Consider the following 115343-nt stretch of genomic DNA (forward strand, 5'->3'; position numbering starts at 1 on the left):
AGTTTTATGACAAGGTTGCAACAAAATATTCAGGTTGGACTGAAGAACAATTTAAGGCTGCTGGTGTCCGTGTTGTACCACCTGCTGTTGCTCGTCGTGGTAGCTTCCAAGCGAAAAATGTCGTATTGATGCCATCGTATGTCAATATTGGTGCTTATGTAGATGAAGGTACCATGGTTGATACATGGGCAACTGTGGGTTCGTGTGCTCAAATCGGTAAAAACGTTCATTTATCTGGTGGTGTTGGTATCGGCGGTGTACTAGAACCATTACAAGCAAATCCAACGATTATTGAAGACAACTGCTTCATTGGTGCTCGTTCAGAAATCGTTGAAGGCGTGATTGTTGAAGAAGGTTCAGTGATTTCAATGGGTGTATTCATTGGTCAATCAACTAAAATCTTTGATCGTGAAACAGGTGAGATTCACTACGGTCGCGTACCAGCAGGTTCAGTCGTTGTTGCAGGTAGCCTTCCATCGAAATGTGGTACTTACAGCCTTTATGCTGCAATTATTGTGAAAAAAGTAGATGCGAAAACACGTGCAAAAACTAGCTTGAACGATTTATTACGTGCAGACTAATTTATAACGTTTCTCGGAGTTTCATTGCTCCTCGTCTCTACGATCAGCTATGGTCGTAGAGATTTTGTTTTTTATGTACTTGCTGCTTATGTAGCAATTGTCTTGTGGTAACTATTTATGGCTTCCTTACGTTCTTCTGCAATTCCTGTGTCTGATCCTGCGGCTGGTTTACGTATTACCGAGATCTTCTATTCTTTGCAAGGCGAAGCGAATACTTTTGGTTTACCGACCGTTTTTATTCGTTTAACGGGTTGTCCTTTACGTTGCAGTTATTGTGATACGACTTATTCCTTTGAAGGTGGTGAACGTTTATCCCTTGAACAGATTATCGAAACAGCAAGCCAACATAAAACACCTTATATCTGTGTGACAGGTGGCGAACCGCTTGCACAACCAAACTGTCTGATTTTATTACAACGTCTTTGTGATCTTGGATTTGAAGTTTCACTTGAAACCAGCGGTGCTTTAGATGTATCGAAAGTTGACCCTCGTGTTTCCAAAGTGTTGGATTTGAAAACACCAACGTCAAAAGAAGACCATCGTAATTTATTTACCAATATCGACTATTTAACTCAACACGATCAGATTAAATTTGTGATTTGTAATCGTGCTGACTATGAGTGGTCAAAACAGCAACTTGAACAATTCCAGTTGCACAATAAAGTAAGTACGGTATGGTTCTCACCAGCCTTTGCTATCGAAAAAGGTGCTGTTGGATTGCCTGTTTTGGCTCGCGATTTAGCACAGTGGATTTTAGATGACCATCTCCCTGTTCGCTTTCAATTACAGTTGCATAAACTGTTATGGAATGATGAATCTGGTCGTTAAAATACTAAACAATCCGTTCTGCAAAATAGATCGGCTTTTATCAAATTTATTTTTAGGTTGAATCATGGAAAATAATATGCGTTCTCGTGCCATCGTATTATTGTCTGGCGGCTTAGACTCAACAACGTGTCTTGCTTGGGCACAAGCAAATTATGATTGTATTGCATTAAGCTTTATGTATGGGCAACGCTCAACGACCGAACTTGATGCAGCCAAAGCACTTGCACAACGTGCAGGTGTAGAACATCGTGTAATTAATATTGATTTAGGCAATTTAGGCGGCTCTGCGCTTACAGATCATAACATTGATGTACCTGAACAATTACAAGAAGGGATTCCTGTAACTTATGTTCCAGCGCGTAACACCATTTTCCTTTCATATGCCCTTGCAGCAGCAGAAGTTTTTGACGCTCAAGCCATTGTGATTGGTATCAATGCTGTTGATTATTCAGGATATCCAGATTGTCGCCCAGAATTTATTGACGCTTTTGCCAATCTTGCACGTTTGGCAACAAAGGCAGGCGTGGAAGGAAAAACCCTTAAAATTGAAACACCTTTGTTACATTTATCCAAAGCGAATATTATACGCTTAGGCATCGAACATGGCGTAGACTATAGCCAAACAGTATCCTGCTATCAGGCAGATGCTCAAGGACGTGCGTGTGGCAAATGCGACAGTTGCCGTTTACGCCAACAAGGTTTTATCGAAGCAGGTATTGCGGACCCTACACGCTATACCGAATAGATGATATAGGGCAATCATTAGGTACAATATATGAAGTTTTTAAAATCAAATCTTATTCTTTCTACAATGATGTCAGCGGCTGCCCTACTTGCAACTGCAACTCATGCTGCAGATGAGAATCCACTCCAAGCTGTAGCTAAAAGTACCAATATAAAAGCAGCATTAATTAATGCATGCAAAGAGCAATATACCAAAACAGGTAAATTAACAGCGGCAGAAGTGAATAAGTTTTGTAGTTGTAATATTGAAGCCCAAGGTAAAGTAACAGAAGCTCAAAAATGGGAAATAAAAAGCGCAATCAATGCGAAGAAAAGTCCAAGTTCTTTAGCATTTGTACAGCAACAAAATAAAGAATTACAAGCTTGCTTAGGTGCACCACTGGTATCTAAACTTGAAAAGTTAACTGAAGAAGCGATGAAAGCAACTCAACAACAAGCACCAAAGTCTTAACTTTGAGTTAAGCCCCCACAGCCTGCATTGATGCAGGCTTTTTTATGAGTTCTGCTAAAATTTCTTTTATTTTGAATCGATTGAATTATATTATGCAAGACCAATGGAAAACTAATGCCAATCAAAGACACTCGATTGTCTCTTTTAGCGGTGGCAAAGACAGCTCCCTTGCTTTATACCATGCTATGCAATCTGGCAGTGTGATTGGACTAATTGTAATGCTAGAAGAACAAGGTCAACGCTCTCGTTCACACGCAATGCCACTCGATATTATTCAATCACAAGCAGATGCGATTGGTTTACCTGTATTTATGACTTCTTCAAGTTGGGCCGATTACGAAAGTAAATTTATTGAGCTTTTACAACAAGCGAAACAGCAAGGTGCTGAAGTGCTAGTCACAGGTGATTTAGATATGCCACAACATGGTTGTTGGCATGATCGTATAACTCAACATGTTGGGCTTAAATTGGGTATGCCCCTTTGGTTACGTCCTCACCGTGAAGTAGTTGAGGAGTTTATTCGCTTAGGATTTCGCAGTATCGTCGTGACAGTTAATCTTAAACTAGGCATGAAAGTAGAAGATCTGGGTAAAATTCTCACTCTCGACTATATTCAAGAATTAGAAAATCGCGGGATAGACCCATGTGGAGAAGGTGGTGAATTTCATACTACTGTTATAGATGGGCCAATTTTTAACAAAGCAATTCCTGTAAGACAAAGAGATATTGTTTATCATGAAGAATATGCTTTTTTACCACTTGAACTAGATCATGCTTAGCTTTATGGAAGGAATAAAAATGTCCGAGAATATTGAATTACCGAATCATACTTTTCCAACTACACAAGGTGAAGTCAATCTTGCTGAGTTAGGCAGCGAATGGCTTGTCATTTATTTCTATCCTAAAGATTCAACCCCTGGTTGTACGACTCAAGCTGTTGGATTTTCTTGCTTAAAAGATCAGTTTGATGCCTTAAATTGTCAAATTATTGGAGTATCAAGAGATTCAGTTAAAGCTCATCAAAACTTTACTGAAAAACAAGCGCTCACAATTGATTTAATTAGTGATAAAGAAGAAGTGTTATGCAAACATTTTGATGTCATCAAAGAAAAAAATATGTATGGCAAACAAGTCATGGGCATTGAACGTTCAACTTTTATTTTTCACAACAAACAATTAGTAAAAAGCTATCGTAAAGTTAAAGCTGCTGGTCATGCTGAACAAGTATTGGAAGATCTAAAAGTATTGCAAGGCACTTCATAATGTTGAGTAACAAAAAAGCGAGTTGTGTACTCGCTTTTTTGTTATGGGTAAATTGCCCGCTGCTTACACCTTAGCGTATGATAAAAAGATTAAAATAATTAAAGATATTTACAATGAATTATCGCAGCCCACTTTATTTGTTTCCTTTATTTTTTATACTCTCTGCTTGTAATGCTAATGCGCCACAAACCGCAACGACTGAAGAAAACTTAGTCTCTGTACCACAGATTCAAATTGCAACAACAGAAATCCGTTGCCAAGATATACAAAATCCTGCTTATCAACAAATGATCATGAATGCGATTAATGAGATTCGACAACATTCGCGCCAATGTGGTCAACAATATTTCCCCGCTGCTGCTCCATTAAAATGGAATCAACACCTATATCACAGTGCGTTTGCTCACGCTGAAGATATGGCAAATCATGCCTTTCTCGGGCATATCAGCACAACAGGATTAGATTTAAAAGCACGTTTAAAACAATATGGCTTCAAAGGTCGTGGTGGTGGTGAGAATGTCGCACGAGGACAAAAAAGCTTAAATGAAGTCATGGCAGTATGGCTTGCCAGCCCTGTGCATTGTAGTAATTTAATGCACCCAAAATTTACAGATTACGCAGTGGCTTGTACATTAGATCATACCGCCAAACAAAAGAGTTACTGGACTCAACAGTTTGGTGTTCGTTAATAAGGAATAAACATGCAAAATGGTTCAATCATCCCTATTTTTCGTATCTTTGATATTGAACTCGCACAATCATTTTATCTTGACTACCTAGGCTTTCAAATCGACTGGCAACACACATTTGGGGATAACTTCCCTGTTTATCTACAAATTTCCAAAGATGATTGTATTCTTCATTTATCTGAACATTTTGGTGATGCGAGTCCGCATAGCGCAATTCGTATTTACTGGGAAAATCTGAGTTTGTTAAAATATGAACTTGAGGTTAAGGATTATAAGTTCGCTAAACCTCAAGTTGAAAAAACAGATTGGGAAACTTTAGAACTAAGTGTAACTGATCCCTTTTCCAATCGAATTATCTTTTGGGAAGATGCTTAATTAGTCCGCTAAAAGTTGATAATGAAAGACTTTAGAAATAATTTTCCACTCACCCTGCATTTGTACCAATGTCAGTGCATCATAAAAATATTTAGGTTCAATCACACATTCAACATGTACCATCGCTAACTGATCATGAATCAAATTGATCGCAATAACCTTATCTTGTCTTAATTGATTTTGAGATGCGGGTGAAATACGCTTTTCCACAATAGAGAAATAAGTATCCATATCTAACTTAAGCATAGGCTCATCCGTTGCGTTGATATAAATTGCATCGGAATGAAATACGTCCTGCAATTTATCAACATCACAAAAGTACAAACCATCAAAGTATTTTTCGAGTTGCTGCTGAATCTTAGTTATCGGATTATTTAGCATTTTATATCCCTCATCTTTGTCTGTTCCGTATTGCAGAAACAGATTCACCTGCAACGCCCCAATTATCAGTTTCAATTTCATCAATCACCACAAATGTAGTTGCAGGGTCTTTATCAAGCACCCGAACAACTAAATCTGTAGCTTCCTGAATCAACTGTTGTTTCTGTGCTGTAGAGACATTTTCTTTAGTGATTTGAATTAAAATATAAGGCATCGGGATCTCCTTTTATAATTTTATAAATAGCAAAATACTAAGATGCTTCGGCTGCTATCGCATCTTGAACTGTTTGACGACGAGCAATTCGCTGCATAAAAGCTTTTAAATGAATAAAATGCCCAAGATCAAGACCAATAAAGTCAGCCCAGCGTGTCACCACAAATAGATAAATATCAGCAATGGTAAAGTTACTTCCCGTTAAATAGTTTTGCCCATCTAACTGTTGATCAACCCACGCATAGTGTTTATTTAAAATCGTACTAAAGATAGTTTTAGATTCTTCGCCATAGGATTCATGGAAAAATGGTGAATATGCTTTATGAATTTCTGAAGCAATAAAATTCATCCATGAAAGAGTCTGATAACGCTCTACGGTGTTTATTTCAGCTAATAAATCCTTACGTCCCACTTGATCAACAAGAAACTGACTGATCACAGCACCTTCCGTTAAAAAAGAATCATCATCAAGCTGCAATAGAGGTACTTGTCCTTTTTTATTGAGTCGATAAAAGTCCTCACCCAGTTCAGTTAAATGCTGTTGCAAATCGACTTTGATTAATTCAAATGGAAGCCCAAGCTCTCTTAAAACAATATGAGGGGCTAAAGAACAAGCATTTAGTGAATAGAACAATTTCATAAAAATAACTCCATACAAGGTATGGGAATCATCTTATTGTTTACTTTTATGTGCTTAAATAGCTTACAACTCAAATCATTTTTTACATGGTGTAATGAATGAATCCCCCCCTAAAGCGGATGATGTTTAGTAGTGTCGAATTGTTTTGCTTAGTAGCAGAATATGAAAGCTTTTCCAAAGCAGCACTGCATGCGGGTGTAAGTCCAGCAGCGGTCAGTCGCTCCATTGCTCGATTAGAGAAGCATTTGGCGACCCCATTATTTGTAAGAACAACTCGACAAGTCCGTTTAACTGCGCAAGGAAAAATCTATTTTGATGAATGTAAACAAGCGCTGAATCAAATTTTAGAAGCAGAACAGCAACTCAAAAATCAAACACAACAACCCTCTGGTTTAATTCGTATCAGTGTTCCAACACCTTATGGACACTATCGCATCCTGCCTTTATTGGCAAAATTTTCACAGCAATATCCAAGCATCAAAGTAGATGTTCAACTCACCAATAAAAATGTGGACTTTATAGCAGAAGGATATGATCTGGCGATTCGTGGACGACAATTTGCTGATTCAAATTTGATTGCACGACAACTAGAACAGGCTGAACTGATTGTAGTGGCGTCGCCTGAGTATTTAAAACAATTCGGAACACCGCAAAGCCTTGAAGATTTACAGCATCATCAATGCATTCAATTTGTTCTACCCAGTACCGGGAAAAATGTTCCATGGCTATTTAAATCGAATCAACAGTTGATTGAGTATCAAAGTGCCGGAAATATTCGTTGCTTAGATGATATTTTAGGTACTGTTACACTGGCAAAACATAGCACTGGTTTATTACAGACCTATCGTTTCATTGTAGAAAAAGAGCTTAAAAATGGAGATTTGATTGAAGTCCTTACGGAATTTTCAGGCACTGCACGCCCATTTTCTTTACTTTATCCATCAAAAAAACACGAATCTTTCCATATTCGTGTTTTCATCGATTTTCTGCTTAAAGAACTAAAATCTTAAAAACATTCATCCAAATTACTTTTATCACCCGCAAAATATTTACGCTGCAACTCTGCATAAACTTCTGTATTTTTAAATTCAGTCAGAAATTCAATCGTGCCTTTTGGGAAAAAGTCAGTTTGAATTTCCCCTCGATAATAGGTTTCTCGCATAGGCGTAGCTGAAATCGAATCTTTTAAACTATCCAACTCAACCATTTCCCATTCTGGAAATAAAGCTAAATAATACGAAGATTCATCTTTGAAATGACCAATTAAACCTACTTTTGCATTTGGCTGAACTACTTGATTGACCAATGTTTTGACTTGTTTGACCCATTTTTCATCATTATATACATCAACCACATGCACGAAATGAATCCGTTTCTGATCATCTTCTGAAAAATTAGACAGAATCATTTGCTCACGTTCATGGGCTAAAAATGGATTTTTGATATTCCGTTCTGATTGCGCTGAACCCAATGCCAAGATCACGTTCTGACTTTGCTGTAACGCAATTTCAATCGTTTGTAGATGCGCTAAATGAAAGGGCTGAAAGCGTCCAATAAAAACAAGATAGTCAAATGTGTACATAGGCGTAATTTCACTTTTTGTGAACTCATCAGTTGCACTATGTAACGCAAATATGCGACATAATGAGAGCACTTAAAAAATCAATCTGGATTAAAGCAAGGATAGTACGATGACACTTAGCTGTATTCAACAACCTCATCAACATTTGCAAGCAAATTTAGAAGATGGCGTACTCACCTTAGCCATTAACCGTTCAGAAGCAAAAAATGCACTTTACGGCGAACTTTATCTATGGATTGCAAAAGCATTAGATGAAGCTGATACAAATAAAGATGTACGTGTTGTTATTTTCCGTGGTGCAGAACAAGATTTTACTGCGGGTAATGACATGAAAGACTTCATGGGCTTTATGCAAAAGCCATATGAAGGCAAAGCGGGTGATCAACCTCCATTTGTATTATTAAAAGCTGCGGCTCGTTTTTCTAAGCCACTGATTATTGGAGTGAAAGGCGTAGCGATCGGGATCGGTGTAACGATCTTATTACATGCTGATATCGTATTTGCAGACAATACTGCCCTATTCCAAATTCCATTCGTAAGCCTAGGTCTTTCTCCAGAAGGTGCTGCGAGTCGTTTATTGGTGAAGCAAGCAGGTTATCAAAAAGCGGCTGAATTATTATTCACAGCGAAGAAATTTGATGCTGCAACAGCTGTGAAAGCAAATCTAGTGAATGATGTAGTTGATGATGTTCATGCAACAGCTCAAAAAACAGCTCAACATTTAGCAGCATTACCTTTAGCATCTCTAAAACAAAGTAAAGCGTTAATGAAAAAAGACTTAGCTGAAATTATTGCTTGTGTCGATGAAGAAGCTGAAATCTTTATGCAGCGTGTACGCTCACCTGAAATGATGGAAGCTGTACAAGCATTTATGCAAAAACGTAAGCCTGACTTCTCACAGTTCAATTAATACATTTCACTGTTTTTATACAAACCACTTAGTCAAAACTGGGTGGTTTTTTTATTTAACGTCCCAATATTAACAACAAACTTATAGGAACATTTATTCTCATGTCTGAACAAAATCAAACCGAAAAAAAACGCTACTACGAACCTGCCCCTCAAGATATTGATGTTGCCAATTTCCGTAAAGTCATTGAAAGCCGTCGTTCAGTACGTAAGTTCACTGATAAACCTATTCCAAGTGAGATTTTAGATGAATGTTTAGATTTAGCACTGCTTGCACCCAACTCATCAAACTTACAACCTTGGACATTCTATGTAGTACAAAATCCGAGTAAGAAAAAGCAACTAGTCAAAGCGTGTTTAGGACAACTTGCCGCTAAAACTGCATCAGAATTGATCGTATGTGTCGCTAGAACAGATCGTGTTGATGAAATGGCAAAACTAAATATCACCGAGTTTCCTTTTCCAGAAGCACCACCAGCGGTTCAAAAGTATTACCGCTTTATTCCCTACAACTATAAAACAGGTTATTTCAATGCATTAGGTAACTTCAAAAAAGTTGCATTTAAAGTAGCCCGTACACTTGATAAACAACTTCCTGTGACTGCATTTAACCCTGCCGATGCCAAATTATGGGCAACTAAAACCACAGCGCTTGCTTGTGAAAACCTAGTATTGGCGCTACGTGCCTATGGTTTTGATAGTTGTATGATGGAAGGTTTTGATGAACCTTTAGTACGTAAAATTTTAAAGCTAAATGATCAACAATATCCTGTGATGGTGATTGGCGCAGGTGAACGCGCCGATGATGGCGTGTTCTTCCCACAATATCGTTTTGACCGTGATTTATTTATTCAAAAAGTTTAAATTATTCAATATCTAATATTTGGATAAACTCAAAGGCAGGCTCTTCATAAGGATGGCTTGCCTTTAATGCCTTCGCCACATCACTGGCTTTTTCTTCAGGCACAATGGTTTCTACACGCCACTCTTCAAGTTGCTCTAGTTCATCTAATTGCCCTAAAAATGGATTTGCACTTTTAACTGGCTTAAATTGCCCTATTCCTCTCACTTGCCAAGCACAATGTTCATAATTACCAATACCACCTGCTCCTGCTTCAAAAATAGCAAGTTTGGTTGACTCTAGATGAGAGTCTGGAACGTAATAAATAAGTTTTAGCATTATTGAAATGACTCAAACACTAGATGATCAGATCAGAAATCATAGCGCTAAAAAAGCCTAAAAATCAAAGTGAAATATTCATCACTAGGTAACTGACAATAATGAATACAACTTGGATGGCAACCGTTAAGCCAAACCAAAACCAACCTTTGTCTTTTGTATATAGTGTTCTTAGATAATTTTCACTTTTCATCATAGGGTGCTCCAAATTTTTAGTTTTCTACAGATTTAATAAAGCAAAAAATACACCACTTAAAAACATAGAAATAAAAATCATCATGGTGCTAAAATAACCACTTTCCAACTCAACATGATAGGTCTTCAAAATGGGATAACTTCCACCCAAACTCTTTTTCTACAACAAGAAAAACGAAAAATACATCAGAACTCACCTTTAATTTTTACTGTAGATGATGTCTTTTCAAATCAAGAATGTCTCTCATTCATCGAACTTAGTCATCAATATCATTATGAAACAGCAGATATATTCGTAAACTCAGCTCGTCACGTTCTTACTAATGTAAGAAATAATAAACGAGTCATTTATGATGATATTCAGCTTGCCGAAACACTATTTTCCAAACTCAAACATCTCTTGCCTGAGCAATTGAATGGTTGGACATTAAGTGGCTTAAATGAACGTTTTCGTTTTTATCGTTATGAAAATGGCGAAACATTTAGACCACATTGGGATGGGATTTATGAAGTGAATGATTGGCATAGTAGTCAACTGACTTTATTGATCTACCTAAGTGAAGATTTTACTGGTGGAGAAACGGTGTTTTACCGTGATAGTGGTATGCTGAAACCTTGTAAGGAAACTCAAATCGTGAGTGTTCAACCAAAACTTGGACAGATTCTAGTCTTTGAGCATCAACAATTGCATGAGGGAGCACCTGTGCTTTCAGGTCAGAAATATGTACTGCGTACCGATGTAATGTATAAACATCCGATGCTCTTAAAACATCAAGAATCTTAAATCAAATAAACTGATTTAGGTAAAAGCCATTTAATAATGGCTTTTATTTAAAATAATCAAAATATCTATATTTATTGTTTCCTACAAACCAGCTTTTTATTACATGCCAATACCTTTTTTATTTCTTAAATGTTTCTTCTCATACAAGGTCATTGCAAAAGCCAAACCACACAAAATCACAAAACCACAGGTCATTGGAATCAATGTACCATCATAAAGTTGCCCAATGATCGAGGCGAGAATCAATGAGAGCACAGATGAAGATGCGCCAATAATCGCCGAAGCCATTCCTGCGACATGACCCATGGGTTCCATTGCAATCGCATTTAAATTGCCAAATAACGTCCCAAACAATAAAAATAGAATACAGGCATATAGCATAAACATCCAAAACGAAACTGGCACACCCACAAGTTGAATGATCAAGAACGTTAACGAAATTAAACTTAACCCTAGAAAACCATAAATACAGATGGGGCGCATACCAAACTTCATCACAATTCTAGAATTGGTAAAGGAAGCGATGCCCATCACGCCTGCTAACACAGCAAAATAAGCACTAAACTCCTGTCCTGTTTTACCAAATTGCTGCATAAATATTTGCTGTGAAGTTCCTAAATAACCAATAAACCCACCAAAACAAAAACCAGCACACAATAGATAGCTCATTGTAGTTTTATTACTGACAACCTCCTTAAAACCGTCTTTGAATGCTTGAACACGCATGGGCAAACGATTTTCAGGGACGAGCGTTTCTTCCAAACGCAAAGCCACCCATGCACCAACAACAATGGCATAAACCATATATAAAACAAAAATATCACGCCAACCAAAGACGTGAATAATCAGTTGCCCCAAACTCGGTGCAACAGCAGGTGCTACCATAAATACCATCATGATCAAAGACATGATACGTGCCATTTGTGCACCACTATATTTATCTCGCACGATAGAAATCGAAGCCACATAGGGCCCAGAAACACCAATCCCTTGAATAAAACGCCCGACAAAGAACCATTCAAAACTTTGTGTTGAATAACACAACAAACTTCCTAAAAAGTAAATCACGATTCCCGTAAATAAAATCCGTTTGCGTCCAATCGCATCGGACAATGGGCCTGCAATCAATTGCCCAATCGTCATACCTGAAAAAATACCGATGATGACCCACTGTGCCTGATTGCTATTTTGCAGTCTAAAAATTTTTCCAATTTCACCTAGAGCAGGTAACACTGCATCAATCGAAAAAGAAACAATTGACATCAACAATGCCATTAATAAGGCGAACTCATGGAAATGGATTTTTGATTTCATTGTTATTCTCGTTCAACTTTATAAAGTGATTTTTGGATCATCCAAGCAAATAAACCACCTTTCGGCGGCTTATTCAATTGATTCATATCAAACAGCACAAAGATCTATCCTACGATCTTCTAATACACCTTATTTAATCTTTAAAAAAGCAGTTTCTGCAAGTAAGTATGAATAATTTAGATCTATTTATTTTATTCCAATTTGATACTTATGCTTAATTGATTCATTAACAGAAGCTGAAGCATATATTTTACTTTCCGCACTAGTAGTTTCTGTAGCACATCCCACTTCGATTGTAGATTTTGGAGAATATAGCTTAGATGAGCCATCACTATTTCCAAGGATACGATTTTCTATTGAACTTGAAAACGCATTCACTTTATGTGACTGAGGAAATGCGAGACTTCCTATATTTTCATTCGCAGAATTTAACACTTTAAAATTCGTGCATCCTCCCGCAATCATTAGCTCAGAAGCTCTCAACAATGCAAAATCACTTGCACGTTCTTGCGATGTTTTTTCGTTTCCTTTAAATGTCACTCTGAAATGATTTTGGGATAATTGAGTTTCGGCAAAACCCTGTTGTCCTAACAGAGCATGAGGCTGATAAGCTGTTGAACACCCTGTTAATAGAATAGATAAGATCAGTATTTTTTTCATTGTTTTATTCCCCCTCACGAATAGAGTAAGAATATCACACCTAAATCTTATTAAAACAATTTATTAATAAAAAAATATTTATTATCAATAACTTAAATTTAATTGATTTGTATAGTTTATTTCTCTATAAAATCTATAACTTGTCAAAAAAAATGCCACTAAAAAAGTGGCATTTTCAACAATTGATGCTTAATTAACCAATAAATTCAGGTGTATTACAGCATCATCAAACATCATTATTTCATAGTAAAATGTCTATTATCTTTTCCAGAACATCCACTTGGGTGTTTGCTCACGTATTAACTTTTGAATTCGCTCTAAACCTGCGAGAGCCTCTTTATTAGAAAGGCGATAAAATTTTTCATATTCAGGATTTGGCTTACCATTGATTGTTTTAGGAAAAAGTTGGGTATCCTTTAAAGATGCTTCATATAGCTCTTGAGCATATTCTAAATTCTGCTCAACAATAATACCATTTTCATAAAAGTAACCCATCTGATAATAGGCATACCAATTGTCTTGTCCCATCGCTTTACTCACCCAATAATAGGCTTGCTCATAATTAATTTCCGTGCCCCAACCTTTTAAATACCAATCTCCAACTTGTGATTGAGCTGCATCATCCCCTCTTTTCGCCATTTCCACATAAAGCAGGGTGCGGAATTTCGCTCCATCCTTAATATAAGGTTTGTATATATCATTTGCAGTTTTTCTAATTTCTTCATTAGTATAATTTTGTGGGTGAGCTAATATTCTTTGAGCTTGTTTTAAAATCGTATCTTCGGAAAAACTCTCTAATAATTGCCATGCTTCTTGTTGCATTTTTTCGTTTTGATCAATATTTGCACTCAACACTTCTTTCAAATGTTTTTGAGCTAAATCTAAATCTTTTTCAACACCATGTCCTTGTAAATACATCCGACCTAAAGACAAATGAGCAGCAACCACATTGCCTTCGGCTGCTATTGAATACAATTCAAAAGCGATATCCAAATCTTGTTCTATACCTAAACCATGCTCATATTTATCAGCAAGATTATTGGTCGCAATAACGTTTCCAAGATTCGACGATTTCTGATACCAATAAACAGCTTGTTCGTAATCCTGTTCAACACCTATTCCATCTTGGTACATCCAACCCAAATGATATTGGGCATTCATCAATGCAATGAGTTCTGTTTTGGGTGCTTGATTAACAATATGAGCGTAATGAGAAAAAGCTTTTTCAGGGCTGATGACTTCTTTGTTAATTTCTCGATAACCTTGATGGTGAGGTGCTAAAAAACTCGATAACCAACCAAAACGATAATATGAACCTAAGGCCAGTTTTGCTCGCCAACTACCTTGTTTCGCTGCTAACTCTAAGGTCTCTACACTTTTGGCTAAATCCTGTGTGGTACCTGTTCCATTTGCATAGCGATTTGCCAATTCATAACTTGCGACACAATCCCCCAACTCAGAAGCTTCCTTATAAAAACCCAAACTACGTTGGTGGTCTTTTTCAATAATACGACCAATGAAAAATTCTAAAGCAAATTCGCAAATTGCTGGGGTAAATTCGGATTTCGCTGCTTGTACAAGATATTGTAAATAAGTATCAAAATCTTGTTGCGGATAAGCAATACATTTCGCCTGATAAAATAAAGCAAGCCCATTATTATCCTGAATCAGTTGGGTAATTTTTTGTTCAATAAAAGCATGATTTTTTTCATTTGTTTCTTCAAGTTGCTCATCTCTCATTAAAAAACCAAGTAAACGAAAAACATCCGAACGCAAAATTAACGTTTCTGTTGTAGTGTATGCCCCCTCTAAATCACCAAATTTAATAGGCCGCTCAGCTTGTTCTTTTTGTCGATCTGTATGAATAACTCTAGGATAAATTACAGGATTATCTGCATTAGGATGCATTAATGCCACACCAATGACTTTTCCTGCATTTGTTTTTACAACATCCCATACTTTCATTACTGGTGATTCAAACTCATAACATTCATCATTTTTACTTAAATAAAGAACAATATCCCCACGTTTAATTTCTTCGCCTGTTAAATAATACAATGTCATTTTGATTTTCCTTTTTTTTATATTGTTTAATTTAAAAAAAACCACCTTAAACGCATTTAAGGTGGTTTTTTTGACACGTTAAATTAGATTAACCAATAAATTTACGTGCATTACGGAACATACGTAACCAAGCACCATCTTCAGCCCAATCTTCAGGCTTCCATGAATGTTGTAAGGCACGGAAGTTACGCTCTGGATGCGGCATCATCACTGTTGCACGACCATCTTTAGAAGTTTGACCTGTAATCGCCTCAGGTGAACCATTCGGGTTCAACGGATAGTGCTGAGTTGGGTTACCCAAGCTATCCACATAACGCAAGATCACTTGATTCTCTGCATTTAAAGCAGCAATTTGCTGTTCAGTTGCAACCAAACGACCTTCACCGTGTGCAACTGCGATCGGTAAAATTGAACCTTGCATATCTTCAAGCAATACAGAAACAGATTTTTCTACGCGAACGTTCACGGCACGCGCTTCAAATACTTCTGAGGTATTACGGTGGAAACGCCCCCAATGCTCTGCACCTGGAATTAATGGTGCAAGTTGTGACATCATTTGACAGCCGTTACATACGCCTAAGCTGAAAGTGCTCTCACGATGGAAGAATTGTTCGAACTGATCACGTAATTTCGGGTTGAACAATACTGATTTCGCCCAGCCACCACCAGCGCCCATCACATCACCGTATGAGAAGCCACCACACGCCACTAAACCTTCAAAGTCACTTAAGCTCACACGACCTGCAAGCAAGTCGCTCATGTGTACGTCGATGGTATTGAAGCCCACTTTGTCAAAAGCAGCAGCCATTTCCACATGACCATTTACACCTTGCTCACGCAAAATTGCCATATTTGGACGACGTGTATTGATAAACGGCGCTTCAACTGGCTCATTTAGGTCATAAGTTGGTTGTGCAATTAAACCTTTGTGGTTTTTATCTGCAATTAAAGCAAACTCTTGATCAGCCGTTTCAACATTATCACGTAAACGTTGGATCTGATGCGATACTTCAGCCCATGCTTGTTGCAATTCAGCACGCTCTAAAGCCAAACCATTGACAGCCAATTGATCCGTAGTATTGACACGACCAACAACTGCAATTGCATCTTTCAAACTTGATGCCGTAACTTCAACTTCTAACTGTGCCCAATCAGCCGCTGTGATTTGTAGTACAGCACCAATTTCTTCAGCGAATAAACTTTCAGTTGATTGATTTTCTAAAGCAACACCTAAGCGTGAAGCAAACATCATTTCAGCAACAGTCGCCAATAGACCACCATCACCAATGTCATGGTAAGCTTTGATCACGCCACGATTGTTCCAGTCTTGAATCAAGGCAAAGAATGCTTTGAAGTCATCAAAACTATCAACATCTGGGGTAACAGAACCGATTGCTTTATATACTTGCGCAAGGATCGAACCACCTAAACGGAATTGACCTTTAGATAAATCGATACGTACAAGTACTGAGTCTGCTAAATTTTTCAGTTCAGGTGTTAATGTTTTACGTACATCTAATACTGGTGCAAACGCAGTGATCACGCCTGTCATTGGAGAAGTTACGGCTTTATCTTCGCCATCATTCCAAGTGGTACGCATTGAAAGTGAGTCTTTACCGACAGGAATAGCGATACCCAATGCAGGACACATTTCCATACCAATCGCTTTCACACCTTCAAACAAGGCTTGGTCTTCACCTTTTTGACCAGCAGCAGCCATCCAGTTTGCAGAAAGTTTGATATCGCTGATTTGTTCGATGTTGGCACACGCAATATTGGTAATCGCTTCAGCAACGGCTAAACGCGCTGATGCAGCAGGATTTAACAAAGCAACTGGTGGACGTTCACCCATCGCCATAGCTTCACCTGTAAAGCCTTGCAAGCTTGTCGTCGTTACTGCTGCATCTGCGACAGGAACCTGCCAACGGCCAACCATTTGATCACGTGCAACCATACCTGTAATCGAGCGGTCACCAATTGTGATCAGGAATGATTTAGACGCAACTGTTGGATTCTTCAATACGCGGAAAATCGCATCTTTCAAATCAACTTTTGATGCATCAAAGTCGTTACCTTTACGTTCAATCGTTTCATATGAACGTTGCATACGTGGTGTACCACCCAACATGACTTGCATTGGGATATCGACTGCATTGTTTTCAAATAATGGATCTTCAACAGTCAAATGACGTGCTTCAGTCGCTTCACCAAGTACTGCAAACGGACAACGCTCACGTGCACAAATTTCTTCAAACTGTTCTAAAGATTCTGGACGAATCGCTAACACATAACGTTCTTGCGCTTCATTTGACCAGATTTCCATCGGGCTCATGCCTGGCTCTAAAGATGGAATCTTACGCAGGTTCAATACAGCACCTAACTCGTGATCATTCACTAGTTCAGGCATCGCATTTGATAGACCACCCGCACCCACGTCGTGTACAGACACGATTGGGTTAAAGTCTTCTAAGCGCCAGCATGTATCAATGACTTCTTGGCAACGGCGTTCCATTTCTGGGTTTTCACGTTGTACTGAAGCAAAGTCTAAGCTTTCACCCATGGTACCGCTATCTACAGATGATGCAGCACCACCGCCAAGACCGATCAACATTGCAGGGCCACCCAACACGATGAGTAAGTCACCCGGTTGAATTGCATCTTTTTCAACGTGGTCAGGACGAATGTTACCGTAACCGCCAGCGATCATGATTGGCTTATGGAAGCCTTTCACATCACCATTGACATTCTGTTCGAAAGTACGGAAATAACCATTTAATGCAGGGCGACCGAATTCGTTATTAAACGCAGCACCACCCAATGGACCTTCAATCATGATTTGTAATGGCGATGCCATACGTGAAGGTTTACCATAGTTTTCTTCCCAAGGTTGTTCAAAACCAGGGATATTTAAGTTTGAAACCGTAAAGCCTGTTAGACCTGCTTTTGGTTTACCACCACGACCCGTTGCACCTTCATCACGGATTTCGCCGCCCGAACCTGTCGCAGCCCCAGCAAATGGAGCAATGGCAGTTGGATGGTTGTGTGTTTCAACCTTCATTAAAATATGAGCAGCTTGGCTCTTATATTTATAAACGAAGTGACCATTTTCATCCGCTTTCGGATAAAAACGCATGGTGTCATAACCCACGATCACAGATGCGTTATCTTTATATGCCGATAACACATCGGTCGGAGATTCTTTATAGGTATTTTTAATCATTTGGAACAATGATAATGGTTGTTTTTCACCATCAATTGTCCATTCAGAACCAAAGATTTTATGACGACAATGTTCTGAGTTTGCTTGTGCAAACATCATCAACTCGATGTCGTTTGGATTACGACCCAACTTGGTAAATGCTTCGGTGAGGTAATCAATTTCTTGCTCAGATAAAGCAAAGCCAAACTCATTGTTGGCTTTAACTAACGCTTCTTTTCCTTGACCCAAGATATCAATTGAGTTCAATGGCTTCGGCGAAGTTTCTGAGAATAAAGCTTTTGCATCATCAATTTGAGCAAAAACGCTCTCTGTCATACGGTCATGTAAAGCCAATTTCACTTCATTTGAGATCTCTTTCACACCTTTCAGTGTAAACAGCAGACCACGCTCTAAACGGTGAATTGGGGTATTACAGTTTTGGAAAATATCGGTTGCTTTAGATGACCACGGCGAGATTGTCCCTACACGCGGTGTGACTAAAATCTGGATTTCATCACTTGCAGCTTGGCGAAGTTCGAAAGATTGACCATCGTTTAAAAGTTGTAATGCCGATTGATGTTGCTGCTCGTTGAGCGCTTGATCAAACAAATAAACCCACTGGCTGTCAAAAGATTGAACAGAACTCATTGACGTTAATCGGTTTAAGAGTTGAGCTTTCTTGAAAGAAGAATGTGCTGATGCACCGGCCACGATAAACATGTTGACTTTGGCTCCACGGGCGGGTCTAACGAACCTACCACAATGTGACTTATGAGAGAGCGCATATTCTACTGTGAAAGGTTCATTTCAGCTAGCTATATCCATCTTAAAAATCAGAGTTTTCTACTGCAAATGGCTTAATTTCTTGTAGCTTTATCCATTTTACTTTATTCGTAACAATTCATTTAGCCTGCTGTATAAATCATATTTCTTGTTTACAATTCTTCTTTTGTAGAAATACCAAACTGAAAAAAGAATTGATCATTGCCTGTAAATGACTCTTTTACGCCACCATCAACAGCTTATACAAGCAACATATGCGAACCAACAAATGTATTAAATTATGATTGAATACAAAACTATAAACGACAACATACTTATCCAAGACAACTTATGTCGCACTACTCTAGTGCTTTAATCTTTTTTTTGGCATGATGATCTTGAACTCATAGTGAATAATGATGAATGGAACAAATGCGTTGGTTGGAATTGCTTTCTGCAATTCGTTTAGGCAGTAAAAAAAGCAGTACAGAATTGGCTCGAAGCCCTTTCCATAAAGATTATGACAGAATTATATTTTCTCAAAGTTTTCGTCAGCTAAATAGAAAAACTCAGGTTCATCCACTTACACAACATGACGGCATTCATACGCGCTTAACCCATTCACTTGAGGTCTCTTGTATTGGTCGATCTTTAGGTATGTTGGCCGCAGAAAAAATCAAAGATGAATTACCGATGTGGATCTCCCCAGCAGATGTCGGTGCGATTATCCAAGCCGCCTGTCTAGCGCATGACATTGGTAATCCCCCCTTTGGACATGCAGGTGAATATGCGATTCGAGAATGGTTTGATGATGCGTCACATCGTGACTTTCTCAGCCAATTAACGCCAGAAGAAGCCGCCGATGTACGTCAATTCGAAGGCAATGCACAAGGACTTCGTTTGCTTAGTCGGATTGACTATCATCCTGATGATGGTGGCATGCGTTTGACCTGTGCCACACTCGGAGCTTATTTAAAATATCCATGGCTATCTAAAACCATTGAAGAACAAAGTGATACACCCTCACACCAAAGGGCGAAGTTTGGTTGCTATCAATCTGAAAAAGAAATTTTAAAACAGTTAGCAGAGCAACTCGGTCTTATTCAGCTCGGTGACTATCATTATTGCCGTCATCCGCTCACTTATTTGTTAGAAGCTGCAGATGATATGTGCTATGCACTCATTGATTTGGAAGATGGCATCATACTCAATATGCTCAGTTATGAAGAAGTTGAGCCGATCTTTCTCAATTTAATTGCCGATTTCGGCCTACCAGAAGAATTACACCTACCCCATACCACATGGCAACAAAAAGTCGCAGCTTTGCGTGGGCGTGTAATGAAACGTCTTGTTGATGAAGTCACTACTGCTTTTGCTAAACATCATTATGAAATTTTAACGGGTCAGCTTAAAGGCAGTCTTTTACAATATTGCTCACCCGATATTGAAATAGGTATTCAAACAGCGAAGAATCTTGCCAGAGATCGAATTTTTGAACATCCTCAGAAATCAGGTTTAGAAATAATCGCGCATCAAAGCTTACAAACTATTTTGGATGCTTTTATTCCATTAACCATGCCACATAAGACCTTGAGCTTTAAAGAACAACGTTTGATGTCTATTTTGCAACATTCAGGCGTAAATCTGCAAAACAATCACTATAATAATATTATGCAAGTTCTAGATATTATTAGTAAGTTCTCAGATCACCAAGCCTATAGCTTGGCGCAAGAGTTACAAGGAAATAAAGTTGGGTTCTTTTAAAATAGAGAACTTTATCTTTTAATTTGAATTTTCAAAACAACAGTGAAACAAGTTTTATGATCGGATGTTTAATTGGCGAAGTGTTTGCCTTAGAAGCCCCAACCGTATTGCTTAATGTAAACGGTGTGGGCTATGAAATTGACACACCACTTTCGACATTTTGCCAATTACAAAAAGGACAGAAAGTCACTTTATGGACACATTTGGTGGTTCGTGAAGATGCACAGCAACTGTATGGTTTTAGTGATGCACAAGAGAAAATTATTTTTCGTACTTTACTCAAGGTCAATGGTGTCGGTCCTAAAATGGCGCTCGGTATTCTTTCGACTTTGAGCGTGGACATGCTGATCCATACTGTTGAACATGGCGATGTAAAAACACTAGTCAAAGTCCCAGGAGTTGGTACGAAAACAGCTGAACGTTTAATGATTGAACTACGTGATCGTTTTAAAGCATTTTCAAGCACTACCGTTTCAAATAATACAGCGTCCGCTCAAATACAGTTCACTGGAAATTCTGCTGTTGCCGAAGCTGAAGCCGCTTTACAATCACTGGGCTACAAACCACTTGAAGCACAGAAATTGATTCAAGCCGTTAAAGCAGATTTTACCGAAGCCAGTGATATTATCCGAGCTGCACTTAAATCATTGAATAAATAAAGATAGACCGAACTCATTATGCAAGACCGTTTAATCAGTGGTTCTGAAAAACCAGAAGATCATTTTGATCGTGCGATTCGCCCAACCTCTCTTGAAGACTATATTGGTCAGCCTGTGGTACGTGAGCAAATGGAAATCTTTATTGGTGCTGCACGAGGTCGTGGTGAAGCACTCGACCATACCTTGATTTTTGGTCCGCCGGGTTTAGGTAAAACCACATTGGCGAATATTATCGCACGCGAAATGGGCGGTAATTTAAAATCTACCTCTGGTCCTGTATTGGAACGAGCTGGAGATTTAGCGGCGATGCTGACTAATTTGGAAGAAGGCGACGTTCTCTTTATTGACGAAATCCATCGTCTATCCCCTGTCATTGAAGAGATCCTTTATCCAGCGATGGAAGACTATCAACTGGATATCATGATTGGTGAAGGTCCTGCTGCTCGTTCAATTAAATTAGATTTACCACCTTTCACTTTAGTTGCAGCAACGACACGTGCTGGTCTACTCACCTCACCTTTACGTGACCGCTTTGGGATTGTTCAGCGTTTAGAATTCTATTCTGTTGAGGATTTAACCCATATTGTCACTCGTTCGGCAAATCTTATGGATGTTCCGATTACTAAGGCAGGTTCAACTGAAATAGCTAGACGTGCACGTGGTACGCCACGTATTGCCAATCGTTTATTACGTCGTGTTCGAGATTATGCGCAAGTGAAAGGCACAGGTGAAGTGACACAAGATATGGCACAACGTGCTTTAGACATGCTGAATGTAGATAAAGATGGTTTAGATACTTTAGACCGCCGTTATCTCAGTATGTTACTTGAGCGTTTTGAAGGTCGTCCTACAGGTGTTGAAGCTTTAGCAGCCGCGATGGCTGAAGATAGCGGAACACTTGAAGATGTAATCGAACCTTACTTAATTCAACAAGGTTATGTCATGCGTACTGCACGTGGTCGTATTGCAACAAATATGGCTTATTTACAGTTTGGTATGACACCACCTGAATAATTTAAAAATATTTTTAATAAAACACTTCTTATAATGAAGTAATTAAAATAATATACAGATCATTCTAATTACTTCATTATTTTATCAAGGGCAGAAATGAAAAATACATTATTAATAACATTATTTTGTGGTAGCACTGTATTATTAACAGCTTGCGGTGGTGGGAGTGATAGTAACAACAATGAAAACTCTTTACAAACCAAAGAAAAAGTAGACTACACTAGAGCAGAAACAATCGAATCTATTTACGAACCAATAATAAATTTATCTCAAGAGAAAAATAACATTTTTTTAATAGGTACTGAATTTGCTGAAAGCCTCTATTACAATATTTATGCTGGCAGCAACTTTAAATGTTCGGACGGAACATATACAAAAAATAGCGATAGAAGCATTACATTTAATAAGTGTAAATTTCTGGATTATGTTAAGGATGACAACAGCGGTATAATTCGCCTAAGAGTTATAACCATCTCTGGATTAGTAAATAGCAAGGAAACGCTTTATGAAGATTTAAAACGCTATGAGACTACACTGAAAAATTTCAAAATCATCTCGCCCAATAATGACAGCATTACGTATAATGGCAATATTCTCAGCAAATACAGTGATAATAATGCTCAATATCAAATTAAGAAAATGGCATTAAGTGCATTTGATAATGAGATAAAAGAAACACAACAATTAACTGTTAATAACTATCAACTAAACGCAAATAATCTTACAATCATAGGACAAGGAAATGTCGAAGGTAACCCTGAGGATAAAGTCTTCTCTGTAAACTTCAAAAGTGAACTTAGCTTTCAGAGCAATAATGATAAGATTGCTTTCTATCCTAATTATGCTGACATTGTAATTGAAGATACCAACAATGTAAAAAATTCAATTAAGCTTTCGAATACCAGCAATTATCAAGCTTTAATTAGTGCATATGCAAATGGTATAACAGTTAGTGGCTATCCTAAAATAATCGATTGGAATGAGCTCAATTAAATTTAAATGATTATTCTTTATGAGGCCCTACATACTAGGGCTTTTTTTATCCACGTCAACAATATGTTATTTATTACTATTCCCATCGTATCATTGACGCAATATCATTCCATCAATTGCTCGCAGTATGCAGAAATAGGTTAAAGATATGGCTAATCATTTTGAATTTAATATTCGTGTATATATCGAAGATACAGATGCAGGCGGTATCGTTTACCATGCCAATCACATTCGTTTTATGGAACGCACGCGAACTGAATGGTTACGTGCAGCAGGCGTCGATCATTACTGGCATCAACAAGACTACAACTTCGTTGTACATCAAATTCAGGTGAAATATGTACGCCCAATATTAATGGATGACTTAATTACCGTTACAGCACGTGTTATTTCGTGTAAAGCAGCATCTTTTGTGTTGCAACAAAATATTTATCGTGGTGAAATCTTGCTGGCGTCAGGTGAGGTTACGTTGGCATGTTTAAACAAAGAGTTAATGCCACGTAGACTTCCTGAAGAAATACGTGATCTGATTCAAAAAGAATTAGCACAGGACTAAAAATAAACTTTTCGGCACAGTGACTTATGGCAACTAATTTAGAATCTTCTCTACATATTTCTGACCTGATTTTACAAGCCAGCCCAGTCGTGCAATTGGTCATGTTGATCTTATTACTAGCGTCAATTTTCAGCTGGTATTTAATTGCCAAATTACATATGGGTTTTAAAAAAGCAGCGCAAGATGATGAGCATTTTCAAAAAATGTTCTGGTCAGGTGCCGAATTAAACACACTCTACAATAACGCTCAGTTAAACTCCAAACGTAGTGGCTTAGAAGATATTTTTTATCAAGGTTTAGGTGAGTTTTTTAAACTACAAAAACGTAAAGCAGATACCAATCAAACCATTGAAGGTACTGAACGTATTCTGCGAGTCGGTCTAAGTCGTGATCAAGGCGGTTTAGAACAAGGTTTAGGAGCGCTTGCAAGTATTGGTTCTGTTGCGCCTTATATCGGCTTATTCGGTACGGTTTGGGGCATTATGAATGCCTTTATTGGCCTTGCTGCCGTTGATCAAGTTACTTTGGCAACTGTAGCACCGGGTATTGCTGAAGCACTTATTGCAACAGCAATCGGTTTATTTGCAGCAATTCCTGCTGTGCTTGCTTTTAACCACTTCACTGCAAAAGGCGAATCAATTTATTCAGATCGTGCATTATTCGCAGAAGAAATGGTCGCTCTTTTACAGCGTCAAGCGATTGGATCGACACAGGAAGATGCATAATGGCAATTCAACGATCTGGGCGTTTTGAACGCATTAAAAAACCATTGAAAAGTGATATGAACGTTGTACCGTATATTGACGTTATGTTGGTACTTTTAGTCATTTTCATGGTCACTGCACCTATGATTACCAGCGGCATCAAAGTTGATCTGCCCCAAGCCAATAATAATCCTATCGAATCGAAAGATATGCCTGCAATGGTAACGATTGGCAAAGATGGCAATATTTATTTGCAATACCAAGATCACAAAGATAGTGAACCTCTCTCACTTGAGCAGCTTGAAACTATTTTGAGTAATGCCCAAAAGCAAGCGGAACAAGAAAATAAACAACTCACGGTATTAGTGAATGGTGATAAATCTCGCCCCTATGGTGAGGTTGTATCACTCATGGCTAGTTTACAAGAAGCAGGTTTAACTCAAGTTGGTTTACTGACAGAGCCATTAAAATAAGTTATGAAAAAATTTCAAGAGCCACCTTTTAAACAAAATGCAATTGCGCTAGGTTTTACCCTTGGGGTACATGCAATTGCGATTGTTGGCTTGCTTTTCTTAGGTCTAAGTAAACCGCCTGAGCAACCTAAAAAACTGACCACAATTTTAGTCAAGCCAGAAGATTTACCACCACCGATGGCAAAACCTGTAGAACAGGAAACGACTGCTGAAAATCAAGCGGAAGAAATATTAAGCCCTGTTGTAGATAATACTCAACCTGAAAATGTTCCTGTCACTACACCAACGCCTACTGCACAGCAACTCGCTGATGCAAAACAAAAAGCTGAACAGCAACAACAAGCACAGTTAGCAGAACAAAAACAGAAAGCCGAAGAAGCTGCTCAAGCAAAATACGCAGAAGAACAACGCAAAATTGCCGAAAAACAACGTGCAGATGAAGAAGCAAAACGTCAAATAGAACAAGCTACTGCTGATAAAGCTTCAAAAGACAAGGCTGCTGCTGATAAAGCTGCTAAAGACAAAGCCGCTGCTGATAAAGCTGCTAAAGACAAAGCCGCTGCTGATAAAGCAGCTAAAGACAAGGCCGCTGCTGATAAAGCAGCTAAAGACAAAGCCGCTGCTGATAAAGCTGCTAAAGACAAGGCCGCTGCTGATAAAGCAGCTAAAGACAAAGCCGCTGCTGATAAAGCAGCTAAAGACAAAGCCGCTGCTGATAAAGCAGCTAAAGACAAAGCCGCTGCTGATAAAGCTGCTAAAGACAAGGCCGCTGCTGATAAAGCAGCTAAAGACAAAGCCGCTGCTGATAAAGCAGCTAAAGACAAAGCCGCTGCTGATAAAGCAGCTAAAGACAAAGCCGCTGCTGATAAAGCAGCTAAAGACAAAGCCGCTGCTGATAAAGCTGCTAAAGACAAAGCCGCTGCTGATAAAGCTGCTAAAGACAAAGCCGCTGCTGATAAAGCTGCTAAAGACAAAGCCGCTGCTGATAAAGCTGCTAAAGACAAGGCCGCTGCTGATAAAGCTGCTAAAGACAAGGCCGCCGCTGATAAAGCTGCTAAAGACAAGGCCGCTGCTGATAAAGCAGCTAAAGATAAAGCAGATGCCGAAAGAGCCGAAGCAGATGCAAAAGCCGCTGCTGCTAAAAAGGCAGAGCAAGAAGCCGCTCAGAAAAAAGCCGATGTGAAAAAAATCGCTTCAACAGCTAAACGAGATTTTACAAATAAAGTTTACTCTGCCTGGAAAGTACCTTTAGATTCTCGTGGTAAAACTGTAGGTGTTAGATTTTTGCTATCAGACTCTGGACAAGTCCAATCTATTGTAATCACACGCTCTAGTGGGGATGATGAATTAGATGCAAGTATTAAAGCTGCCATTCAAAATGCAGCTCCATATCCAATGCCTGAAGATCCAGATGCTCGTAGAGATGCAAAAAATGTAACTTCAAACTTTACAGCGAAATAGTAATGAATAGTTAACGTTACATGCTTTTAATAGAACAAAGCCTGTAACTATGTTAAATAATCAACAGCCACAAAAATACGAACACAAGTAATTGTAACTATGGACAAGACCCGTAAGCACCTCATCTCCTTCGCAGTTTTTACTGCAATTAGCGCAATTGTTCCAACAGCAACTTTTGCACAATTACACCTTGAAATTGCAAAAGCACCTGAACAAGCGCCTAAAATTGCAATTATCCCTTTTACAAATGACAGTGCGATTTATCCAATCATTGAAAATGATTTAAATCGTTCAGGTCGATTTACAAGTGCATCGCAAAACTTACCCGCAACTGCAAGCATCAACCAAATTCAAGCTGGTGACTGGCAAAATGCCAGTGTGCCCTATGTTGTGGTTGGTCAAATTAAAAACATTGATGCGAATACATTTGAAATTCATTACCAACTTTATGACGTACAAAAGCAACAATATTTATTAAACGAAGTTCTAACCGTACCAAGTAATCGCGTTCGTCAAGCTGGGCATATGATCAGTGATGCGATATACCAAGCACTGACTGGTATTGCTGGTGATTTTAGCGGTCGTATTGCCTATGTATTACGCAATCCAGAAACCCCTGCTCAACGCTATACATTACAAATTGCTGATACGGATGGCGAACAGCCTAAAACGGTACTGTCATCACGAGATCCTATCCTTTCCCCAACATGGACACCTGACGCTAAAAAAATTGCTTACGTCTCTTTTGAAACTAAACGTCCTGCAATTTACATTCAGGATTTAGCAACGGGTCAACGTGAGGTTTTAGCGAGCTTCAAAGGCTTAAATGGTGCACCAAGCTTCTCGCCCGATGGGCAATCAATGTTGTTCACAGCATCTATGCATGGTAATCCTGAAATTTATCAGATGAATTTAAATACGCGCCAATTACAGCGTATGACAAATGACTCAGCGATTGATACCGAAGCACGTTATGCACCTGATGGAAAATCATTTATTTTCACCTCAGATCGTGGTGGTTCTCCACAAATTTATCGCTACAGTTTTGATGATAGTTCAGTTAAACGCCTTACCTTCAAAGGTGCATTTAATGCACGCGGCACTTTAAGCGCTGATGGTAAAAAAATTGCTTTAGTTCATCGACCAAGTGGCAGTAATTACAAAGTTGCATTACAAGATATTAATACAGGGATTACTAATATATTGACACCAACCAGTCTGGATGAGTCACCAAGTTTCTCTCCGAATGGACAAATGGTTGTTTATGCAACACGTGAAGGTAACCGTGGCTTACTCTCTATTATGTCTACAGATGGTCGTTTCCGTATGAATTTACCAAGCGAACAAGGTGAAGTCCGTGAACCAGCTTGGGCACCAAAATAAATTTGATTGATTGGAGAATCACATGAATATTAAATACCTAACACTTCCACTCTTAGCTGCGACGATTGCTTTCACAGGTTGTGCGAGTCGTAAACCTGCTGCTGAAATCACAGCAGGTAATACTGCGCCAAACAGTTCAACTACAGTAAGCACAGAAGGATTAAGTGAAGATGCTGCATTAAATGCGCAAAACTTAGCTGGTGCATCATCTAAGGGTGTCACTGCTGCAAACAAAGCTTTTTTAGCGAAGCGCGTAGTTCACTTTGATTATGACAGCAGTGATTTATCAAATGATGACTATCAAACACTTCAAGCACATGCACAGTTCCTTGTCGCAAATGCTAATTCTCGGGTGGCATTGACAGGTCATACTGATGAACGTGGTACGCGTGAATACAATATGGCTTTAGGTGAGCGTCGTGCAAAAGCTGTCGAAAGTTTCTTGATTACTAATGGTGTCAACCCACAGCAGTTAGAAGCCGTGAGCTACGGTAAAGAAGCTCCTGTAAACCCGGGTCATGACGAAGCAGCATGGAAAGAAAATCGTCGCGTAGAAATTAATTATGAAGCAATGCCACCATTACTAAAATAATGTTTGGATTTGCAATAAAAATGCTCACAATGTGAGCATTTTTATTTTCATTAAGATGAAGACTCTTGCTTCGACTGAGGTTGCATCGACTCAATCATATCGTGCTTATTAAATTCTTTATACTCAGGCTTTGCTTCATACTCTTTCCAAGCATCTTTCACACTTTCTTTCGAAATCGTATCTAGGCTAATTGATTCACTTGGCGTGGGCGTAGCTTCAAAATTTTTGGTTGACATCGTTCCTCTCCAAACTTCCTGTCTAGTATGCAATCAACATAACATGTAATAGAATACTTGTAATCACAAAAGCAACATAAATAAAGTAAGATAATTTTTATTTTCGAGCGATCTCATCTAGAATAGCGACATTCTTTTTTATCATTTTTTGATGCGGCTAAACCGGAGCAATTCAATATGTCAAACCTTACATTATCCCAATATTTAGAACAACAAAAAGGGAATTTGACACCAGAATTGGCGCAAGTCATTGAAACAATCGCGGCAACATGCCAAACCATTGACCAAGCACTACAAAAAGGCGCTTTAGCTGGTATTTTAGGCAGTGCTGGTAATGAAAATGTACAAGGTGAAACTCAAAAGAAATTAGATGTTATTTCTAATGATTATCTTATTGATGCATTAAAAGCGCATCCGCAAGTAGGTGGATTAGCTTCTGAAGAATTGGATGACTTCACGCCTGCCCAAGAAAATGGCAAATATTTAGTGTTATTCGATCCACTCGATGGTTCAAGCAACATCGACATCAACATGTGTGTTGGCACAATTTTCTCTATTCTTCCCGCTAAAAATGCAGTCACTCAATCTGCAGATTTTATGCAAGCGGGTACTGAGCAAGTGGCGGCTGGTTATGTGCTTTATGGTCCTTCAACCATGTTAGCGCTTACCGTAGGTGCAGGTGTTGTATTCTTTACTTTCGATCCAACCACTCAAACCTTCCTACTTACTACGGATCAAGTACAAGTTTCAGTAGATACACAAGAATTCGCTATCAACTCATCAAATCAACGTCATTGGGAAAACCCTGTAAAACGCTATATTGACGAGCTTTTAGCGGGTAAAACATCAGTCCGTGAAAAAGATTTCAATATGCGTTGGGTTGCATGTATGGTGGGTGATATTCACCGTATCTTATGCCGTGGTGGTATTTTCCTTTACCCTTATGATCTAAAAGATCCTAAAAAAGCAGGTCGTTTGCGTTTAATGTATGAAGCAAATCCAATGAGCATGTTAATTGAACAAGCTGGTGGTGCTTCTACGACAGGACGTGTTCGCATTATGGATATTCAGCCAACAGAATTACACCAACGTGTTCCTGTTATAATTGGCTCTAAAAATGAAGTGGAACGCGTAACAAGCTACCACTAATTACTTTTATATTCAGGGCATTATTATCATCTTATAATGCCCTTTTGGATCTTTATATTATGGCTGTTATTTTTCTAGAATCAAAAGACAATGCAAAAATCAAACATTTGCGTGGGCTGATCGAACTTAATAGTGCTCGAAAGAAACATCAGCAAACTGTTCTAGAAGGTACTCATCTATGTTTAGCATGGCTACAACAACATAAAAAAATCTTTTCATTATTTACGACTGAACAAGCTCTCGATCATCCTGAATTACAAAAGATGATTGAATTACACCAAGGACATATTTTTATCATTAGCGAAGTACTGTATAAAGATTTAAGTACTTTAGGTACAACCCTACCTTGTTTAGCAATTATTGATCTTCCAAAAACGTCATTAACGATTGACTTCGAAGCAGATACACTCATTCTCGAAAATGTCCAAGATCCTGGAAACGTCGGTACTTTACTCCGTTCAGCTGCTGCCGCGAATATTAAACAAGTAATTTGTACGCAGGGTTCAGCCTCCCTTTGGTCTCCACGTGTATTACGCGCAGGAATGGGCGCCCATTTTAGCGTACATTGTTTTGAGAATTTTCAGTTAACCGACATTCTTCCCAAGTTTCAAATTCCTGTGTTTGTAACCAGTTCACATCGTTCAACCAGCTTGTATAGCAAAGATTTAAAGCAAGCATGTGTTTGGATTTTAGGTAATGAGGGACAAGGTGCAAGTGACTATGCCTTAGAACATGCTCAGGCTGTTACTATTCCTCAACCGGGTGGGCAAGAATCATTAAATGTTGCCATTGCTGGCTCAATTTGCTTTTTTGAGATGGTCCGCCAACGTCAATAAAAACGTTAAATTATTTTAAATACGATTTTTTTAATGAAAAAATCCATTACACTCATAAAATAATTGCTTAAGTTGTCAACGCATCCACCATTTTCAACGTTATATGATTAATGAATTGAAATAATGGTGGGTATCCATGACAGGATTTTCCATCTCTATGGATTTAGCACCGAAACAGGCTCGAACTGAAAATGGTACTGATTGTAGTACTGTTGAACAACGTCTGCGTTTTTTTATGCATGACGTTACAGGTCGTGCACTTGTGATGATGGAAAGTGCAACTCAGGGACAACAAGGCATTGCAATGGATTTGGTACAAGAAGCCTTTATTTCATTGCATAAATCATATTCAGATAAAAGTATTGAAGAATGGTATCCATTGTTTTATACCATTTTAAATAACAAATTACAGGATTGGAGGCGCAAAGAAGCGCGTCGAGCGACTCCTTTCTCATTATTCAAAAAAATTAGCTTAGACGATGATGATGAAATTGTTGATGTCGTAGATGAGTCTACCCCCAATCCATTTGAATTTCTTAATCAAGAAGTCACAATGGATGAAATCCAAACAGCAGTTAACCATTTACCAGTACGTCAGCAACAAGCATTTATGTTAAGAGCGTGGGAAGGCTTTGATACGACAACCACAGCTCAAATTATGAACTGCAGTGAAGGTAGTGTTAAAACACATTATCATCGTGCAATCCAAGGACTTAGAATTGCTTTAGAGCATTTAAATCCACATACGGGAGGGTCATCAAATGAATAAAGATGAGTTCACTAAATCAGTGACTTCCAAACTCGATCAACTAGCAAAAGAGCAACATTACAAAAAAATGTTAGTGATGAACCATGTTCTAGACACTGTTCAAAAGAAACCAACCTCTTATTACAGTCTCTGGAAAATGGGAGGCTTTGCTTTAGCAGCAGCTCTTACTGGTATCGTTGTATTACCAAGCTCCCTACAACTGACCGATAAACCACAAAATCAGGTCGTCGTAAATCCAAAACTTTCACCACAAATGGTTGAAGATATGGAAATGTTGATGGTACTTGGTGAGGATAAAGTTCCACATGGCAGCTAAGAAAATAGCAATTGTTGTGTGTACACTCAGCTTACTTCAAACAAGTTTTGCTGGTTCTGAGCGTTTTTGGGTGTTCTCAAAATCAAACAAACCAACTACAGAAGAAGCTTGGGATGATTTATCTCCAGAAGAACAACGTGTTCTTATTAAACGTTATCAAAGTTTAAAAGAAATCCCAACCGATCAGGGATCTCAGCTTCAACAAAGAATGGAATGGTTTACCCAGCTTCCAGAAGATGAAAAACAAAAAATGCGTGATGTTTGGCAAAAACTGGGAACTCAAGAACGTAATACTTTGCGTAAACGCATGCAAAATGCTAGTGCCGAAGAGAAAGTGAACATCCGTGAAGAATATTTAAGCAAATATTCTGAACACTAATTGTTTTTATATGAATTGCTCTGTTCTTGTATGCATTTAATTTATAATTTGAAGATATAAAAAGAGCGCTTTTAAAGCGCTCTTTTTTATTCAATTTTACTTCTTATAACGACGATATGCTAGTAAACCCAACAAACTTAATGCAGAGAAGACTCCTGTACTCCCTCCGCCACTACCACTTTTAGCTGGACGAGTATCATCTGTTGTAGTTGCAGTACTGATGACTTTCACGGTTGCTTTATTAGAAACAACCCCATCAGCATCATAAACTTGATAATTAAATTCATAGTTGAATTTATTAAATATGTTTACTTCTTGAATATAAATATTTCCACCATAGCAAGTTTGATCCTGATCTGGCTCAGGGCAAGAGCCCTCACGATCAGCAGTTACCTTTAGATTCGTTTTAGGTACATTTGACAAACGAATTGGTAATTCAACCCCCTTATCATTACTCCAAAATGAAGGTTTATTAGGCTTATTCTCAGGACCTTTACCACCTTCGCCTGTATCACCATTATCGTTAGAAAAATTTAATAAATTCAGTACAGCTGTCTCTTTTTGTTGGTATTTTAAAGTGACAGACGTATCCTTGGCTTCTGGAGCTATATTATTAAAACGAGCTTTAATCAAGCCAGAAGACTCCACAGACGTCTTACTTCCTGGTTTAGATTTAATCGTATATTTACAATACTCAAAATCCCCAGCTTGAGTAATACCATCTGTTTTGCGATAGAAAATAATTTGACTTAGATCTGGGTTCCATTCACAAGCTAATTGTTCAGCATCTTTAACATTATAATCATTATCATCAATTCTCCCAATTCCTAATGGTTGAGTAACTACATCATATAAATCTTTATTAAAGAATTGCAAAGTATGAGTACCATTAGCCTGCTCTATTTCTTCAGGTAAAGGTAATTTGTAATTTTTCAAATCAATATAAATTGCACGATAATGCAGATTAGCTTTAGTTTTCGCTAAAAGATTTTTATATATCTCAAGATTTTCTTTATCAGAGGTAATTAACCCTGAATCATCTGGGTTTTTAATTAGGAATTCAAAATCATCAACTTTCTTTTGATAACCAGCGATCAATGCAGAAATCGATGTATTAGACAAATCCTCTAAATCCCCAGCGGTAAATTTCATCAACTCAATAGCGCCAACATCACAACTATTACGACTTTCTGGATTATAATACAGAGTACCATCAGCTATTCTAGCGATTCCTCGTTGGTCAAGTTCACTACATCCATCTGCACCTAATTTACTCACATCAACTAATTTTGAATTTTTTTGTGGGTAGTACAGTCGCATAAATGCTGTATATTCAGTTGGTTCCTGTATTGGACTAAGTAATTCTCGAATATCAGATACAGAGCTCACATCAATATTATTATTGTTTGTTGTTGGTATAATATCATCTGGTAAATCACAAATATTAGTACCAGTCTTTACTATAGCATTATAATCAGCAATAATATTTGCCCCTTTTAAATCTGAAGCTTTACCTAATAAATACCGGCACGCATGCTGACTATTATTATGAGAAATAACATTAAATGTTAAACTCTTAGAGCCTAAAGCATCATACAGAAAAACTGTATTTGCAGCATTTTCAACAATAGTATTACTATTTAATGTTAAACCACTATTTTTACTTAAAATACTTGATGTATTATTCTCTGTATTACCAGCTTTAGTATCACCACTAAATTTAATTAAATTTCCAGTAGCTGTATTAACAGTATTCTTAGCAATTGTATTCGTATTTAAGATTGTTGTAGGTTCACCACAAAATTCCAACATACTGCTAGAATTAACAGCTCCATTATTAGTCAAACTACTGTAATTAATTGTTATTGGTCTTTTAGGATACTTTTGGTCGCTTATACAAGTCATTCCTAAAATGCTGCCTTTTGGCGCCTTATTACCATCAATTAAACTATTTGCAATAGTCAAAGACGTTGAGGAACCTGCAAGGTATATAGCACCACCTTCAATATTTGATTGAGAATCTAAAATTTGAGTGTATTGAAGACTTACATTATTGCCAGCATAAATTGCACCACCTTCAGTTGCTGCGCGTCCATTTTTTAATGTGACGTAATTAAGTGCTAATGTTTTCCCACCAATTGTAGTATTAAAAATACGGGATTTATATTTAGCATCGATTATTGATTTAATAGGCGTTTGAGCAGGATATTGGTTTGTAATAACATTCTTTTTCTCCCAATTAGCAGGCGTAGCACCTACAATCAATACATCAACCATTGGCACTAATTCTTTATTTAGAACATACGTACCCTCTTCAAGTTGGATCTGCTTAGTCGTTGATGGCAGAATGTCAGAAATCTTACAGCCACCATAAGGTGTACGCCGTTTAGCTGTTTCTAACGCTTCTCGTAATGAACAAGCATTTGTATTTTCACCATCTTCATCAGCAAAAGTAGTTACCTTAATAACATCATCACTAGTTGCTGCAATTAATGGCATTGTTGCAACAACTAATGTCGCTAATATCCCTTTTTTATAATTTTTCATCATGAAATCATCCCTAATTAAGCTTTATTACGTCGTAAGCCAATTAATCCCAACAATATGAAAATTGCAGAAAATCCAATACTTCCTCCACCAACATTAACTGTTTTACTTTCAAAGTTATTTGGTGGATCTTGAACAATTGTCGTAGGAATAGTGATATAGTAATTCGACACATCATTAAAACGCGTAGTCGTGGTAATAATGCGCATATTGAACTTATCAGCACCATGCCAATTTCCATTAGGCGTATAAATTACGTTTCCATCTTGATCTAGTGTTAATTTCCCTTTAGATGGAGTTTGTGTTTGTACAATTTCCAAACAACCTGGTTGCCACGGTTGTCCATTCTTGTCTTTTTCCATATTTAAAATAGCTTTACATGACTCTGGATCTAATAGCTCACCATCCAATAGGTCATCAGCAATACTAAATTTAGCAACTTGACCATATAAAATATCTTGACCTACAATCGAAATATTCCCACGATCAACAATTAATTCAACTGAACCTAAATCACAAAACTCATCATAACCACTTCTATTTTTTCCTCTTTGGTCTACAGTCTCACAGCCAGCAAAACCAACTGTCGTACCATCACTGTAAATACGTCCTTTATTTACAATTAATGAATCTGAAAGTTTAAGATAAGACATTAATAAACGAGGTCTGAAAAAACCCAACATTTGATCTTTTGGAGTGTAATAAGGGCATAATAAACCATCAGCTGGAGGTGCATTACACACACCCTCATCATTTACACCGCCAGCAATCAATTTGTGCTTTGGATCATTTTTATTCCAAATAAAATTTGGACGATCCGTTGGAGAATTTAAATTACACTCTGCGCCAACTAAATTACTTTGTATTACAGATTCATCACCACTAGCTACGGTACAATTTTTGTCGTTATTATCAACAATGATACTATTAGAAACATATGCACTTGGATACTTTTTAGTCGTGGTAGTTGTACCATCCGTAGTTGTCGAAGTCCATTGAGGTGCTTGCAAGTACAAACCAGCAGTATTTTTGATCATTGTTATATTATTTAGAATCATACCTTCACGAATATTGGCGATGAATCCACCTTTATTATGAAAAATGGTTGTATTTCTTAGACCTGAAATACCTGTGGTTAATGCTGCACCAATTGTTTCATCAGTAAAACCAGTTTGAACATATAGTATCGCTCCCTCTGTCGATGAGCTGCCTTCATTATCTCTAATTACAGATTGAGAAATAATATATCGTGGCATTTCACTATAAATTGCTGCACCTTTATCTGCTTTATTATTTTGCAGAAGAGTATTATTTAAACTAACAAAACCTGCCGTTTTTTGAGTGCTTGAATAAATACCTGCATTATAAATAGCACCGCCTCTAGTAGCTAAACCATCTGTTAATTTAGAATACTTTATGCTTAGTGCTTCACGATTATAAATTAAACCACCATCATTAACCTTACTTGATGATCCTTTTAAATTTAATTCATTAAAAAAAACTTCAATTAATTCTTTTTCCACACTTCCATCATCGATTAAAAACAAACGATCATTTCCGATCATTTTTATCGTAGGATTATTTAAACCAAACTTGTTATCATTAAAATTACCACTACTTGCAGCATTAATTGTTAACGAAGCCTTAATTTCTAAAGATTTGTTTAATGTGTATTCTTTATCACGTTCTAGGATAATAATCGATGAAGCATCTTTATTACCGCAACCATGATAACCATTTTCAAATTCTTTTTGGGTTCGATTATTTAAGAATGTTACAGCTTCACGTAATGAACAAACGGTATCATCTTTGTCTTCATCAACTAATGTTGTAACTTGAATATCCGCAGAATATACATGTCCAGTAATCGCAAATAAAGCGCAGGCAAGCGTCCGTTTGAGCATACCGTTCTCCTTCTATTTTTCATTTTTCTTAGTATTGCAAACTACAAATTTGCAACCACATTCCTTTGTGCGTACTTTGTCATAGCTGTCAAAATTACTCAAGAAATTTTATGCGATTAGTGATATTCATCAATCAGAGCAAAAATTTGCTTAATCGTTGTATTTGAGAGCTTTGTTTTCTCACCTTTCAACATCTTTTCAAGTTGGGCAAGTGTCTGTAATAAAATCGAAGCTTGATGTGGCCCATTACTCAATAAATAATCAATAATTTGTTGGTCAAAATGAATTCCTCGCCTCGTCATAACAGAGTGTAATAAAGCCTGTCGATCTGTATATGAGCTTCCATTTGGTACTTTGACACTGACCGCTTGAGTCAGTCTCGACTGTAAGTCAGGTAATTCTAATTTTAATTCTATCGGTGCTACACGAGATGAAAAGACCAGTTGTCCCTCATGATTATTCATTAAATGAAAAACAGCTTTTTGCCAATGAGGTACACCACTAATTGCATCAATATCATCTAATGCCACTAAATCATAAAACTCTAATGAAGTAATCGCTTCAATTGGTGCATCTAATAATTCTAATAATGAGACTTTTATTGCTCGACGACCTAATTCTAAATATGAATCACAAATTGCAGAGAGTAAATGACTTTTACCTGTACCAGCACCACCATAAACATAAAAGCGATTTACCAGTCCAGTATGTAACTGTCGTATCGCATCAACTACATGACCCCACCCTGGCCCCGAGAAATCGCTAATTCGCGCATCGAGCTGTGGTTCTATATCGAGTTGTAGTTGACGCATATCGTTAATTTGTTCCTCAATTACTTTAGATCATTTGAATGTGAAGTTTCGCTATCTTGAGAGTTTTTAATCTCAATATCAAGTTCTACATCACCAGCATCAACATTTATACGTTGAATTTCACCATGTGGAATACTGACATCAATTGGAGATCCGTAAAATCTACTTTTTTCGTAATTATCTCTTGCATGTTTAAGTAACACGACGATAACAGCCGCTACAGGCAAGGCAATCAGCATCCCTAAAAAACCACCCAGTTGAGCACCAGCTAGTACCGCAAATACAACGGCAACAGGAGATAGACCAATTTTGTCACCGAGTAAGAAAGGCTGCAAAATATATCCTTCGACCATTTGCCCAATCATAAATACAATACCCACTAAAAGTAACTGCATCCAATCAAGACCAAACTGGAATAATGAAGCAATCACGGCCGCGATAATACCAACACCAAAGCCTAGATAAGGGATAATACTGGCCAAACCAGCAATCATTCCAATAATTAAACCAACTTCTAAACCAATGATTTGTAGACCAACAGCATACACTATTCCTAATAGCAGCATTACGAGGAACTGACCTTTAACAAACGCTCCAAGCACACTATGACATTCACGAACAATGACTAAAGTTGATTCTTCATATGGACGAGGTATTAAACGACGCATACTTTGCAACATTCTTTCCCAATCAAGTAGGAAATAGAATGAAATGATAGGAATCAAAATAAATACGCCACCTAATTGAATAAAATTCAAACCAGATTGTGCTAAACGTAAAGCCATGACTTGAATACTATCTGCACTGTAGTTCGTTTGAATGTATTCCATAATTGCTTTAGAAATCTGTTCTGTATCCAACTCCATTGGGACAACATTAAAAGTATGGGATACCCAAGGTAGAAATGTCGCATTTACCCAATGTATACCAGCTGGAATACTATCTCGCGCATAGATTAATTGCTTCCAAACCAATGGAACAAGGAACCATAAAACAACTGTTAAGGTTACGCCAATCCCAACAAAGACGAGACTGATCGCCAACCAACGAGGTAATTTAATTTTTACAAGGACATCTACAAGGGGACTAAAGAGATAGGCAATAAAAAAAGCGCCAACAAATGGTAATACAACTGGTTTTAATAGATACAACACCCAAAGTAGTAATGCGAGTCCTGCGAGGATAAAGATACGACGTAGTACCTGATCTTGCATAAAATCTAGCCTTTTTTCGTGTAATCGTTATAAATGGGAAAAAAATTTAATTAAAGATAGCATTTTCGAGCATAAATAACATAAGAGTTTCGTATATTCAGGTTATAATCTGCCGCCAATGCGGAGACTTCACTATGAGCAACTCAACTTCTACCCCAAATACTGGTTTAAGCTATAAAGATGCGGGCGTCGACATTGAAGCGGGCGACGCACTGGTCGATCGTATCAAATCAGTCGCAAAACGCACTACTCGTCCTGAAGTAATGGGCGGTCTTGGTGGTTTTGGCGCACTATGCAAAATTCCAAAAGGCTATGAAGAACCTGTATTGGTTTCTGGCACAGACGGCGTAGGTACAAAATTACGTTTAGCGTTAAATCTAAATCGTCACGACACGATTGGTCAAGATCTTGTTGCAATGTGTGTAAACGATTTACTCGTTTGTGGTGCTGAACCATTATTTTTCCTAGACTACTATGCAACAGGTCATTTGAATGTTGATGTTGCAGCAAATGTAGTAACGGGTATTGGTAAAGGTTGTGAACTTGCTGGCTGTGCACTTGTTGGTGGTGAAACTGCTGAAATGCCAGGTATGTATGAAGGCGAAGATTACGATCTTGCTGGTTTCGCTGTTGGTGTAGTTGAGCATAGTAAAATTATTGATGGCACTAAAGTAAAATCTGGTGATGTACTTATCGGTGTTGCATCAAGTGGTGCTCATTCTAATGGTTACTCATTACTACGCAAAATTTTAGATGTTAAGAACGTTGATTTAACTCAAATCGTTGATGGTCGTCCACTTGCAGATGTTGCAATGGAACCAACACGTATTTATGTAAAACCTGTACTCGAACTTTGCAAACAAGTTGATGTGCATGCCATGGCTCATATCACTGGCGGTGGTTTACCAGGTAACTTACCGCGTGTTCTTCCGAATGGCGCTCAAGCTGTAATTGACGAGTCAAGCTGGGAATGGTCTGAATTATTCCAGTTGTTACAACGTGAAGGTAATGTAGAACGCTTTGAAATGTATCGTACATTTAACTGTGGCGTTGGCATGGTAATCGCTGTTGATGCAAGCGAAGCTGATAAAGCCATTGATGTATTAAATACTCAAGGCGAAAAAGCATGGAAAATTGGTCATATCCAAGAAAATGCTGAATCAGTTGAAGGTGCAGACGAAAAAATTCGCGTGATCTTTGCATAATGAGAATTGCTGTCCTTGTCTCAGGCAACGGTAGCAACTTACAGGCCCTGATAGATGCAAATCTGTCAGGGCAAATCATTGGTGTCCTATCAAATAAAGCTGATGCATATGCATTGCAGCGTGCTGAGAAAGCCAATATTGCAACCGCTGTTATTTCACATAAAGATTATCCGAATCGAGAAAGCTTTGACGATGCTATGCATCAGCAATTGCTTGCTTGGGAAATTGACTTAGTCATCCTTGCAGGTTTTATGCGTATTTTAACGCCAAACTTTGTCAGTCAATGGCAAGGTAAAATGTTAAATATCCACCCTTCTCTGCTGCCTTTTTATAAAGGAATTAATACCCATCAACGTGTATTAAATACTGGAGATCGCTTGCATGGTTGTACCGTTCATTTTGTCACTGCTGAACTAGATGCAGGACAAAGTATAGCGCAATCCGCCATTCATGTGAGTTTACATGATAATGTAGAAAGCCTAGCACAACGTGTGCATGAGCTTGAACACTTCATCTACCCTCAAGTTGCAGAATGGCTATGCAATGGTCAACTCACTTGGACAAACGGTCTAGCATACTTCAATAAAAAACCTTTAGAACGACCAATTCAATTTGCTCAATTCTAAAAAATAAAACGCATCTTCGGATGCGTTTTTTGAAAAATATAATTCTTCATTTTTAAATAATTAGATTTCAACCTAAAATGAGCACATCTGAATTTGTACTGAAAAATCATCTACATATAAAGCTTTGGACTCAAAGCTCTCCGATTTTACCTTTCACAGATATCCCACAGTCGTCTTCGTATCGCAAATACACAATTGTCCTCGAATTGTTTCAACCTCGTGGCGGAAGATTTCTCTATGGTTTACTGGGTGCAGAAGTTGATATAAATTTAGAAAATTGTGAAATCATCCTAGATTTAACGAACCGCAATTTAGAAAATCGTCTTTTTCAATCTGATTTTCTAAATGAACTTGATGAAGCAAAATATGGTTTGCCAATTGAATACGCTACAGAATTACAAAAATTTATATTAGAAATATCCAACCAGATGAAATTTAATGATTTATATAAAATAAACTTTTGTTTTGCTGCTCATAATGATATTGGATCTAATATCAAAATTTTCAAACTTTTAGCATTATCAATCCTTCAATACATACAAAATAGTGAATTAACTTTAGATGATCTAAATCAAACACAAAAATTCTTAGATCAAAACATATAAAACCCAAAGTATATATTTAAGATGGATCGAAAATACATACTTTCTTATCGGCATGTTGCATTTAGAAATCAATCAAACTTCTAATTTTTTCCACGGTTTCAGTCGGATGCTCTAATGGGAACATATGTCCACCATTAACAACTGAAAAAGGAATACCCAATTTCCGTTTAGCAACTTGAGGAAGTTTTTCTTTTAAGAACACACTATCACGACCAACAACTAAATGAACAGGTACTCTAGGTTTTGGCATAGGTAACCACCACATTGATGGTGTGGTTCTAAACATTGCAACCTCATCCACTTTCGGAATGGTTAAAGTCACCCCACCCTTCAATGGATCATTGCTCAAAGCATGCTGAATATAAGCTTGGAAGCAATCTGTATCAAAGTGTTGATAAAATCCTCTAGAGCCCAAAAGTTCTGCTGCTTGTTCTCGAGATTCCCAATGATCACGACGACGTACTGATAGACCTGCTGGCGTAATTTTATCGACCAATTTAGGTTTAAAAACTTTAGCAAGATGAAAAGCAAATGATGCTTTACCTATAATAAATGGTGGATCCAGCATAATCACTTGAGAAAATAATTCAGGACGACGATAAGATGCCATCAGTGTTAATACAGAACCTAACGAGTGTCCCAAGCCAATTACTTTTCGACCTTGTGATTGTTGCACGATACTATCAATGATTTGATCAACTAAATGCCTCCACCCATGCGTAATTGGATAACGTTTATCAGTGCCAATCTCTGCAACATAGATAATGTCATATTGATCTTTTAATTGCTCAAAGAGCTTCTGATAAACTTTAGATGGAACACCATTGGCATGTGCAAAATGAATCAAAGGTTTCATAAGCGTTTCTTTCAATTTATATATTGATTGGTCAATTATCTCGCGCTGCAAATGCTTTGCAATTTAAAAGGGAGAACTGCCCAGTTACGTTTAAAAATAAAAAAGGCTGTGAATGATCACAGCCTAGTCTTGATGATTATTGTATTTTTGCATTTTGTTGGGTTTGTAATTGTGCAGAAAGTGAACTACTAATTCCTTCACCAATCTTTGTACCCATACGTCCTAAAATTGACTCTAAAGGATTGCGTTGAACGGTATAATCTACTTTCTGATCTACTTTAAGATCGCGCATCAAGGTTGTAATACTACCACTACGATCTGCAACACCTAATGCAATTGCCTGTTCACCCGTCCAGAATAGACCAGAAAATACCGCAGGATCATTTGACTTCAAACGCTTTCCACGACCTTCTTTGACTGCATTAATAAAATGTGTATGCACATTATCTAAAACAGCTTGCACATGTGCTTGTTGCGCTGGATTAATTGGCTTAGTCATACTTAGAATATCTTTATTATTACCAGAAGTTAAAGTACGGTCTTCAACACCAAGCTTTTGCGCTAAACCACTCAAACCATAGTTCGGCATAATCACACCGATTGAACCAACTAAGCTTGATGGATTCACAATGATCTCATCTGCCGCAGAAGCAATATAGTAAGCACCCGATGCACCCATATCACCAATCACAGCATAGACTTTTTTATCTGGATGTTGCTTTTTAAGGTAGCGAATCTCTTGCCAAATCTCATCAGATTGCACTGGTGAGCCACCAGGAGAATTAATATTCAATGCAATCGCTTTACTGCCAGTGGCTTCAAATGCACGATTTAATGCTTTATTGGTGTCTTCACTATTGACAGTAGATTGACCACTAGAAGAATCAATAGTTCCAACAATATCAATCACAGCTAAATGATCAGAGCTAACATTCGTATTTGATTTTTCTACAGAAGTTGAACACCCCTTGCTCATTGCGATCAATACGATTAATAAATACGCAAAACCTAAGCATTTAAAAAAAATGCTCCAACGTCGACTACGGCGTTGTTCTTCGACAGAAGCCAAAACAGCTTTTTCTAAAATCTGCCATTCTTTGCCTGTCACATTATTGCTATTTGCAGGTTCATTTTGTGGTTTTGGTGGCCAATCGGACATAAGATTCCAATCCAATGTATTGTAAAGTGAATTTATTATATACGCTGATTTATAGAAAACTGTTTAAATAACTTGTTTTAACTTATAATTATTTTATACGTTATACTCTCCTCTTGTAATTTTTTTAATGTTTGATATATGGCACACCCCAAATCAACAAATAGTAATTACCGTCTCATACAATTCCTGAGTCATCAACCACTTCAATTAGGTCGTTTTATAGCAGGTCTTGTTGCGCTATTGCTTAATAGTTTCCAGCTTTCTAAACTCTCAAAAATTATACAATTGAATTTACAGATAGCATTCCCTGAAGCATCTCAACAAGAAATAAATCAATTAAAAAAACAAGCAATTAAAAATGAACTAACCTCTTATTTTGAATTTGTGAGCATTTGGGGAGCTTCAAATGAGAAAAATATTCAGCGCATTCACAAGATTCATAATGAGCATTATTTTCACGAAGCCCTCGCAGAGAAAAAAGGACTTGTCCTGATTATGCCTCATTTGGGTACTTGGGAAGTGATGAATGCATGGCTATCCAAACATACTCAAATGACCATCCTTTATAAGCCTGTGAAAAATCCTGATGCTGATCGTTTTGTTCGTGATGCACGTAGCCGCAATCAAGCGAATTTAGTACCCACTGATGAAAGTGGAGTTCGTCAGATTTTTAAAGCATTAAAACAAGGTGGTACAACTGTTATTTTGCCTGATCACACCCCTGATCACGGTGGTGAAATGATTAAGTATTTTGGTATTCCCTTAGCATCGAGTAGTTTAAGCGCAAAGTTAATACAAAAAACAAAAGCACGAACTTTATTCCTTTATGCTTTGAGGAATGAGCAAGGTGGATTCGACATGCATATCGAGCGTATCAATCCTCAAATTTATGAAGGTAATGCCGAAGATGGCACGCTTATTATTCATCAAACTTTGGAAAATTTAATCCAACGTCTTCCAATGCATTATCACTGGAGTTATAAACGATTCAGTGCGAACCCTAGCTTACACAAAATTTATGATATTGATGTCAACGAAGCTTTAACAAAAGTTGCTCAAGTTCGTCAGCAAGAAAATACTCAGCTTTAATCCTATAAATATTGTAATATGAAAATATTACAATATTTAAGCTATTTTCTTTCCAACCATTTAATTTGTTGTCTTTGCTGTCTGAACTCAACATGACCATTTTCAAAAATAAAACGTATTGTTCCTGCTTGAACCGTAGTTAAGAATGGAATGTGTAGCGCCTGTAGACGATTTTTCAACTCTTGACTGGGATGACCATAACGATTATCAAACCCTGCCGAGGCAATCGCAAGCTTAGGTTTTAAAGTCGCTAAAAAATCATAAGCAGAACTATGTTTACTCCCGTGATGTCCCAAGATTAAAACATCTACTTTTAAATCGGGATATTGTTGCATTAATTTATATTCAGCCTCCCAACCTGCATCTCCCATGATTAAGAAGTTTTGATAAGGCTGGGTATTTAAAAACTGCAAATACACCACACAGGAATACTCATTTTGTTGATCCTTTGCATGAATAAGCTCATCTGCTTTAGGGGATAGAATTTCAACTTTTAGATTTTCATATGACCAATGCTGACCTTGCTGACAAAATGAGAAATTGTTTTTGAACTGCATTTTTTGGTCATATTCATTTGACTGAACTTGGGATATTTCAAAGTTTTTTTGAATAATAGGAAAAGCACCACTATGGTCTTGATCAAGATGAGATAAGATTACATGGTCGATGTGGCGTACACCTTGTTGCCGTATAAATGGAATAACAACCCGCTCGCCTAAACTAAATTTATTTTCATTGTAAGAGCCCCCTGTATCAATCATGAAGATTTGTTCGGGATGTTGTAAAAATACAGCTTGCCCTTGTCCAACATCTAAAATATTTAAAACCGTAGGTTGAGTTTTTACACCTATACATATAGGTAAAAAACAAATCAATGCCCAAGCTTTAGGAATCGTCCCCCTCGGCATAAATAAAATAAGCATACCAAGGGTTAGAGATACCATCATTAAGGGTGTATAACTTACTCCATATAAATGTGGTGCAATATGTTGCAAGATGTCTAAAATTGACATCAATACAGATAATAAAAAATCATTAATTTGGAATAAAAATTGCCCTAGTGCAGGAATGATGAGCCAAATACATGCAGCCAGAATATCTAATGGCACAACGACACCACCAAGTAAAGGAATTGCAATTAAGTTACTTACAGGTGCAATCCAAGAAACTTGCTGAAAGAAAATCAAGACCAATGGTAATAAGGCGATAAAGATCTTAGATTGCGATTCAACCAAAGCTTTAGCAGCTAAAAATATTTTTTGAGTCCACGTAATAGGCTGATCTTGCGGTAATTGCGCAATGGTTTGATAAACTCTAAGTAGAATAAAACACGCACCATATGACAGCCAAAAACCAGCGGATAGAATACTAAAAGGATCAAAAAGCAGTAATATACTGGCACTATAGATCAATAAGCTAAATGGGCGAATCGATTGACGAAAGAAGAGAAAAATACTTGCAAATAAAGCAGTCAATAAAGTTCTGATTGCTGGAATCTCAAAACCAACAAATGCCACATACACCAGAACACTGAGTAAAAATGGCAATAATAATAAAATTTGTCTAGGCTGCCATAAGTATAGATGTGGGTAATAACGCTGTATGAGCCGTTGTATCAACCAAGACAACATTAATGCAAAGATCAACACATGTGGACCAGAAATCGCTAACAAATGCGAAATTCCAAGCTGTTGAAATTGTTGTTTCAATGTATTGGATAACAGGCTTTCATCACCTGTTAGCAAGGCTAAAAGTAAACCTTTGTGCTGAAGGTTAGATGCTTGTAACATCTGCCGAAATGCTAAGCGTTTCATCTCAACGCTTAACAAAAATTTAGCAGAAATGCTTTGCTGTTGCTTTAAATGCCCTTGATAACCCAAACGGTAAATTTCATCAAAGCTTAAAGGTTGAATAGACTGCACTGAAAATGCAGACATTATATTTTGCTGTAAAAACCATTTTTCCTGATCAAATGCACCCACAACAGCATAACTATGCGCTGGTTTAATTTGACCTTGAACTCGATAATAATGACCTAGCTGTAAGCTTTGCTTCTGATTTAACTGATATTTGTCTTGTTTTAAATAAAGTAACCAGTTAACAGGTAGCTTATGTCGATTAAGTACTTCAGCAATTTGTTTATGACCATCATCACTCAATTCATCTATGCTTTTAATATAAACAATTGCTTCATAGGATTGTGATTGAAACTCTTTTAATTGCAGTCTTTGTTCTAATGCGGAATCTGCAAAATGATATCCTGTTGTAAACAATCCCCAGCTTGCACTGAGTAAAATAAGTGTTTTATAAAAAGGTCGATAAAAATAGGATTCTTTCTTGTATATGCCAAAGCTAAAGATCAGGATTGCAATAGCCAACCAAATCCACCATGTCAGCTCGATAAAATCAAGATGAAATCCCATGACTGCAATACCAGCAATCCAGCCCAATAAAATAATTTTTAACATGTAATTTTTTAATTAAGTTTTTGATTTTTCTGAGCGCAAAATTAAAGCCCGTTTTCCGGGCTTTAACAAGAGATTAAACAAAATAAATTATTTTGGATCAATCCATAAACCATCTTGCATATGCAAAATCGAATCTGCTGATTGAGCCAATTGCTCATCATGAGTTACGATTAACATCGCCATATTCAGCTCTTTTTTGAGATCCGTCAGCAATTCAAAAATACTCAATGCTGTTTTACGATCTAAATTACCAGTTGGTTCATCTGCTAGTACAACTGCAGGTTTCGTCACTAATGCACGCGCCAAAGCCACACGTTGACGCTCACCACCCGATAATTCACCTGGTTTATGATCTAAACGATGCGATAAACCGACACGATCAAGTAGGTATTCTGCTTGTCTTTTAACATCCTTATAATTACTTTCACTACGTAACATCAAAGGCATGGCTACATTTTCTAAAGCAGAAAACTCAGGCAACAAATGGTGAAATTGATAAACGAAACCTAGATATTGATTACGTTTATAACCACGCTCTGCTTCGCCTAAATTATCAAAACGCTGACCTTGCAAAAAGACTTGTCCTTGCGATGGCTGCTCTAGGCCACCAAGCGCATGTAATAACGTACTTTTACCTGAACCACTTGAACCAACAATAGAAACAAACTCGCCGGCTTTTACTTGAAGGGATAAACCTTTAATCACTTCAACTTTGCTTTTACCATCATCAAAATGTTTATAAATATCTTTGGCTTCTAAGACGATTTTACTCATAACGCAATGCCTCAGCAGGTTGAACTTTGGCTGCACGTAATGCAGGATAAATTGTCGCCAAAAAGCTCATCAATAATGAAACAGTGACAATTACCGTAACATCTTGCCATCTGAGATATGATGGCAGATAGTGAACAAAATAGGCATCAAACAAGTTCAAACCTAGAGCAGTATTGAACCAAGAAATAATATCACTAATCGTCAATGCTAAAGTTACACCTAACACTGTTCCTGCAATCGTTCCAATGACACCAATCACTGTGCCTTGTACCATAAAAATTTTAGTGATCATGGACGGTGAAGCACCTAGAGTTCGCAGAATCGCAATATCAGATTTTTTATCTGTTACGACCATTACTAAAGATGAAACGATATTAAATGCAGCAACCACAATAATCAGAACAAGAAGTAAACCCACTAAGGTTTTTTCCATCTGAATCGCATTGAAAAGATTACCGTGCGTATACGTCCAATTCGATGCGTAGAAATTACTTGGTAATTGTTTCACGATATCATCTGCAACAGATGGTGCGGCGAAAATATCATCTAGCTTTAACCGCACACCTTGTGCACCATCAGGTAAACGCAATAATGTTGATGCATCATTTAAAGCGATATACCCCACCATCGAATCAACTTCTGCACCTACACTAAAAATTCCAACGACTTTAAAACGTTTAAAGCGTGGTACAACACCTGCTGGTGATGGTGTAGCTTCAGGCAAGACCAAGGTGACATTGTCATTTAAACCAAGACCAAGTGCATCGGTCATGTCCTTGCCTAGAACAATACCAAACTCGCCTTTCTTCAAAGCATTTAAATCACCTGAGACCATATGGTTTTGGATAATTGAAACCTTCTTCTCATATTCAGGTTCAATTCCTGTCACCATAATCCCAGCAACTTGCCCCTGCGCTGTCAACATCCCTTGTAATTGGGTAAAAGGTGCAACGCCAGTAACATGTGGATGATGCTCAACTCTTTTTACAAGCTCAGGCCAATCTGTTAAAATTTGAGTAGAAGAAACTGTTGCTTGTGGAACCATCCCTAGAACACGATTTTTTAATTCACGATCAAACCCGTTCATAACAGAAAGTACTGTAATAAGGACAGCAACGCCAAGGGTTAAACCAATCATGGAAACCAAGGCAATAAAAGAAATAAAATGATTACTTCGCCGAGCACGAGTGTATCTCAACCCTATATACAGCGAAATTGGCTTAAACATACCATCTAGTCCGAGGTGATTTATTATGGAAAATTCACAACATCAGCTTGTTGAGGACAACTCTGAACGTCGAGTGATGTCTCGTATTGATGCTGTGTTAAGAATCAACTATCAAGTCATTCCTGACGACGTTGCGCTGAATGATCCTTATGATTCTCACTTTGTATTGCCACGCTATTTTCTACTACTTGCTGAATTAGATCAATTTGATCATGCATTTCGCTACGAATTAGAACAATTAAATGAAAAAGATCAACAAATTGCTCGCATATTATCCCTTTTCAATCAAAAATTGAATCTGATTACTGGTTCTTTTTACGACAATATCGTGCAATCCCTACTACCAGTACCTGAACAAGTTAACTTTTCCGAGAATGGCTTGAGCTTCTTCAGCTCACAAGATCTTAATGAAGGAACCTATATTCATATTACGTTGAGTCATCCTGAAAACTACTTTCATATCGCAGCAACTGCTCAAGTTGCTTACAGCTCAGCAGATGAACAAGGTAAATTCCGTATTGGTGCTTATTTCATTACCCTTAATCCACAAGATCGTGCCAAATTAGCGGAAAGTATTCAAGAATCACAACAAACTGAGAGCAACCCAAATTAAATATGAAAATGTCGTTTTCATATTTTCAAACGGCGATAGGTATTAAAATCTTTATAAAAGTAAAGACACAAACCTAATAGAATGATGCTTGCCCCAACAAAAACCTGTGCAGACAACTGTTCATGATTGAGGTAAGCGCCTATGAGTATTGCCAACATTGGGGTCATCACCGTCGTCAGTGACAAAGTGGTGGCTTTCAAATTTTGTACCAACTTGAAATAACAAAACATCGCAATTAATGAAGCCATTACAACAGTATAAGTCAACGCTAACAATGATTTCGGCGAAGGAAAGTGCGTTGGTGCATGTTGCCAAATCCAAGGTAGTAATAATATGGCTAAGATTGTTGAAACTAGAATTGAACCGGTTGCTTGAGCCATCGGTTGCACATTCGCATTGATTTTTTTCACCAGAAAAATAGAAAGTGAATATGCAAAAACACTCATCAGCATTAAAACAATACCTATCGGCTGCACATGCTTTTGACTTCCACTCAGACAAATCATCGCTAATCCAATAATTGAGGTTCCCATCCCCAACCACTGTAAACTCGCTAACTTTTGTTGAAAACCAAATCTTCCAATCAGCCCAGCCATGATCGGAGCTAAGCCAAACATCAATGCAATCAACCCAGAACTTAAATAAGGTGTTGCTGCATAAGTAAAAATTTGCGAACCGATCAAGCTTAATGAACCAGCTACATAACTTGATAACGCAATTTTATGAATCGGAAATTTAACCTTTAATAGCAATAGCACGCTAACCGCCAAAGGTAAGGCAATAAAAAAGCGCAATACCAAAGCCCACATAGGGTGTAAATCAGTAACACTCCAAACAATTGCCAATGGCGTGGTTGCCCAAATGAATACTAATAATCCATATGTCAGTACTAAGTTGATTCGTGAAGGCATATTTAGCTCAAGAAGCGGTTTTGCGTTTTTGTTTGAAAATAGTTTGATCTAAAGAGCTTGAGAATTCACGTTTATCACGTTCAGAAATAGGTGGTGGACCACCTGTTTGGACACCAGCTCCACGCAGAGTATCCATAAAATCACGTAAATGCAGGCGTGCTTTAACATTTGCAACCGTATAAATTTCACCTCTAGGATGAATTGCAATTCCGCCTTTTTCAATTACTTGTGCAGCAAGTGGAATATCTTGTGTAATGACAATATCATTTTCATGCATACGCTCAATGATTTCTTTATCTGCTTGATCTGCCCCACTCATCACCTGAATCGAATTAATCCTTAGAGATGGCGTAATCCCAACATTCTGATTGGCGACAAAGGTAACTTCTAACTGATAACGATCAGACGCACGTAAAATCACTTCACGTAAAATTTTAGGTAAAGCATCCGCATCTACCCATAATTTAAATGGCAGCACGTTGGCACAAGCTCATAAAAATAAAAATATAGTGTAGCAGATTACGGTAAAAGTAGAGTTAGCATCATTCGACTAATTGCTGTTCTTCATTTCATTAATTAAATTTGGGATCGAAAACAGAAATTTGAATTAATTTTTAATGAATTACATATCCAGACTTGAAAAATGGATGTTACCCTCGATTTAATAGAATAAGTTCAATCTTTTTAGCATCACGCTTTATGAAAAATCAAAACAGTCCTGAAACTATTAAAATTCAAGATCAAAATTTCGGTAATCATGTTGAACATTGGAACCTATTGACTGATACCCCCGAAACAGATGTTCCCAAATGGTTAGGATTGGCACTTGATGCTCCAGTGATGCCTATGGGCTTATGTGAAGATGAACAAGACATGGATCAATCATTTTGGTTGATTCAAGGGCCAAAGGGTCATTCTATTTCAATCAATCAAATTATTGCGGTTGAAAATCAAAAACCACGGGCATTAAAAATAGCATTCCCAAGTTTTGAAAGCCCATATAAATACGACGCACAAATTGAACGTATTATTACTTGTGATTCTGCAACTCAAGCAGTATTACGTCTGTGTTTAAATAAAAATACGGTTATTTATGCATTTGATAATTTATTTAGTGTTAATAACTGCCAATATGATCAAAATCAAACTTATCAAGTTCAATTTAATGCTTGGGCATATGAATTAGAATCAGTTGCTGAAAATGAGAAAATCATTGTTGATGACCCTGCATCAATTAAACATCATCGTGCTTTAAATGCTATTTTGGCTGAACATAATGGTGTTGCACCAGAAAACTTACAAGAGCTGATTAACGACTGGCAACCACAAACACCTGAAGATCACGAACCTGTAACCGTTGATTTTTCTAAAATGGTGGCATATTTGTATGGTGAAACATTAGGTCAAGAAGATGAAGCTTGGTTCCAAGGTAATATCGTTGGCAAAACAACCATGCAATTTATGCAAGATGAATATACGTTGTATGATGTGGCTTTAGTTTTAGAAGATGATTTACCTGCAATTTTAATTCGAATTGCAACAAAAAATGATTTGTATAAAAACTTTAACATTGGCGAATATATTCGCGGTAACCTATGGATTCAGGCGAATATTTATGCTAAAACTGGTATAAAGTGACAAAAAATCACATAAATAGCATTTCTAGGCGTTCTAATGAAAATTATACCAGAACAGACAACCACCAGTTTGATTCATTCGAGTGATCAAGGTCTTAAACTTGATATTGGTGCTTTTTGCTTTTTTTTACTTGGTATGTTTTTAGCAGCACTCATTTTTCATCAAATTGGCTTATTTTAATTTTTAGATTTAAATTGTATTAATAAAAAAGCCCTCATGAATGAGGGCTTTTATTTTATGGATGATAAATTGCTTAACCGTGACGTTTTGCAAACTCGTCCATGAAATTAACCAATGCTTGTACACCTTCTAAAGGCACAGCATTGTAAATACTTGCACGCATACCACCCACAGAGCGATGACCTGCTAAGTTAAGCAAATGGCTTTGCTCAGCTTCTTTCAAGAAGGTTCTTTCAAGTGCTTCATCTGCAAGTGTAAATGGTACATTCATGATTGACCGATTTGGAATTGCGATTGGATTATTATAAAAGTCACTAGAATCAATATATCCATAAAGCAATTTTGCTTTTTCTTGGTTTACTTTATACATTGCGTCTACACCGCCTTGTTCAAGTAACCATTCAAATACCAAACCAGACAAATACCAAGCATAAGTTGCAGGCGTATTTACCATTGAATCATTTTTTGCCTGATCAGAATATTTCAAAATGCTTGGAATTTCAGGTTTTGCTTGATCTAATAAATCATCACGCACAATAACGATCGTTAAACCTGCTGGGCCAATATTCTTTTGTGCTCCAGCATAAATTAAACCAAATTTACTTACATCTAATGGTGCAGACAAAATGCTCGAAGAAAAGTCACATACCAACGGCGCATTAACGTTTGGTACACCTGCAAATTGTAGACCACCAATCGTTTCATTATCCGCATAGTGCACATAAGCCGCATCATTTGAAAGATTCCAAGTACTTTGCTCAGTAATGGCGTGTTTTCCATCAATGAACGTACCCGCTTCAATTACATTGATGTCCCCATAACGTTTTGCTTCTTTCAACGCTTTTTCAGACCAAATACCAGTATGAATATAATCAGCTTTCGCATTCTTGCCGAGCAAGTTTAAAGGAATTGCTGAAAATTGAAGCGATGCTCCACCTTGTAAGAACAATACTTTATAGTTCTCAGGAATGTTCATGAGCTTACGCAAATCCGCTTCAGCTTTTTCCGCGACAGCAACATAGTCACTACTACGATGACTCATTTCCATGATCGACAAACCTTTACCTTGCCAATCCAACATTTCTTGTTGAGCTTTCTCTAAAACGGCAGTAGGTAATGCAGCAGGACCAGCGCAGAAATTATAAGCACGCATGAGTTTTCCCTTGTCAAAGTGAAACAAATTGAAATGGGGATTTAATCATAGATTAGCGAAGGTTGCAGCAGCTTATCGAGTAAATATTTAAATTTTAGTGCAAAAAATATATAAATTTTTTAATCTGCTTTTGATTATTTTCATGCATTTTATTCACTGATCACAGTTTAAATCCCATTATTCTTTATAGATTAAAAACTCTATTTTTTACAAATTCAATACACCAATTGAAGTGATATAACTATTTAATTAAAAACATAATATTTCAATTTTATAAAAAGAATTTAGACTATCTGAGGATATTATTAAATTGCGACATGCTCTTATGTTAAAACGACATGATCGACCGAGCCTTCAGGTCAAACGGTTTCCCAAACAGCTCAGCCTATGTATGAGCCTGATTAGTTGTACCCTATTTTCATTCCCATCATTTGCTCAGACCTTCAGTTATAGTCAAGCTGAACAATATGTCGTGCAAAATGCTTATAGTTCTCAAGCACAACAGGCCTTACAGCAAGCATCGCAATTAGAAATGGAAGCTGTTAAAAATTTAGGCTTACCAAGAATTGATTTAAATGCTCGAGCCTATGCATTTCATAGTGAAACGAGCGTGCCTCTTGAATCAAGTAAACGTCGTTTAGAAAACTCATTAACAAATGGTTTTGATGAAAAATTATCTCAATGGCAAAATGTATTACCTCCAGAAGTCATCGATCAGGTCAGCCAAGGTTTTGATCAAGTTGTTAGTGATGGTTTAAATAAAATTCCAAATAACTTAGATGTCACTGTTGAAGATCATGATGTTCGTACTTCAGTTTCGATGGTTATGCCGCTATATACAGGTGGAAAAATTAATAGCGCTAAACAAATCGCCACCATTCAAGCAAAACGCTCAAATATTAGTGAAAAACAACAGCAAGATACACAACGTTTCGAAATGATTCAGGCTTATTTCAATGTGCAATTACAACAACAATTAGCCAAGTCAGCGCTGTTTAATTTGAATGCCATGCAAGAACATTATAACAATGCGCTAAAACTTGAAAAACAAGGTTTTATTAACAAAGGACAGCGTATGCAATTTGAAGTTGCACGCAATAATGCTGAACGTACTTACCAAAATGCACAGTCTAATTTAAAAGCGAGCGAATTTAGTTTACAGAATCTATTACAAACCAAAGAAAGTGTCAGTCTAAGCACCCCACTTTTCGTGAATTTAACTCAGAATCATTCTTTGGATAAATTACTTGCAAATTATGATCAGAACTCAAGTTTGATTAAAAAACTACAAATAGATACTGAATTGGCCAATGAAAATGTGAAAGTTCAACAAGCCTCTAAAAAACCAAGTGTTTTTGCTTTTGGAGAATACGGCTTAGATAGTAAAGAAAATTGGATTGTTGGTGTGATGGCAAAATACAATTTATTCTCAGGTATAGACAATAATAAAAATATCCGTGCCGCAGAGCTCAAAAAATATGCAGCAGAGCTTATGACTGAACGGACAAAACAAGAAGTCGAAAATGTTTTATACAAATCTTATAGTGAATTAAATTCTTCGCAAAATAGCCATCAATTACTTACCCAGAATACCAAAGCAGCTCAAGAAAATTTAAGAATCCAACAACTTTCATTTAAAGAAGGTATGGGTACTGCAACGCAAGTGATTGACGCACAAAATGCTTTAAGTGCTTTAAAAACTGAAATGGCACTCAACTCGTATAAATATATTTTATCTTTAGCTACCTTATTACAAAGCTATGGTTCTATTGATGAATTTAAGCTTTACGTCAATCAACCACGTACTGACTATATCCATTAATTGGAGAAATTTATGAGCCAGAATCCATCATCATCCAATTCAGAACGTGATACAGATCAAGTCAACCAAACAACAGATGCTCAAACAAAAGAAACAGCATCTGAACGAGTTTCTCTAATTGAACATACAGAAAAAGTAGAAGCTGAAACAGCACCTTTGAATAAAAAAATTCCACCGAATAAATCATCTAAAAATGGAAAACTCAAACTTATTGGGTTAATTATCCTTATTTTATTATTCGGTTTAATTGCATATGGTCTATGGAAAGCTTATCAACCTCAGACCATTGAATTACAAGGTCGCGTTGAAGCAGAAACAGTACATATCAGCACTAAAGTTCCAAGCCGTATTGAAGAATTTTACGTCACTGATGGACAACCCGTTAAAAAAGGACAGGCTTTGGTTCGTTTTGTTAGTCCCGAATTAGAAGCAAAGAAAGAGCAAGCACAAGCAGCTTTACAAAGTGCTACAGCATTTCATTCAACCGTATATCGTGGTGCTCAGCAAGAGAATATCGAAACCTTATACGCTAACTGGCAAGCAATGAAAACCCAAGCTGATTTGGCAGCAACCACTTATAAACGTGGTGAAAATTTATTTCAACAAGGTGTCATTTCTCGTCAACGCCGTGATGAAATGTTAGCGGCCCAAACTTCGGCACGTGAAACTGCTGAAGCCGCTTATCAACAATACGCACGCGCTAAACGAGGCAGTACGGAGCAACAAAAATCAACTGCTGATGCACAAGTGGCTATGGCTCAAGCTGCGGTAAAAGAAGCCAATGCTTTAACCGAAGAGACCAAACTATATTCACCGACTGATGGTACTGTTTCTAAAACTTACGGTAAACCAACTGAGTTAGTCGCGACAGGCATCCCTGTAGTAAGCATTCTTGAAGACCATGATTTATGGGTAAGTTTGAATGTCCGTGAAGACATATATAGCTCAATTTATAAAACTAAAACTCTGGAAGGTTTTATTCCTGCACTCAACCGTAAAGCAAATTTTAAAGTGAAAAAAATTGATGCTGAAGGTGATTTTGCAACGATTAAGACAACAAGACAAACTGGCGGTTATGATATTCGTAGTTTCAAATTTCATTTAGTACCAGAACAAACCATTCCAGACCTAAAAGTCGGTATGAGTGTTTTATTTAAAATTGCAGAGGCAAAATAACCGATGTTTGCAGTAATGCTTCGGGAGTTACGCTATTTAAAACACCATAAAGCTGATTTTTTTATGGCGATCATTGCCCCTTTGTTGGTGATTCTTCTTTTTGGCAATATGTTTGCATCGGGTAAAGCTGAGCATTTACCTATCGTTGTGATTGATCAAGATCAAAGTGAAATGAGCCGTAAAGTCATTCATGCACTGAGTATCAATCATACTTTACAAGTAAAAACTATCACCACTAGCCAAGATGAAGCCGAACAGCTTATTAATAAAACTGAAGCATGGGGATTCGTTTTAATCCCCGATGGTGCAGAACAAAGATTAGTACAAGCACAAGATGCACAAATCAGTATTGCCTACAATCAATCTTTTTTTAGTATTGGGAATACCATTTCCTCTGCAATGCTGATCAGTACCTTAAATGGTATGGCGGATTATATGGGAGAGAGTTACTTATCAAATGTAATCCCCTACTTGGATGTTCCGACACCTCATATCAAAATTTCTACACTATATAATCCTAATATGAGCTATGAACTGTTCCTTGAGCCGTTCATGGTACCCGCAGTTTTGCATTTACTGCTTTGCTGTTGCGTGGCTTTTGCGATCGGACAGGAATTTAAAAGGAAAACCCTGAATAAATGGGTTGACTCAAAACACATTATTTCTAGCCTATTAGGTAAAATCCTGACCTATGTCTTTATTTTTTGTGCGTGGACATGGTGCTGGATGTTTTGGCTAGCACATATTCGTGGCTACTTTATTGCAGGTTCACTCAGCCTAATTTTGCTTGCACAATTTTTACTTTATTTTTCTTATGCTGTCATCAGCAGTACGGTTGTATTAGCCACCAAAGATCTACCTAAAACCTTTGGTTTTATTGCACTTTACGGTGGATCATCACCTAGTTTTTCGGGAATTACCCTCCCCCTGAATAATGCACCAGCATTTACTCAATTTTGGTCAATGATTATTCCGTATACGCCTTATGCGAAACTACAAACAGAGCAATGGGTGATTGGTAGTGATATTTCCGTATCTCTCATTCCTTTTGGCATTTTAGTTATTTTTTCTGCTCTTTATCTAGGTTTAAGTATTCGTTTATTGAAGAAAAATATTCAGGAGCAAAATCAATGAAATTATTTTGCTTCTATTACATCCAAACGTTTAAAAATATTGTTGCAAATAGTTCTGTATTTACCACATTGATTGCAGCTGTAATCATGTATAGTTTTTTCTACCCTACTGCTTATAAAGCTCAATCGGCAGCAGATATCCCAATTGTGATTGTTGACCAAGAACAAAGTATTTTAACTTCAAAAATTATTAGTCAGGCTGCTAATAGTCCACATATTCGAATCACAACAGTTACCGATAATTTCTTAGAGGCTGAGAAACTCGTAAAAAATCAGAAAGCTGAAGGTATTCTACTGTTACCCGAAAATCTTACCAATAGTTTAAAACGCGGTGAAATGGGTGGAATCGGTCTTTACCTAAGTACAGCCTATTTCATTCGAACGAAAGAGGTTGGAATAGGGCTTGCAGGTTCAATTGAATATACCTTGCAAGAATATTTAGAAAAATTTGGTAAAGCTTCTTCATTTCATCCTGAGATCTCAATTCATCAAATTCCTTTGTTTAATACATTATCTGGCTATGGCAGCTATATTTTTCCTGCTGTGTCCAGTCTTATTATTCATCAAACCATATTACTCGGGCTCGCAATGTTGATTGCGAGCTATAGAGAAAAAGGTTGGGTTGCAAATCGATCAGAATTTTTTGCGATTTTTGCCGCAATATTGACCATCGGATGTTTAGGTTGTCTGTATTTATTTGGCTTTACATTTTGGTTATATGAATATCCGCATGGGGGTAATTTTTGGGGAATGCTATTCGCTGTTCCGATTTATGTGAGTTGTATTATTGGTTTAGCAATGCTAGTTGGTTCACTGGTCGATATGCCTGAACGTGTTGGGCATTTGATTGTTGTAACCTCTGTGCCTCTATTTCTGTTAACGGGTACAGCTTGGGCACATTCCGCTATGCCTGAATGGATGCAATGGTTGGCATGGTTACTTCCCTCTACACATGGCGTACAAATGTTTGTGCAATTAAATCAAATGGGTGTACCTATTGCTATTGTCGTACCCAAACTAATTTTCTTAGCAACATTAGGCGCAATTTTATTAGCTATTTCTTACTTCAGATTGGTTAAGAAATAGCGTTTCATGGTTTAAGTTGTTATTAAGAATATCTAGGCATATTGCTTTAATCGAAATTAATTAAAAGGTAAGAGTAAATCTCTATCTTATCTTTTAATTGACCTAAATGAAGGCATGGATATGGCTAAAGTGTGTTATTGCGCTGACGATTTTGCAATGAACCCTGAAATTTCAGAAGCGATTCTATTGCTCGTGCAAAAAGGAGTTTTACATGCAACCTCATGTATGACTCAGTCACCCTACTGGCCAATCTCAGCCCAGCAACTTAAACCATTATCGAATCATATTGATGTTGGTCTACATCTAAATTTTACTCATTTATTCGATCGACAAATACCTATCTTCAGTCTACCTAAGTTGATGCTAAAAGCATGGTTTCATCGTTTAGATCCAAAAATCATTCGACAAAGCATTGAACAGCAATGGAATCTATTTATTTCAGAAATGAAAAGACAACCTGATTTCGTTGATGGTCATCAACACATACATCAGTTTCCTATTATTCGAGAGGTATTAATCGATTTTCTCAAGCAACATCATTTTCAAGGTTGGATTAGAAACTTAGAGTACCCTGTATTCATTCCTCATTATTCAGCAAAAACCCGTTTACTTTCAATGCTTGGTGCGCCAACTTTGGCAGCAATATGTAAGCAGAAAAATATCTATCAAAACAAAAAATTCGCAGGCATTTATGATTTTGAAGATGTTGATTACGCTCGATTAAACCAACAATGGTTAATGCGAGCAAAAGATCATTTATTGATTATGTGTCACCCAGCTATAGAAGCTATTGACCATAAAGACCCTATTGCAGCAGCGCGTGTAAGAGAATTTCAATATCTGAATTCATCACAATTTCGTGATGACTGTCTACTTTATCAAATTTCACTCGGCCCAATGGACGCATTAAAATGATAAACAATCCATTTTTATCTTGTGTCGTCCCTGCGTATAACGAAGCAGAAAATCTAAAAAAATTTATTCCTGCTTTAGCACAACAATTGGAACAACAAAAGTTACGCTATGAAATCATCGTCATTGATGATGGTAGTCAAGATCAAACTGTTGCTGTTTTAGAACAAATGCTGAATGACTATCCGCTACGCATACTAAAACTTTCTCGCAATTTTGGTAAAGAAGCAGCTCTAAGTGCTGGATTAGATTATGTTACTGGAGATGCAGCCCTCCTAATCGATGCTGATTTTCAACATCCACTTGATGCGATTCCAAGCATGATTCAACTTTGGAAAAATGGCTATGACATGGTCTATGGAATTCGAGATCGAAGTACGGAATCATGGCTTAAAAAAGTCTTCACCCGTTGCTATTACCATATACTGAACTTAAGTTCTTCTGTCGATATTCCTGAAAATGCAGGAGATTTTCGACTTCTTGATGCAAAAGTAGTCGATGCCGTTAAAAAGCTTTCTGAAAAAAACCGCTATATGAAAGGCCTATACGCATGGGTGGGTTTTAAAAGTATTGGAATTCATTTCACAGAACAACAACGTCAACACGGTCAATCTAGTTTTAATTTTAAAGCCTTATTTCAACTAGCAATGTCTGGGTTAACTGGATTTTCCGACCTTCCATTGCGGCTATGTATCTACCTCGGCGCATTACTTGCAATATTTGCGATGAGTTATGGGGTATGGATCATTATCGAAACGTTAATTGAAGGCATTCGAGTACCAGGTTGGGCCACACTTGCTGCTGGTATGACACTTTTAGGTGGAATTCAACTCCTTTGCATTGGCATTTTAGGTGAATATATTGGTCGAATTTATGCAGAAGTAAAAAATCGGCCTAAATATATTGTTTCAGCAGAATATTCACATATTCAACCAAAGCCTGCACTACAAGAAAAACAAAATAATGTAGCTTCCTTCTAATGCAAGCACATATCCTACAATTCTTTCGTTTTGGAATGGTTGGTTTAATCGCAGCGCTTATACATTATGTTGTAGTCACGCTGCTCATCCAACCCCAATATCAAATCTCATTAAAATACGCCAACTTTTTCGCCTTTTTAACCGCTTTCTGGATTAGCTACTTTGGCCATCGTATTTTTACTTTCAGAGTAACTTACCTTCAGCACAAGCAAACATTAAAGAAATTCATTGTAGTAGCCATTCTGGGTTTTCTTTTTAATGAATCTATTTTGCTCATAAGCCACCACTATCTTCACTTTCAGGTTTCCTTACTCGTGATTGCCAGTATTTGCATCACTTCAATTTTTACTTTTTTACTCAATCGTTATTTTGCATTTCAATAATAGGGATGAAATACATGCAACAATGGCTACGATCATCAAAGTTTTTACTTATTTTTTTACCTTTTTGGTTATTCATTAGCTCATGTATTCGTCCCCTATCTATACCAGATGAAGGACGATATGGTGATATTAGTCGCTATATGCTCGAATCTGGAGATTGGTTAATTCCACGCATTAATGGATTACCATTTATGCATAAGCCACCCTTATTACATTGGCTTTCTACAAGCTTAATGGAAATATTTGGTGTGCATATTTGGGTGTTAAGACTCGTTCCAACCTTGGCAGGTTGTATGATGTTATTCAGTCTTTTTATTTTTCTGAAGAAACATGTTTCTGAAAAAATTGCTCAGTTAACGATGATTATATTAGCAACGAGCTTGTTATTTTATGGCAGCAGCCAATATATCAATCATGATCTATTAGTTGCTTCATGGATGACGGTGTGTATCCTTAGCTTCGTTGACTTTACGCTTTCAGGTAAAAAAACTATTCTATTTTTAGGTTATTTTGCAGCTGCGGCAGGATTTTTAAGTAAAGGTCTAATTGGTGTACTAATACCAGGGCTCGTACTCCTTCCTTGGTTACTTTACACGCGCCAATGGACTAAAATTCCAGCTCTACTGAATCCCTTCGGCATTCTTCTGTTTCTTGCGTTAACCGTACCGTGGATCTATTTAGTTCAGTTAAAACACCCTCAATTTTTACATTACTTTTTTATTGATCAACAGTTTAGCCGATTTAATTCCAATGAGTTTAATAATAAACAGCCTTGGTTTTTCTACTATTTAATTCTTCTTGTCAGTTTTTTACCTTGGTTTTTAATCAGCCACTTTAGTTTTCCAAAACAACTCTTTAAACAATCTTTACCTTCTTCTTTACTATCGCTGCTTTTATGGTGGTTTATTTCTGTCAGTATTTTTTTCTCAATTCCACCTTCAAAGCTAGCAGGATATATCTTGCCAGTTGTAGCTCCTTTAGCAATATTACTTGCTGTTACCATAAGTCCAATATTAGATAAGATTGATAAAAGCAAACTTCAAATTTGGGGCACTGCTGTTTTTATTTTCATACTCGGCTTTGGAATTATTTTAACACCGCACATTATCAAAAATAATCATGATTTTTATATGAATCATGCCATACAAATTTATGTGATTGGCACAATTTTATGTATAACCCCATTCAGCTTAATGCTGTTATTTAAACAGAAAAAAATAGATTATTTAACGGCAATTTTTTTAAGTTTAATCGTATTTTGTACTTCTATTTCAGTAGCAATAACTGTTTTAGATACAAAAAATAATGCTGACCAAGTCGATTTTCCCAAACTCATCAATCGCAATTCTGAGGTAGTTTTTTATTACAATTATTTCTATGACATTCCTTTTTTACTGGATCTTAAAAAACCAGCTTATATTGTCAATGATTGGGATAAAGTCAAAACAGATAACTCTTCACTTGAACTAAAAGATGGGCTGTTATTTGAACCTGAACGTCAACAATATCTATGGAATAAACAGCAGCTACAAAAAGCTTTGGATCAAAAACAGCCATTACTTCTTTTCAGCAATCCTAACGGATACACTCCAGAAGACCCAAATGTAAAGGTTTTACATTATCGTAATTATGATGTTTTTTTCATTCATCAACATCCCTAAATAAAAAAGGAAGCTGATGAGCTTCCTTTTTTTATGAATAGGATATTTACGCTTCTGGCGTATCATCTTTTGGTTCTACTGTAGCTTCTTCAGAAGCTACAGCCTCAACCTCTGTATTTTCCGTTTCTTCTGTAACGTCTAACTCTTCGTCATCTTCTACAGCTTCAATCGAAACAACACCCACTAAGGTTTCAGCATCGCTTAAGCGAATTAAACGAACACCTTGTGCATTACGACCTGTGGTTGCAACCTCAGCAGCACGCGTACGCACTAATGTACCACCATCAGAAATCAACATCAGTTCTTTGCTTTCATCAATTGATACCGCACCAACTAACTCACCATTACGTTCGCTAGTTTTAATGGCAATCACGCCCTTACCACCACGTTTCTTGGTCGGGAAATCATCAACAGGTGTACGCTTGCCATAACCGTTTGCACAAGCACACAACACTTCGCCTGTTTCAGGTACAACCACGAGCGAAACAATACGACTGACAACATTCGAATCTGATGAATCATCATTGTCATCGCTATCATCATTTTCGACTTCAGCATCCTCAGATTCAATGGTATTGCTTGCAAAACTCACACGCATACCACGCACGCCTTTTGCAGTACGTCCCATCGCACGAACATCTGTTTCAGCAAAACGAATTGCCTTCCCTTCGTTCGAGAACAACATGATCTGCTGATTACCATCGGTAATTGCAACACCGATTAAAGTATCTTCTTCGTTCAACTCAATCGCACGTAAACCGTTAGAACGAACATTACTGAATTGACTCAACTCAACACGTTTAACCGTACCTGATGCAGTTGCCATGAATACATAGTGATTTTCAGGGAATTCAGTCAACGGTAAGATTGCCGTCACGGTTTCATTCGCTTCCAACGGAAGTAAATTAATGATTGGACGACCTTTTGCACCGCGTGAAGCCTGTGGAACTTCAAACACTCTTAAGCGATAGACCTTACCGACATTGGTAAAACATAAAACCGTTGCATGGTTTGATGCCACAATTAAATGCTGGATAATGTCATCATCTTTCATGGATGTTGCAGACTTGCCACGACCACCACGACGTTGCGCTTGATAGTCAGAAAGTGGTTGAGTTTTCGCATAACCTGTTTGAGAAACAGTCAATACCACTTGTTCTTCTGGGATCAAATCTTCACGGCAGAAATCAACGCCTGATTCAACAATTTCAGTACGACGCCCATCACCATATTGTTGCAAGATTAAAGCAAGCTCTTCACGGATCACATTCATCAATAGATTAAAATCATTGAGAATTGCTGTTAATTCAGCGATTTGACCTAAGATTTCAGAATATTCTGCATGTAATTTGTCTTGTTCTAGACCCGTCAAACGGTGCAAACGTAATTCTAAAATTGCTGCCACTTGTGTTGGTGACAAGCGATAAATCTCACCAACCAGACCAAATGGACGAGCAGGATCTTCACCTTCAATCTCATCTGGACGAACAGAAATCGCACCTGCTTTTTCAAGCAATGCAACCACACCACCACCTGCCCACTCACCTGCTTGTAAACGCTCACGTGCTTCAGCGGGGTTAGCAGAAGTTTTAATGGTTTCAATAATGGCATCAATATTTGCCAAGGCAACCGTTAAACCCTCTAAGATATGTCCACGTTCACGTGCTTTACGCAATTCGAACATGGTACGGCGAGTCACAACTTCTTGGCGATGACGAATAAATGCCGCAATAATATCTTTTAGGTTCATCAACTTAGGCTGACCATTGTCTAAGCAAACCATGTTGATGCTGAACGAGTTTTGAAGTTGGGTATGCAGGAATAAGTTATTCACTGCAACTTCTGCATTTTCACCACGCTTCAAGTCGATCGCGATACGCATACCGTCTTTATCTGACTCATCACGCAGTTCAGAAATACCTTCAAGTTTCTTTTCTTTGACTAACTCAGCAATACGCTCAATGGTTTTTGCCTTGTTAACTTGGTAAGGAATCTCAGTAAAGACAATCGTAGTACGACCCGTTTTTTGATCTTCTTCGAAGTGATATTTACCACGAATATGCAAACGGCCTTTACCAGTGCGATAGGCATCAACAATGCCTGATTTACCGTAAATAATACCGCCTGTAGGGAAATCTGGACCCGTAATGTGTTCCATCAAGCCTTCAATCGAAATATTCGGGTTATTGGCGTAGGCTAAACACGCATTCACGACTTCTGTCATGTTATGCGGTGCCATATTGGTCGCCATACCGACTGCAATACCCGTCGTACCATTAATCAAAAGATTTGGAATACGTGTCGGCATGACTTGAGGAATACGCTCAGAACCGTCGTAGTTATCTTCCCAATCAACAGTATCTTTTTCTAAGTCTGCTAAGATTTCATGGGTCAACTTTTGCATACGAACTTCGGTATAACGCATTGCTGCTGCGCTATCCCCATCGACAGAACCGAAGTTACCTTGACCATCAACCAACATGTAACGCAAGCTAAAATTTTGCGCCATACGAACGATTGTTTCATATACTGCGCTGTCACCATGAGGGTGATATTTACCGATCACGTCCCCGACAACACGAGCAGACTTTTTGTACGCTTTGTTATAATCATTGCCCAATTCATGCATTGCAAACAACACACGACGGTGAACAGGTTTAAGACCGTCTCTCACATCTGGTAATGCACGAGATACAATTACGCTCATCGCGTAATCTAGATATGAATGCTTGAGTTCGTCCTCAATGGCAATCGGTCTAATTTCCGATACGCTCATGCATACTCCTTGTTTACAAGTAGATGGCTCTACTTGTTTTTATGTATTCAATCTTGCAAAAAATTAGTTCAGAAACTTGAACTAAAATTAAAAAATATAGCGAAAAATTATAGCATAAAGCACTTATTAACAGGGAGTTTGCTAATCTGAAAATAGCATTTTTTTACAATAAAAAATTTATTAGAATTAATAAGTTAAAAATCTAGTTTTCCATTTTTTAGTGAATAGAACAAAAGGTTACTTTTTAATCAAAATAATGGCATTTTTAATAAAATATTCCATCCAGTTTTTTTAAATCAGCGGTATAAATAGGCATATTTTCTTTGAAAGAAAATTAAGTCTAGCTCCAAGGACTTTGCTGTTAGCTCAAAGATCATGCTGTGCATTTGACCTCGATGATGCGTTTGATGGTTAAATAGGTGTGCCAATATTTCAATCAAAGGCTCAGTATAAACTTGACCTCGACGGACATAAGTAATCATTTGATGGAATGAAACTTCATCATGTTCATGGATAAAATTAATCAGACTTTGATCATGTTCAATTCGAGCATTCTCTAATTGGGCAAGTTGATTATAAAGAATCTCATCCAAAGTATACGTTGATGCAACAACGCCTTTGATACGCTCAAACCAAAGTATATCTCCTACCAATACATGATTTGCCGTTTGCATAAGGGATTTAAAATAAGCTTTACAGTCTTGATTTAATTGCTCCTCTGTTAAGCCGATGAGCGTAGAAAATAACTTTTGGTTTGCCCACTGATTATAATGAGCCAGCATCTGAAAAAATAAGTTTTAAAAGTATAATTCATCTAACCATGCTCTTATTTATTTTCCTTATTTTTAACATAAAAACGCCCCTTTCGGAGCGTTTGAGACATGTGAGAATTAAGGTGATTTAACCTCGACATCCATAGGTGCAGCAGTACGTACCCATACAGAGCTCCTCCCAAATAGCGAAACGCCTTTAAATGCTCGCACTCGGAGCAAACGGCCATTATTGGTCACTTCCCCCTTGCCCTGATAAGTACGACCGCTCAGAACCTCTAACAAAGTCGCATTATTATATTTGTTTGGGTTTTTGGGATCTTTGGTCACACCAGAAACAATCTCCATTCCTACAATAGGCTTATTCGTATTTGGTGCAGCACATTTCACACAATGCGTTAAGATCACGCCGCTAACGTTGGGGTAACGATGAACAATCGTTCCAGAATAAGTTCCATCAATTTTCTTTTTAAATTCGATAATAGATAAAGGTTCACCCGTACGGTCATCAATACTTTTCCAATACCCTTCAATCGAATCAGTTGCATAAACAGTTGTACTCGCCAACACTGCCCAAAACACCCCCAAAACCCATTGAGATAACGAGTTTATTTTCATTTTGCATCTCCCTATATTTTGCAAAATTATTTTTTAATTGAAGCAAACTTCTTTTACTTTCTGATTACTTAGGTCTGATCGTTGCCGTTTTTACAACAAATAATGATTTTTTCTAATCTGTTAACCATAAAAAAACCCTTGCATCGCAAGGGTTTTCAAACTTTTATTCAGAGAATTAAAGTTTAGATACCAATTCTGGTACAACAGTGTTCAAATCACCAACTAACCAGTAGTCAGCAACGCTGTTGATTGGCGCTTCTTCGTCTTTGTTGATTGCAACAATAACTTTAGAATCTTTCATACCTGCTAAGTGCTGAATCGCACCAGAGATACCGATTGCCAAGTAAAGATCTGGCGCAACAATTTTACCAGTTTGACCAACTTGGAAATCATTTGGTACGAAACCAGCATCTACCGCAGCACGTGAAGCACCTTGAGCAGCACCAAGCTTATCAGCTAATGGGTCAAGTACTTTGTGATAGTTTTCACCAGAACCTACACCACGACCACCAGAAACAACGATACGCGCAGCAGTTAATTCTGGACGATCAAGTTTCACGATTTCTTCGCTTACAAACTTAGAAATACCAGCATCTTTCGCTTCAGCAACAGCTTCAACTGCAGCAGAACCGCCTTCAGCAGCTACAGCATCAAATGCTGTACCACGAACTGTACCAACGATGATTGATTCGTCAGATTGAACAGTTGCAATTGCGTTACCTGCATAGATAGGACGCTTGAAAGTATTAGCAGATTCAACAGCGATAATGTCCGTAATCATGCTTACGTCAAGAAGTGCAGCAACACGTGGAAGAATGTTCTTACCAGTTGTTGTAGATGCAGCTAATACGTATTTGTAACCGCCTTTCGCGATGTCAGCAACTAAGCCAGCAACGTTTTCAGCCAATTGGTTCGCATAAGCAGCATTGTCAGCAAGTAATACTTTGCTCACACCAGCAACTTTAGCAGCAGCATCAGCAACTGCTTGAGCACCAGAACCAGCTACTAATACAGTAATATCACCACCGATTTTTTGAGCTGCCGCAACAACGTTTAAAGTTGCACCGTTAAGTGACTGGTTGTTGTGATCAGCGATAACTAAAATACTCATGATTTTATCCTTCTGTATTAGATCACTTTCGCTTCATTTTTCAATTTTTCAACAAGTTCGTCTACAGACTTAACTTGTACGCCAGCTTTACGTTCAGCAGGTGCTTCAACTTTAACTGTTTTAAGTTTAGTACCAGTTGCAACGCCATAGTCAGCAGGAGACTTAGTATCAAGCGGTTTTTTACGCGCTTTCATGATGTTTGGAAGAGCAGCATAACGTGGCTCATTCAAACGTAAGTCAGTTGTGATGATTGCTGGAAGACCAAGCTCAACAGTTTGTAAACCGCCATCAACTTCACGAGTAACTTGTACTTTACCGCCGTCAACTTTAACTTCAGATGCAAAAGTACCTTGACCAGCACCAAGTAAAGCACCAAGCATTTGACCTACTTGGTTAGAGTCATCATCAATTGCTTGTTTACCAAGAAGAATTAGTTCTGGTTTTTCAGCATCAACAACGCCTTTTAAAATTTTAGCAACTTCTAAAGCGCCAATTTCATCAGCAGTTTCAACTAAGATACCACGGTCAGCGCCTAAAGCCATTGCAGAACGAATTTGTTCTTGCGCGTCTTTAGAACCCACTGAAACAACAACGATTTCTGAAATCGTTCCTTTTTCTTTTAAGCGAACCGCTTCTTCCACTGCGATTTCACAGAATGGGTTAATTGACATCTTAACGTTAGTAAGGTCAACCCCAGTATTGTCCGGCTTAACACGAACTTTAACGTTGGCATCAACCACACGTTTTACAGCGACAAGAGCCTTCATGTAATCCTCGGCTGTTCTAAGCAAGTAAATGTAGTGAAGAGCATTCTAACTCTTCGATCGAAACTTTTTAGGTGCTCTATCTTGCAATGTATTTGGCATTTCGGTCAAGTCACAATTTTCGCTATGACTGTAAAAAAGATGAAATGCTCAGTTCACTAATTTTGACGGGTTATTCAGCAGATAAATATTGTTATACTTTCAGCACTTATATTAGACTTTGATTTAGCTAATATTTTATATAATTCAACCACCTAAAATGGGTATATAAAAACACGTACAAAAGATCTGTAACCGATCATTTCTGATAAATCTTAATCCAATTTACATTTTGCAAAAACTTGGCAATAAAGTAAGAATGTCTGTTCAATAAATTGCAACCACAAATAAAAAAAACAGTCGGTTATTAAACATTCAACTTTGCAACATGATGTATCTTTTATGATCTAATTTTTACTCAAAAGAGAATACCGCAATTACCATTTAAACATTGGTAATGGACTCCATGGCTTATGCAAAAAGCGTTTAAATCCAAGAAACATTAAACTCTTATGAAAACCACAATTCGGATATTGTTGCGTTAAATATTTAAAAGTTTGAAAGGGAATATTTGAACGTAATAATCCTAATGAAAAATCGGCATAATCAGCCTTTCTAAAATGTTCAACCAAGGGATATTCATCACATTCGGTAGCTGTTAACTTGTGATGCTCCGTAATCATTAAAGTCAGTTCATTTTGCCAATCAGATAATTGATTGATTTCAAGATATTGCCTCATCTGCTGCACAGAGGGTTGAATGTAATCAATCGTTTTTGCTGTCCAAATACCAATATCATGAAAAGCAACTGCAATCGCAATTTTATCATGGGTTTGTTGACCATCATCTTGAGCTAGGATTAAACAGCAACTAGCCACACGCTTACAATGATTCAAATAACCTTGATAGTCCACACCTATGATTGTTTGATATTCAGACAAGATCATCTCAATATAATTTGCACATTGAATAAATACCTCATTATCCAACGATAAAGCTGTTTTTTGTCGTTCACTCATTTTTGTGTGCTCGCGGATGGGCTTGATCATAGACTTTTGCTAATTGATCAAAATCAACATGGGTATAAATTTGGGTCGTTGATAAATTACTGTGTCCTAACATCTCCTGAACTGAACGTAAATCACCGCTTGCTGAAAGCATATGGCTGGCAAAACAATGGCGTAATAAATGAGGATGTACATCGACATTAACACCTGCTCTTTGTGCTTGCAATTTAACGCGATTTTCAATTTGACGAGGTTGTAATGTATTTCCTCGTTGTGAGATGAAAACTGCTGATTCGGCAGTAAAATTTCCTTGCCAAATTCGATAAACTTTAAGCCATTCAATCAAACCTTGTTTTGCTTTGCTTCCGAATGGCACAACTCTCGTTTTATTGCCTTTACCCGTTATACGCAACAATTGTCGATTAAAATCAATATCCTTAATCTTTAGCCCCTGTAATTCGGCTAAGCGCAATCCACTGGAATAAAGAAGTTCAAGCATCGCTTTATCACGTAGCCATAATTGTTGTTCGATCGGCTTCTCTGGCGCTGCCTGATCTAAAATCTGATTCACTGTTTCAATATCAATCATCCCTGGCAAAGGACGCGGCTGGCGCTTTAATCGAAAGTCTTCAGATGGATTTTGTTGTAGATACTGGCCTTGCTCAGCCCACTTCATAAACTGACGAATTGATGTTAAATGGCGTTGCAGACTACTCGAACTCAATTGATCTTGCTCAACTCGTGCAGCCAAGTATTCCCTTAAATCAGATGCTTCGACATCTTCTAATCGTAGCTTTTTGTATTCACAAAACTTTAAAAAATCGGTTAAATCACGTTGATATGCTGCAATCGTATGTTCCGATTGATTTTGAATAATGCGTTCTTTTAACCACATGGAAAGAAGTTTTGTAGGAGTTTCCAAATTTCTCTCCATCTTGGAATATCAACCAACTTGTATTTTAACAAATTTTCTTCTGATTTATCTTTAAACAAATCTCGAAGTATATATGGCTGTGTAATACAATATATTTCAAGTTTTATCTAGCACCATCACCATGTCAATTTTGCTTATCCCCTATATCATTGCAATCTCAATTCTTACGATTACTCCTGGTCTGGATACAACACTCATCATCCGTACCGCAACACTTGAAGGTAAAATGAAAGCATTTCAAGCAGCTTTAGGAATTAATCTAGGTTGTATTGTGTGGGGAGTTATCGTGGCCTGTGGCTTAGGTGCATTGTTGATGACTTCGGATCTTGCTTTTAATACTTTGAAATGGATAGGGGCAATTTACCTAACATGGTTGGGACTCAATCTCCTTTTAAAGCCTCGTAGCCAACTTGCGAATTTAAATAATTCAGCAGTGACAACGCAAAATTGGTTTATGAAAGGTTTTTGGGGAAACTTACTCAATCCCAAAGTCGGTATTTTCTATATTTCATTTTTGCCACAGTTTATTCCACAGTCTGCATCTCCAGTAATTTGGACCATGAGTCTTGTAATGATACATGTCGTAATCGGATTGATCTGGTCAATTTTTCTAATTGCTGCAATGCAGTCCATTTCTGCTTATTTAAAGCAACCTAAATTTATTCGATACATGGATCGCATCACAGGAAGTATTTTTATCTTGTTTGCACTAAAACTGGCCTTAACTAAAAGATAGCGAATAAAAAACATGCTGTATCACAGCACGCTTTTCATCAGTTTTAATCATGGTCTAAATCATTTTTAAATAGGCATTTATTTGTTTTGCTACCTCATCGGCATCTTGCTTTGCCAGTCCATGATCTCCACCCTCGACAATATAAAGTTTTGATTTTTTAAATATCTGATTTAAATACTGCCCAACTTCGATTGGGCTAACTGAATCTTGATCGCCCCAAATGAGTAGTGTTTCTACCTCTATCGTAGATAAAAATTCCTCATAATCGACCTTTGTCGTTACAAACCAATCAGGGGATTCCAAATATTCTTGTCGATAAAGCTGACGCCAATCTTGCACCTGAAATCGATCTAAATTGATCCCACCTGAAGTTGCAATCAATACGAGACCTTTAACCAAATCAGTTTTCTGTAAGGCCGCAGCAATCGCAAAAATTCCGCCCATGGATTGAGCGATGAGAATAGAAGGTTGCTCAATCTGCGCAACGACATAATTGCTCAGATCATCAAAATTGTTAATCTCTGGATCTGCGGCCACACCATGAAAGCCTGGATAATGAATTATTTGTTTAGTGTAGGCTTCTGGAAGTTTAGCAACCAAGGGATTCCAAAATTGAGTATTTCCAGACGCGCCTGCAAGAAAAACTAAATGATTCATTGTTATCCTTTGAAATTATAATTTTCTCTTCATGTAGACACCCCCATTTAGGAATGTCTACTTATTCCAAGATTAACCTTGGAAATATCTTAAATCCAATCGTGCATCGTAGACATGCGTGGTTGGACCTGTCATCCACACCACATCACCTTCACGCCACGCGATATGCAACTTACCACCTGCCAGCTGAACTTCAACTTCATTGGCAAGTAAACCACGGCGCATACCACTGACCGCTGCTGCACAAGCCCCTGTACCACAGGCTAAAGTCTCGCCAACACCACGTTCAAACACACGTAAACGAATATGCTTTTCATCAATGATCTGCATAAATCCAGCATTTACCCGTGAAGGGAACCGTGTATGTGATTCTACTTGTGGGCCAATACGCTCAACATCAGCAGTTAATACATCAGGTACGATAGTCACAGCATGAGGATTACCCATGTTCACAACATCAATATTGATACTTTGATTGTCTGCAAGTTCCAGTGCGTATAAGCCTTCAATATCTTCATGTTCTTGGGTAAGAAATGGAATTTCTTCTGGAAGAAATTTTGGTGGTCCCATATTTACACGAACCCACCCATTGGCACCCAACTCAGGCTCAACAATACCCGCTTTAGTTTGTACACGAATTTTAGTTTTGGTCGTCAGTTGACGTTCATGTACAAAACGAGCGAAACAACGTACACCATTACCACATTGTTCAACTTCTGAACCATCGGCATTAAAAATTCGATATTTAAAATCAACATCAGGAAAATCAGGTGGTTCAACAATCAAAAGTTGATCAAAACCCACACCAAAATGACGATCGGCTAAACGTTGAATGGTTAAAGTATCTAAATAAGCTCGCTGCGTGATCAGGTCAACGACCATAAAATCATTGCCCAAACCATGCATTTTGGTAAATTCTAAATACATCTCAATTTACTCCTCAGGCAATAAACGTTCTTTTTCCCAAAGTGATTCTATGGTTTCACGTTCACGAATTAAATAGGCTTGATCACCACTGACCATAACTTCAGCAGCACGACCACGCGTATTATAATTAGAACTCATCACAAAACCGTATGCGCCTGCACCTAATACAGCAAGGACATCATTTTCTTGAAGTGCTAAATCACGCTCTTTACCCAAGAAATCACCTGTTTCACAGATTGCTCCAACCAAATCCCAAGTTTTAACTTCAACATCAGGATTTGGATTGACTGACTGAATATCCATCCACGCTTCATATAAAGCTGGGCGAATTAAGTCATTCATCGCTGCATCAATAATGGCAAAGTTACGATGATTAGTCGGCTTGAGTAAATCCACCTTGGTGAGTAATACGCCTGCATTAGCAGAAATACTACGTCCTGGTTCCATATACACTTTGAGACCGAGCTTTTCTAAAGCTGGACGCATTGAATTAGCATACTCTTCAACACTTGGCGGAGTTTCATCTTTATAACAAACGCCTAGACCACCACCAATATCAATATGTTTGAGGTTGATACCCAAGCTTTTCAACTGCTCAATCATGACAATCACACGATCCAAAGCATCAACGAAAGGTTTAGTTTCTGTCAATTGTGAACCGATGTGGCAGTCAATACCGACAATCTCAAGATTTGGTAATGAAGCCGCATATTGATAAGTCTCATTGACCGTATCACTTGGAATACCAAACTTGTTTTCTTTCAGACCTGTTGAGATATAGGGATGAGTTTTCGCATCCACATCTGGGTTTACACGTAATGAAATCGGCGCTTTCTTGTCTAATTTCGCTGCTACTTTTTGAATCCGATCAAGTTCAGCATGAGATTCAACATTGAAACATGCAATACCTACGGTCAAAGCTTTTTCAATATCAGCTTCAGATTTACCTAAACCAGAAAATACAATTTTTGAAGGTTCACCGCCTGCTGCGAGAACACGTGCTAGTTCCCCACCCGTCACAATATCAAAACCTGCACCAAGTTTTGCTAATACATTCAGAACAGCGATATTCGAGTTTGACTTCACGGCAAAACAGATTTGATGATCAATAAAATCAAAAGCACGATGCATATCTAAATAATGCTTCTCAAATGTAGATTTTGAGTAAACATATAAAGGCGTGCCAAATTGCTGTGCGAGCTGATCTAATGAACATTGCTCAGCATGCAATACTCCATTAATGCGAGTGAAACTCATGAAGATGTCCTTATTTACAAACTTAAGGTGAGGTTGTCTGTGATACTGTTGAAGAGGTTGCTGCTTGGTTTTCAGCTTTCACATCATCAGATGACGTTTTAGCCTGAGACGTTTCATTTTTATAAAGCAGGTATTTTGCACGTTTGTCATGATTGATATCAGAAGGTAATTGCAATGCCCCTGACTGACCACATGCAGTAAGTACCACGCTACTGAATAATAAACCGATCGAACAAATGACTTGACGCATCTGAGCACCTAACTTTTACAATTCGGAGCAGTATAACGTGATCATCAGATTGGCTAAAGTCTAAACTTGAAGGAATAAAACAATATCCATAAAAAAACGCCGACTTAGATGCCGACGTTCTTGTTCATTACTTCTTTAACGGCTTACTTCTTTTTATTTAAGAAATAACCGATTGCCAAAATAACAAACCAGATTGGGCTGACTTTAAGTGACTCTAAAGTAGTTTCGTCCAAAGCAAGGAAATAAATCGTTGCAAGGAAGAATAAAATAACCACCCAACAAGTAAACACGCCACCAGGAAGTTTAAAGGTTGATTGTGCATGTAACTCAGGACGGTTTTTGCGGTAGTTAATGTAACTCCACATAATCACAATCCAGACACAGATAAACAAGATGGTCGATAAAGTGGTCGCTAAGGTAAACGCGGTAACTTCATCATTGGTTCCTGTCTTCACTTTATAAACGAATTGAACGAAAGCACCGATAAAAATACAGATAGAAGAAAAGATTAATGCTTTTGCAGGAACTGCCGATTTAGAAAGTTTTCCAAATAATTTTGGTGCTTGCTTATCCGTTGATAAACCAAACAACATACGACTGGTCGAAAATACACCACTATTCATCGATGACATCACTGAAGATAACACCACCAAATTCATAATAATCGCCGCAGAAGCAATACCCGCTTGTGAGAAGATGTTTACGAATGGACTGACTTTAGGGTTAATTTGATCCCAAGGTGTTACACACATCACCACAAACAATGCCAATACATAGAAAATAATGATTCGAATTGGAATTGAGTTAATCGCTTTAGGTAAGTTACGTTTTGGATCTTGTGTTTCAGCAGCAGTTGTACCGACCAGCTCTACACCGACAAAGGCAAAAATTGCGATTTGGAAGCCCGCAAGGAAACCATCTAAGCCTTTAGGGAACATACCACCATGTGTCCACAAGTTGCTAATACTCGCCGTTGTACCCGCAGCATTAGTGAACCCCGTAAAGATCATCCATAAACCAACCGCAATTAAGACAATAATTGCTGTGATTTTAACCATTGCAAACCAGAATTCCATTTCACCGAATAATTTTACGGTGACAAGGTTCAACCCAAGTACAAATAGAATCGCAACAGTACTAATCAACAATCCGCCCAATGGAGTAAATGACTCGCCCCCATTGAAAAATTCAAGATAGTAAATAATGGCTGATAAATCAGCGATACCAATCGTGACCCAACATAGCCAATACGTCCATCCAACAAAATAACCCGCCCAAGGACCGATTAAATCAGTGGATAAATCAATAAAAGATTTATATTTTAAATTCGATAAGAGTAATTCACCTAAAGCACGCATCACGAAAAACACCATGATACCGATCAAGCCATAAATGAATAAAATAGATGGTCCAGCTAAACTAATCGTTTTACCCGAACCCATGAACAATCCCGTTCCGATTGCTCCACCAATCGCAATCAACTGTAAATGTCGATTGGAAAGGCTACGGTGTAGCTCACCATTTTCATTTGGTGAACCAAGAAAATCATTTGACATTGTTATATTCAACTCTCGAGTTTTATGTCACAAAATTAGCCTAAAAATCTAACAATAGAAAAAGTTTTTTCGGCTTTTCATCACTTTTTTAAAATTTCAGAACTTTTTAGTTGCATTTTTAATCATCTTTTCCTCTTTTATAAACCTCGATGTACAATTCCTTGTAATTAGCAGTTTACGTGCCAAAATCGAGTTTGGCGACTGTTATAGATAAAATTTGTATTTCAGATTTCCACAAACCAAATTTTTTAAAAAATTAATTGATCTATCACGTATCTTTTACGAGTAAATATGAGCAAAGTTAAAACAGTTTATCGTTGTGAACAGTGCGGTGCAGACCATCCTAAATGGGCTGGTCAATGTTCAGAATGTGGCGAATGGAATAGCTTAACGGAAGTACGATTAGAGCCTAATATTTCACACCGCGCGCGACCTAAAGTAGGTGGCTACGCAGGACAAGTAGCCAATATTACAACGCTGAATCAAATCTCTGTCTCAAATGAAACTCGACTACAAACTGGCATCAGTGAATTCGATCGTGTATTGGGTGGTGGCCTAGTTACAGGTTCTGTTGTACTGATTGGTGGTGATCCAGGTATTGGTAAATCAACAATTTTATTGCAAACCGCAACGCATATGGCTAGTAAGAAAAGTTCAGCTCTTTATGTCACAGGCGAAGAATCACTTTCACAAGTTGCTTTACGTGCTCAACGTTTAGATCTGCCCACAGACCAACTCAGAGTTATGGCCGAAACTTGCGTGGAACGTATTTGTGAGGTTCTCGCACAAGAGCGTCCTGCTGTGGCCATTCTTGACTCAATTCAAACACTTTATACTGAAACATTACAATCCGCTCCAGGCGGAGTTTCACAAATCCGTGAGTCTGCTGCCTTACTTACTCGTTTTGCTAAAAATAGTGGTACAGCCTTATTTATTGTCGGTCACGTCACCAAAGAAGGTTCGCTTGCAGGTCCACGTGTCTTAGAGCATATGGTGGATTGTGTACTTTACTTTGAGGGGCAATCTGACTCACGTTATCGCATGATCCGTGCTGTAAAGAACCGTTTTGGTGCAGTGAATGAACTGGGTGTCTTTGCAATGACTGACAAAGGACTTCGAGAAGTTGCCAATCCATCAGCAATTTTTCTCAGTCGTTATGATGAAGCGATTCCTGGTTCAATTGTCATGATCAGCCGTGAAGGAACGCGCCCTCTCCTCGTCGAAGTTCAAGCCTTAGTTGATGATGCACACGGGCAACCACGTCGAGTGGCTCTTGGCTTAGAGCAAAACCGTTTGAATATGTTACTTGCAGTGATGCATCGTCATGGTGGTGTGCAAACCTCAGGACAAGATGTTTATGTCAATGTAGTAGGTGGTTTAAAAATTACAGAGACTGGCTCTGATCTTGCAGTTTTATTGGCTTGTGCATCAAGTTTAAGAGGTAAAGCCCTGCCACAACAATTGGCAGTTTTTGGTGAGGTTGGACTGTCTGGTGAGATTCGTCCTGTACCGAATGGTCAAGAAAGATTAAAAGAAGCGACCAAGCATGGCTTTAAATATGTGATTTTACCAAGAGCTAATGCACCGCAAAAATCTATTGATGGCGTTCAAATCATTGCCGTTGCACGCTTACATGAGGCTCTCACTGAAGCAATGCAATTGAGTGACGAGTTGACATAAAAAAACATATTTTTATAGTTGAAATTACAGATAAATACCTGCATAAATACATTTACAAATAGGATTTAAATAGGAATTTTCGATGCAAGTACACCAGCGTGGCTTGATGGCAGCTCTTTTAATGGCAACATTGGTTGCTGCACCACTTGCAGAAGCAAAACGTGCAGGTGGTGGAAAAAGCCACGGTATGAGCAGATCTAGTTCATCTAGTCAGTCATACCAACAATCTAACCAATCTTATCAGCAACCACGTCAAGTTACGCCTGCTCCACAACAAACTGCACCTCAAAAATCAGGTCCCGGTGTTGGTTCAATGGTTGCAGCTGGTGTAGCTGGTGCGGCGGTAGGTGCAGTTGCAGCTAATGCCTTAGCTGATGATAAACCACATAACCCAACAGCCACTGATCAGCAAACAGCGAATGCTCAAGCTGCACAACAAGCCCAAGAGCAAGAGAAAAAAGGTGGAATCCCAACTTGGATCTGGTTATTACTGATTGCAGGCGGTGCTTTCTTTATTTTCCGTAAATTCAGCGGTAAACAAAAAGTAGCTGCAAACAATCCTTATGCGCCAAATAATAACGGTCAAAATAATTTTGGTCGCCAAAATACAGCGCCTGCAGGTGACAATACCAATATTTTTGGTCAATCTGTCGGTGGCGGTACGGCTACTCCTCAAGCACCATTTGGCGGAGCATCAATGAGTAGTGGCAATCAATTACCTGATGGTACTGAACCTGCTGCGTTCTTACGTGTAGCTCGTCAGCGTTTTAATCATATTCAATCGGTGAATAGTGCCAGTAACATTGAAGAAATTCGTCGTTATTTAACACCTGAACTTTATTCATCTATGTACAGTGACATTATGGCCAACCAAGACCAAGATGTTGCAGAATTTAGTAATCTAAACGCAATGGTTGTAGATAGTGCCACTGAAAATGGTCAATACGTTGTTAGCGTCCGCTTTACAGGAACAGTAAGCGAAGATTTAAACAGCTTGCCGCAACCTTTCACCGAAATTTGGCATTTTGTTAAGCCTGCCGGCTCGCAACAAGATTGGGTTGTTGCGGGTATTCAACAAGCTTAATTGAATCGAACATCACGTAATACATACAAAGAGCTGTTTCGACAGCTCTTTTTTTGTCAATTTTTAGAGATAGAAATAAAAAAAGCCACTCTCTATTTTGGAGAATGGCGGAGTGTAAACCCTAATTTCGAGTGCCTATATTTTTAAATAGATTTAAACAGGCAGTTAAGTAAACTGTATATCTCAGTTATCTTAGCGGATAATCAAGAATAAAAATATTCCTCGTTTGGGGAATAAAACTATTTTTGTAATTGGTTCACGTAGATCTTCTTAGCTTATTCAGGCATTCAGGCATTCAGGCATTCAGGCATTCAGGCATTCAGGCATTCAGGCATTCAGGCATTCAGGCATTCAAATTAGAACCGATCTATTTGAGTTAGAGCCTAATATTCTTGGTTTGTGTCCGTATCTATCGCTATCTTATCACCCATAAAAAAAGCTTTGCCTCGGCAAAGCTTTTTAAAGTGATTTGGCTTTAAAGCAAATCAAATCATGATACAAACTGTAAGAATAACCAGTATAAACCACCAGATAAACAAATCGTCGCTGGTAAAGTAAAGATCCATGCAGAAAGTATTGTTTTCACTGTTGCGAAGTTCAAACCTGATCTATTCGCAACCATGGTACCTGCAACAGCACTGTTTAAAACATGTGTAGTCGATACAGGCATACCCAAGCCATCAGCAGCAGCAATGGTACTCATTGCAACAAGTTCAGCAGACATCCCTTGGCCATAAGTCATATGATTCTTACCAATACGCTCACCAACAGTCACAACAATGCGCTTCCAACCCACCATCGTGCCTAAACCGAGTGCAAGTGCGACCGCAACTTTAACCCAATTTGGAATGTATTGTAGGAATGAATCAAGATTACTACGATACTCTTTAACAGTTTTAGCTTGGTCTTTATCCATCTTCGGTAAAGCTTCTGCTTTGTCTAAACGTTTAAAAGTTGTGGTACTTAAATACATATCATTACGGATTTCGCTTACAGCGGCCTCAGGAATAGCTTTAAGATCACCGTAATTTGCAACGCGTGTTCCTAAGTGTTCTGTCATACTTGCAAGTGCTGGAACAACTTCAGGTGTTTGCTCTTTGGTTTGAATATATTTTGTGAGTACAGCACGCGCTTTCTCATCAGATAATTCATTTTGATTTACATTCAACACAGCAGCTGTTTGACTTGAAAGCTTTTCAAATGATTGAAGATGATTTGCATCTAAGCTTTTGTTTAGTGAATATGCTAATGGCACTAAACCGATCAAGATCAACATGATTAAACCCATGCCCTTTTGACCATCGTTAGAACCATGCGCAAAGCTCACGCCCGTACATGTAAAAATCAAAATTGCACGGATGAGCGGTGGTGGTGGTTTATTACCTTCTGGTGGTTGAAAAAGTTCTAATTGGCGTTTAAAAATTGTTTTAACCAACAAGAATACAATTGCTGCGAAAGCAAAACCGATTAAAGGTGAGAATAATAACGCCTTACCCACTTTAATGACTTGATCCATATCAATGCCGCTGGTTGCACCAGTTGAAGCATTTAAGAAATGGTTCATGATCCCCACACCTAAAATCGAGCCGATTAAAGTATGAGAGCTTGATGCTGGGATACCAAGGAACCAAGTCCCTAAGTTCCAAAGAATGGCTGCAATTAACAAAGCAAATACCATTGCAAAACCAGCCCCACTGCCGACATTCATAATCAGTTCAACAGGAAGTAAAGCAATAATACCGTAAGCAACAGCACCACTCGCTACCATAACCCCAAGGAAGTTACAGAAACCAGCCCACATCACTGCAACAGGTGCAGGTAATGCATTGGTATAAATCACGGTGGCAACCGCATTGGCTGTATCGTGGAAGCCATTTACAAATTCAAAGCCTAAAGCAATGAAAAGTGCCGTAGATAGAAGAATAACTGAATATAAACTCAAAGGTGGTACATGCGCTAAGTCAGCACTCACCTGAAAACCAATATAAATAAGTGTTGCAATAATAATTGTTAAAAACACCGGCATAAAAAATTTCGGTGTAGGAACATGTACATTCGTCGATTTTGCCGTAGAACTGGCAAGCGGTGAATCCGAAACAGGAGGAAGATTAGAATTCATGTAGACGGTAAGAGGATAATAAAATCCTCTGTATTGTTTAATTAAATTATGACAATTATATGACAAAGGACTGTCATATGAAGCCAAATTTTCATATTTTTCTTACATTTTTTTATGTTTTTTTTGATTCAAATCAAGATTATTTTTATTTTTATATAACAAAAACAATATCTTAATTCAAAATAAATTCAATCAAACCTGTTTGTCTGATTTTGCAACAAACACAACAAAATATGAAACTTATTTGTCATATTTCGAAATATACGTTGTCTTTTTAGGCATTATTCACCGAAATTATTGCAATTTCATGAAGCTTTTATGACATTTTCAACCTGACTGGATGAATCACATCATCCTGATGCTGAAAATACGCGCTTTTTGTTCGCTTCTGTTACAATGCCCCTGCTTTTTTATCTTCATCATCGACTGGGGTTTCTGAATGTCCACGCTTACCACCCTACAATCACTTCTTGCCCAACGTATCCTGATTATTGATGGTGCAATGGGGACGATGATTCAACGCCATAAATTAGAAGAACAAGATTATCGTGGTGAACGTTTTGCAGATTGGGCCTCAGACCTAAAAGGCAATAATGATTTATTGGTGCTAACACAACCACACATTATTCAAGGCATCCATGAAGCTTATTTGGATGCAGGTGCAGATATTATTGAAACCAACAGCTTTAACGGCACACGTGTTTCAATGTCGGACTATCACATGGAAGACCTCGTACCAGAGATCAACCGTGAAGCAGCGCGTTTAGCTAAAGCAGCTTGTGAAAAATATTCAACGCCTGATAAACCGCGTTTTGTTGCAGGTGTACTTGGACCAACCTCACGTACCTGTTCGATTTCACCGAATGTGAACGACCCTGCATTCCGTAATATTACTTTTGATGAACTCAAAGAAAACTATATTGAAGCTGCCCATGCCTTGATTGAAGGTGGTGCAGACATTCTCTTGATCGAAACTGTGTTTGATACCTTGAACTGTAAAGCTGCAATCTTTGCGGTAAAAGAAGTATTCAAGCAAATTGGTCATGAACTGCCGTTGATGATTTCAGGCACCATTACCGATGCATCAGGTCGTACCTTAACGGGTCAAACCGCAGAAGCGTTCTGGAACTCAGTACGTCATGGTGACTTACTCTCAATTGGTTTTAACTGTGCCTTGGGTGCAGACGCGATGCGTCCACACGTAAAAACCATTGCTGATGTTGCTGATACTTTTGTCTCTGCGCATCCAAATGCAGGTTTACCAAATGCCTTTGGTGAATATGATGAAACCCCAGAACAAACAGCCGCATTCATCAAAGAATTTGCTGAAAGTGGTCTCATCAATATCACGGGTGGTTGCTGTGGTACCACACCAGATCATATCCGTGCGATTTATAACGCAGTTAAAGATATCAAGCCACGTCAAATTCCTGAAACCAAACCAGCCTGCCGTTTAAGTGGTTTAGAGCCATTTAACATTTATGATGATTCATTATTCGTCAATGTGGGTGAACGTACCAACGTTACGGGTTCAAAAAAATTCCTACGTCTCATCCGTGAAGAAAAATTTGCCGAAGCTCTAGAAGTAGCTCAGCAACAAGTTGAAGCTGGTGCACAGATCATCGACATCAACATGGATGAAGGCATGCTCGATTCGCAAAATGCGATGGTGCACTTCCTGAATCTAGTGGCATCTGAGCCTGATATCTCTCGTGTGCCAATTATGATTGACTCATCAAAATGGGAAATCATTGAAGCAGGCTTGAAATGTGTACAAGGTAAACCCGTCGTCAACTCGATTTCATTAAAAGAAGGTTATGACGAGTTTGTCGAAAAAGCACGTCTATGCCGCCAGTATGGTGCTGCGATTATTGTGATGGCCTTTGATGAAACAGGTCAAGCTGATACCGCTGCACGTAAACGTGAAATCTGTAAACGTTCTTATGATGTTCTTGTCAATGAAGTGGGCTTCCCTGCCGAAGATATTATTTTTGACCCGAACGTATTTGCAGTGGCAACAGGGATTGAAGAACACAACAACTATGGTGTCGACTTTATTGAAGCCACAGGTTGGATTAAGCAGAACTTGCCGCACGCCATGATTTCAGGTGGTGTCTCAAACGTTTCCTTCTCCTTCCGTGGCAATGAGCCTGTGCGTGAAGCAATTCACTCGGTATTCCTTTACCATGCCATCAAACAAGGCATGACCATGGGGATCGTGAACGCTGGTCAAATGGCGATTTACGACGATATTCCAAAAGAACTGAAAGATGCGGTAGAAGATGTTGTTCTGAATCAGAACCAAGGTGAGTCTGGTCAAAACGCCACAGAAAAACTGCTTGAAGTGGCAGAGAAGTTCCGTGGTCATAGTGGCGCACAACGTGAAGCTGAAAACCTCGAATGGCGCAACGAGTCGGTAGAAAAACGTCTTGAATATGCCTTAGTCAAAGGTATCACCACTTATATTGATGAAGATACCGAAGAAGCCCGTTTAAAAGCCAAGCGTCCACTCGATGTGATTGAAGGTGCATTGATGGATGGCATGAACGTGGTTGGTGACCTGTTCGGCTCAGGTAAAATGTTCCTGCCGCAAGTAGTGAAATCTGCACGTGTAATGAAACAAGCTGTCGCTTGGCTGAACCCATACATCGAAGCTGAAAAAACAGGTAGCCAGTCTAAAGGTAAAGTGTTGATGGCGACTGTTAAGGGTGACGTACACGATATTGGTAAAAATATCGTGGGCGTGGTCTTGGGCTGTAACGGTTATGACATCGTTGACCTTGGTGTGATGGTACCTGCGGAAAAAATCCTGCAAACTGCGATTGATGAGAAATGTGACATCATCGGTTTGTCTGGTTTGATCACCCCATCTTTGGATGAAATGGTGTTTGTTGCTAAAGAAATGCAGCGTAAAGGCTTTAACATTCCATTGTTGATTGGTGGTGCAACGACCTCAAAAGCACATACCGCAGTGAAGATTGATCCGCAATATCAAAATGATGCGGTGATCTATGTAGCTGATGCTTCTCGTGCGGTCGGTGTAGCAACTACCCTGCTATCAAAAGAAATGCGTGGCAATTTTATTGCAGAACATCGTGCTGAATATGCCAAGATTCGTGAACGTTTAGCCAACAAGCAACCGAAAGCGGCTAAACTCAGCTATGCTGAATCAATTGAGAATGGTTTCAAGGTGGATGACAACTATGTGCCACCGATTCCAAATAGTTTAGGTACGCAAGTCATTACCAATTATCCATTGGCGACATTGGTTGAGTACTTTGACTGGACACCATTCTTTATCTCTTGGAGCTTGGCAGGTAAATTCCCGAAAATCCTGACAGATGAAGTGGTCGGTGAAGCGGCAACGGATTTGTATAACCAAGCACAAGAGATGTTGAAAGACATTATCGAGAATAACCGTTTCGATGCACGTGCTGTATTTGGTTTATACCCTGCGCAACGTACAGGTGCGGATACAGTGAGTGTGTTTGATGAATCTGGTCAAAAGGTTACGCATACCTTTGAGCATATTCGTCAACAGTCAGACAAAGTGACAGGCAAACCAAATTTATCTTTAGCGGACTTTATTAGCACCTCTAAAGATAATACCGATTATCTTGGCGGTTTCACTGTATCAATCTTTGGTGCTGAAGAATTGGCGAATGAATATAAAGCCAAAGGCGATGATTACTCAGCGATTCTGGTTCAGTCTTTGGCCGATCGTTTTGCCGAAGCATTTGCCGAGCATTTGCATGAACGTATCCGTAAAGAGTTCTGGGGCTATAAAGCCGATGAGACTTTGGGCAATGAAGAATTGATCAAAGAGAAATATGTCGGTATTCGTCCTGCACCAGGTTACCCTGCTTGCCCAGAGCATTCTGAAAAAGCGGTATTATTTGACTGGTTAGGTTCGGAAGCGAAAATTGGTACCAAGTTGACTGAACACTTTGCAATGATGCCGCCATCTTCTGTCAGTGGTTTCTATTATTCGCATCCAGAAAGTGAATACTTTAATGTGGGCAAGATTTCTCAAGATCAGCTTGAGGATTATGCAAAGCGTAAAGGCTGGACACTGGATGAAGCGAAGCGTTGGTTAGCACCGAATTTAGATGATTCGATTGGTTAGTTGAATCCCCCTAAATCCCCCTTTATAAAAGGGGGACTTTCACGTATCTAATAAATTACGTGACCGCTCCTCCCTTTTTCAAAGGGAGGTTGGGAGGGATTATTGTTGCATTCAAATATTTCATATAAGATCAAATAACAACCTATTCAATATTCTAATGAGTTTGTAAATGCATGGTATCTGTGCTCTTTGTAAAGATGAAACTAATTTAAAAGAAAGCCATCTAATTCCAAAGTTTGTAGGTAAATGGTTGAAACGAACTAGTGCTACGGGTTATCTACGTGACATAAAGAATATAAATAAAAGACAACAAGATATTTTCAAAGAATATCTACTTTGTCATAACTGCGAAATTTTATTTTCAGGATGGGAAAAACTATTTTCAGAACAAATATTTTTGCCTAGCTTAGACAAACAACAATATATTTCATCTTACAATGAATGGCTTTCAAAATTTTGTGCATCACTATCATGGCGGACATTAATATATATAAAAAGACAAAATAGTGACTTTAACGATGAGTCAGAGTATTTTTTAAAACAAACGCATCAAGCTGAAACTCATCTAAGAAACTTTCTATTAGGAAATACATCTAACCTAGATCAATATGAACAACATATTTTTCCGTTATCTGAAATAGAAAAACCACCTGAATCATTGAATTTCCCATCAAATATTAATCGCTACTTTCTTCGAAGTATTGGTATTGATGTTCTTACAGGTGACAAAGATATTTATACTTTCACGAAACTCCCAACATTCTTAATTATAGGTATTATCAGTTCAAAATATTCAAAACAAATGCGAGCTAGTAGGGTTGCACTTAAACAGGGAATTCTAAGACCATCAAATTTGGTAATGCCAGAATATTTATTAGGTTATATGAAAGATAAGGCTAGAGAAATTCAAGTCAAGGTTAGCGATATTTCAGAAGATCAAAGCAATAAAGTATATGAAACCGTTACAAGCAATTTAGATAAAACTGCTGATTCAAAATCTTTTGAAGCAATGATGCATGATTACAATATTTTTGGGGAGAAAATCTTCAAATAAATCCTCCCCAGCCCTCCTTTAAAAAAGAGGGATTTAGGAGGATTCTAACCTTCGCCGAACTACACAATAAATCTGTTCTACCACAGCATCAATTTCAGTCAAAATTTGATGATTACTAAATCTCAGTGTCAGAAGTCCAAGCTCATTCAAAGCATAATCTCTATTTAGATCAGCCCCTAATCCTTCTTCTGTATAGTGCTGCCCACCATCACATTCAATAACTAAATGTGCTTTGGGACAATAAAAATCCACTATAAAATTTAGAATTGGCTTCTGTCTATAAAACTGCAATTCTAAAATCTGTTTACGTCTGATTCTTTGCCATAGTAGTTGCTCAGCATTAGTCATATTGCTCCGTAAATCACGGGATGGCTGTTTTAAATTTTTGTTATAAGGTTTCATGAATTTGTCATCTTTAGAATTATTAATTTTTAAATTTACAAAGTCTAATTCACTTTTAGTTGAACTCATTCAAAATATTTCAAATAAAAAAATCTCTCAATCCTTTAGAACTGAGAGACTTAAATATAAACGACCTATTTAACTTTTGTATTTGGCAAAAAGACTGTTGCGAAGCCAAGCAGTGGTAAAAAAGAACATAAACCAAATACCCATTCGATTCCATTCACATCAGCCAAATGCCCAAGCCCTGCTGCTGCAATACCGCTGACACCAAACATCAAACCAAACATTAAACCTGAGATCATGCCAACACGCCCTGGAACAGCCTCCTGAGCATAAACTACCATTGCAGCAAAAGCAGACGACAACACTAAACCGGTTATCACGGATAAAACTGTTGTCCAAAACAAGTTGGCATACGGCATCATCAAAGCAAAAGGCGCCATCCCTACAAAAGACACCCAAATTACCGCTTTACGCCCAATTCGATCGCCAATCGGACCACCTGCAAAAGTACCCAAAGCAACCGCTGCCAAAAATACAAACAAATGTAATTGAGCCGTTTGAAGACTAATCTGAAACTTATGAATCAAATAAAAAGTAAAATAGTTACTAATACTCGCGATATAAGTAAATTTAGCGAACATCAATACACTAATCGTAGTTAGAGCAATGATTAATTGGCGACCATGCAACTTGGTTTGTGTTTGATTGACCTTTGCAGCAAATGAGTTTTTTGCATGGCTAATCGTCCAACGACTTACTCCAAATAAAACCCAAATTGCTAATAATGAAAATACTACTAACCATGCAACCGCATGTTGTCCAAAAGGCACAATAATCAAAGCAGCCAATAATGGTCCAATTGCAGTTCCTGTATTACCGCCGACCTGAAAGGTCGATTGAGCTGTACCAAAACGTCCACCCGATGCCATTCTCGCCACACGCGAAGCTTCAGGATGAAAGGTTGCAGAACCTACCCCAATCAATGCAGATGCGAGCAACAATACGGTAAAAGTTGGAGAAAATGCGAGTAGTAAAATACCGCATAATGTGACCATCATTCCTAATGGTAAAAGATATGGTTTTGGATGTTTATCAGTATACAGTCCAATCCAAGGCTGAAGCAGTGAACCCGTAATCTGATATACAAAGGAAATCAGCCCGACTTGCGCAAAACTGAGTGCAAAGTTTGCTTTAAGCATGGGATAAATAGCGGGTAAAACTGCTTGAATTAAATCATTAAGTAAGTGTGCAAAAGCCACAGCACCAACGATCTTCATGATCATACCTTGCGGTTGCTCATTTGTAGCAGTATTTGCAATACCATCATTCAACTGTATTGAAGACGTCATATCCGAAAAACTCCAATATCTTTAGATAAGACGCTTATTGTAATTTGTCGCTTATAAGGTTATCTTCCAATAATTATCGCATAAATGACAAATTTTAGCTTATATTATGCACGAATCTCTTATTCAATCTGATCAATCTGAATTGGTCATTGGATTATCCTCTGAACATACTTATCGTGAGATTACACCCACACATACCCATACCAGAGCACAATTTTTATATGCTTCAACGGGAAATATTCAGGTTTTCACTCCCAATAATGTCTGGTTGGTTCCGCCTATGTGTGCGTTATGGATTCCAGCAAATGTTGAACACAGTGTCATTTCACTGAGTCACGTTAAGCTGAATACTGCACTCGTTGAAGTGAATGCTGCGGCATTAATGGGACAAAATTGTTTTATTATTCGAGTCAGTAATTTGTTGCATGAATTGTTGATTCGACTTAATCAAATTACACAAGTAAATGCGCTAAACCTTATTTCATCTCAAGATATTTCAGAAGCTTTACAAATTCTAATTTTTGAAGAAATTCATAGTGCCAATCTAATTCCCATTCAAATCCCTTGGCCCAAAGACAGACGTCTATTAAAAATCTGTCAAGCACTGTTACATTCACCTAAGCATTGCAAAGATTTGACTCATTGGGCAGATGAGATTGGGACAAGTTCAAGAACCTTAATGCGTATGTTTCAAAAAGAAACGGGACTGTCTTATCGCGCATGGATTCAGCAGATGCATATTGCTCATGCACTGAGTAAGATTTCCAATGGTGAGTCAATCTCACAGATTTCTGAAGCACTTGGCTATACCAATTCAAGTGCGTTTAGTGCAATGTTTAAACGACATTTAGGTAAAACACCACAGCAATTTCGAACCAATAAAATAGATAAATAACTTCTCCTTTTATAATTCTTTGTGCTTTTCAATTAAATCCTCTAGATTTTGATAAACATGCAATATTCGATCTTTATGGGTTCGTGCATGATCCAAACGCTGTTCGGGGTCAACCAAAAGCAAGGTATGACCATCATCAATTAAACGATCAATCCCCTCTAAAAACATCCGTTTACCTACATCATGAATCAGTGAAATCTGACTCAAATCAATCACGATTGTATTCTTATTCACAGGCTCACACTGCAAAGTCCGTAACAACATTTCAGCTTCAGTAAATTTCAATACACCGCGCAGCACATACACACTTAATGACGCATTTTTTCCTGTCAGATAATGGCTTTGTACAATGGTTTGTGCCGAAGATGTTCCTTCCATCAAATGTAAGCCCATGTCACGTGATAACCGTTCTAAAATATCAATACCACGAACACTATTACCATGCTCATCTAACTTTGGTGAAAATGCGGCAATACTGACCTGCCCCGGCAATACACCCAAGATTCCACCCGCTACACCACTTTTAGCAGGAATTCCAACCGTCGTGAGCCAATCACCAGCGGCATCATACATGCCGCAACTCATCATCACACTAAGGACTTGGCGTACCACTGCACGATTCAATAATCGTTTACCTGTTTTAGGATCAACCCCACCATTGGCAAGAACACTTCCCATACGAACGAGATCTTTCACAGTGACCAAAATCGAACACTGACGAATATAGCCATTCACAATATCAACAGGATCGCTCTCCAAAATCCCGACGGTTCGCAACATATACCCTATCGAAAGATTACGATAGGCAGTTTTTACCTCGGACTGATAGACGGCATCATCAAAACGTAGTTCACGCCCAGCCAGTTCGCTCATAAACTCACGTAGAATTTCTGCGCCTTGTAGCCCTTCTTTGATTGGAATCAATGAATGTGTGGTGATTGCACCTGAGTTAATCATTGGGTTTTTAGGACGGCGATCATTCCCAAGTGAAATCTCATTGAATGCTTCGCCAGAAGGTTCAACACCCACTTTGTCTAATACCGCATCTATTCCAAGCTTTTGTAGCACGTATGCATAAGTAAAAGGTTTAGACATGGATTGAATCGTAAACTCGACCTCATCATCGCCCACCGAATAGATTTCACCATCTACAGTAGATAATGCCAAAGCCAACCGATTGGGATTGGCATTGGCTAACTCAGGAATATAATCGGCTAGACGACCACTATTATCAGTATCACAGGCATCAATTACGTGTGCCAAATAATCAGGAAGAGGCGTTTTCATGGTTGTCTGCCTTTAAAGATCTAAAGTGTTCATATAAATTAAGTTTTATAGTACAGGGTACGGATAATATTCAAATTATAGCTTTTGTAATATTTTTAATGTCTAACCAATAAACCTAACTCACTCGTTCTACAAACAGTATCCCATTTAAATGATCGACTTCATGCTGAACAATACGAGCAGGAAATCCTTCGTAAGTTGTTTCAATCACTTCACCTTGTAAAGTGTAATAACGCAATTTAATTGCCTGAGCACGTTCAACCTGCCCACGCTCATCTGGTACACTCAAACAACCTTCTTCACCGAAACAGGTACTTTGAGAAAACTCTAATATTTCAGGATTAACCATCACCACGGCATCCATTTCAGGTGCATCTGGATAACGCGGATTTGATCGCGAAGCAACGATGATCACACGTTTGGAAATATAAACTTGTGGCGCTGCAATTCCGACACCATTGCGCTCAAGCATGGTACGGTGCATTGCTGAAGCTAATTGCATTAACCATTCACTATTAAATTCACTTGCCGCGACAGGAGCAGCTTGAAGTTCTAAAACACCCTCACCCCGTTGTGCTACAGGTAAAATCACACTCATTAGATGACCTTATTATTTTTGACCAGATAGTGAATTACATACTATTTGATATTAGGTTGAGCTGCCATAATTTTCATTTAAGAATACTGCCTTAATATATGCGCGATAAAAATAACGTATGGCAAAACACAATGAATGCAACTCAACTTTTTCTAGGTGTCATTTTTGGCTCAATTGGCTTAGGCTATTTTATGTATGGCAAAAAGCAAAAAATGACCGTGCCTTTAGTTTGTGGTTTAGTTCTGATGATTTATCCTTATTTTATCGAAAGTACGACTTTATTAAGTGTCATCGGTGTGGTTATCTCAATATTGCCCTATTTTCTTCGTTTCTGAAATAAAAAAACTCCCCTTACGGAGAGTTTTCAATCTATTCAGAATTATAGATTTTTCTTTAATTCTTCTTCTACAATCTCAATTTCAAGTTGGCTAAATTTACGAATTTCGCCTTCAGCATGTCTTTCTAACATCCCGCCAATCAAAGGCACTTTGACTTTTACATTCCACGTCAATGCAATTTCTACTTTTTCACTATTCCCAGTCACTTTACGTTCAGCTTTGGCTTCTAAAGGTAAGTTTGCGCCTAGCTCTACCGTTGAGGTTAAATTTTTCAAATCGGTAATATCAGAACGTTTTAAACGAAATGCATTTTTTAATAATTTTTTAGCCACATCTGGGATATTTACATCAAGATTATATTCACGACGTAAGGTATAAATATCACCTTTTACAGCAGACTCAATAATTTCTAAGTTCTCACCCGGAATACGCTTACATACTGCTTCATGCAATGAAGTATCAGCAACCAGTCTTGAAAAATCTTCAATTGAAACACCGTGAATTGTTTCATTTACCGTAAATTGATGTGCCATTTTTAAATTTCCGTTTAGTTTTAATTAGGGTTTTATCATCGCGGCAAAGTATATCATTCTCATTTGAATCACAAAATGTGAACACGTAAATATTCGTGACTAATCGGATTAATAATTTTTATTGTAATGATGTCTTATACCTAGTTTTACCGTTACTCGTTCCGTTCGGCTGATATAGAGATAGTGATTGCCATATTCGATGACTGCATAAAACTGCTCAGCACCATCATCTAATCCTGTAGCAGACCATGTCGTCCCTTGTGGAAACTCATCTAGCCATTCAGCTTTATAAAAATCTGAAACTGAGTCAAATGCGAGATAACTCTCTGGATCAGCCATAATTTTTGCTGCGAGTTGATCAAATTTTTGTTGTTTGAATGCTTCTAAACTGAGTAACACGGATGTTCCTATGTCGATAAATATGAAGAAAAATTACAAAAATACAGAGATTCTCTTAGACCCATATTTTGCTGAGGGATTTCCTATATTTCTAGATTATTTTCAGCGTTATCATAGGTTTTGAGTGATCGTCCCATTTGCTAGAGTGAGTTCAATGTGTTATCAACTGCTTATACTTTTATCTTTTACAACGATAAACTATAAGGAGTAAATATGTCTTATCAAAATATTTTAGTCGCTGTTGATGATTCTCCAATTTCTTATGCAGCAGTTGAACATACACTGTCTTTAGCAAAATTATCAGGGGCAAAAGTAACTGTACTCAGCGTGGTGGCTGTTGATCCATATGTCGGTGTTGATTTTTATCAAGTTGCACCAGCCATTACCGATCATTTTATGCAGGCTGAAGCCCATGCTAAAACCCAACTACAAGATATTTCTCAATCTTTCATTCGCGATGGAATTGAGGTTCAAACCAAAATTCAGCATGGTGCAGCGAGTGAAGGAATTATTTTTGTCGCTGATGAAGTCGGTGCGGATCTGATTATTATGGGTTCACATGGTCGTACAGGTGTAAAACGCTTATTACTGGGTAGTGTAGCGCGTGCTGTTTTAACTGAATCCCATATTCCTGTGCTGATTGTGAAACAATAACGATTTGCTTGAATTGAAAAAACCTTATGCATCAGTATAAGGTTTTTTATTGCCTAAATTTTATGTATATGACCGCCTTGCCCCCCTTATTGATGATTTCCAACCCTATTCCACATATTTAAAAGATGTTTCACTCAAACTAAGGCATTGCATTCACTTTCCAATGAAAGCGAGAAGATGACCATCAATAAAAACAGCATGTTTAAGAATAAGACACGGTTTTACAAGGATGATCAATATGAAACTCAATCCAATGGTGATTGCTCTCTGTGGAATGTGCATGAGTACATTGAACCACGCAGCAGCACTGGATCAATCGGGACAATCCATTCTCCCTTTTCTAGAAAATGGTAACTATGTTGAAGTCAATGCCACAGCCGTTGATGCTGACATTTCGGGGAAAATCCGTAATCGTCCAGAACTGCTCAATGATCCACAGAATCTTAACTCAGGCAATATGGGCAATAGCTTTCAATATTATAGTGCCGCGCTCAAACTTCAACTGACTGATCGAATCAGCTTTGGTCTGCTCTACGACCAGCCTTTTGGTGCTGATATTACCTATCCGATGCAGTCCAACAATACCTTTTCGGACAATGAATTTACCCAGCAAGGTACATCGGTCAATGTTGATACTGAAAGCATTAGCATGATTTTGGGTGTCAGCCCTTTTAGTAATTTTCAAGTCTATGGCGGAGCTGTCTATCAATCGGTCAAAGGTGATGTGGCACTGCGTGGTAATTCCTACAGCGTCGCCTTTAATGGCTATGATGCCGAATTTAAAAAGAATCATGCGGTCCGTTGGTTGGCAGGTTTGAGTTATCAAATTCCTGATATTGCCTTAAAGGCAGCGCTAACTTATCGCTCCAAAATCGACCACGACATGCAAGTGACTGAGACTCAGTTCGGTCAACCATTGGAAGCGACGACACCAAGTAAAACCAGAATTTCAACACCACAATCGGTGAATATTGATTTTCAAACAGGTGTGTATAAAGACACACTACTCTATACCAATCTACGTTGGGTCAACTGGAAAGATTTTCATATTCGCCCTACTCAATTTGGCGCAGTGACTGAATATCTCACTGGCGTAGTCAGTAATGGTGCATATACAGGTGGTTTTGATTTAGACAGTTATCAGAAAGATCAGTGGACGGTCAATATCGGAATAGGACATCAGTTCACTGAAAAATGGAGTGCATCGACTGAAGTCAGTTGGGACTCTGGTACAGGCGACCCTGCATCCACATTGAATCCAACCAAAGGATCTTGGGGTATTGGTCTAGGCGCACAGTTCAATCCTGCACCGAACTACTTTATTGCCGCTGGGGTTAAATACTTCTGGTTAGGTGATGCAGTGGCAGAAGACGGCACCTATTATATTCCTGTGCCAGGGATTAAACCTATTGCTGAACAAGCCGATTTTAAAAACAACAGCGCAATCGCTTATGGTTTGAAAATGGGCTATCGTTTTTAGTCACAAAAAACTCATCATGCTAAGTAGGAACAGATTTGCTTCTGGTCTTGCTCCTACTTGGCTATTTTCTGGCATTCAATCAGCGGATTAGCTTAGACTCTCAAAGCATTATTTTAATAATGAATGTCATCGCTAGGAAAAATCCAATGAAAAAAATCGCTCTTGTCTTTTCAATATTTATATCTAGCTTCGTTTTTCCTTTTACGGCTTTTGCCAATTCACCTGATCCTAAAGAAAGCATGGATATTTTTATTGGCACCTTAACTATTCAGGATAATAAAGCAATTTTAAAGCGATGCGATATTGCACAGAATGAATATGTGTTGAAAGATGCAGACTGGTCTAAGAAAAAGGCAGTATCAAGTTTTCTCTCCAAAGCCACGACACTCAAACAGCCGATTTATGCAGAAGTGATTGCGGCTTATAAAAGCGAAAAAGACACCAATGTTTTACTGGTCGACTCCATTGACAATCTGACTGAAGCGAAAAGCTGTCATTTGAGCGATTTATTTTAAAACTCAAAATACACGGCAGGCTTTTAGATCAAATATTGGTAATCGTAATACCGTTATTCACTAAACGTTTGCCATCTCTCAAAAGCATGGTTGCGATACAGCTTTAGCTCAGAGAACTGAGGAATAATTGCTTCGCTCTGTGTCGGTCTTAAAAACACAAAATCATCGATCTGAATATCACAGTCCTTCGGTACATTGACCAACTCCTGATTACTGCTACGCCCATACAATGCATGGGTATGTGCTTGATCAGGATAGACATAATCAGCCAGCCAATAGCCACCATAAATAAACAGCGCCTTACATTTATGTGGCAATTTATCCAATAAAGACATAGATGGCAGTTGAGTAAATGGCAATATTTTTAATACAGGTGCAGCAATCCATAACGCAGGCTGTAGTGCGCTTAAAAAATCACTGTCAAAATCACTTGGTTTTAATAGCATTGAACCAAAAGACAAGTCATTGCAAACACTTTCAGTGGTATGAAAGCTAAAGGTTGGACTGCCGCCGCCATTAAAACAAAGCTCATCACTCCACAGCGATGAAAACTGTTTTTGAATTAACTGTTGATAATGAGCATAAGTCTGCTGCGAACTTTGATAAGCCAGTTCAGGTTTTTTAATGATGGCTGGGATTTTGGTGACATGTGCATCATAGCCCATCAAACCAGAAAGCTTTAAATACTGTGGATACTGCTGAATCAGCTTTAAAATTTCGGTCAGTTGCGGTGTCGACTGTACCCCACCACGATGTAAACCAACATCAATTTCAATATTCACATTCAGACAGAGAGAATAGAGCTGAGCAATCTCGAGATATTGTTGTAAGCGTTGCTTAGTATCAATCAGCCACTGAATTTTGGCATTCGACCACTCATCATGCTGATCAAAGAAATGGCGTACAGCTTGAGCTGGCATTGGTTTACCCAACAAAATATCCGCTTCGGCAAAATTTTCTAGGATCGAAACAATATGTGGTTGATGAAATACCATAAAGCGTTGCGTATTGATCTGCTCAGATAGTAACTTGAGTAAATCTAGGCTTGCTAATGATTTTACTACCAAGCGTGCTTTTAAATGTTTGGCGTGAGCAAGACGAATCTGAACATGCTGAATATTTTGTTTTAACGCTACTTCATCGATGATCAGTTGCGGAGTCGCAATTCCCTGTTTTTTCAGGTCGAGATTGAGTTGTTTAAAATAATGATCCAACATGACTATACCTTTTTCAATCAATGAAAATTTACATGCAATTTGATACGTGAAAAGTCATCTACAACCTGAGCGAGCCAAAGCGACTAAAGCTTTGGCGAAGTGCAAGCGGTTAAATACATCTTACCAAGCTTTAAACGCTTCTCAGGCCGAAACCAAAGTAATTCCTGCTGAAAGCTTCACCCTGAATTGGATGGCAATTCGATATAATTCCGTTAAGTACTTTCAACTCATAAAATTCGATTTAACCTAAAAACAGCTTTTCCAGATAGGGATTTAAAAACTTGGCTTCTGGGTCCAACTGCTGACGCAACGCCATAAAATCATTCCACTTTGGATATAAAGCCCGAAGCTGTGTCTTGTTCATTTGATGCATTTTACCCCAATGTGGACGACCCTGATATTTCTGCAAAATCGGCTCAACCACATCAAAAATCAACTTCGGGTCTTGCTTATGATATTGATGCACTGAAATCGAAATCGAGTCCTGCTGATAAAACGGACTAAGCCAGATATCATCCCCTTTGACAAAGCGAAATTCGAGCGGAAAAAAGGTGGCGACTTTATACTTTCTTAAAGCATGCAACACTTCATCCAAACACTCAATTCCACGATCAACAGGAATCTGATATTCCATTTCATTGAACTTGGTATTACGCGGTGTTGGAAATATCTTGCTCGACCAATCGATATAAGTGGTCGGTTTGACAAAGATGCCTAATAGTTTCTGTAAATAAGGATTCAGCGAAGGAAAGTTTTTGGTCAGTTCTGAACATAAAGTCAGCAAGGTATCATCCGATGGAAAATTTTCCTTACGGGGTAAAACCGCTTCATCGGTCTCATCCAAGGTTTTCAGCATCAACTGCTTTCCATGGGAAAACACAAAGCACTCAATATGTCGATGCTGATACTTCCATTGCTGAATATGCTGCATCATGTCTTCAACAGGACAAAGTTCAATATGTTCTTTCAGCTTATAGCGAGGACGGTTCTGCATGGTGATCTTAGTTAAGATTCCCAAACTACCTAAAGAAACCCGTCCTGCGGCAAAGATTTCAGGATGTTCTGTGCGACTACATTTTAGGATTTCACCTGATGCCATCAATAACTCGAAAGCTTCCACATAGGCCGAAATACAATGCAAATCGGCTCCTGTCCCATGCGTGCCTGTGGAGACAGCCCCCGCTAGACTTTGCTGATCAATATCACCCTGATTCATCAAAGCCTGATTAATCGATTGCTGCTGTAAATGTTGGTCTAGATCATATAAACGCGTACCTGCATAAATGCTGCTCTGACATCGTTCAAGATCCGTCGATGCAATGCCTGCAATATGATCCAAAGACAATAAGGTTGCATCAGTACAGACCAAGGGCGTAAATGAATGTCCTGCACCGACTACCCGTATTTTTTGTTGCACTTTAACAATGGACTGTAGTTCTTGCACATTGGCTGGTTGTAAAACCTGTTGCGGCATAGATTTTTGAAAACCTGACCAGTTCGTCCAGATGCCTTGTGTTAAATCACTCATACTGCCTCTCCTTGGCTAACGGCAGTTTTTACATTGCCATAATTGGTACGTTTTGCGAGTTCCTGTGCTGGAATCGGTTGTGGTCGTGTCATTTCATCGTAATGACGTTTATTTTTCTCTAATAACAATTGTTCTGCTAAACCTTTGAATTTGCTCTGACAGGCAGCTAACGTCCATTGACCAAATAAGGTATGTCCACCTTCATAAGCTTGCGCTTGGTATTCTTCATAGGTCGTGACATAACCCATATAATCATTGCAGTAGGATGCTAACCAAACACTTTCAATCGAAGCCTGTGCGGCAAGCGTCTGTTTAACCGTATCAATGACCCGCTGCCCAGCAATAGTGGTAAATTCACCTGGACAGCAAATCAAAGCCAATTGACCTAATCGCACAATCTGCAAAGGAACCACGCTCGGGACTAAAGGACTGTGCTGAATCGCTCCCGCTTTCACTTGTCGGTTCATTTCTGCAATCAACGGATCAAGAATACTCGGTGGAAAACCAATCGGTTGGCCTAAAATCTTTTTGGTGCCCGCTTCCAGTAAAATCTGTTTTGGCCCTTGAGAGGCATACAACTGCTGATAGTCTGCAAAATCAGCTGCTTTTGGGTGCTTGGTTTTCTGTCTGCGAAATTGATCCGCTAAAAATTGCATCCCCATAATTAAGGGTTTGGGTGCACCTAAACCATCGACAGGCGTGCCTGCAAAAAATGCGGTGCCATGACAAGGCTGACTGGTCTTGGCATGCTTTTGACCCGCTGCAAACTCATCTGGAATTTCAATATTACTCAAGTCTACATAGGACAAAACAGCATCGATCTTGCCTTCGACTTTATGTAAATTTTTAGGAATATTTAACTGTAAAGCCGTCAAAGCCAGTTCACTTTGATAACGCCCATTTTGTTGCGCGTATTGATATTCCTGCTCGCCTTTAATCTTATTGCGAATCTTGAGCTGATCTTTGCCATGAAAATGCGGTGATACATCTCCCGCAGTTGCTTGAGCAAAAATCGTGACTGGATTTTGAATCCCTTGCTCAATTAAAGCCTGCTCAGTGAATGCGGCTGCATAGCCTTTATTATCGCCATCATAGGCGTTTAAAGAATTTCCCAAACAGGTTGCATGTACCCCAAATAAGGAAATAAAGGACTGTAGATGTTGTTCACGATAGAAACCGATCAACTGCATTTCTCGGTTCAAGGCTAAATGCGTTTCAGCTTCGGTACGTGGCAGAACCTCTGGGTTACGATTATAGGCTTTGATTGAACGATTCCATGCGACAGGTGTCTGTTCTGGAAAATGCTGTGTACTGATAAAAATCTCGGTGTCTTGTTCAGATGCAATCGCATTTTGAATACTCAGTACAATCGCCTCAACAATGGCAGTTAAATGTTCAGGTACAAAACCAGGCGTTGGCATATTGTATAAAGCTTCATAGCCACAACCGCCAGGTCCTGAGTGAGTATGGGTTGCCATGAGGACCAATTGATTTTCATCAAATGGTGAATCTAGAATTTGTGTGAGTCGCACTACTGTTTGGCTGCGTATGGCATGGGTAATACAACCTACGTCCAAACAACAGATGAGTAATCGGTTATGTTGTTGATCGACAATACTCACGCTACGTGCAAATAAAGCTGTGCGCTGTTCATAGGCCCGATGTGACCATTGCCCATAACCAAACATGGCATAGCCTTTCGGTGTGATTTTGATTTGCTGCTTGTCCCAACCCACCTGATACATCACGATTTCCTTTCAATTCTTTTTCTAACTGTGTTAAAGCATGTTGAAAGTTAATCAAAATTATGCGATACCCAACAGGGTTAAAGACACTTTTCTTTGGGGGGCAAAACGGACTTATGCCTATACGTAGCAGCGATAAAAATGAACAACAGCAATTTATTCCACCCACCATTCTGGCGAGCCTGATCCATTATGCAGAGCAGCAACAGTGGGATTATGCTGCATGGTTTGAGAATTCAGGTTTAGACACTGCACAAATACAGCAAACCCAAGCTGTGGTTCGTTTTAGCCAACTCTGTGATGTTGTTCGTCAAGCCATGACCACCTATCAACAACCTAACCTAGGCTTAAAGCTTGGCAGTAGCGAAGGTCTGATTTCGATGGGGATTTTGGGCTTTGCCATGCAATCGTGTAAAACGGTGGCAGATGCTTTAGACATTGCGCTGCGCTACCATCGGATTTCTGGCAGTGTCTTGAATATCGACTTTTCTATCCACGCTGATCTTTGTGAATTGGAAGTCACCGAACCTTATCCCTGCAATGAACTCAAAGCCTTTTTCTATGATGAATTATTCAGCAGCATCATCACCTGTTTAAACGCCATGTTGGGCGATCATGAGGATGTGATCAGTCTTGAGCTCAGCTATCTACCAAGCGAATATCAACAACAATATAGCGAACTCTTTGGCTGCCCGATCCAGTTTAACCGTGATAACAATATCATGCGCTTTAGCAGCAGCCTGCTACAACGCAGCTTAAAAAATTATAGCCCTGCCAACTACGCAACTGCTATCCAAATCTGTGAACAGTCCTTAAAAGAAATCGACCAGCTCAATCAAGTCGGCTATGTACATTTACTCGATCATTTGATTGAACAGCATTTACCTGAGCGTTTTGAGATGCAACACGCTGCCGAACAACTACACATCAGCGAACGCCATTTAAGACGGCAATTATTATCAGAGGGCTTGAGTTTTCAACAAATCCGTCAAAATGTACTGGAACGCAAGGCCAAGCAACTTATTGAACAGAACCTATCCATGAGTGAGATTAGCCTGCAACTAGGCTTTAGCGAATTACGTGAATTCCGACGTGCCTTTAAACGCTGGACTGGGCAAGCGCCTTCGGTTTATAAACAAGAGACTCACCTTACTTAATGCCTAAGAATCAAACGGTCTAGAAATTTCCAAGCGCAGATAAAAGAGAACCGGAAATGCCTTTTCTTGTAATTTTAAATTCTCGCAAATATTCACTACCGCGCTCGGCGGCATGGATGCCGCCAGTTTGGCTGTGATACAAGGAAGTATCATCAGCCAAACAAAGGATTTTTGTTACTTTTCATCCCTGAAAAGTAAGAGAGAAAACGAAAGCTTATCCAAGAATAAGATGAGATCTCTGTAAGACTCCACAAAGACGATCGAACTATAAAATAAAAAGCTCAGGATTTTACCTAAGCTTTCTAATCTAAATAAAGTCTTAACTTGCTGCTTGATAAAACGGTACATCACCATTAATCGTGGCACGATGCATAATCCGATGCGCATCACCATAATCAAATAAAGCCTTATGCTGTGTACAACGATTATCCCAAATCGCTACATCACCCGCTTGCCACTGCCAACGCAAATGGAACTGCTCATTGGTTGCATGGGCAAATAAATATTGCAGCAACTCCGTACTTTCTGTTTCGTCTAATTCATTAATACGTGTGGTAAAACCTTCACTGATAAATAAGATAGGCTGTCCCTTGACAGGATGGGTTCTCACCACAGGATGAACAACAGGTGGATTACGCTTAAAAGTTTCTTCCAGTTTTTTACGTTCAACATCGTTGTGCGCGAAACGTTCAATCGGGAAGGACTGACGAATGTCATGAGTTGCTGTTAGGCCTTTCAACTTTTGCTGTAGACCCTGATCCAATGCAGCAAATGCAGCCTCCCCACTCGACCATAAGGTATCACCACCTACAGGTGGAATTTTGATCGCTTGCAATACGCAGCCCAATGGCGGTTTCTGACTAAAAGTCACATCGGTATGCCATAACTCATTATCACGTAAATCCTGTTTCCAGCTGTCCAATACAATGATTTCAGGTACATCCGCTACTGATGGATAGATTGGATGGATATGCAAAGAACCAAAACCACGTGCCAGTTCCGCTTGCGCTTGCGGTGCAAGCTGCTGATTACGGAAGAAAATCACATGATGATCCAGCAAAGCCTGTTGAATTTGTTGCGTAGTATTTTCATCAGCCGTGTTTAAATCAACATCGTGAATAATTGCACCAATCGTTGGTTTAATAACTTCAATATTTAACGTCATCTTCTACTACTCACACTTATAACTGTTGGCCATACCAAGGAGATAATTGCTTCTGTAACCAACGCAAAAACAATTCAAAACTAACGGCGACAATCGCAATCACAATAATGCCCAGAACTACTGTATCGGTGATCAGGAATTGTGCTGCTGACTGCACCATAAAACCAATACCGCGATCAGCTGCAACTAATTCCGAAGCCACCAAGGTTGACCAGCCTACACCCAAACCAATACGGACACCCGTTAAAATATGCGGTAATGCGGTCGGCAGAATCACATGCCAAAACACTTGGGATTGGCTTGCCCCTAGAGATAAAGCAGCACGTTCACGATTGAGCTGATGACTCAATACACCATGAGTACTACTAATAATCACAGGTGCAAGGATTGAAAAGAAAATCAAAAGCACTTTGGTGGTTTCACCAATTCCGAACCAGATCACCAATAATGGCAAATAGGCCAAAGGAGGAATCGGACGCAATAACTCAACCAATGGATCAAGCACTGCACGCACCCATTTGTTCAACCCCATCCATAAACCTAAAGGCACACCAATCGCAATCGCAGCCACCAGAGCCAATAAGACACGCGAAATACTCGCGGCCAAATGCTGCCATAAGGTGGCTTTCATAAAACCTTGCTGGCTGACTTCAAGAAACTTCTGCCATACTGCTTGTGGGCTCGGTAGAAATAGACTCGGGACAATTTTTAATGCCGTGATCAAATACCAGATCACCAATACGCTCAAGACACTGGAAAGACTGAGCGCTAAACTACGATGGCGAGTAAAAAAAGCGCCTATTGGACTGAAAATCGAACCAGACTGTGCTTGGTTAGTCGATTGCAGTTCCTCAACCTTACTGACTTCATAGGCTGTATTTTTTGCTTGCCCCGTCATACAGCCACCTCATGCCCTGCTTGCTTCTGCACACGCAGGCGTTCAAACAATTGCTCGCGTAATTGAATAAATTTAGCGTCCGATTTAATCGCACGAATCGATTCACCCTGCTTATAACGCTCTGCAAAATCCAGCTTTAAAGTTTCGACAATCTTACCTGGGCGAGCAGTCATCAACACCAGTAGATTACTCAGCAATAACGCTTCTTCAATGTCATGTGTGATCAGGAAGAACGATTTATTTTGTTCAATCCATAAATCCAGCACCAACTGCTGCATGGTTTCACGGGTAAATGCATCCAGCGCGGCAAAAGGCTCATCCAATAAAATGAATGCAGCATGGCTGATCAAGGCACGTGCGATCCCAACCCGTTGTTTCATGCCACCTGACAATTCCCAAATATTGGCTTGAGCCACATGACTCAAGCCGACAATTTTAAGAATTGCATAAACTTGCTGTTGAATTTCCTGTTCTTTTAAACCTTTGAGCTGCAAAGCAAAACCGATATTTTCAGAGACATTTAACCAAGGTAATAGCGCATGATCCTGAAATACCACCGCACGGCGTGCATCTGGCGCATTCACCACTTCATGATCCAGTGTAATCTGCCCCGAACTTGGCTTTTGAAAACCCGCTAAAATATTCAGTAATGTTGTTTTACCACAACCAGACTCACCCAAAATCACAGTCAAAGTGCCTTCTTCAATCTTCAGATTGATATCTTGTAATACAGGCACGGTCTGTTTTGGAAAGGTTAAATGAAGATGCTCGGCAGCTAATACACTCATTTAGATCTCCTATGGCTGTAAGAATTGGGTGGTGACATTACCTTGATAATCAGGTTTTACTTGATCCACCTTGCCTTGGCTTTTGAGGAATGTTGCAGTATCGAAAATATTTTTGGCGAACTCTCCCGCTAAAGTCGCGTGTTGTTGCTGACCATTCAGATAAATATTGCCTGACAACAGTAGAGGAATATCTTTCACATCAGAACCTGTCAGCTGAGCAATTTTCTGGATATGATCTGTATTTTGTTCAAATGCTTTTGGATCTTGGTTATAGCTTTCGATCTGCTTTAAGCTGGTTTGAACAAAGGCTTTTAAGAACTCTGGATTTTTCTCGGCAAAATCTTTACGAACCACCCATAAATCATAGGTTGGTGCGCCCCACTCGCCAACTTGTTTGGAGTCTGTTAATACATGACCACTGGCTTTGACTTTGCTTAATGCGGGTTCCCAAACATAAGTTGCATCAATATCACCACGTTCCCAAGCTGCTGTGATTTCAGGTGGACGTAAGTTAATAATCTTGACTTGATTATCCGCAATATTCCAATGCTTGAGCGCTGACAATAAGCTGTAATGCGTGGTTGAAACGAATGGTACAGCAATTGTTTTGCCAATCAAATCTTGCGGATTTTGAATGCCTGATTTGTTACTCACCACCAATGCCTCTGAACCACCTAATTTGGCCGTCACTAGAAAGACCTCAATCGGTAAATCACGACTTGCAGCAGCAGCTAGAGGACTAGAACCGATATTGCCGATCACCACATCACCCGAAGCCAATGCATTGACCACATCTGAACCTGCATCAAATTTGCGCCATTGAATTACTTGATTACTATCACGTTCATAATCACCATTGGCTTGTGCAACCTTGGTTGGATCCACACCAGTTTGATAGGCAATCACCACTGCCTTATTATTTTTAGACTGAACAGGTGCAGCATCTTTTTGATTTTGATAGACAATAAAAGCAACAATCGCCACAAGGACGATCGCTGTAACAATTAGCGGCTTAGAGTTCTTGATGCCCATAATTAGATGATCTTTCAACAATATAGACTTATGGTATGCGGCATGCTTTATGATTAAAAATAAGAAAAAGTGCGTTATTTATATTTTTTATCGATATAAACACTTTGTTTTTATTATTTTGCAATCAGAAAAATTTATTAAAAGTCATTAATTTGAATTATTAAAGCAATTAAATATATAAAGAAATGAATTGGATTCATTTAGAATCGACAACTTCTTATGGTGTGCAATACAACTCGCGATATTCAGAAAATAAACGCTCTATCTGAGAATAATTATGCAGCAATCTGATCCAATAAAAGCTTTGGACTCTATTCCTTTTTGGCAAGCTTTTTTATTTTGGCTGAAATTAGGCTTTATTAGTTTTGGGGGGCCAGCAGGTCAAATTGCAGTAATGCACCAAGAACTGGTCGAACAGAAACGTTGGATTTCTGAAAAAAGATTCTTACATGCACTCAACTATTGCATGCTTTTACCTGGCCCTGAAGCACAACAACTCGCCATTTATATTGGTTGGTTGATGCATCGAACCGCAGGTGGCTTAGTTGCAGGCATTCTGTTTGTTCTGCCTTCATTATTTATTCTGATTGCCCTTTCATGGATTTATATTGAGTTTGGTGATGTGCCGATTATTGCTGGATTATTTTATGGCATCAAACCTGCAGTCACGTCGATTGTCTTTCATGCAACCTATCGAATTGGCAGTCGCTCACTCAAAAACAATTTCTTATATTTGATTGCCGCTGCTGCTTTTATCGCGATCTTTTTCTTCAATATTCCCTTTCCATTGATTGTATTGAGTGCTGCGATACTGGGCTATTTGCTGAGTAAAAAGCAACCGCACTTATTTGCAACTCAAAACGTCCATCAAAGCAAGCAAAAACATTATGGTGCTGCCCTAATTGATGATGATACGCCTCCTCCTGCACATGCTATTTTCCGTTGGACTCAACTGACTAAAATCCTCGTTATCGCAACATTATTATGGTGTATCCCAATCATCAGTTTAACCATGAGCTTAGGATGGGAACATGGTTATACCCAAATGGCATGGTTCTTTACCAAGGCTGCATTACTGACTTTTGGTGGAGCTTATGCCGTATTACCTTATGTGTATCAAGGTGCGGTGAATCACTATGCGTGGCTTAGTCCAACCCAAATGATCGATGGACTGGCGTTGGGTGAAAGTACCCCAGGCCCACTGATTATGGTGGTTGCATTCGTTGGATTTGTAGGGGGCTTTAATCATGCCTTGTTAGGTGCAGATCATTTGTTCTTGGCAGGTACACTCGGCGCTGTCATTGTCACATGGTTTACTTTTTTATTTTCCTTTGTGTTCATTCTCGCAGGTGCTCCGATTATTGAATCCACTCATAATGAACTTAAATTTACTGCACCACTTACGGCAATTACCGCTGCTGTCGTGGGTGTCATTCTCAATCTGGCACTTTTCTTTAGTTATCATGTGTTGTGGCCACAGGGTTTCGATCACGCTTTTAATTATGAAGCGGCAATCATCACAATTGCTGCAATGATTGCGCTGTTTAAATTCCAAATTAATGTGCTTTATGTGATTTTCGCTTCTGCACTTTGTGGTTTAGTTCTATACGTATTTGTATAAAAATTTGCACTAGAGTTGATGCACAAATCAACTCTAGTCACCCCAATCTATTGAATATGATGAATTTCCACTGATGCATGCACAATTTCCTCATGAATTGCCAATTCAGCTTCGACTTGATCAGGATTAAGATCAAACATCGCTGTTTCTAATCCAAGAATACAAGAAAATTTGCCTGTTCCGACTTTCCACACATGTAAATCTGTAATCTCAACTTGTGGAAATTCGGCAATCACCTCTTTAATTTCTTGCACCACAGGATACCCCATTTCAGCATCGATTAATGTTTTTCCTGTTTCTTGCATGAGACCCCAAGACCATTTAGCAACCAATAATGCGCCAATAATTCCAAGCAAAGCATCTAAAAAATTCCAGCTAAAATATTTCGCAGCAAATAAGGCAATAATCGCGAGAACGGAAGTCACTGCATCCGCAACCACATGTAGAAATGCGGCTTTTTGATTTAAATCATGATGATGGTGATCATGTGGGTGATGATGCTCATGTGAATGATGGTGATGGTGTTCATGCCAACCCTCATGTAATAACCATGCACAGATCAGGTTGACGATCAGCCCAATGATTGCGATGGGAATAGCTTCATTGAAATGAATCGTAACAGGATGAAATAATCGTTCGATGGACTGAATCCCCATCAATAAAGCAACCACCATCAGCAAAATCGCACTGCTATATCCTGCGAGTATTTCTATTTTCCATGTCCCAAAACTAAAGCGTGGGTCATCGGCATAATGACGTGCCATTCGATAAGCAAAATAAGCTAGACCTAAAGCCAGCATATGCGAACTCATATGCCAACCATCAGCGAGCAATGCCATTGAGTTAAACAACCATCCCCCTAAGATTTCAAACACCATCATGATGGCGGTCAAGATTGTGGCGATGAAAATTCTTTTTTGTGCTAAAGAATTTCCTGGATCAAACTGATGAGAATGACGGCGTTCTAGGTTAGTATGCTGCATTTGTTTTAGCTTTCAAATATACTCCCCCCTAGTATATATTTTTATGGAAAAAAAGTATGTCTCATCTACACCATGACAAGAAAATTTTAAATCGTGTGAAACGGATTCAAGGACAAATGACGGCAGTAGAAAAGTCCTTATTAAATCCTGAAAGTTCATGTATAGAGGTATTACAGCAAGTTGCTGCGGTCAAAGGCGCAGTCAATGGTTTAATGAATCAATTGATGGAATTACACTTGAAAGAGCATGTATTAAAAGATGTTGATCACTTCAATGATGAGGAAGTACAGAAATTTCTGGCGTTATTACAGCGCTATTTATAGATACCAAATTTCATGAGTAAGCTGCACAATCTCAGATTTATCATGACTGACATATAGCATTGGAATGCCCAACTCCTGTTTGACCCTTTGAAAAAAAGGAATAATTTCTGCTTTATGTGCTGCATCCAATGCTGAAAGTGGCTCATCTAATAACAACAATTGTGGTGAATACAGTAATGCTCGTCCCAATGCGACACGCTGTTTTTCCCCGCCAGATAGCTTGATAGGCATTCGCTCAAGCAGATGTTCTAACTTGAGTAACTCAATAATATAATCCACTTCAAACTGACGTTGGTGCGGTTGAATATGCTTAAATCCAAACAATAGATTCTGCTTGACGTTTTTATGCGGAAATAACTGCGCATCCTGAAAGACAAGACCAATACGACGTTGTTGTGTACTCAGATTAATTTTCTGTACCTGATCAAACCATGTTTGATTTTTAATTTTGATCCAACCTGCTTGCGGCGTAACTAAACCTGCAATGCTATGTAAAATCGTGGTTTTGCCTGAACCAGAAGCTCCAAATAAACCAATCACGGACTGATCAGACTGAAAGCGTTGATCAAGATCAAATTGCCCTTGTTTGAGTTGGATATGACAATCAATCATCGCTAATGCCCACGCTTATTTTTTTGATAACGATTGAACCATTGCGCAAACCACAACGCAAAAAATGCCACAGACAAAGACAAAATAATCAATCGCCATACTGCGGCTTCTGTATCAGGTTGCTGCATTAGACTATATATCGCTAAAGGCAGTGTCCGTGTTTCACTGGCAATATTGCCGACAAAAGTAATGGTCGCACCAAACTCACCCAAACTACGGCAAAAACATAAAATGCTCCCCACCAAAATACCACTACTGGCAAGAGGTAATGTCACCTGCATAAATGCCCCGAAGGAAGATGCACCTAAAGTTTTTGCAGCCATTTCTAAGCGCTGGTCGACCAGTTCAATGGCGAGTCGAATTGATTGTACCAATAACGGAAAGCCCATCACCGCGGAAGCCAACACAGCCCCTTTCCAATTAAACGCAAATTCTAAACCCAATGGTGCAAGGTATTGCCCCAAAAGACCTCGATTGCCAAACAGCTGCAACAGCAAATAGCCTGGTACGACGGGAGGTAAAACCAAAGGTAAAAACACCAAAGTTTCAAACAGTGATTTTCCCCAGAACTCTTTTCGAGCCAAAACCCAAGCAATCAAAATAGCAGGAATCAAACTAAACATAAGACAAGTCGCTGCCACTTTACATGACAGCTTGAGTACATCGAGCTCTTCAGGAGTCAGCATCATGATTCAGTTACTTGAGTACGCTAAAACCATATTTTTTAAATACTGTCTTTGCCTGACTACTTTGTAAAAATTTATAGAATTTCATCGACTCAGCATTCTTCTTGACGAGACCCATCGGATAAATAATCGGTGGATGCATATTCTCAGGGAATATCCCTGCGACTACAACATCTTTACTAATTGCAACATCGGTTGCATACACAATACCCACCTGACATTCACCACGCGCTACAAAATTCAAAGCAGCTCGCACATCTTCTGTTTCCACCAAACGTGGTTCAAGTTTATCCCACCATCCTAATGATGTAAGTGCTTGCTTTGCATATTTACCCACGGGCACACTTTTGGTATCGCCCGTACAGAGTTTACCTTGAACGACTTTGGTAGGATCAAAACTTTTATCTATTTTCAATTTAATCGGGTGGTCTTTCGGGGTAATCACCACTAGGCGATTACCCAGTAAATTCACGCGATCACTTGCTGACACAAGTTGCTTATTCTGTAAATAATCCATCCATTGCACATCTGCTGAAATAAATACATCAGCTGGTGCACCTGCTTCAATCTGCTTAGCTAGCGTTGAAGAACCCGCATACGAAGTCTTTACTTCAACTTTATTTTTTTGTTCGTAGATTGCATCTAATTCATTCACCGCATTGGTCAAACTTGCTGCGGCATAGACCGTTACAGACTCATTCGCAAAAACATTGCTAGTAGAAAATATGCTACAACCAAAGATAGTACATAAAACACGGATCGCTTTCATATTGATCGACATGCAACTTTTCCCTCATAAATCGATATATTTTTAAAAACATATCGAAAAATAAAAATATGCTAAAAATAACAGAGATTAGTACTTTGCTATTTTTAATGATGTTATGAGTCAAAATAAAATCTCACAGCATGATGAAATTCAATTTCATCTAATGTGAGTTCATCCCAGTTTGCTACAGAAATTAAAAACAGCTCAATCTAGTGCAACCCAAATTATGAAGCCTTTTCCCCTTTTGCAAAGATCGCATTTTAAAGATTCTAATTTTATTGAAATCAGAACGATAAAATACACTTCAGACTTAACGATATATTCTCAAAAACATAGCGATAAGCAAAAGATTTAACTCCAAAAATACAAGAAATATCGTGAAATATGTTTCAAGAACGAATCAGCCGAAAAATACTTTGTATCTATTCCTAGAGTCTGGGCATAGATATTTTCAACCAGCATCAAGCAATAGCTATGCCAAAAAAATTAGATGATTAATGCAGCCCACATAGAAACTGTTTGCTTTTCATTTATCATCACATGCAACATGGGCTAAATATTCATACTAAGTTCCTGACTCCAAGTCGATTCAGGTTGTTGATGAATATGCCAACAAACATTTTGAACCGATGTCATCAATGACCTATTTTGGCTATCCCAATCAGGCAGCATACAGTACGCAATATGAATGCCTTTCGGATGAAATTCTCTCGCCAATGATTGTGATAAAGCCCGAATACCTGCAAATATGCTTTGACTTAGAAGATCGATATGTGCTGCCATCGTCGGTTGCCCTCCAAGAAAAATCAATGTGCCGCCTTGCTGACGAAGCATCTGCTTGATCATGATTTGTGAAACACTGACTGCACTCAGTCCCGTATTTTGCCACTGCTGTTCGATCTGTTGATTTAAGTCAGTTTCTTTTTGAGGATACGGACGAAAGCTAGATTGAAATATACATAGTTCAATCTGATGTGCTTGCCGTCGAATATGCTGCATCAAATCTTTTAAAGCCGCCTGATTAATTAAGTTCAAAGAGACAAACGTCAATTCAGAATTTTGAGATTCAATCTTTACCGATTTTTGATTGGCATCATGTAAGACCTGATAAACATGTATTGCTTTATGCTTATGCTGTTCGATACAAACTTGGCTCAAGGCTTGAATATCATCGCCGAAGAGAACAATACAAGACTGTTGCTTGAGATGTGATTGAAGCAATCGTGTGAATATTTTCTTCATTTAGAACCGCTCCTGATACGGACGTAGGTCCAATTCATGTGTCCATAAATCACTACTTTGTTGATACAGCATCCAATAATTTTCAGCAATTGCTTCAATATTTAATCCACCCGTTCCACGCGTTAACCGAGCTAAACGTCCTAAACCAAACAAAGCTTTATTAACACGATCACCATCGACCATGCCATCAACCACCACATGCGCCACATGAATATTTTGCGATTTATAGTATTGTGCGAGATTTAAAGCATATGATCTTAATGCAGACTTCCCAATAGTAAATGCTGCGAAAAATGGTTTCCCTCGCATTGAGGCACTTGCTCCAGTGAAGATCAAAGTGCCCTTTTGTTGCTGTTCAAAAATCTTTAAGCTACTTTGCGATACCCAATAGGCAGATAAAAAAGTAGAACGCCACATTTTCGTAAAAAACTGGAGCGACGTTTTTAGAAAAATTGAAGGAACATTACCGCCAACATTATGAATCACTGCGGCTATCTCTTCCCCTGAATGCGTAATCGAATCAAATAAAATCTGAATTTGTGCAGCATCTTCAGCATCAAGAGATTTTGCAATCGCTGTTCCACCATGTAATCGAATTTCAACAGCGACATTTTCAACCTTCTGCAACGTACGTCCAATCACATAGACTTTTAAACCTGCATCAGCAAAACGTCGTGCGACGGCTGCACCAATGCCCTGCTGAGCGCCTACACCAATCACTACCGCACATGGTATAGGATCAGTTAGTGTTAAGCTGTTATTTGGCGTACTCATAATTGAACAATCCATTTCGCAATGTGAGGATAGCTCTTAATTTTTGCACCCCATACTTTACTCGTCCGCACGATTTCTAAAAGCTGTGAGCCAACTGCAATATCAGCTAGTGTTTGCACATCCCCAACGAGCCAACCTGTATTGCTTAAAACCAATTCGATGCGTTCTAAATGTCGAATAAATTCAGCCTCAATATCTGCTTTTGCCATACGCCCTGTCCCTTGCATTTTTAGTTGCAAACTCAGCGCAGATTTCAGTAAAGGTTTCATCAAAATGACTTCATGCTTTGGACGACCTTCAGCACTAATTTCCACAGCATGATTAAGCGCGTCAGCATCACTCACTCGGAAATGAATTTCATAAAAATATAGCAACTCATCAGCCCAATCTTCCCATAATTCGACATAAGCTTTTTGCAAAGGATCTACTGGATACAAACGAGGTAAATCAGGGTATCGCTCATCTAGGTAACGCGCAATTCGGGTACTATCTTGGATGCGTTGACCATCAATATCCAGTACGGGTACTTTCCCAACCTTACTCAACATTGGAACTTTAGCGCCCAAGACACCGTTATAATTGATGGTTTCAAATTCAATCCCTTTGAATTTCAGCATTCTTGCTACTTTTTGACAAAAAGGTGAAATTTCCCACTGATGTAAAGTAACCATTATTTTTGTTTCCTGTAAGTTAATATCTTTATTACGATTAGATTAGTCACGCTGATCAATATACTCAATATAACCACGACCCTGCGTAGTGACTCCTGATCTACTACCGTACCAGTGATATCCTCCTACGTAGCCAGTCGCTAGACCAAAAAGCATTGGCGTATCGACAGTAGCATTGATATCGAAAAGTAAGGTTTTATCTTTATCTATGACTTGCCAGCTAAATGTTTTAGGCAAACTCATTAAACTGCCATCTTGTCCCTGCGCGACTTCAGCTTGTAAACTCAAGACTTCAAAATGTACATCTGCATCTAAATGAATGGCTGTTCCATCTGCTTGTCTTAACATCGCAAACGCTGCAATTGAATGGTCTAAAATAGTCACATAGCCCAACAATAATTGTGTTGTTGCATCAATCATCAAAACTTGATAAGTAAAGAAATCCGCAGGAATCTTCAACCATTTTGGAATGGTTCTATTCAACGGATATGCCAACGAAGGTGCTTTCCAATGTTCCCATGTGGCTAAGCCTGATACTTTTTGCGTCTGATCCCGATAGCTAATTTCGCCCTCATAATTCATCAATAGGCTCATGTGCTTATAAATCGTACTGTGGGCAAACCAAGAGTTTGCACCGGTGGCTGTGAGTTTTAAATCAACAGTGAAATCTTCTCTACGACTTACTAATCGAAAATGAGGATACTGCCCTGATATTTCCGCATTCTCACCAAATCTGATTAAATTATTTTGTGGATCAAATTGCATATCATGTTGAATCGAATAACTCGAAAAAGCATTTTCATTTGCCAAAGCAGTACCATGAACCAAAACTGCTGTATTTAATGGTCCATCTTTAGGATCAACGAAAGCATCAGCGTCTACCACTTTTAGCCCAAGCATGCCAAGAATTGAAGCAAAACTTAGAAAATAATGTGGTGCAGGTAAATCAGCAATCATGATGCCAAAATGAGTGCCTTTAAATGGAAAAGGGTTATTAATGGCTTGATAAAAATCTGGACTGGGATACAGAATATCTTGATTCGGACGAGCAACCCCCATGATACGACTTGCTGCCTGAGTCAATAAACCGATCGCATGATCTTTAATCCCATGTTTAACTTTACGACTATTCGGCAACATTCGTCCTGTTACCGTAACTGAGATTTCAGATTGAATTTGTTTAGAGATCATTTTTATTCTCAATTCATCAAAAATGTTTTATTTCTCTTTCAACAATTGAATTGCGAAATTGAAAAAAGAAGGTTTTTGTACCTTCTTTTTTTGTTGATTATTTTTGACGAATAATCATATTAGTTGCTGTGGCGTGAGCATACAGCTTTCCTTCCTCATCACGCAGATAGCCTTCGGAAATTACCAAATTACGTCCAACATTAATCACTTTTCCTTCAGCAATAAGTTTTTTATTAAATGGCATTGGGCGGCACATTTTGATCGCTAAATCTGTCGTACCATAGCCTTCACCTGCTGCCAATACTGTATGGCACGCACATCCTGTGACAGAGTCGAGTACTGTCGCAGCAAAACCGCCATGCACACCACCTAGCGGATTGGTATGACGTTCATCTGCCGTCGCCATAAAAACGATACGACCAAATTCAACCTCTCCAACAACATCCATACCCATGGTTTTTGCAATACCAGGTGCGGGTACTAGACCTTGTTGAAATGCCTGCATGATTTCTAAACCCGTCATTTGATTTGGAGTTTTCATCTATTTAATCTCTTGCTGTTGTTGTGAAATAAAATGTTTAAGCAATTTGCTTTGATCTATTTTCTGAAATGGATTGGACAAATTGCTGAATCTTTTCTGCAATTGGTTGCGGGTGACTCAAAATCCCCCAATGCCCTGCGCTCACTTCGGTATAGCGAATATCCTCAACCCACTCTTCCATACCTCGGCTCAATGATAAGGGCACAAACGGATCTTGATTCATCAATAACATTTGTACAGGAATGCTAGTGCGACGGCGTGAAGGATTCAAAAGTGGTTTTACTAAATTCTGACGATATAGCCCCAAACCGCTCTTTGCATTTCTCAGTTGTGTTGGGCTTGCTTCGACCGTGGTATTTTCTAAATAACCCACAAGCGTTGACCACAATTTATCTAAGCCTAAATGCCACGTCAGTTCTGGCAATATCGGCATCTGAAACATCGCCATATAACCAGATGCGGTTATGCGCTTAGCGACATTAAAATAGCCTTGAAAATTTCGTTGAGCCAATTGACGCTGAAACCACCAACCCACATGATCCGCACTCGGTGCTAATGCGGTATAAGAAGCAATTTGAGGCTTTAAACGATCCCCCAATACGGCATCCCATGCTTGTAAAGCCCCCCAATCATGACCAACTAAATGAATAGCTTGATTTGGGCTCATTGCTTGAATGACTTGGAATAAGTCTTGTACTAAATAATCAAAAGCATAGCCTTGCGTGGTTTCAGGAATATCAGATAATCCTGTGCCTCTTACATCATAAGCAACCACATTGAAATCAGCAGCTAAACGTTCAGCAACTAACTGCCAGACATCGGCAGCGTCAGGATAACCATGTACCAATACGATTGTTTCTCGATCCTCGTCTAAAGACCCCCAATGATAAGCAGCCAAACAAATATTGCCTGAATGCACATAACGCTTGGTTTTTTCAAAATGATTCATGACTGCACCCGCGTAAAGATCTCGACTTTTTGCTGATGAGCAAGTACACCCGCAGATTGAGCTAAATAGCTTTGTGCAAGCTCTGTCGAAGCTTCGTAAAACGGATGATAATTGGGTTTAAAGAACCGTAAACTGGTGGTAAAAAACCACACAGGGCCAGGCATATAGCCATTTAAATCCGAACGATGCCAAGCCTTCCAAAATGCAGGTCGCCATAAGCTTTTTTGCTGCTTCGGAATCAATGGATCATCTTGCGCTAGTTGTACTGTACCCGCCGCCATCAGGTAAGTAAAAATAGGTGCTGTCACTGCCATCACCGCAATACGCAATAGATAATTGCCAGAAATATGCTGATAAACATCGTAAGCAACTGTGCGATGTTCAACTTCTTCAGCACTGTGCCAAGTGAATAAATCACTGACCACAGGATCACCCCCACGAGCTTCCCAATCGGAACGCGTCAAAACATATTGCCCAATTGCAGATGTAAAATGTTCCGCAGCAGCCACAAGCCCAACACGTGCATTCAGCCAAGGTCTTTGCCATGATTTCGGTAAGTTAAACCCTAAAGGTTTGTCCGCTAATACATGATCAAATAGATTGACGACACGTTTGTATTGCTGTTCTATATCAACACCATAGCGTACTAGATACGCGTCAATTGAGCCTTTATGTGCTTGAGAATGAATGGCTTCTTGTCGGATAAATATCTTGGTATCTTCTTTCAGTTTTTCATCTTCAATCAATGGCAATGCTTTATTAAACATGCGACAGAAAAAATACTCACCACGAACCAAGGTAAAACTAAAATGATTAACACCATGACTAGCTAATGGATCTTGTGGAATCCAATGTAAGGGCGAATCATTCCATTCAAATTTCACTTGTCGAGGAATCATCGCCCAACTTGCTTTTGATGCTTGTGATTGCATGGGTTATTCCTCAAACTTAAGCTGGTAAATGATTTTCGACTTGGGATAATCCAATTTTTACTTTGGTTTTTGCGACGATTTCAGACTCATCACTGTCATTTGGATGAAAATTAAAGCGGTAATAATCTAAAAATTTAGGGATAAAAACTTTATATTTCTCTCTACCATGTTGTGCAAATTTACGCCATGATTTTAAATTTAATAGTTGTTGATCACGTTTCAAAAGTACCACTTGATATGCTGTCGACATAACGGTAATCATGGCTAAACTAAAAGTGAAAATCGCAACGCGTGGAATATAAGCACCCAATCCTTTGCCATATAAATATTCATACATATCAAAGGCAACAGCCTTATGCTCAGT

The 115343-nt window shown here is 38.5% G+C and carries 114 protein-coding genes and 2 pseudogenes (2 of these 116 only partly in view); 55 read left to right on the forward strand and 61 right to left on the reverse strand.

From position 1 onward, the window contains the following. The 8 genes from dapD to AC0JIQ_RS10980 all read left to right on the forward strand — a co-directional run. Window positions 1-581: the 3' portion of a 2,3,4,5-tetrahydropyridine-2,6-dicarboxylate N-succinyltransferase gene (gene dapD / locus AC0JIQ_RS10945; protein ID WP_004661218.1), read on the forward strand. Its footprint begins 241 nt before the window's first position; 581 of the gene's 822 nt are visible here — the last part of the coding sequence; the start codon falls outside the window, past its left edge; its stop codon occupies window positions 579-581. A 117-nt stretch (window positions 582-698) separates the two neighbouring features. Then, a complete protein-coding gene (gene queE / locus AC0JIQ_RS10950; protein WP_474201659.1) occupies window positions 699-1409 on the forward strand; it encodes a 7-carboxy-7-deazaguanine synthase QueE in 711 nt (236 codons plus the stop codon). Between the two features lie 76 nt (window positions 1410-1485). Then, window positions 1486-2154 carry a 7-cyano-7-deazaguanine synthase QueC gene (gene queC, locus AC0JIQ_RS10955; protein ID WP_474203255.1) on the forward strand — a complete coding sequence of 223 codons (669 nt, stop codon included), beginning with the start codon at window positions 1486-1488 and terminating at the stop codon, window positions 2152-2154. 30 nt (window positions 2155-2184) lie between these two features. After that, window positions 2185-2604, forward strand: coding sequence for a hypothetical protein (locus AC0JIQ_RS10960; protein WP_241307277.1), 420 nt, complete (start codon window positions 2185-2187; stop codon window positions 2602-2604). A gap of 92 nt (window positions 2605-2696) precedes the next feature. After that, on the forward strand, window positions 2697-3383 hold the full coding sequence (locus AC0JIQ_RS10965; protein ID WP_474203256.1) for a Dph6-related ATP pyrophosphatase: 687 nt from the start codon (window positions 2697-2699) through the stop codon (window positions 3381-3383). Window positions 3384-3402: 19 nt separating this feature from the next. Then, on the forward strand, window positions 3403-3867 hold the full coding sequence (locus AC0JIQ_RS10970) for a peroxiredoxin (protein ID WP_474201660.1): 465 nt from the start codon (window positions 3403-3405) through the stop codon (window positions 3865-3867). A 113-nt stretch (window positions 3868-3980) separates the two neighbouring features. Continuing rightward, window positions 3981-4556 (forward strand): CAP domain-containing protein, encoded by a 576-nt coding sequence (locus AC0JIQ_RS10975; RefSeq protein WP_346511080.1) that lies wholly within the window; start codon window positions 3981-3983, stop codon window positions 4554-4556. Between the two features lie 12 nt (window positions 4557-4568). Further along, window positions 4569-4931, forward strand: a complete 363-nt coding sequence (locus AC0JIQ_RS10980) for a glyoxalase superfamily protein (protein WP_474201661.1) — start codon at window positions 4569-4571, stop codon at window positions 4929-4931. Here the strand turns inward: AC0JIQ_RS10980 and AC0JIQ_RS10985 are convergent, their stop codons facing one another. From AC0JIQ_RS10985 to gstA, 3 genes are read right to left on the reverse strand one after another with little or no spacing between them, the layout of a single operon-like run. Further along, window positions 4932-5312: a nuclear transport factor 2 family protein gene (locus AC0JIQ_RS10985; RefSeq protein WP_474201662.1), complete on the reverse strand. Its 381-nt coding sequence runs from the start codon at window positions 5310-5312 to the stop codon at window positions 4932-4934. Window positions 5313-5322: 10 nt separating this feature from the next. Then, window positions 5323-5526, reverse strand: coding sequence for a tautomerase family protein (locus AC0JIQ_RS10990; protein WP_474201663.1), 204 nt, complete (start codon window positions 5524-5526; stop codon window positions 5323-5325). 37 nt (window positions 5527-5563) lie between these two features. Further along, entirely contained in the window at window positions 5564-6166 is a 603-nt protein-coding gene (gene gstA, locus AC0JIQ_RS10995; RefSeq protein WP_474201664.1) for a glutathione transferase GstA, read from the reverse strand. Window positions 6167-6264: 98 nt separating this feature from the next. Here gstA and AC0JIQ_RS11000 point away from each other — a divergent pair, with 98 nt between their 5' ends. After that, window positions 6265-7176: a LysR family transcriptional regulator gene (locus tag AC0JIQ_RS11000; RefSeq protein WP_474201665.1), complete on the forward strand. Its 912-nt coding sequence runs from the start codon at window positions 6265-6267 to the stop codon at window positions 7174-7176. On the opposite strand, the gene AC0JIQ_RS11005 is transcribed toward AC0JIQ_RS11000, so the two are convergent. Beyond that, window positions 7173-7748 carry a nicotinate-nicotinamide nucleotide adenylyltransferase gene (locus AC0JIQ_RS11005; protein ID WP_474201666.1) on the reverse strand — a complete coding sequence of 192 codons (576 nt, stop codon included), beginning with the start codon at window positions 7746-7748 and terminating at the stop codon, window positions 7173-7175. The genes AC0JIQ_RS11000 and AC0JIQ_RS11005 overlap by 4 nt on opposite strands. Window positions 7749-7857: 109 nt before the next feature. Here AC0JIQ_RS11005 and AC0JIQ_RS11010 point away from each other — a divergent pair, with 109 nt between their 5' ends. Continuing rightward, window positions 7858-8658, forward strand: coding sequence for an enoyl-CoA hydratase-related protein (locus AC0JIQ_RS11010; protein WP_474201667.1), 801 nt, complete (start codon window positions 7858-7860; stop codon window positions 8656-8658). Window positions 8659-8759: 101 nt separating this feature from the next. Then, the gene (locus AC0JIQ_RS11015; RefSeq protein ID WP_474201668.1) at window positions 8760-9521 is read left to right on the forward strand and encodes a nitroreductase family protein; all 762 of its coding nucleotides are present in this window, start codon (window positions 8760-8762) and stop codon (window positions 9519-9521) included. 1 nt (window position 9522) lies between these two features. Here AC0JIQ_RS11015 and AC0JIQ_RS11020 read toward each other — a convergent pair whose 3' ends face one another. After that, on the reverse strand, window positions 9523-9837 hold the full coding sequence (locus AC0JIQ_RS11020; protein ID WP_474201669.1) for an NGG1p interacting factor NIF3: 315 nt from the start codon (window positions 9835-9837) through the stop codon (window positions 9523-9525). A gap of 64 nt (window positions 9838-9901) precedes the next feature. Further along, window positions 9902-10033, reverse strand: coding sequence for a KGW motif small protein (locus tag AC0JIQ_RS11025; protein WP_474201670.1), 132 nt, complete (start codon window positions 10031-10033; stop codon window positions 9902-9904). A 114-nt stretch (window positions 10034-10147) separates the two neighbouring features. On the opposite strand from AC0JIQ_RS11025, the gene AC0JIQ_RS11030 reads away from it, so the two are divergent. Further along, window positions 10148-10816 carry a 2OG-Fe(II) oxygenase gene (locus AC0JIQ_RS11030; RefSeq protein WP_474201671.1) on the forward strand — a complete coding sequence of 223 codons (669 nt, stop codon included), beginning with the start codon at window positions 10148-10150 and terminating at the stop codon, window positions 10814-10816. 99 nt (window positions 10817-10915) lie between these two features. Here the strand turns inward: AC0JIQ_RS11030 and AC0JIQ_RS11035 are convergent, their stop codons facing one another. From AC0JIQ_RS11035 to purL, 4 genes are all read right to left on the reverse strand, one after another. Continuing rightward, window positions 10916-12130 (reverse strand): multidrug effflux MFS transporter, encoded by a 1215-nt coding sequence (locus AC0JIQ_RS11035; protein WP_474201672.1) that lies wholly within the window; start codon window positions 12128-12130, stop codon window positions 10916-10918. Between the two features lie 186 nt (window positions 12131-12316). Beyond that, window positions 12317-12790: a CC0125/CC1285 family lipoprotein gene (locus AC0JIQ_RS11040; RefSeq protein WP_474201673.1), complete on the reverse strand. Its 474-nt coding sequence runs from the start codon at window positions 12788-12790 to the stop codon at window positions 12317-12319. A 258-nt stretch (window positions 12791-13048) separates the two neighbouring features. Further along, window positions 13049-14854, reverse strand: a complete 1806-nt coding sequence (locus tag AC0JIQ_RS11045; protein ID WP_474201674.1) for a tetratricopeptide repeat protein — start codon at window positions 14852-14854, stop codon at window positions 13049-13051. A gap of 88 nt (window positions 14855-14942) precedes the next feature. Beyond that, window positions 14943-18773, reverse strand: coding sequence for a phosphoribosylformylglycinamidine synthase (gene purL / locus AC0JIQ_RS11050; RefSeq protein ID WP_474201675.1), 3831 nt, complete (start codon window positions 18771-18773; stop codon window positions 14943-14945). A gap of 465 nt (window positions 18774-19238) precedes the next feature. On the opposite strand from purL, the gene AC0JIQ_RS11055 reads away from it, so the two are divergent. The 10 genes from AC0JIQ_RS11055 (at window position 19239) to pal (ending at window position 28414) form a co-directional block, all read left to right on the forward strand. Next, window positions 19239-20579 (forward strand): deoxyguanosinetriphosphate triphosphohydrolase, encoded by a 1341-nt coding sequence (locus AC0JIQ_RS11055; RefSeq protein WP_474201676.1) that lies wholly within the window; start codon window positions 19239-19241, stop codon window positions 20577-20579. A 56-nt stretch (window positions 20580-20635) separates the two neighbouring features. Continuing rightward, window positions 20636-21238 carry a Holliday junction branch migration protein RuvA gene (gene ruvA, locus AC0JIQ_RS11060; RefSeq protein WP_004661171.1) on the forward strand — a complete coding sequence of 201 codons (603 nt, stop codon included), beginning with the start codon at window positions 20636-20638 and terminating at the stop codon, window positions 21236-21238. 18 nt (window positions 21239-21256) lie between these two features. After that, window positions 21257-22252: a Holliday junction branch migration DNA helicase RuvB gene (gene ruvB, locus AC0JIQ_RS11065; protein WP_250748398.1), complete on the forward strand. Its 996-nt coding sequence runs from the start codon at window positions 21257-21259 to the stop codon at window positions 22250-22252. 96 nt (window positions 22253-22348) lie between these two features. Then, a complete protein-coding gene (locus AC0JIQ_RS11070) occupies window positions 22349-23245 on the forward strand; it encodes a hypothetical protein (protein ID WP_474201677.1) in 897 nt (298 codons plus the stop codon). Window positions 23246-23393: 148 nt separating this feature from the next. Further along, entirely contained in the window at window positions 23394-23801 is a 408-nt protein-coding gene (gene ybgC, locus AC0JIQ_RS11075) for a tol-pal system-associated acyl-CoA thioesterase (protein WP_004661168.1), read from the forward strand. Window positions 23802-23827: 26 nt separating this feature from the next. Beyond that, window positions 23828-24526: a protein TolQ gene (tolQ, locus tag AC0JIQ_RS11080; protein WP_004661166.1), complete on the forward strand. Its 699-nt coding sequence runs from the start codon at window positions 23828-23830 to the stop codon at window positions 24524-24526. Next, the gene (gene tolR, locus AC0JIQ_RS11085) at window positions 24526-24978 is read left to right on the forward strand and encodes a protein TolR (protein WP_474201678.1); all 453 of its coding nucleotides are present in this window, start codon (window positions 24526-24528) and stop codon (window positions 24976-24978) included. The genes tolQ and tolR overlap by 1 nt, the downstream gene beginning before the upstream one ends. Before the next feature lie 3 nt (window positions 24979-24981). After that, the gene (tolA, locus tag AC0JIQ_RS11090; RefSeq protein ID WP_474201679.1) at window positions 24982-26439 is read left to right on the forward strand and encodes a cell envelope integrity protein TolA; all 1458 of its coding nucleotides are present in this window, start codon (window positions 24982-24984) and stop codon (window positions 26437-26439) included. A gap of 99 nt (window positions 26440-26538) precedes the next feature. Next, on the forward strand, window positions 26539-27822 hold the full coding sequence (tolB, locus tag AC0JIQ_RS11095; RefSeq protein WP_474201680.1) for a Tol-Pal system beta propeller repeat protein TolB: 1284 nt from the start codon (window positions 26539-26541) through the stop codon (window positions 27820-27822). 22 nt (window positions 27823-27844) lie between these two features. Further along, window positions 27845-28414, forward strand: coding sequence for a peptidoglycan-associated lipoprotein Pal (gene pal / locus AC0JIQ_RS11100; protein ID WP_474201681.1), 570 nt, complete (start codon window positions 27845-27847; stop codon window positions 28412-28414). Window positions 28415-28464: 50 nt separating this feature from the next. Here the strand turns inward: pal and AC0JIQ_RS11105 are convergent, their stop codons facing one another. After that, window positions 28465-28650: an NF038105 family protein gene (locus AC0JIQ_RS11105; protein ID WP_005215212.1), complete on the reverse strand. Its 186-nt coding sequence runs from the start codon at window positions 28648-28650 to the stop codon at window positions 28465-28467. Window positions 28651-28827: 177 nt separating this feature from the next. On the opposite strand from AC0JIQ_RS11105, the gene AC0JIQ_RS11110 reads away from it, so the two are divergent. From AC0JIQ_RS11110 to AC0JIQ_RS11130, 5 genes are all read left to right on the forward strand, one after another. Then, complete coding sequence (locus tag AC0JIQ_RS11110; protein ID WP_005161257.1) at window positions 28828-29799, forward strand: class 1 fructose-bisphosphatase; 972 nt, start codon at window positions 28828-28830, stop codon at window positions 29797-29799. A gap of 59 nt (window positions 29800-29858) precedes the next feature. After that, window positions 29859-30635, forward strand: a complete 777-nt coding sequence (locus AC0JIQ_RS11115; protein ID WP_474201682.1) for a TrmH family RNA methyltransferase — start codon at window positions 29859-29861, stop codon at window positions 30633-30635. A gap of 157 nt (window positions 30636-30792) precedes the next feature. Next, window positions 30793-31404 (forward strand): RNA polymerase sigma factor, encoded by a 612-nt coding sequence (locus tag AC0JIQ_RS11120; protein WP_474203257.1) that lies wholly within the window; start codon window positions 30793-30795, stop codon window positions 31402-31404. Then, a complete protein-coding gene (locus AC0JIQ_RS11125; RefSeq protein WP_336937345.1) occupies window positions 31397-31720 on the forward strand; it encodes a hypothetical protein in 324 nt (107 codons plus the stop codon). Before AC0JIQ_RS11120 ends, AC0JIQ_RS11125 begins: the two co-directional genes overlap by 8 nt. Further along, a complete protein-coding gene (locus AC0JIQ_RS11130) occupies window positions 31710-32099 on the forward strand; it encodes a DUF3106 domain-containing protein (RefSeq protein WP_241283568.1) in 390 nt (129 codons plus the stop codon). Before AC0JIQ_RS11125 ends, AC0JIQ_RS11130 begins: the two co-directional genes overlap by 11 nt. 96 nt (window positions 32100-32195) lie before the next feature. Here AC0JIQ_RS11130 and AC0JIQ_RS11135 read toward each other — a convergent pair whose 3' ends face one another. The 4 genes from AC0JIQ_RS11135 to cxpE form a co-directional block, all read right to left on the reverse strand. Then, window positions 32196-34646 (reverse strand): CSLREA domain-containing protein, encoded by a 2451-nt coding sequence (locus AC0JIQ_RS11135; protein WP_474203258.1) that lies wholly within the window; start codon window positions 34644-34646, stop codon window positions 32196-32198. Window positions 34647-34663: 17 nt separating this feature from the next. Next, on the reverse strand, window positions 34664-36550 hold the full coding sequence (gene rbtA / locus AC0JIQ_RS11140) for a rhombotarget A (RefSeq protein ID WP_474201683.1): 1887 nt from the start codon (window positions 36548-36550) through the stop codon (window positions 34664-34666). 116 nt (window positions 36551-36666) lie between these two features. After that, a complete protein-coding gene (hda, locus tag AC0JIQ_RS11145; RefSeq protein WP_004661138.1) occupies window positions 36667-37362 on the reverse strand; it encodes a DnaA regulatory inactivator Hda in 696 nt (231 codons plus the stop codon). Window positions 37363-37382: 20 nt separating this feature from the next. Further along, window positions 37383-38576 (reverse strand): chloramphenicol efflux transporter CxpE, encoded by a 1194-nt coding sequence (cxpE, locus tag AC0JIQ_RS11150; RefSeq protein WP_474201684.1) that lies wholly within the window; start codon window positions 38574-38576, stop codon window positions 37383-37385. Between the two features lie 134 nt (window positions 38577-38710). Between cxpE and purM the strand changes: the two genes are divergently transcribed. From purM to AC0JIQ_RS11165, 3 genes are all read left to right on the forward strand, one after another. Then, window positions 38711-39781 (forward strand): phosphoribosylformylglycinamidine cyclo-ligase, encoded by a 1071-nt coding sequence (purM, locus tag AC0JIQ_RS11155; protein ID WP_346511057.1) that lies wholly within the window; start codon window positions 38711-38713, stop codon window positions 39779-39781. Beyond that, window positions 39778-40407: a phosphoribosylglycinamide formyltransferase gene (purN, locus tag AC0JIQ_RS11160; protein WP_474203259.1), complete on the forward strand. Its 630-nt coding sequence runs from the start codon at window positions 39778-39780 to the stop codon at window positions 40405-40407. The genes purM and purN overlap by 4 nt, the downstream gene beginning before the upstream one ends. A gap of 77 nt (window positions 40408-40484) precedes the next feature. Then, a complete protein-coding gene (locus tag AC0JIQ_RS11165) occupies window positions 40485-41012 on the forward strand; it encodes a hypothetical protein (protein ID WP_474201685.1) in 528 nt (175 codons plus the stop codon). A 61-nt stretch (window positions 41013-41073) separates the two neighbouring features. On the opposite strand, the gene AC0JIQ_RS11170 is transcribed toward AC0JIQ_RS11165, so the two are convergent. Together AC0JIQ_RS11170 and sppA are read right to left on the reverse strand one after the other, a co-directional pair. Next, a complete protein-coding gene (locus tag AC0JIQ_RS11170) occupies window positions 41074-41868 on the reverse strand; it encodes an alpha/beta fold hydrolase (RefSeq protein WP_474201686.1) in 795 nt (264 codons plus the stop codon). Between the two features lie 136 nt (window positions 41869-42004). Further along, window positions 42005-43027, reverse strand: a complete 1023-nt coding sequence (gene sppA, locus AC0JIQ_RS11175; RefSeq protein WP_474201687.1) for a signal peptide peptidase SppA — start codon at window positions 43025-43027, stop codon at window positions 42005-42007. A 138-nt stretch (window positions 43028-43165) separates the two neighbouring features. On the opposite strand from sppA, the gene AC0JIQ_RS11180 reads away from it, so the two are divergent. Next, entirely contained in the window at window positions 43166-44116 is a 951-nt protein-coding gene (locus AC0JIQ_RS11180; protein WP_474201688.1) for a lysophospholipid acyltransferase family protein, read from the forward strand. A gap of 41 nt (window positions 44117-44157) precedes the next feature. Here AC0JIQ_RS11180 and AC0JIQ_RS11185 read toward each other — a convergent pair whose 3' ends face one another. The 3 genes from AC0JIQ_RS11185 to AC0JIQ_RS11195 form a co-directional block, all read right to left on the reverse strand. Beyond that, entirely contained in the window at window positions 44158-46584 is a 2427-nt protein-coding gene (locus AC0JIQ_RS11185) for a DNA internalization-related competence protein ComEC/Rec2 (protein WP_474201689.1), read from the reverse strand. An 87-nt stretch (window positions 46585-46671) separates the two neighbouring features. Beyond that, on the reverse strand, window positions 46672-47358 hold the full coding sequence (gene lolD, locus AC0JIQ_RS11190; protein WP_004661121.1) for a lipoprotein-releasing ABC transporter ATP-binding protein LolD: 687 nt from the start codon (window positions 47356-47358) through the stop codon (window positions 46672-46674). Further along, the gene (locus AC0JIQ_RS11195) at window positions 47351-48586 is read right to left on the reverse strand and encodes a lipoprotein-releasing ABC transporter permease subunit (protein WP_004661120.1); all 1236 of its coding nucleotides are present in this window, start codon (window positions 48584-48586) and stop codon (window positions 47351-47353) included. Before AC0JIQ_RS11195 ends, lolD begins: the two co-directional genes overlap by 8 nt. A gap of 25 nt (window positions 48587-48611) precedes the next feature. Between AC0JIQ_RS11195 and AC0JIQ_RS11200 the strand changes: the two genes are divergently transcribed. Continuing rightward, window positions 48612-49199 carry a PilZ domain-containing protein gene (locus AC0JIQ_RS11200; protein ID WP_241283561.1) on the forward strand — a complete coding sequence of 196 codons (588 nt, stop codon included), beginning with the start codon at window positions 48612-48614 and terminating at the stop codon, window positions 49197-49199. A gap of 17 nt (window positions 49200-49216) precedes the next feature. On the opposite strand, the gene AC0JIQ_RS11205 is transcribed toward AC0JIQ_RS11200, so the two are convergent. Together AC0JIQ_RS11205 and AC0JIQ_RS11210 are read right to left on the reverse strand one after the other, a co-directional pair. Further along, window positions 49217-50110: a DMT family transporter gene (locus AC0JIQ_RS11205; protein WP_474201690.1), complete on the reverse strand. Its 894-nt coding sequence runs from the start codon at window positions 50108-50110 to the stop codon at window positions 49217-49219. Between the two features lie 7 nt (window positions 50111-50117). Further along, a complete protein-coding gene (locus AC0JIQ_RS11210; protein ID WP_004661117.1) occupies window positions 50118-50588 on the reverse strand; it encodes a YaiI/YqxD family protein in 471 nt (156 codons plus the stop codon). A gap of 221 nt (window positions 50589-50809) precedes the next feature. Between AC0JIQ_RS11210 and AC0JIQ_RS11215 the strand changes: the two genes are divergently transcribed. Together AC0JIQ_RS11215 and AC0JIQ_RS11220 are read left to right on the forward strand one after the other, a co-directional pair. Next, window positions 50810-51748 carry a hypothetical protein gene (locus AC0JIQ_RS11215; protein WP_474201691.1) on the forward strand — a complete coding sequence of 313 codons (939 nt, stop codon included), beginning with the start codon at window positions 50810-50812 and terminating at the stop codon, window positions 51746-51748. Between the two features lie 36 nt (window positions 51749-51784). Then, window positions 51785-51928: a hypothetical protein gene (locus AC0JIQ_RS11220; RefSeq protein WP_004661115.1), complete on the forward strand. Its 144-nt coding sequence runs from the start codon at window positions 51785-51787 to the stop codon at window positions 51926-51928. Between the two features lie 73 nt (window positions 51929-52001). Here the strand turns inward: AC0JIQ_RS11220 and serC are convergent, their stop codons facing one another. After that, the gene (gene serC / locus AC0JIQ_RS11225) at window positions 52002-53081 is read right to left on the reverse strand and encodes a 3-phosphoserine/phosphohydroxythreonine transaminase (protein ID WP_474201692.1); all 1080 of its coding nucleotides are present in this window, start codon (window positions 53079-53081) and stop codon (window positions 52002-52004) included. Between the two features lie 325 nt (window positions 53082-53406). On the opposite strand from serC, the gene AC0JIQ_RS11230 reads away from it, so the two are divergent. The 8 genes from AC0JIQ_RS11230 (at window position 53407) to AC0JIQ_RS11265 (ending at window position 62234) form a co-directional block, all read left to right on the forward strand. Next, window positions 53407-54903, forward strand: coding sequence for a TolC family protein (locus tag AC0JIQ_RS11230; RefSeq protein ID WP_474201693.1), 1497 nt, complete (start codon window positions 53407-53409; stop codon window positions 54901-54903). A 12-nt stretch (window positions 54904-54915) separates the two neighbouring features. Further along, entirely contained in the window at window positions 54916-56079 is a 1164-nt protein-coding gene (locus AC0JIQ_RS11235; RefSeq protein WP_474201694.1) for an HlyD family secretion protein, read from the forward strand. 3 nt (window positions 56080-56082) lie between these two features. Next, window positions 56083-57213, forward strand: coding sequence for an ABC transporter permease (locus tag AC0JIQ_RS11240; RefSeq protein ID WP_474201695.1), 1131 nt, complete (start codon window positions 56083-56085; stop codon window positions 57211-57213). Further along, window positions 57210-58298: an ABC transporter permease gene (locus AC0JIQ_RS11245; protein WP_474201696.1), complete on the forward strand. Its 1089-nt coding sequence runs from the start codon at window positions 57210-57212 to the stop codon at window positions 58296-58298. The genes AC0JIQ_RS11240 and AC0JIQ_RS11245 overlap by 4 nt, the downstream gene beginning before the upstream one ends. Window positions 58299-58418: 120 nt before the next feature. Beyond that, entirely contained in the window at window positions 58419-59213 is a 795-nt protein-coding gene (locus tag AC0JIQ_RS11250; protein ID WP_474201697.1) for a ChbG/HpnK family deacetylase, read from the forward strand. Beyond that, window positions 59210-60190 (forward strand): glycosyltransferase family 2 protein, encoded by a 981-nt coding sequence (locus AC0JIQ_RS11255; protein WP_474201698.1) that lies wholly within the window; start codon window positions 59210-59212, stop codon window positions 60188-60190. Before AC0JIQ_RS11250 ends, AC0JIQ_RS11255 begins: the two co-directional genes overlap by 4 nt. Beyond that, window positions 60190-60573: a GtrA family protein gene (locus AC0JIQ_RS11260; protein ID WP_046739420.1), complete on the forward strand. Its 384-nt coding sequence runs from the start codon at window positions 60190-60192 to the stop codon at window positions 60571-60573. The genes AC0JIQ_RS11255 and AC0JIQ_RS11260 overlap by 1 nt, the downstream gene beginning before the upstream one ends. 14 nt (window positions 60574-60587) lie before the next feature. Continuing rightward, entirely contained in the window at window positions 60588-62234 is a 1647-nt protein-coding gene (locus tag AC0JIQ_RS11265; protein WP_474201699.1) for an ArnT family glycosyltransferase, read from the forward strand. Window positions 62235-62280: 46 nt separating this feature from the next. Here AC0JIQ_RS11265 and gyrA read toward each other — a convergent pair whose 3' ends face one another. The 7 genes and pseudogenes from gyrA to xerA form a co-directional block, all read right to left on the reverse strand. Next, window positions 62281-65010: a DNA gyrase subunit A gene (gene gyrA / locus AC0JIQ_RS11270; RefSeq protein ID WP_474201700.1), complete on the reverse strand. Its 2730-nt coding sequence runs from the start codon at window positions 65008-65010 to the stop codon at window positions 62281-62283. Window positions 65011-65306: 296 nt separating this feature from the next. Further along, window positions 65307-65824: pseudogene (locus tag AC0JIQ_RS11275) on the reverse strand (DinB family protein). 76 nt (window positions 65825-65900) lie between these two features. Beyond that, the gene (locus AC0JIQ_RS11280) at window positions 65901-66398 is read right to left on the reverse strand and encodes a DUF2147 domain-containing protein (RefSeq protein ID WP_474201701.1); all 498 of its coding nucleotides are present in this window, start codon (window positions 66396-66398) and stop codon (window positions 65901-65903) included. A gap of 175 nt (window positions 66399-66573) precedes the next feature. Then, window positions 66574-67509, reverse strand: a complete 936-nt coding sequence (locus AC0JIQ_RS11285) for an FAD-binding protein (RefSeq protein ID WP_288401003.1) — start codon at window positions 67507-67509, stop codon at window positions 66574-66576. 17 nt (window positions 67510-67526) lie between these two features. Further along, window positions 67527-68276 carry an electron transfer flavoprotein subunit beta/FixA family protein gene (locus AC0JIQ_RS11290; protein ID WP_004661090.1) on the reverse strand — a complete coding sequence of 250 codons (750 nt, stop codon included), beginning with the start codon at window positions 68274-68276 and terminating at the stop codon, window positions 67527-67529. A 473-nt stretch (window positions 68277-68749) separates the two neighbouring features. After that, a complete protein-coding gene (locus AC0JIQ_RS11295) occupies window positions 68750-69331 on the reverse strand; it encodes a phosphohydrolase (RefSeq protein ID WP_474201702.1) in 582 nt (193 codons plus the stop codon). Continuing rightward, window positions 69324-70214 (reverse strand): site-specific tyrosine recombinase/integron integrase, encoded by an 891-nt coding sequence (gene xerA / locus AC0JIQ_RS11300; protein ID WP_474203260.1) that lies wholly within the window; start codon window positions 70212-70214, stop codon window positions 69324-69326. The genes AC0JIQ_RS11295 and xerA overlap by 8 nt, the downstream gene beginning before the upstream one ends. A gap of 160 nt (window positions 70215-70374) precedes the next feature. Between xerA and AC0JIQ_RS11305 the strand changes: the two genes are divergently transcribed. Beyond that, window positions 70375-70989 (forward strand): LysE family translocator, encoded by a 615-nt coding sequence (locus AC0JIQ_RS11305; protein WP_474201703.1) that lies wholly within the window; start codon window positions 70375-70377, stop codon window positions 70987-70989. Window positions 70990-71043: 54 nt separating this feature from the next. Here AC0JIQ_RS11305 and AC0JIQ_RS11310 read toward each other — a convergent pair whose 3' ends face one another. The 5 genes from AC0JIQ_RS11310 to AC0JIQ_RS11330 all read right to left on the reverse strand — a co-directional run bounded on the left by AC0JIQ_RS11310 (window position 71044) and on the right by AC0JIQ_RS11330 (window position 75636). Next, entirely contained in the window at window positions 71044-71646 is a 603-nt protein-coding gene (locus tag AC0JIQ_RS11310; protein WP_474201704.1) for an alpha/beta fold hydrolase, read from the reverse strand. 72 nt (window positions 71647-71718) lie between these two features. Beyond that, window positions 71719-72573 (reverse strand): diaminopimelate epimerase, encoded by an 855-nt coding sequence (gene dapF / locus AC0JIQ_RS11315; protein WP_046739412.1) that lies wholly within the window; start codon window positions 72571-72573, stop codon window positions 71719-71721. 6 nt (window positions 72574-72579) lie between these two features. Beyond that, entirely contained in the window at window positions 72580-73830 is a 1251-nt protein-coding gene (gene lysA, locus AC0JIQ_RS11320; RefSeq protein ID WP_474201705.1) for a diaminopimelate decarboxylase, read from the reverse strand. 22 nt (window positions 73831-73852) lie between these two features. Continuing rightward, a complete protein-coding gene (gene lptM / locus AC0JIQ_RS11325) occupies window positions 73853-74080 on the reverse strand; it encodes an LPS translocon maturation chaperone LptM (RefSeq protein ID WP_004661075.1) in 228 nt (75 codons plus the stop codon). A gap of 143 nt (window positions 74081-74223) precedes the next feature. Then, window positions 74224-75636 (reverse strand): amino acid permease, encoded by a 1413-nt coding sequence (locus AC0JIQ_RS11330; RefSeq protein WP_005215059.1) that lies wholly within the window; start codon window positions 75634-75636, stop codon window positions 74224-74226. 291 nt (window positions 75637-75927) lie between these two features. Between AC0JIQ_RS11330 and radA the strand changes: the two genes are divergently transcribed. After that, on the forward strand, window positions 75928-77316 hold the full coding sequence (gene radA / locus AC0JIQ_RS11335) for a DNA repair protein RadA (RefSeq protein ID WP_474201706.1): 1389 nt from the start codon (window positions 75928-75930) through the stop codon (window positions 77314-77316). Between the two features lie 82 nt (window positions 77317-77398). Beyond that, complete coding sequence (locus AC0JIQ_RS11340) at window positions 77399-78400, forward strand: Tim44 domain-containing protein (RefSeq protein ID WP_474201707.1); 1002 nt, start codon at window positions 77399-77401, stop codon at window positions 78398-78400. 490 nt (window positions 78401-78890) lie between these two features. Here the strand turns inward: AC0JIQ_RS11340 and AC0JIQ_RS11345 are convergent, their stop codons facing one another. After that, window positions 78891-80519, reverse strand: coding sequence for an inorganic phosphate transporter (locus AC0JIQ_RS11345; RefSeq protein WP_005215053.1), 1629 nt, complete (start codon window positions 80517-80519; stop codon window positions 78891-78893). A 439-nt stretch (window positions 80520-80958) separates the two neighbouring features. Here AC0JIQ_RS11345 and metH point away from each other — a divergent pair, with 439 nt between their 5' ends. Continuing rightward, window positions 80959-84645 carry a methionine synthase gene (metH, locus tag AC0JIQ_RS11350; protein WP_474201708.1) on the forward strand — a complete coding sequence of 1229 codons (3687 nt, stop codon included), beginning with the start codon at window positions 80959-80961 and terminating at the stop codon, window positions 84643-84645. Between the two features lie 169 nt (window positions 84646-84814). Then, on the forward strand, window positions 84815-85699 hold the full coding sequence (locus tag AC0JIQ_RS11355) for a hypothetical protein (RefSeq protein WP_474201709.1): 885 nt from the start codon (window positions 84815-84817) through the stop codon (window positions 85697-85699). A 33-nt stretch (window positions 85700-85732) separates the two neighbouring features. Here the strand turns inward: AC0JIQ_RS11355 and AC0JIQ_RS11360 are convergent, their stop codons facing one another. Next, the gene (locus AC0JIQ_RS11360) at window positions 85733-86101 is read right to left on the reverse strand and encodes an endonuclease domain-containing protein (protein ID WP_336943909.1); all 369 of its coding nucleotides are present in this window, start codon (window positions 86099-86101) and stop codon (window positions 85733-85735) included. 134 nt (window positions 86102-86235) lie between these two features. Further along, window positions 86236-87456, reverse strand: a complete 1221-nt coding sequence (locus tag AC0JIQ_RS11365) for an MFS transporter (protein ID WP_346511453.1) — start codon at window positions 87454-87456, stop codon at window positions 86236-86238. A 106-nt stretch (window positions 87457-87562) separates the two neighbouring features. Here AC0JIQ_RS11365 and AC0JIQ_RS11370 point away from each other — a divergent pair, with 106 nt between their 5' ends. Further along, a complete protein-coding gene (locus AC0JIQ_RS11370) occupies window positions 87563-88351 on the forward strand; it encodes an AraC family transcriptional regulator (protein ID WP_474201710.1) in 789 nt (262 codons plus the stop codon). Here the strand turns inward: AC0JIQ_RS11370 and AC0JIQ_RS11375 are convergent. Together AC0JIQ_RS11375 and def are read right to left on the reverse strand one after the other, a co-directional pair. Further along, window positions 88321-89638 (reverse strand): annotated as a pseudogene (locus AC0JIQ_RS11375) (glutaminase); the annotation flags it as partial. The gene AC0JIQ_RS11370 and the pseudogene AC0JIQ_RS11375 sit on opposite strands and share 31 nt — an antisense overlap. Window positions 89639-89753: 115 nt before the next feature. Continuing rightward, the gene (gene def, locus AC0JIQ_RS11380; protein ID WP_474201711.1) at window positions 89754-90236 is read right to left on the reverse strand and encodes a peptide deformylase; all 483 of its coding nucleotides are present in this window, start codon (window positions 90234-90236) and stop codon (window positions 89754-89756) included. Between the two features lie 131 nt (window positions 90237-90367). Between def and AC0JIQ_RS11385 the strand changes: the two genes are divergently transcribed. Further along, window positions 90368-90571 (forward strand): hypothetical protein, encoded by a 204-nt coding sequence (locus AC0JIQ_RS11385; RefSeq protein WP_050041691.1) that lies wholly within the window; start codon window positions 90368-90370, stop codon window positions 90569-90571. Between the two features lie 44 nt (window positions 90572-90615). Here AC0JIQ_RS11385 and AC0JIQ_RS11390 read toward each other — a convergent pair whose 3' ends face one another. Beyond that, window positions 90616-91107 (reverse strand): DUF2505 family protein, encoded by a 492-nt coding sequence (locus AC0JIQ_RS11390; RefSeq protein ID WP_004661054.1) that lies wholly within the window; start codon window positions 91105-91107, stop codon window positions 90616-90618. Window positions 91108-91215: 108 nt separating this feature from the next. After that, window positions 91216-91506 carry a hypothetical protein gene (locus AC0JIQ_RS11395; protein WP_250748315.1) on the reverse strand — a complete coding sequence of 97 codons (291 nt, stop codon included), beginning with the start codon at window positions 91504-91506 and terminating at the stop codon, window positions 91216-91218. 213 nt (window positions 91507-91719) lie between these two features. On the opposite strand from AC0JIQ_RS11395, the gene AC0JIQ_RS11400 reads away from it, so the two are divergent. From AC0JIQ_RS11400 to AC0JIQ_RS11410, 3 genes are all read left to right on the forward strand, one after another. Then, window positions 91720-92160 carry a universal stress protein gene (locus tag AC0JIQ_RS11400; RefSeq protein ID WP_004661051.1) on the forward strand — a complete coding sequence of 147 codons (441 nt, stop codon included), beginning with the start codon at window positions 91720-91722 and terminating at the stop codon, window positions 92158-92160. A 238-nt stretch (window positions 92161-92398) separates the two neighbouring features. Further along, window positions 92399-93640: an OmpP1/FadL family transporter gene (locus tag AC0JIQ_RS11405; protein WP_474201712.1), complete on the forward strand. Its 1242-nt coding sequence runs from the start codon at window positions 92399-92401 to the stop codon at window positions 93638-93640. Between the two features lie 146 nt (window positions 93641-93786). Continuing rightward, the gene (locus AC0JIQ_RS11410; RefSeq protein ID WP_474203261.1) at window positions 93787-94155 is read left to right on the forward strand and encodes a hypothetical protein; all 369 of its coding nucleotides are present in this window, start codon (window positions 93787-93789) and stop codon (window positions 94153-94155) included. A 53-nt stretch (window positions 94156-94208) separates the two neighbouring features. Here AC0JIQ_RS11410 and AC0JIQ_RS11415 read toward each other — a convergent pair whose 3' ends face one another. The 3 genes from AC0JIQ_RS11415 to AC0JIQ_RS11425 form a co-directional block, all read right to left on the reverse strand. Continuing rightward, window positions 94209-95372, reverse strand: a complete 1164-nt coding sequence (locus AC0JIQ_RS11415; RefSeq protein ID WP_474201713.1) for an alanine racemase — start codon at window positions 95370-95372, stop codon at window positions 94209-94211. 241 nt (window positions 95373-95613) lie between these two features. Continuing rightward, window positions 95614-96900: a D-arabinono-1,4-lactone oxidase gene (locus tag AC0JIQ_RS11420; protein WP_474201714.1), complete on the reverse strand. Its 1287-nt coding sequence runs from the start codon at window positions 96898-96900 to the stop codon at window positions 95614-95616. Further along, window positions 96897-98645 (reverse strand): neutral/alkaline non-lysosomal ceramidase N-terminal domain-containing protein, encoded by a 1749-nt coding sequence (locus AC0JIQ_RS11425; protein ID WP_474201715.1) that lies wholly within the window; start codon window positions 98643-98645, stop codon window positions 96897-96899. Before AC0JIQ_RS11425 ends, AC0JIQ_RS11420 begins: the two co-directional genes overlap by 4 nt. Window positions 98646-98707: 62 nt before the next feature. Between AC0JIQ_RS11425 and AC0JIQ_RS11430 the strand changes: the two genes are divergently transcribed. Beyond that, the gene (locus tag AC0JIQ_RS11430) at window positions 98708-99802 is read left to right on the forward strand and encodes an AraC family transcriptional regulator (protein ID WP_474201716.1); all 1095 of its coding nucleotides are present in this window, start codon (window positions 98708-98710) and stop codon (window positions 99800-99802) included. A 319-nt stretch (window positions 99803-100121) separates the two neighbouring features. On the opposite strand, the gene tauD is transcribed toward AC0JIQ_RS11430, so the two are convergent. Genes tauD through tauA form a run of 4 tightly spaced genes read right to left on the reverse strand, consistent with a single transcriptional unit; the run spans window position 100122 to window position 103703 of the window. Next, window positions 100122-100967: a taurine dioxygenase gene (gene tauD / locus AC0JIQ_RS11435; RefSeq protein ID WP_346511443.1), complete on the reverse strand. Its 846-nt coding sequence runs from the start codon at window positions 100965-100967 to the stop codon at window positions 100122-100124. A 16-nt stretch (window positions 100968-100983) separates the two neighbouring features. After that, the gene (gene tauC, locus AC0JIQ_RS11440) at window positions 100984-101865 is read right to left on the reverse strand and encodes a taurine ABC transporter permease TauC (RefSeq protein WP_346511442.1); all 882 of its coding nucleotides are present in this window, start codon (window positions 101863-101865) and stop codon (window positions 100984-100986) included. Further along, on the reverse strand, window positions 101862-102653 hold the full coding sequence (locus AC0JIQ_RS11445; protein WP_474201717.1) for a taurine ABC transporter ATP-binding protein: 792 nt from the start codon (window positions 102651-102653) through the stop codon (window positions 101862-101864). The genes tauC and AC0JIQ_RS11445 overlap by 4 nt, the downstream gene beginning before the upstream one ends. A gap of 9 nt (window positions 102654-102662) precedes the next feature. Beyond that, window positions 102663-103703: a taurine ABC transporter substrate-binding protein gene (gene tauA, locus AC0JIQ_RS11450; RefSeq protein ID WP_474203262.1), complete on the reverse strand. Its 1041-nt coding sequence runs from the start codon at window positions 103701-103703 to the stop codon at window positions 102663-102665. Between the two features lie 259 nt (window positions 103704-103962). Here tauA and chrA point away from each other — a divergent pair, with 259 nt between their 5' ends. Continuing rightward, window positions 103963-105306 (forward strand): chromate efflux transporter, encoded by a 1344-nt coding sequence (gene chrA / locus AC0JIQ_RS11455; RefSeq protein ID WP_474201718.1) that lies wholly within the window; start codon window positions 103963-103965, stop codon window positions 105304-105306. A gap of 47 nt (window positions 105307-105353) precedes the next feature. On the opposite strand, the gene dmeF is transcribed toward chrA, so the two are convergent. Then, the gene (gene dmeF / locus AC0JIQ_RS11460; RefSeq protein ID WP_474201719.1) at window positions 105354-106289 is read right to left on the reverse strand and encodes a CDF family Co(II)/Ni(II) efflux transporter DmeF; all 936 of its coding nucleotides are present in this window, start codon (window positions 106287-106289) and stop codon (window positions 105354-105356) included. Between the two features lie 56 nt (window positions 106290-106345). Here dmeF and AC0JIQ_RS11465 point away from each other — a divergent pair, with 56 nt between their 5' ends. Further along, window positions 106346-106612: a metal/formaldehyde-sensitive transcriptional repressor gene (locus AC0JIQ_RS11465; protein WP_474201720.1), complete on the forward strand. Its 267-nt coding sequence runs from the start codon at window positions 106346-106348 to the stop codon at window positions 106610-106612. Here AC0JIQ_RS11465 and AC0JIQ_RS11470 read toward each other — a convergent pair. From AC0JIQ_RS11470 to AC0JIQ_RS11520, 11 genes are all read right to left on the reverse strand, one after another. After that, window positions 106607-107224, reverse strand: a complete 618-nt coding sequence (locus AC0JIQ_RS11470; RefSeq protein ID WP_474201721.1) for an ATP-binding cassette domain-containing protein — start codon at window positions 107222-107224, stop codon at window positions 106607-106609. The two genes, AC0JIQ_RS11465 and AC0JIQ_RS11470, sit on opposite strands and share 6 nt — an antisense overlap. A 2-nt stretch (window positions 107225-107226) precedes the next feature. After that, window positions 107227-107913, reverse strand: a complete 687-nt coding sequence (gene modB / locus AC0JIQ_RS11475; RefSeq protein ID WP_474201722.1) for a molybdate ABC transporter permease subunit — start codon at window positions 107911-107913, stop codon at window positions 107227-107229. Window positions 107914-107920: 7 nt separating this feature from the next. Then, a complete protein-coding gene (modA, locus tag AC0JIQ_RS11480; protein ID WP_474201723.1) occupies window positions 107921-108691 on the reverse strand; it encodes a molybdate ABC transporter substrate-binding protein in 771 nt (256 codons plus the stop codon). Window positions 108692-109231: 540 nt separating this feature from the next. Continuing rightward, window positions 109232-109921 (reverse strand): SDR family NAD(P)-dependent oxidoreductase, encoded by a 690-nt coding sequence (locus AC0JIQ_RS11485; protein WP_474201724.1) that lies wholly within the window; start codon window positions 109919-109921, stop codon window positions 109232-109234. Then, window positions 109922-110695, reverse strand: a complete 774-nt coding sequence (locus AC0JIQ_RS11490) for an SDR family NAD(P)-dependent oxidoreductase (RefSeq protein WP_474201725.1) — start codon at window positions 110693-110695, stop codon at window positions 109922-109924. It lies immediately after the preceding gene. Continuing rightward, complete coding sequence (locus AC0JIQ_RS11495; RefSeq protein ID WP_474201726.1) at window positions 110692-111366, reverse strand: glutathione S-transferase family protein; 675 nt, start codon at window positions 111364-111366, stop codon at window positions 110692-110694. Before AC0JIQ_RS11495 ends, AC0JIQ_RS11490 begins: the two co-directional genes overlap by 4 nt. Before the next feature lie 42 nt (window positions 111367-111408). Next, a complete protein-coding gene (locus AC0JIQ_RS11500; protein ID WP_474201727.1) occupies window positions 111409-112557 on the reverse strand; it encodes a DUF6670 family protein in 1149 nt (382 codons plus the stop codon). A 97-nt stretch (window positions 112558-112654) separates the two neighbouring features. Further along, complete coding sequence (locus AC0JIQ_RS11505) at window positions 112655-113098, reverse strand: PaaI family thioesterase (protein WP_336943756.1); 444 nt, start codon at window positions 113096-113098, stop codon at window positions 112655-112657. A 37-nt stretch (window positions 113099-113135) separates the two neighbouring features. Then, window positions 113136-114047 carry an alpha/beta fold hydrolase gene (locus AC0JIQ_RS11510; protein WP_474201728.1) on the reverse strand — a complete coding sequence of 304 codons (912 nt, stop codon included), beginning with the start codon at window positions 114045-114047 and terminating at the stop codon, window positions 113136-113138. Continuing rightward, a complete protein-coding gene (locus AC0JIQ_RS11515; RefSeq protein WP_474201729.1) occupies window positions 114044-114979 on the reverse strand; it encodes a metal-dependent hydrolase in 936 nt (311 codons plus the stop codon). Before AC0JIQ_RS11515 ends, AC0JIQ_RS11510 begins: the two co-directional genes overlap by 4 nt. Window positions 114980-114995: 16 nt before the next feature. Further along, window positions 114996-115343, reverse strand: the final stretch of a protein-coding gene (locus AC0JIQ_RS11520) for a metal-dependent hydrolase (protein WP_474201730.1). It continues 519 nt past the right edge of the window; the window shows 348 of its 867 coding nt (coding positions 520-867); its start codon lies beyond the right edge, outside the window — the gene reads right to left on this strand; it ends in the stop codon at window positions 114996-114998.

Source organism: Acinetobacter sp. FB, assembly GCF_056033405.1.

What these genes read in the sequence shown, in the direction of transcription:
- AC0JIQ_RS11290 (WP_004661090.1), bottom strand. Translation starts at nt 68,276, where the DNA reads ATGAAGGCTCTTGTCGCTGTAAAACGTGTGGTTGATGCCAACGTTAAA.
- AC0JIQ_RS11330 (WP_005215059.1), bottom strand. Translation starts at nt 75,636, where the DNA reads ATGTCAAATGATTTTCTTGGTTCACCAAATGAAAATGGTGAGCTACAC.
- AC0JIQ_RS11260 (WP_046739420.1), top strand. Translation starts at nt 60,190, where the DNA reads ATGCAAGCACATATCCTACAATTCTTTCGTTTTGGAATGGTTGGTTTA.
- AC0JIQ_RS11180 (WP_474201688.1), top strand. Translation starts at nt 43,166, where the DNA reads ATGGCACACCCCAAATCAACAAATAGTAATTACCGTCTCATACAATTC.
- AC0JIQ_RS11235 (WP_474201694.1), top strand. Translation starts at nt 54,916, where the DNA reads ATGAGCCAGAATCCATCATCATCCAATTCAGAACGTGATACAGATCAA.
- AC0JIQ_RS11165 (WP_474201685.1), top strand. Translation starts at nt 40,485, where the DNA reads ATGAGCACATCTGAATTTGTACTGAAAAATCATCTACATATAAAGCTT.
- gstA (WP_474201664.1), bottom strand. Translation starts at nt 6,166, where the DNA reads ATGAAATTGTTCTATTCACTAAATGCTTGTTCTTTAGCCCCTCATATT.
- xerA (WP_474203260.1), bottom strand. Translation starts at nt 70,214, where the DNA reads ATGTGGTTAAAAGAACGCATTATTCAAAATCAATCGGAACATACGATT.
- rbtA (WP_474201683.1), bottom strand. Translation starts at nt 36,550, where the DNA reads ATGCTCAAACGGACGCTTGCCTGCGCTTTATTTGCGATTACTGGACAT.
- AC0JIQ_RS11500 (WP_474201727.1), bottom strand. Translation starts at nt 112,557, where the DNA reads ATGATCTCTAAACAAATTCAATCTGAAATCTCAGTTACGGTAACAGGA.
- AC0JIQ_RS10985 (WP_474201662.1), bottom strand. Translation starts at nt 5,312, where the DNA reads ATGCTAAATAATCCGATAACTAAGATTCAGCAGCAACTCGAAAAATAC.
- AC0JIQ_RS11485 (WP_474201724.1), bottom strand. Translation starts at nt 109,921, where the DNA reads ATGAAGAAAATATTCACACGATTGCTTCAATCACATCTCAAGCAACAG.
- chrA (WP_474201718.1), top strand. Translation starts at nt 103,963, where the DNA reads ATGCAGCAATCTGATCCAATAAAAGCTTTGGACTCTATTCCTTTTTGG.
- lptM (WP_004661075.1), bottom strand. Translation starts at nt 74,080, where the DNA reads ATGCGTCAAGTCATTTGTTCGATCGGTTTATTATTCAGTAGCGTGGTA.
- purM (WP_346511057.1), top strand. Translation starts at nt 38,711, where the DNA reads ATGAGCAACTCAACTTCTACCCCAAATACTGGTTTAAGCTATAAAGAT.
- AC0JIQ_RS11010 (WP_474201667.1), top strand. Translation starts at nt 7,858, where the DNA reads ATGACACTTAGCTGTATTCAACAACCTCATCAACATTTGCAAGCAAAT.
- tauD (WP_346511443.1), bottom strand. Translation starts at nt 100,967, where the DNA reads ATGACGTTAAATATTGAAGTTATTAAACCAACGATTGGTGCAATTATT.
- AC0JIQ_RS11305 (WP_474201703.1), top strand. Translation starts at nt 70,375, where the DNA reads ATGTCAATTTTGCTTATCCCCTATATCATTGCAATCTCAATTCTTACG.
- lysA (WP_474201705.1), bottom strand. Translation starts at nt 73,830, where the DNA reads ATGAGTTTCACTCGCATTAATGGAGTATTGCATGCTGAGCAATGTTCA.
- AC0JIQ_RS11220 (WP_004661115.1), top strand. Translation starts at nt 51,785, where the DNA reads ATGAAAATTATACCAGAACAGACAACCACCAGTTTGATTCATTCGAGT.
- AC0JIQ_RS11070 (WP_474201677.1), top strand. Translation starts at nt 22,349, where the DNA reads ATGAAAAATACATTATTAATAACATTATTTTGTGGTAGCACTGTATTA.
- ruvB (WP_250748398.1), top strand. Translation starts at nt 21,257, where the DNA reads ATGCAAGACCGTTTAATCAGTGGTTCTGAAAAACCAGAAGATCATTTT.
- AC0JIQ_RS11055 (WP_474201676.1), top strand. Translation starts at nt 19,239, where the DNA reads ATGGAACAAATGCGTTGGTTGGAATTGCTTTCTGCAATTCGTTTAGGC.
- AC0JIQ_RS11230 (WP_474201693.1), top strand. Translation starts at nt 53,407, where the DNA reads ATGTTAAAACGACATGATCGACCGAGCCTTCAGGTCAAACGGTTTCCC.
- hda (WP_004661138.1), bottom strand. Translation starts at nt 37,362, where the DNA reads ATGCGTCAACTACAACTCGATATAGAACCACAGCTCGATGCGCGAATT.
- tolB (WP_474201680.1), top strand. Translation starts at nt 26,539, where the DNA reads ATGGACAAGACCCGTAAGCACCTCATCTCCTTCGCAGTTTTTACTGCA.
- AC0JIQ_RS11205 (WP_474201690.1), bottom strand. Translation starts at nt 50,110, where the DNA reads ATGCCTTCACGAATCAACTTAGTACTGACATATGGATTATTAGTATTC.
- tolQ (WP_004661166.1), top strand. Translation starts at nt 23,828, where the DNA reads ATGGCAACTAATTTAGAATCTTCTCTACATATTTCTGACCTGATTTTA.
- AC0JIQ_RS11415 (WP_474201713.1), bottom strand. Translation starts at nt 95,372, where the DNA reads ATGTTGGATCATTATTTTAAACAACTCAATCTCGACCTGAAAAAACAG.
- AC0JIQ_RS11110 (WP_005161257.1), top strand. Translation starts at nt 28,828, where the DNA reads ATGTCAAACCTTACATTATCCCAATATTTAGAACAACAAAAAGGGAAT.
- dapF (WP_046739412.1), bottom strand. Translation starts at nt 72,573, where the DNA reads ATGTATTTAGAATTTACCAAAATGCATGGTTTGGGCAATGATTTTATG.
- AC0JIQ_RS11035 (WP_474201672.1), bottom strand. Translation starts at nt 12,130, where the DNA reads ATGAAATCAAAAATCCATTTCCATGAGTTCGCCTTATTAATGGCATTG.
- def (WP_474201711.1), bottom strand. Translation starts at nt 90,236, where the DNA reads ATGAGTGTGATTTTACCTGTAGCACAACGGGGTGAGGGTGTTTTAGAA.
- AC0JIQ_RS10970 (WP_474201660.1), top strand. Translation starts at nt 3,403, where the DNA reads ATGTCCGAGAATATTGAATTACCGAATCATACTTTTCCAACTACACAA.
- AC0JIQ_RS11265 (WP_474201699.1), top strand. Translation starts at nt 60,588, where the DNA reads ATGCAACAATGGCTACGATCATCAAAGTTTTTACTTATTTTTTTACCT.
- AC0JIQ_RS11340 (WP_474201707.1), top strand. Translation starts at nt 77,399, where the DNA reads ATGCAAGTACACCAGCGTGGCTTGATGGCAGCTCTTTTAATGGCAACA.
- AC0JIQ_RS11515 (WP_474201729.1), bottom strand. Translation starts at nt 114,979, where the DNA reads ATGCAATCACAAGCATCAAAAGCAAGTTGGGCGATGATTCCTCGACAA.
- AC0JIQ_RS11465 (WP_474201720.1), top strand. Translation starts at nt 106,346, where the DNA reads ATGTCTCATCTACACCATGACAAGAAAATTTTAAATCGTGTGAAACGG.
- AC0JIQ_RS11470 (WP_474201721.1), bottom strand. Translation starts at nt 107,224, where the DNA reads ATGATTGATTGTCATATCCAACTCAAACAAGGGCAATTTGATCTTGAT.
- lolD (WP_004661121.1), bottom strand. Translation starts at nt 47,358, where the DNA reads ATGAGTAAAATCGTCTTAGAAGCCAAAGATATTTATAAACATTTTGAT.
- AC0JIQ_RS11030 (WP_474201671.1), top strand. Translation starts at nt 10,148, where the DNA reads ATGATAGGTCTTCAAAATGGGATAACTTCCACCCAAACTCTTTTTCTA.
- ybgC (WP_004661168.1), top strand. Translation starts at nt 23,394, where the DNA reads ATGGCTAATCATTTTGAATTTAATATTCGTGTATATATCGAAGATACA.
- AC0JIQ_RS11115 (WP_474201682.1), top strand. Translation starts at nt 29,859, where the DNA reads ATGGCTGTTATTTTTCTAGAATCAAAAGACAATGCAAAAATCAAACAT.
- pal (WP_474201681.1), top strand. Translation starts at nt 27,845, where the DNA reads ATGAATATTAAATACCTAACACTTCCACTCTTAGCTGCGACGATTGCT.
- AC0JIQ_RS11495 (WP_474201726.1), bottom strand. Translation starts at nt 111,366, where the DNA reads ATGGTTACTTTACATCAGTGGGAAATTTCACCTTTTTGTCAAAAAGTA.
- serC (WP_474201692.1), bottom strand. Translation starts at nt 53,081, where the DNA reads ATGCGTGCTTATAATTTCTGCGCTGGTCCTGCTGCATTACCTACTGCC.
- AC0JIQ_RS11425 (WP_474201715.1), bottom strand. Translation starts at nt 98,645, where the DNA reads ATGTATCAGGTGGGTTGGGACAAGCAGCAAATCAAAATCACACCGAAA.
- AC0JIQ_RS11430 (WP_474201716.1), top strand. Translation starts at nt 98,708, where the DNA reads ATGCGATACCCAACAGGGTTAAAGACACTTTTCTTTGGGGGGCAAAAC.
- AC0JIQ_RS11410 (WP_474203261.1), top strand. Translation starts at nt 93,787, where the DNA reads ATGAAAAAAATCGCTCTTGTCTTTTCAATATTTATATCTAGCTTCGTT.
- AC0JIQ_RS11360 (WP_336943909.1), bottom strand. Translation starts at nt 86,101, where the DNA reads ATGAAACCTTATAACAAAAATTTAAAACAGCCATCCCGTGATTTACGG.
- dmeF (WP_474201719.1), bottom strand. Translation starts at nt 106,289, where the DNA reads ATGCAGCATACTAACCTAGAACGCCGTCATTCTCATCAGTTTGATCCA.
- AC0JIQ_RS11185 (WP_474201689.1), bottom strand. Translation starts at nt 46,584, where the DNA reads ATGTTAAAAATTATTTTATTGGGCTGGATTGCTGGTATTGCAGTCATG.
- tolA (WP_474201679.1), top strand. Translation starts at nt 24,982, where the DNA reads ATGAAAAAATTTCAAGAGCCACCTTTTAAACAAAATGCAATTGCGCTA.
- cxpE (WP_474201684.1), bottom strand. Translation starts at nt 38,576, where the DNA reads ATGCAAGATCAGGTACTACGTCGTATCTTTATCCTCGCAGGACTCGCA.
- AC0JIQ_RS11170 (WP_474201686.1), bottom strand. Translation starts at nt 41,868, where the DNA reads ATGAAACCTTTGATTCATTTTGCACATGCCAATGGTGTTCCATCTAAA.
- tolR (WP_474201678.1), top strand. Translation starts at nt 24,526, where the DNA reads ATGGCAATTCAACGATCTGGGCGTTTTGAACGCATTAAAAAACCATTG.
- AC0JIQ_RS11120 (WP_474203257.1), top strand. Translation starts at nt 30,793, where the DNA reads ATGGATTTAGCACCGAAACAGGCTCGAACTGAAAATGGTACTGATTGT.
- modB (WP_474201722.1), bottom strand. Translation starts at nt 107,913, where the DNA reads ATGATGCTGACTCCTGAAGAGCTCGATGTACTCAAGCTGTCATGTAAA.
- AC0JIQ_RS10980 (WP_474201661.1), top strand. Translation starts at nt 4,569, where the DNA reads ATGCAAAATGGTTCAATCATCCCTATTTTTCGTATCTTTGATATTGAA.
- AC0JIQ_RS11510 (WP_474201728.1), bottom strand. Translation starts at nt 114,047, where the DNA reads ATGAATCATTTTGAAAAAACCAAGCGTTATGTGCATTCAGGCAATATT.
- AC0JIQ_RS11045 (WP_474201674.1), bottom strand. Translation starts at nt 14,854, where the DNA reads ATGACATTGTATTATTTAACAGGCGAAGAAATTAAACGTGGGGATATT.
- AC0JIQ_RS11015 (WP_474201668.1), top strand. Translation starts at nt 8,760, where the DNA reads ATGTCTGAACAAAATCAAACCGAAAAAAAACGCTACTACGAACCTGCC.
- AC0JIQ_RS11310 (WP_474201704.1), bottom strand. Translation starts at nt 71,646, where the DNA reads ATGAATCATTTAGTTTTTCTTGCAGGCGCGTCTGGAAATACTCAATTT.
- AC0JIQ_RS11105 (WP_005215212.1), bottom strand. Translation starts at nt 28,650, where the DNA reads ATGTCAACCAAAAATTTTGAAGCTACGCCCACGCCAAGTGAATCAATT.
- AC0JIQ_RS11280 (WP_474201701.1), bottom strand. Translation starts at nt 66,398, where the DNA reads ATGAAAATAAACTCGTTATCTCAATGGGTTTTGGGGGTGTTTTGGGCA.
- AC0JIQ_RS11490 (WP_474201725.1), bottom strand. Translation starts at nt 110,695, where the DNA reads ATGAGTACGCCAAATAACAGCTTAACACTAACTGATCCTATACCATGT.
- AC0JIQ_RS11020 (WP_474201669.1), bottom strand. Translation starts at nt 9,837, where the DNA reads ATGCTAAAACTTATTTATTACGTTCCAGACTCTCATCTAGAGTCAACC.
- sppA (WP_474201687.1), bottom strand. Translation starts at nt 43,027, where the DNA reads ATGTCCGATTGGCCACCAAAACCACAAAATGAACCTGCAAATAGCAAT.
- AC0JIQ_RS11285 (WP_288401003.1), bottom strand. Translation starts at nt 67,509, where the DNA reads ATGAGTATTTTAGTTATCGCTGATCACAACAACCAGTCACTTAACGGT.
- gyrA (WP_474201700.1), bottom strand. Translation starts at nt 65,010, where the DNA reads ATGAGCGTATCGGAAATTAGACCGATTGCCATTGAGGACGAACTCAAG.
- AC0JIQ_RS11505 (WP_336943756.1), bottom strand. Translation starts at nt 113,098, where the DNA reads ATGAAAACTCCAAATCAAATGACGGGTTTAGAAATCATGCAGGCATTT.
- tauC (WP_346511442.1), bottom strand. Translation starts at nt 101,865, where the DNA reads ATGACGGGGCAAGCAAAAAATACAGCCTATGAAGTCAGTAAGGTTGAG.
- AC0JIQ_RS11250 (WP_474201697.1), top strand. Translation starts at nt 58,419, where the DNA reads ATGGCTAAAGTGTGTTATTGCGCTGACGATTTTGCAATGAACCCTGAA.
- AC0JIQ_RS11255 (WP_474201698.1), top strand. Translation starts at nt 59,210, where the DNA reads ATGATAAACAATCCATTTTTATCTTGTGTCGTCCCTGCGTATAACGAA.
- AC0JIQ_RS10990 (WP_474201663.1), bottom strand. Translation starts at nt 5,526, where the DNA reads ATGCCTTATATTTTAATTCAAATCACTAAAGAAAATGTCTCTACAGCA.
- AC0JIQ_RS11400 (WP_004661051.1), top strand. Translation starts at nt 91,720, where the DNA reads ATGTCTTATCAAAATATTTTAGTCGCTGTTGATGATTCTCCAATTTCT.
- AC0JIQ_RS11200 (WP_241283561.1), top strand. Translation starts at nt 48,612, where the DNA reads ATGGAAAATTCACAACATCAGCTTGTTGAGGACAACTCTGAACGTCGA.
- AC0JIQ_RS11000 (WP_474201665.1), top strand. Translation starts at nt 6,265, where the DNA reads ATGAATCCCCCCCTAAAGCGGATGATGTTTAGTAGTGTCGAATTGTTT.
- AC0JIQ_RS11130 (WP_241283568.1), top strand. Translation starts at nt 31,710, where the DNA reads ATGGCAGCTAAGAAAATAGCAATTGTTGTGTGTACACTCAGCTTACTT.
- modA (WP_474201723.1), bottom strand. Translation starts at nt 108,691, where the DNA reads ATGTCGATCAATATGAAAGCGATCCGTGTTTTATGTACTATCTTTGGT.
- AC0JIQ_RS10960 (WP_241307277.1), top strand. Translation starts at nt 2,185, where the DNA reads ATGAAGTTTTTAAAATCAAATCTTATTCTTTCTACAATGATGTCAGCG.
- AC0JIQ_RS11240 (WP_474201695.1), top strand. Translation starts at nt 56,083, where the DNA reads ATGTTTGCAGTAATGCTTCGGGAGTTACGCTATTTAAAACACCATAAA.
- AC0JIQ_RS11005 (WP_474201666.1), bottom strand. Translation starts at nt 7,748, where the DNA reads ATGTACACATTTGACTATCTTGTTTTTATTGGACGCTTTCAGCCCTTT.
- queE (WP_474201659.1), top strand. Translation starts at nt 699, where the DNA reads ATGGCTTCCTTACGTTCTTCTGCAATTCCTGTGTCTGATCCTGCGGCT.
- metH (WP_474201708.1), top strand. Translation starts at nt 80,959, where the DNA reads ATGTCCACGCTTACCACCCTACAATCACTTCTTGCCCAACGTATCCTG.
- AC0JIQ_RS11365 (WP_346511453.1), bottom strand. Translation starts at nt 87,456, where the DNA reads ATGACGTCTTCAATACAGTTGAATGATGGTATTGCAAATACTGCTACA.
- AC0JIQ_RS11370 (WP_474201710.1), top strand. Translation starts at nt 87,563, where the DNA reads ATGCACGAATCTCTTATTCAATCTGATCAATCTGAATTGGTCATTGGA.
- AC0JIQ_RS11345 (WP_005215053.1), bottom strand. Translation starts at nt 80,519, where the DNA reads ATGAATTCTAATCTTCCTCCTGTTTCGGATTCACCGCTTGCCAGTTCT.
- AC0JIQ_RS11295 (WP_474201702.1), bottom strand. Translation starts at nt 69,331, where the DNA reads ATGAGTGAACGACAAAAAACAGCTTTATCGTTGGATAATGAGGTATTT.
- radA (WP_474201706.1), top strand. Translation starts at nt 75,928, where the DNA reads ATGAGCAAAGTTAAAACAGTTTATCGTTGTGAACAGTGCGGTGCAGAC.
- purL (WP_474201675.1), bottom strand. Translation starts at nt 18,773, where the DNA reads ATGTTTATCGTGGCCGGTGCATCAGCACATTCTTCTTTCAAGAAAGCT.
- AC0JIQ_RS11135 (WP_474203258.1), bottom strand. Translation starts at nt 34,646, where the DNA reads ATGAAAAATTATAAAAAAGGGATATTAGCGACATTAGTTGTTGCAACA.
- AC0JIQ_RS11385 (WP_050041691.1), top strand. Translation starts at nt 90,368, where the DNA reads ATGAATGCAACTCAACTTTTTCTAGGTGTCATTTTTGGCTCAATTGGC.
- AC0JIQ_RS11245 (WP_474201696.1), top strand. Translation starts at nt 57,210, where the DNA reads ATGAAATTATTTTGCTTCTATTACATCCAAACGTTTAAAAATATTGTT.
- AC0JIQ_RS11390 (WP_004661054.1), bottom strand. Translation starts at nt 91,107, where the DNA reads ATGGCACATCAATTTACGGTAAATGAAACAATTCACGGTGTTTCAATT.
- AC0JIQ_RS11025 (WP_474201670.1), bottom strand. Translation starts at nt 10,033, where the DNA reads ATGATGAAAAGTGAAAATTATCTAAGAACACTATATACAAAAGACAAA.
- AC0JIQ_RS11125 (WP_336937345.1), top strand. Translation starts at nt 31,397, where the DNA reads ATGAATAAAGATGAGTTCACTAAATCAGTGACTTCCAAACTCGATCAA.
- AC0JIQ_RS11405 (WP_474201712.1), top strand. Translation starts at nt 92,399, where the DNA reads ATGAAACTCAATCCAATGGTGATTGCTCTCTGTGGAATGTGCATGAGT.
- AC0JIQ_RS11195 (WP_004661120.1), bottom strand. Translation starts at nt 48,586, where the DNA reads ATGTTTAAGCCAATTTCGCTGTATATAGGGTTGAGATACACTCGTGCT.
- AC0JIQ_RS11040 (WP_474201673.1), bottom strand. Translation starts at nt 12,790, where the DNA reads ATGAAAAAAATACTGATCTTATCTATTCTATTAACAGGGTGTTCAACA.
- AC0JIQ_RS11420 (WP_474201714.1), bottom strand. Translation starts at nt 96,900, where the DNA reads ATGAGTGATTTAACACAAGGCATCTGGACGAACTGGTCAGGTTTTCAA.
- AC0JIQ_RS11215 (WP_474201691.1), top strand. Translation starts at nt 50,810, where the DNA reads ATGAAAAATCAAAACAGTCCTGAAACTATTAAAATTCAAGATCAAAAT.
- AC0JIQ_RS10965 (WP_474203256.1), top strand. Translation starts at nt 2,697, where the DNA reads ATGCAAGACCAATGGAAAACTAATGCCAATCAAAGACACTCGATTGTC.
- ruvA (WP_004661171.1), top strand. Translation starts at nt 20,636, where the DNA reads ATGATCGGATGTTTAATTGGCGAAGTGTTTGCCTTAGAAGCCCCAACC.
- AC0JIQ_RS11355 (WP_474201709.1), top strand. Translation starts at nt 84,815, where the DNA reads ATGCATGGTATCTGTGCTCTTTGTAAAGATGAAACTAATTTAAAAGAA.
- queC (WP_474203255.1), top strand. Translation starts at nt 1,486, where the DNA reads ATGCGTTCTCGTGCCATCGTATTATTGTCTGGCGGCTTAGACTCAACA.
- AC0JIQ_RS11445 (WP_474201717.1), bottom strand. Translation starts at nt 102,653, where the DNA reads ATGAGTGTATTAGCTGCCGAGCATCTTCATTTAACCTTTCCAAAACAG.
- AC0JIQ_RS10975 (WP_346511080.1), top strand. Translation starts at nt 3,981, where the DNA reads ATGAATTATCGCAGCCCACTTTATTTGTTTCCTTTATTTTTTATACTC.